Origin of the sequence: Aliirhizobium smilacinae, from assembly GCF_006335145.1 — a bacterium.
Lineage (GTDB): Bacteria > Pseudomonadota > Alphaproteobacteria > Rhizobiales > Rhizobiaceae > Neorhizobium > Neorhizobium smilacinae.
Map to the genome: position 1 here is coordinate 1,762,549 of NZ_VDMN01000001.1, position 113,236 is coordinate 1,875,784.

The 113,236-nt window shown below is 59.6% G+C and carries 108 protein-coding genes, 2 tRNA genes and 2 pseudogenes (2 of these 112 running past the window's edge); 45 read left to right on the forward strand and 67 right to left on the reverse strand.

Annotation, left to right across the window (positions count from 1 at the left end):
- Positions 1-1,191, reverse strand: partial view of a hypothetical protein gene (locus tag FHP24_RS08580; RefSeq protein WP_139675495.1) — the 5' portion only. 12 nt of this gene lie to the left of the window's left edge; 1,191 of the gene's 1,203 nt are visible here — the first part of the coding sequence; the start codon lies at positions 1,189-1,191; its stop codon lies off the left edge, out of view.
- Between the two features lie 280 nt (positions 1,192-1,471).
- Here FHP24_RS08580 and FHP24_RS08585 point away from each other — a divergent pair, with 280 nt between their 5' ends.
- Both FHP24_RS08585 and FHP24_RS08590 read left to right on the forward strand, forming a co-directional pair.
- Positions 1,472-2,458: an NAD(P)H-dependent flavin oxidoreductase gene (locus tag FHP24_RS08585; RefSeq protein ID WP_139675497.1), complete on the forward strand. Its 987-nt coding sequence runs from the start codon at positions 1,472-1,474 to the stop codon at positions 2,456-2,458.
- A gap of 86 nt (positions 2,459-2,544) precedes the next feature.
- Positions 2,545-2,620 (forward strand) — tRNA-Thr (locus FHP24_RS08590).
- A gap of 58 nt (positions 2,621-2,678) precedes the next feature.
- Here the strand turns inward: FHP24_RS08590 and FHP24_RS08595 are convergent.
- From FHP24_RS08595 to FHP24_RS08605, 3 genes are all read right to left on the reverse strand, one after another.
- The gene (locus FHP24_RS08595; protein ID WP_139675499.1) at positions 2,679-4,496 is read right to left on the reverse strand and encodes a capsular polysaccharide export protein, LipB/KpsS family; all 1,818 of its coding nucleotides are present in this window, start codon (positions 4,494-4,496) and stop codon (positions 2,679-2,681) included.
- A 75-nt stretch (positions 4,497-4,571) separates the two neighbouring features.
- Positions 4,572-5,723 carry a ceramide glucosyltransferase gene (locus FHP24_RS08600; protein WP_139675501.1) on the reverse strand — a complete coding sequence of 384 codons (1,152 nt, stop codon included), beginning with the start codon at positions 5,721-5,723 and terminating at the stop codon, positions 4,572-4,574.
- 154 nt (positions 5,724-5,877) lie between these two features.
- Entirely contained in the window at positions 5,878-6,993 is a 1,116-nt protein-coding gene (locus tag FHP24_RS08605) for an NAD(P)/FAD-dependent oxidoreductase (RefSeq protein ID WP_139675503.1), read from the reverse strand.
- Between the two features lie 128 nt (positions 6,994-7,121).
- On the opposite strand from FHP24_RS08605, the gene FHP24_RS08610 reads away from it, so the two are divergent.
- The 4 genes from FHP24_RS08610 to nadE all read left to right on the forward strand — a co-directional run bounded on the left by FHP24_RS08610 (position 7,122) and on the right by nadE (position 11,093).
- Entirely contained in the window at positions 7,122-8,075 is a 954-nt protein-coding gene (locus FHP24_RS08610; RefSeq protein WP_180355933.1) for a D-2-hydroxyacid dehydrogenase, read from the forward strand.
- A gap of 178 nt (positions 8,076-8,253) precedes the next feature.
- Positions 8,254-8,514, forward strand: coding sequence for an acyl carrier protein (locus FHP24_RS08615; protein ID WP_139675505.1), 261 nt, complete (start codon positions 8,254-8,256; stop codon positions 8,512-8,514).
- Between the two features lie 15 nt (positions 8,515-8,529).
- Positions 8,530-10,098, forward strand: a complete 1,569-nt coding sequence (locus FHP24_RS08620) for a class I adenylate-forming enzyme family protein (protein ID WP_139675507.1) — start codon at positions 8,530-8,532, stop codon at positions 10,096-10,098.
- Entirely contained in the window at positions 10,095-11,093 is a 999-nt protein-coding gene (gene nadE, locus FHP24_RS08625; protein WP_139675509.1) for an NAD(+) synthase, read from the forward strand. The genes FHP24_RS08620 and nadE overlap by 4 nt, the downstream gene beginning before the upstream one ends.
- A gap of 6 nt (positions 11,094-11,099) precedes the next feature.
- Here the strand turns inward: nadE and FHP24_RS08630 are convergent, their stop codons facing one another.
- The gene (locus tag FHP24_RS08630) at positions 11,100-12,209 is read right to left on the reverse strand and encodes a hypothetical protein (protein WP_139675511.1); all 1,110 of its coding nucleotides are present in this window, start codon (positions 12,207-12,209) and stop codon (positions 11,100-11,102) included.
- A gap of 108 nt (positions 12,210-12,317) precedes the next feature.
- Entirely contained in the window at positions 12,318-12,710 is a 393-nt protein-coding gene (locus tag FHP24_RS08635; protein WP_139675513.1) for a PRC-barrel domain-containing protein, read from the reverse strand.
- A gap of 234 nt (positions 12,711-12,944) precedes the next feature.
- Between FHP24_RS08635 and FHP24_RS08640 the strand changes: the two genes are divergently transcribed.
- The 3 genes from FHP24_RS08640 to pgi all read left to right on the forward strand — a co-directional run bounded on the left by FHP24_RS08640 (position 12,945) and on the right by pgi (position 17,864).
- The gene (locus FHP24_RS08640; RefSeq protein WP_139675515.1) at positions 12,945-14,639 is read left to right on the forward strand and encodes a long-chain-fatty-acid--CoA ligase; all 1,695 of its coding nucleotides are present in this window, start codon (positions 12,945-12,947) and stop codon (positions 14,637-14,639) included.
- A gap of 244 nt (positions 14,640-14,883) precedes the next feature.
- Positions 14,884-16,131, forward strand: a complete 1,248-nt coding sequence (locus FHP24_RS08645; protein ID WP_139675517.1) for an alpha/beta hydrolase — start codon at positions 14,884-14,886, stop codon at positions 16,129-16,131.
- A gap of 107 nt (positions 16,132-16,238) precedes the next feature.
- Positions 16,239-17,864 (forward strand): glucose-6-phosphate isomerase, encoded by a 1,626-nt coding sequence (gene pgi, locus FHP24_RS08650; RefSeq protein WP_139675519.1) that lies wholly within the window; start codon positions 16,239-16,241, stop codon positions 17,862-17,864.
- Between the two features lie 75 nt (positions 17,865-17,939).
- Here the strand turns inward: pgi and FHP24_RS08655 are convergent, their stop codons facing one another.
- The 4 genes from FHP24_RS08655 to pyrC form a co-directional block, all read right to left on the reverse strand.
- Positions 17,940-18,866 (reverse strand): carbohydrate kinase family protein, encoded by a 927-nt coding sequence (locus tag FHP24_RS08655; RefSeq protein WP_139676195.1) that lies wholly within the window; start codon positions 18,864-18,866, stop codon positions 17,940-17,942.
- A 58-nt stretch (positions 18,867-18,924) separates the two neighbouring features.
- A complete protein-coding gene (locus FHP24_RS08660) occupies positions 18,925-19,620 on the reverse strand; it encodes an orotate phosphoribosyltransferase (RefSeq protein ID WP_139675521.1) in 696 nt (231 codons plus the stop codon).
- 147 nt (positions 19,621-19,767) lie between these two features.
- Positions 19,768-20,949 (reverse strand): GGDEF domain-containing protein, encoded by a 1,182-nt coding sequence (locus FHP24_RS08665; protein ID WP_139675523.1) that lies wholly within the window; start codon positions 20,947-20,949, stop codon positions 19,768-19,770.
- A gap of 126 nt (positions 20,950-21,075) precedes the next feature.
- Positions 21,076-22,116, reverse strand: a complete 1,041-nt coding sequence (pyrC, locus tag FHP24_RS08670) for a dihydroorotase (protein WP_139675526.1) — start codon at positions 22,114-22,116, stop codon at positions 21,076-21,078.
- A gap of 250 nt (positions 22,117-22,366) precedes the next feature.
- Here pyrC and FHP24_RS08675 point away from each other — a divergent pair, with 250 nt between their 5' ends.
- Positions 22,367-23,290: a tetratricopeptide repeat protein gene (locus FHP24_RS08675; RefSeq protein ID WP_139675529.1), complete on the forward strand. Its 924-nt coding sequence runs from the start codon at positions 22,367-22,369 to the stop codon at positions 23,288-23,290.
- Positions 23,291-23,294: 4 nt separating this feature from the next.
- Here FHP24_RS08675 and FHP24_RS08680 read toward each other — a convergent pair whose 3' ends face one another.
- The 4 genes from FHP24_RS08680 to FHP24_RS08695 all read right to left on the reverse strand — a co-directional run bounded on the left by FHP24_RS08680 (position 23,295) and on the right by FHP24_RS08695 (position 28,503).
- Complete coding sequence (locus tag FHP24_RS08680) at positions 23,295-24,335, reverse strand: 4-hydroxyproline epimerase (RefSeq protein ID WP_139675531.1); 1,041 nt, start codon at positions 24,333-24,335, stop codon at positions 23,295-23,297.
- Between the two features lie 221 nt (positions 24,336-24,556).
- Positions 24,557-24,633: transfer RNA gene (locus FHP24_RS08685), tRNA-Arg, on the reverse strand.
- 135 nt (positions 24,634-24,768) lie between these two features.
- Entirely contained in the window at positions 24,769-26,199 is a 1,431-nt protein-coding gene (locus tag FHP24_RS08690) for a sensor histidine kinase (protein WP_246091683.1), read from the reverse strand.
- A 294-nt stretch (positions 26,200-26,493) separates the two neighbouring features.
- Positions 26,494-28,503 carry a methyl-accepting chemotaxis protein gene (locus FHP24_RS08695; RefSeq protein WP_139675535.1) on the reverse strand — a complete coding sequence of 670 codons (2,010 nt, stop codon included), beginning with the start codon at positions 28,501-28,503 and terminating at the stop codon, positions 26,494-26,496.
- A 475-nt stretch (positions 28,504-28,978) separates the two neighbouring features.
- On the opposite strand from FHP24_RS08695, the gene rpmH reads away from it, so the two are divergent.
- From rpmH to yihA, 4 genes are all read left to right on the forward strand, one after another.
- Entirely contained in the window at positions 28,979-29,113 is a 135-nt protein-coding gene (rpmH, locus tag FHP24_RS08700) for a 50S ribosomal protein L34 (RefSeq protein WP_112458319.1), read from the forward strand.
- 24 nt (positions 29,114-29,137) lie between these two features.
- Positions 29,138-29,530 carry a ribonuclease P protein component gene (gene rnpA / locus FHP24_RS08705; RefSeq protein WP_139675537.1) on the forward strand — a complete coding sequence of 131 codons (393 nt, stop codon included), beginning with the start codon at positions 29,138-29,140 and terminating at the stop codon, positions 29,528-29,530.
- Positions 29,530-31,335 (forward strand): membrane protein insertase YidC, encoded by a 1,806-nt coding sequence (gene yidC, locus FHP24_RS08710; protein ID WP_139676196.1) that lies wholly within the window; start codon positions 29,530-29,532, stop codon positions 31,333-31,335. The genes rnpA and yidC overlap by 1 nt, the downstream gene beginning before the upstream one ends.
- A 153-nt stretch (positions 31,336-31,488) precedes the next feature.
- Entirely contained in the window at positions 31,489-32,127 is a 639-nt protein-coding gene (gene yihA, locus FHP24_RS08715; protein ID WP_139675538.1) for a ribosome biogenesis GTP-binding protein YihA/YsxC, read from the forward strand.
- 117 nt (positions 32,128-32,244) lie between these two features.
- Here the strand turns inward: yihA and FHP24_RS08720 are convergent, their stop codons facing one another.
- The 3 genes from FHP24_RS08720 to FHP24_RS08730 all read right to left on the reverse strand — a co-directional run bounded on the left by FHP24_RS08720 (position 32,245) and on the right by FHP24_RS08730 (position 34,251).
- Positions 32,245-32,802 carry a fasciclin domain-containing protein gene (locus tag FHP24_RS08720; RefSeq protein WP_139675540.1) on the reverse strand — a complete coding sequence of 186 codons (558 nt, stop codon included), beginning with the start codon at positions 32,800-32,802 and terminating at the stop codon, positions 32,245-32,247.
- Positions 32,803-32,980: 178 nt separating this feature from the next.
- Positions 32,981-33,712, reverse strand: coding sequence for an anti-sigma factor (locus tag FHP24_RS08725; RefSeq protein WP_139675542.1), 732 nt, complete (start codon positions 33,710-33,712; stop codon positions 32,981-32,983).
- On the reverse strand, positions 33,709-34,251 hold the full coding sequence (locus FHP24_RS08730; protein WP_139676197.1) for a sigma-70 family RNA polymerase sigma factor: 543 nt from the start codon (positions 34,249-34,251) through the stop codon (positions 33,709-33,711). Before FHP24_RS08730 ends, FHP24_RS08725 begins: the two co-directional genes overlap by 4 nt.
- 134 nt (positions 34,252-34,385) lie before the next feature.
- Between FHP24_RS08730 and argB the strand changes: the two genes are divergently transcribed.
- Positions 34,386-35,273 carry an acetylglutamate kinase gene (argB, locus tag FHP24_RS08735; protein WP_139675544.1) on the forward strand — a complete coding sequence of 296 codons (888 nt, stop codon included), beginning with the start codon at positions 34,386-34,388 and terminating at the stop codon, positions 35,271-35,273.
- 54 nt (positions 35,274-35,327) lie between these two features.
- On the opposite strand, the gene FHP24_RS08740 is transcribed toward argB, so the two are convergent.
- Positions 35,328-36,230, reverse strand: a complete 903-nt coding sequence (locus FHP24_RS08740; protein WP_139675546.1) for a DMT family transporter — start codon at positions 36,228-36,230, stop codon at positions 35,328-35,330.
- Positions 36,231-36,334: 104 nt separating this feature from the next.
- Here FHP24_RS08740 and FHP24_RS08745 point away from each other — a divergent pair, with 104 nt between their 5' ends.
- The gene (locus tag FHP24_RS08745) at positions 36,335-37,048 is read left to right on the forward strand and encodes a pyrimidine 5'-nucleotidase (protein WP_139675548.1); all 714 of its coding nucleotides are present in this window, start codon (positions 36,335-36,337) and stop codon (positions 37,046-37,048) included.
- Positions 37,049-37,167: 119 nt separating this feature from the next.
- On the forward strand, positions 37,168-37,806 hold the full coding sequence (locus FHP24_RS08750; protein WP_139675550.1) for an EF-hand domain-containing protein: 639 nt from the start codon (positions 37,168-37,170) through the stop codon (positions 37,804-37,806).
- An 84-nt stretch (positions 37,807-37,890) separates the two neighbouring features.
- Here FHP24_RS08750 and FHP24_RS08755 read toward each other — a convergent pair whose 3' ends face one another.
- Positions 37,891-38,751, reverse strand: coding sequence for an LOG family protein (locus tag FHP24_RS08755; protein ID WP_139675552.1), 861 nt, complete (start codon positions 38,749-38,751; stop codon positions 37,891-37,893).
- A 138-nt stretch (positions 38,752-38,889) separates the two neighbouring features.
- Here FHP24_RS08755 and dapD point away from each other — a divergent pair, with 138 nt between their 5' ends.
- The 3 genes from dapD to FHP24_RS08770 are packed head-to-tail and all read left to right on the forward strand — an operon-like array spanning position 38,890 to position 41,542.
- The gene (gene dapD, locus FHP24_RS08760) at positions 38,890-39,750 is read left to right on the forward strand and encodes a 2,3,4,5-tetrahydropyridine-2,6-dicarboxylate N-succinyltransferase (RefSeq protein WP_139675554.1); all 861 of its coding nucleotides are present in this window, start codon (positions 38,890-38,892) and stop codon (positions 39,748-39,750) included.
- A gap of 15 nt (positions 39,751-39,765) precedes the next feature.
- Positions 39,766-40,962 carry a succinyl-diaminopimelate desuccinylase gene (dapE, locus tag FHP24_RS08765; RefSeq protein WP_139675556.1) on the forward strand — a complete coding sequence of 399 codons (1,197 nt, stop codon included), beginning with the start codon at positions 39,766-39,768 and terminating at the stop codon, positions 40,960-40,962.
- Positions 40,946-41,542 carry a hypothetical protein gene (locus tag FHP24_RS08770; protein WP_139675558.1) on the forward strand — a complete coding sequence of 199 codons (597 nt, stop codon included), beginning with the start codon at positions 40,946-40,948 and terminating at the stop codon, positions 41,540-41,542. Before dapE ends, FHP24_RS08770 begins: the two co-directional genes overlap by 17 nt.
- Here FHP24_RS08770 and truA read toward each other — a convergent pair.
- Genes truA through def form a run of 5 tightly spaced genes read right to left on the reverse strand, consistent with a single transcriptional unit; the run spans position 41,536 to position 44,527 of the window.
- Positions 41,536-42,294, reverse strand: coding sequence for a tRNA pseudouridine(38-40) synthase TruA (truA, locus tag FHP24_RS08775; protein WP_139675560.1), 759 nt, complete (start codon positions 42,292-42,294; stop codon positions 41,536-41,538). The genes FHP24_RS08770 and truA overlap by 7 nt on opposite strands.
- The gene (fmt, locus tag FHP24_RS08780) at positions 42,294-43,241 is read right to left on the reverse strand and encodes a methionyl-tRNA formyltransferase (protein WP_139675562.1); all 948 of its coding nucleotides are present in this window, start codon (positions 43,239-43,241) and stop codon (positions 42,294-42,296) included. Before fmt ends, truA begins: the two co-directional genes overlap by 1 nt.
- Positions 43,242-43,262: 21 nt before the next feature.
- Positions 43,263-43,682 carry a type II toxin-antitoxin system VapC family toxin gene (locus FHP24_RS08785; protein ID WP_139675564.1) on the reverse strand — a complete coding sequence of 140 codons (420 nt, stop codon included), beginning with the start codon at positions 43,680-43,682 and terminating at the stop codon, positions 43,263-43,265.
- On the reverse strand, positions 43,679-43,951 hold the full coding sequence (locus tag FHP24_RS08790; protein WP_139675566.1) for a FitA-like ribbon-helix-helix domain-containing protein: 273 nt from the start codon (positions 43,949-43,951) through the stop codon (positions 43,679-43,681). The genes FHP24_RS08785 and FHP24_RS08790 overlap by 4 nt, the downstream gene beginning before the upstream one ends.
- Before the next feature lie 60 nt (positions 43,952-44,011).
- Entirely contained in the window at positions 44,012-44,527 is a 516-nt protein-coding gene (gene def / locus FHP24_RS08795; protein ID WP_210237813.1) for a peptide deformylase, read from the reverse strand.
- Between the two features lie 112 nt (positions 44,528-44,639).
- On the opposite strand from def, the gene FHP24_RS08800 reads away from it, so the two are divergent.
- The 3 genes from FHP24_RS08800 to FHP24_RS08810 all read left to right on the forward strand — a co-directional run bounded on the left by FHP24_RS08800 (position 44,640) and on the right by FHP24_RS08810 (position 49,311).
- The gene (locus FHP24_RS08800) at positions 44,640-45,842 is read left to right on the forward strand and encodes a DNA recombination protein RmuC (RefSeq protein ID WP_139675568.1); all 1,203 of its coding nucleotides are present in this window, start codon (positions 44,640-44,642) and stop codon (positions 45,840-45,842) included.
- A 49-nt stretch (positions 45,843-45,891) separates the two neighbouring features.
- On the forward strand, positions 45,892-46,791 hold the full coding sequence (locus tag FHP24_RS08805) for a ribokinase (protein ID WP_139676199.1): 900 nt from the start codon (positions 45,892-45,894) through the stop codon (positions 46,789-46,791).
- A gap of 186 nt (positions 46,792-46,977) precedes the next feature.
- Positions 46,978-49,311 carry a methyl-accepting chemotaxis protein gene (locus tag FHP24_RS08810; RefSeq protein WP_139675570.1) on the forward strand — a complete coding sequence of 778 codons (2,334 nt, stop codon included), beginning with the start codon at positions 46,978-46,980 and terminating at the stop codon, positions 49,309-49,311.
- 43 nt (positions 49,312-49,354) lie between these two features.
- On the opposite strand, the gene FHP24_RS08815 is transcribed toward FHP24_RS08810, so the two are convergent.
- Positions 49,355-50,296, reverse strand: a complete 942-nt coding sequence (locus FHP24_RS08815; protein WP_139675572.1) for a nucleoside hydrolase — start codon at positions 50,294-50,296, stop codon at positions 49,355-49,357.
- A gap of 189 nt (positions 50,297-50,485) precedes the next feature.
- On the opposite strand from FHP24_RS08815, the gene FHP24_RS08820 reads away from it, so the two are divergent.
- Positions 50,486-50,914 (forward strand): Hsp20 family protein, encoded by a 429-nt coding sequence (locus tag FHP24_RS08820; protein WP_139675574.1) that lies wholly within the window; start codon positions 50,486-50,488, stop codon positions 50,912-50,914.
- Between the two features lie 44 nt (positions 50,915-50,958).
- Positions 50,959-51,216 carry a BQ00720 family protein gene (locus tag FHP24_RS08825; RefSeq protein ID WP_139675576.1) on the forward strand — a complete coding sequence of 86 codons (258 nt, stop codon included), beginning with the start codon at positions 50,959-50,961 and terminating at the stop codon, positions 51,214-51,216.
- 23 nt (positions 51,217-51,239) lie between these two features.
- Here the strand turns inward: FHP24_RS08825 and trmB are convergent, their stop codons facing one another.
- From trmB to trpS, 15 genes are all read right to left on the reverse strand, one after another.
- Positions 51,240-51,944 carry a tRNA (guanine(46)-N(7))-methyltransferase TrmB gene (gene trmB, locus FHP24_RS08830; protein ID WP_139675578.1) on the reverse strand — a complete coding sequence of 235 codons (705 nt, stop codon included), beginning with the start codon at positions 51,942-51,944 and terminating at the stop codon, positions 51,240-51,242.
- A 95-nt stretch (positions 51,945-52,039) separates the two neighbouring features.
- A complete protein-coding gene (metK, locus tag FHP24_RS08835) occupies positions 52,040-53,302 on the reverse strand; it encodes a methionine adenosyltransferase (RefSeq protein WP_139675580.1) in 1,263 nt (420 codons plus the stop codon).
- A gap of 174 nt (positions 53,303-53,476) precedes the next feature.
- The gene (locus FHP24_RS08840; RefSeq protein ID WP_112458294.1) at positions 53,477-53,893 is read right to left on the reverse strand and encodes a helix-turn-helix domain-containing protein; all 417 of its coding nucleotides are present in this window, start codon (positions 53,891-53,893) and stop codon (positions 53,477-53,479) included.
- 149 nt (positions 53,894-54,042) lie between these two features.
- The gene (gene lnt, locus FHP24_RS08845; RefSeq protein WP_139675582.1) at positions 54,043-55,644 is read right to left on the reverse strand and encodes an apolipoprotein N-acyltransferase; all 1,602 of its coding nucleotides are present in this window, start codon (positions 55,642-55,644) and stop codon (positions 54,043-54,045) included.
- 76 nt (positions 55,645-55,720) lie between these two features.
- Positions 55,721-56,893 (reverse strand): hemolysin family protein, encoded by a 1,173-nt coding sequence (locus tag FHP24_RS08850; RefSeq protein WP_139675584.1) that lies wholly within the window; start codon positions 56,891-56,893, stop codon positions 55,721-55,723.
- A 9-nt stretch (positions 56,894-56,902) separates the two neighbouring features.
- Complete coding sequence (gene ybeY, locus FHP24_RS08855; RefSeq protein ID WP_139675586.1) at positions 56,903-57,412, reverse strand: rRNA maturation RNase YbeY; 510 nt, start codon at positions 57,410-57,412, stop codon at positions 56,903-56,905.
- A 20-nt stretch (positions 57,413-57,432) separates the two neighbouring features.
- A complete protein-coding gene (locus tag FHP24_RS08860; RefSeq protein WP_139675588.1) occupies positions 57,433-58,491 on the reverse strand; it encodes a PhoH family protein in 1,059 nt (352 codons plus the stop codon).
- Between the two features lie 23 nt (positions 58,492-58,514).
- On the reverse strand, positions 58,515-59,939 hold the full coding sequence (miaB, locus tag FHP24_RS08865; RefSeq protein WP_139675590.1) for a tRNA (N6-isopentenyl adenosine(37)-C2)-methylthiotransferase MiaB: 1,425 nt from the start codon (positions 59,937-59,939) through the stop codon (positions 58,515-58,517).
- A gap of 54 nt (positions 59,940-59,993) precedes the next feature.
- Positions 59,994-60,797, reverse strand: a complete 804-nt coding sequence (locus FHP24_RS08870; protein ID WP_139675592.1) for a lysophospholipid acyltransferase family protein — start codon at positions 60,795-60,797, stop codon at positions 59,994-59,996.
- Positions 60,798-60,820: 23 nt separating this feature from the next.
- Positions 60,821-61,249, reverse strand: a complete 429-nt coding sequence (locus tag FHP24_RS08875) for a Fur family transcriptional regulator (RefSeq protein WP_139675594.1) — start codon at positions 61,247-61,249, stop codon at positions 60,821-60,823.
- Between the two features lie 38 nt (positions 61,250-61,287).
- On the reverse strand, positions 61,288-61,782 hold the full coding sequence (locus tag FHP24_RS08880; RefSeq protein ID WP_139675597.1) for a GNAT family N-acetyltransferase: 495 nt from the start codon (positions 61,780-61,782) through the stop codon (positions 61,288-61,290).
- Between the two features lie 4 nt (positions 61,783-61,786).
- The gene (gene tsaB, locus FHP24_RS08885) at positions 61,787-62,425 is read right to left on the reverse strand and encodes a tRNA (adenosine(37)-N6)-threonylcarbamoyltransferase complex dimerization subunit type 1 TsaB (protein WP_139675599.1); all 639 of its coding nucleotides are present in this window, start codon (positions 62,423-62,425) and stop codon (positions 61,787-61,789) included.
- 19 nt (positions 62,426-62,444) lie between these two features.
- Positions 62,445-63,011, reverse strand: a complete 567-nt coding sequence (locus FHP24_RS08890; protein WP_139675601.1) for a NifU family protein — start codon at positions 63,009-63,011, stop codon at positions 62,445-62,447.
- 110 nt (positions 63,012-63,121) lie between these two features.
- A complete protein-coding gene (locus FHP24_RS08895; RefSeq protein ID WP_139675603.1) occupies positions 63,122-63,613 on the reverse strand; it encodes a universal stress protein in 492 nt (163 codons plus the stop codon).
- Between the two features lie 109 nt (positions 63,614-63,722).
- Positions 63,723-64,787 (reverse strand): tryptophan--tRNA ligase, encoded by a 1,065-nt coding sequence (gene trpS / locus FHP24_RS08900; protein WP_139675605.1) that lies wholly within the window; start codon positions 64,785-64,787, stop codon positions 63,723-63,725.
- Positions 64,788-65,265: 478 nt separating this feature from the next.
- On the opposite strand from trpS, the gene FHP24_RS08905 reads away from it, so the two are divergent.
- On the forward strand, positions 65,266-65,751 hold the full coding sequence (locus FHP24_RS08905) for a YcbK family protein (RefSeq protein WP_139675607.1): 486 nt from the start codon (positions 65,266-65,268) through the stop codon (positions 65,749-65,751).
- Positions 65,752-65,779: 28 nt separating this feature from the next.
- Here FHP24_RS08905 and murJ read toward each other — a convergent pair whose 3' ends face one another.
- The 6 genes from murJ to mutS all read right to left on the reverse strand — a co-directional run bounded on the left by murJ (position 65,780) and on the right by mutS (position 75,598).
- Complete coding sequence (gene murJ / locus FHP24_RS08910) at positions 65,780-67,354, reverse strand: murein biosynthesis integral membrane protein MurJ (RefSeq protein ID WP_139675608.1); 1,575 nt, start codon at positions 67,352-67,354, stop codon at positions 65,780-65,782.
- A gap of 13 nt (positions 67,355-67,367) precedes the next feature.
- The gene (locus FHP24_RS08915) at positions 67,368-70,193 is read right to left on the reverse strand and encodes a [protein-PII] uridylyltransferase (RefSeq protein ID WP_139675611.1); all 2,826 of its coding nucleotides are present in this window, start codon (positions 70,191-70,193) and stop codon (positions 67,368-67,370) included.
- Positions 70,194-70,303: 110 nt separating this feature from the next.
- The gene (locus FHP24_RS08920) at positions 70,304-71,326 is read right to left on the reverse strand and encodes a helix-turn-helix domain-containing protein (RefSeq protein ID WP_139675613.1); all 1,023 of its coding nucleotides are present in this window, start codon (positions 71,324-71,326) and stop codon (positions 70,304-70,306) included.
- 76 nt (positions 71,327-71,402) lie between these two features.
- Entirely contained in the window at positions 71,403-72,347 is a 945-nt protein-coding gene (locus tag FHP24_RS08925) for an MYG1 family protein (protein ID WP_139676200.1), read from the reverse strand.
- Between the two features lie 93 nt (positions 72,348-72,440).
- Positions 72,441-72,923, reverse strand: coding sequence for a transcription elongation factor GreA (greA, locus tag FHP24_RS08930; protein ID WP_139675615.1), 483 nt, complete (start codon positions 72,921-72,923; stop codon positions 72,441-72,443).
- A gap of 23 nt (positions 72,924-72,946) precedes the next feature.
- Complete coding sequence (gene mutS, locus FHP24_RS08935; RefSeq protein ID WP_139676201.1) at positions 72,947-75,598, reverse strand: DNA mismatch repair protein MutS; 2,652 nt, start codon at positions 75,596-75,598, stop codon at positions 72,947-72,949.
- Positions 75,599-75,795: 197 nt separating this feature from the next.
- Between mutS and FHP24_RS08940 the strand changes: the two genes are divergently transcribed.
- From FHP24_RS08940 to FHP24_RS08950, 3 genes are all read left to right on the forward strand, one after another.
- Positions 75,796-78,081 carry an NADP-dependent malic enzyme gene (locus FHP24_RS08940; RefSeq protein WP_139675617.1) on the forward strand — a complete coding sequence of 762 codons (2,286 nt, stop codon included), beginning with the start codon at positions 75,796-75,798 and terminating at the stop codon, positions 78,079-78,081.
- A gap of 66 nt (positions 78,082-78,147) precedes the next feature.
- Positions 78,148-78,393: a type II toxin-antitoxin system Phd/YefM family antitoxin gene (locus FHP24_RS08945; protein ID WP_139675620.1), complete on the forward strand. Its 246-nt coding sequence runs from the start codon at positions 78,148-78,150 to the stop codon at positions 78,391-78,393.
- Positions 78,390-78,779, forward strand: a complete 390-nt coding sequence (locus FHP24_RS08950; protein WP_139675622.1) for a type II toxin-antitoxin system VapC family toxin — start codon at positions 78,390-78,392, stop codon at positions 78,777-78,779. Before FHP24_RS08945 ends, FHP24_RS08950 begins: the two co-directional genes overlap by 4 nt.
- Positions 78,780-78,784: 5 nt before the next feature.
- On the opposite strand, the gene FHP24_RS08955 is transcribed toward FHP24_RS08950, so the two are convergent.
- The 5 genes from FHP24_RS08955 to FHP24_RS08975 all read right to left on the reverse strand — a co-directional run bounded on the left by FHP24_RS08955 (position 78,785) and on the right by FHP24_RS08975 (position 84,080).
- The gene (locus FHP24_RS08955) at positions 78,785-79,657 is read right to left on the reverse strand and encodes a GNAT family N-acetyltransferase (RefSeq protein ID WP_139675624.1); all 873 of its coding nucleotides are present in this window, start codon (positions 79,655-79,657) and stop codon (positions 78,785-78,787) included.
- 98 nt (positions 79,658-79,755) lie between these two features.
- Positions 79,756-81,558 carry a hybrid sensor histidine kinase/response regulator gene (locus FHP24_RS08960; protein WP_139675626.1) on the reverse strand — a complete coding sequence of 601 codons (1,803 nt, stop codon included), beginning with the start codon at positions 81,556-81,558 and terminating at the stop codon, positions 79,756-79,758.
- Between the two features lie 58 nt (positions 81,559-81,616).
- Complete coding sequence (gene lspA, locus FHP24_RS08965; protein ID WP_139675628.1) at positions 81,617-82,105, reverse strand: signal peptidase II; 489 nt, start codon at positions 82,103-82,105, stop codon at positions 81,617-81,619.
- Positions 82,102-82,962 carry a TrmH family RNA methyltransferase gene (locus FHP24_RS08970; protein WP_139675630.1) on the reverse strand — a complete coding sequence of 287 codons (861 nt, stop codon included), beginning with the start codon at positions 82,960-82,962 and terminating at the stop codon, positions 82,102-82,104. The genes lspA and FHP24_RS08970 overlap by 4 nt, the downstream gene beginning before the upstream one ends.
- Positions 82,959-84,080, reverse strand: a complete 1,122-nt coding sequence (locus FHP24_RS08975; protein WP_394344602.1) for a class I SAM-dependent methyltransferase — start codon at positions 84,078-84,080, stop codon at positions 82,959-82,961. Before FHP24_RS08975 ends, FHP24_RS08970 begins: the two co-directional genes overlap by 4 nt.
- A gap of 154 nt (positions 84,081-84,234) precedes the next feature.
- Here FHP24_RS08975 and FHP24_RS08980 point away from each other — a divergent pair, with 154 nt between their 5' ends.
- Positions 84,235-84,690 carry a CoxG family protein gene (locus tag FHP24_RS08980; RefSeq protein WP_139676202.1) on the forward strand — a complete coding sequence of 152 codons (456 nt, stop codon included), beginning with the start codon at positions 84,235-84,237 and terminating at the stop codon, positions 84,688-84,690.
- A gap of 17 nt (positions 84,691-84,707) precedes the next feature.
- Here the strand turns inward: FHP24_RS08980 and FHP24_RS08985 are convergent, their stop codons facing one another.
- The 3 genes from FHP24_RS08985 to sppA form a co-directional block, all read right to left on the reverse strand.
- Positions 84,708-85,019 (reverse strand): DUF1049 domain-containing protein, encoded by a 312-nt coding sequence (locus tag FHP24_RS08985; protein ID WP_139675634.1) that lies wholly within the window; start codon positions 85,017-85,019, stop codon positions 84,708-84,710.
- Positions 85,020-85,100: 81 nt separating this feature from the next.
- Positions 85,101-85,400 carry an integration host factor subunit beta gene (locus FHP24_RS08990; RefSeq protein ID WP_139675635.1) on the reverse strand — a complete coding sequence of 100 codons (300 nt, stop codon included), beginning with the start codon at positions 85,398-85,400 and terminating at the stop codon, positions 85,101-85,103.
- A gap of 26 nt (positions 85,401-85,426) precedes the next feature.
- Positions 85,427-86,383 (reverse strand): signal peptide peptidase SppA, encoded by a 957-nt coding sequence (sppA, locus tag FHP24_RS08995; protein WP_139675637.1) that lies wholly within the window; start codon positions 86,381-86,383, stop codon positions 85,427-85,429.
- 190 nt (positions 86,384-86,573) lie between these two features.
- On the opposite strand from sppA, the gene FHP24_RS09000 reads away from it, so the two are divergent.
- From FHP24_RS09000 to ptsN, 6 genes are all read left to right on the forward strand, one after another.
- Positions 86,574-87,242 (forward strand): LPS export ABC transporter periplasmic protein LptC, encoded by a 669-nt coding sequence (locus FHP24_RS09000; RefSeq protein ID WP_139675639.1) that lies wholly within the window; start codon positions 86,574-86,576, stop codon positions 87,240-87,242.
- Between the two features lie 11 nt (positions 87,243-87,253).
- Positions 87,254-87,826 (forward strand): LptA/OstA family protein, encoded by a 573-nt coding sequence (locus tag FHP24_RS09005; RefSeq protein ID WP_139675641.1) that lies wholly within the window; start codon positions 87,254-87,256, stop codon positions 87,824-87,826.
- Positions 87,827-87,895: 69 nt separating this feature from the next.
- The gene (lptB, locus tag FHP24_RS09010) at positions 87,896-88,642 is read left to right on the forward strand and encodes an LPS export ABC transporter ATP-binding protein (RefSeq protein ID WP_180355967.1); all 747 of its coding nucleotides are present in this window, start codon (positions 87,896-87,898) and stop codon (positions 88,640-88,642) included.
- A 130-nt stretch (positions 88,643-88,772) separates the two neighbouring features.
- The gene (gene rpoN, locus FHP24_RS09015) at positions 88,773-90,311 is read left to right on the forward strand and encodes an RNA polymerase factor sigma-54 (protein WP_139675645.1); all 1,539 of its coding nucleotides are present in this window, start codon (positions 88,773-88,775) and stop codon (positions 90,309-90,311) included.
- Positions 90,312-90,514: 203 nt separating this feature from the next.
- Positions 90,515-91,093 (forward strand): ribosome hibernation-promoting factor, HPF/YfiA family, encoded by a 579-nt coding sequence (gene hpf, locus FHP24_RS09020; protein WP_139675647.1) that lies wholly within the window; start codon positions 90,515-90,517, stop codon positions 91,091-91,093.
- A 62-nt stretch (positions 91,094-91,155) separates the two neighbouring features.
- Entirely contained in the window at positions 91,156-91,620 is a 465-nt protein-coding gene (gene ptsN, locus FHP24_RS09025; RefSeq protein WP_139675649.1) for a PTS IIA-like nitrogen regulatory protein PtsN, read from the forward strand.
- Positions 91,621-91,655: 35 nt separating this feature from the next.
- Here the strand turns inward: ptsN and hemW are convergent, their stop codons facing one another.
- Genes hemW through rph form a run of 4 tightly spaced genes read right to left on the reverse strand, consistent with a single transcriptional unit; the run spans position 91,656 to position 94,647 of the window.
- Positions 91,656-92,849 (reverse strand): radical SAM family heme chaperone HemW, encoded by a 1,194-nt coding sequence (gene hemW, locus FHP24_RS09030; protein ID WP_139675651.1) that lies wholly within the window; start codon positions 92,847-92,849, stop codon positions 91,656-91,658.
- Positions 92,850-92,855: 6 nt separating this feature from the next.
- Positions 92,856-93,500 carry an RdgB/HAM1 family non-canonical purine NTP pyrophosphatase gene (gene rdgB, locus FHP24_RS09035; protein ID WP_139675653.1) on the reverse strand — a complete coding sequence of 215 codons (645 nt, stop codon included), beginning with the start codon at positions 93,498-93,500 and terminating at the stop codon, positions 92,856-92,858.
- A gap of 8 nt (positions 93,501-93,508) precedes the next feature.
- Entirely contained in the window at positions 93,509-93,916 is a 408-nt protein-coding gene (locus FHP24_RS09040) for a VOC family protein (RefSeq protein WP_139675655.1), read from the reverse strand.
- Between the two features lie 11 nt (positions 93,917-93,927).
- The gene (rph, locus tag FHP24_RS09045) at positions 93,928-94,647 is read right to left on the reverse strand and encodes a ribonuclease PH (protein WP_139675657.1); all 720 of its coding nucleotides are present in this window, start codon (positions 94,645-94,647) and stop codon (positions 93,928-93,930) included.
- Between the two features lie 281 nt (positions 94,648-94,928).
- Between rph and hrcA the strand changes: the two are divergent.
- Positions 94,929-96,016 (forward strand): annotated as a pseudogene (gene hrcA, locus FHP24_RS09050) (heat-inducible transcriptional repressor HrcA).
- Positions 96,017-96,107: 91 nt separating this feature from the next.
- A complete protein-coding gene (gene grpE / locus FHP24_RS09055) occupies positions 96,108-96,737 on the forward strand; it encodes a nucleotide exchange factor GrpE (protein ID WP_139675659.1) in 630 nt (209 codons plus the stop codon).
- 35 nt (positions 96,738-96,772) lie between these two features.
- On the opposite strand, the gene FHP24_RS09060 is transcribed toward grpE, so the two are convergent.
- From FHP24_RS09060 to mutM, 7 genes and pseudogenes are all read right to left on the reverse strand, one after another.
- On the reverse strand, positions 96,773-97,009 hold the full coding sequence (locus FHP24_RS09060) for a hypothetical protein (RefSeq protein WP_139675661.1): 237 nt from the start codon (positions 97,007-97,009) through the stop codon (positions 96,773-96,775).
- 126 nt (positions 97,010-97,135) lie between these two features.
- Positions 97,136-97,735 (reverse strand): annotated as a pseudogene (locus tag FHP24_RS09065) (class I SAM-dependent methyltransferase).
- Positions 97,736-97,739: 4 nt separating this feature from the next.
- Positions 97,740-98,357, reverse strand: a complete 618-nt coding sequence (locus tag FHP24_RS09070; RefSeq protein WP_139675663.1) for a LysE family translocator — start codon at positions 98,355-98,357, stop codon at positions 97,740-97,742.
- A gap of 131 nt (positions 98,358-98,488) precedes the next feature.
- Complete coding sequence (gene dnaA, locus FHP24_RS09075; RefSeq protein ID WP_139675665.1) at positions 98,489-100,060, reverse strand: chromosomal replication initiator protein DnaA; 1,572 nt, start codon at positions 100,058-100,060, stop codon at positions 98,489-98,491.
- A gap of 823 nt (positions 100,061-100,883) precedes the next feature.
- Positions 100,884-101,150: a 30S ribosomal protein S20 gene (rpsT, locus tag FHP24_RS09080; RefSeq protein ID WP_139675667.1), complete on the reverse strand. Its 267-nt coding sequence runs from the start codon at positions 101,148-101,150 to the stop codon at positions 100,884-100,886.
- Between the two features lie 167 nt (positions 101,151-101,317).
- Positions 101,318-102,091 carry an enoyl-CoA hydratase gene (locus FHP24_RS09085; protein ID WP_139675669.1) on the reverse strand — a complete coding sequence of 258 codons (774 nt, stop codon included), beginning with the start codon at positions 102,089-102,091 and terminating at the stop codon, positions 101,318-101,320.
- Between the two features lie 37 nt (positions 102,092-102,128).
- The gene (gene mutM / locus FHP24_RS09090; RefSeq protein WP_139675671.1) at positions 102,129-103,007 is read right to left on the reverse strand and encodes a bifunctional DNA-formamidopyrimidine glycosylase/DNA-(apurinic or apyrimidinic site) lyase; all 879 of its coding nucleotides are present in this window, start codon (positions 103,005-103,007) and stop codon (positions 102,129-102,131) included.
- Positions 103,008-103,159: 152 nt separating this feature from the next.
- On the opposite strand from mutM, the gene ubiE reads away from it, so the two are divergent.
- The 5 genes from ubiE to FHP24_RS09115 all read left to right on the forward strand — a co-directional run bounded on the left by ubiE (position 103,160) and on the right by FHP24_RS09115 (position 109,387).
- Positions 103,160-103,936 (forward strand): bifunctional demethylmenaquinone methyltransferase/2-methoxy-6-polyprenyl-1,4-benzoquinol methylase UbiE, encoded by a 777-nt coding sequence (gene ubiE, locus FHP24_RS09095; RefSeq protein ID WP_139675672.1) that lies wholly within the window; start codon positions 103,160-103,162, stop codon positions 103,934-103,936.
- Between the two features lie 4 nt (positions 103,937-103,940).
- Positions 103,941-105,500 carry a 2-polyprenylphenol 6-hydroxylase gene (gene ubiB / locus FHP24_RS09100; RefSeq protein WP_139675674.1) on the forward strand — a complete coding sequence of 520 codons (1,560 nt, stop codon included), beginning with the start codon at positions 103,941-103,943 and terminating at the stop codon, positions 105,498-105,500.
- Between the two features lie 73 nt (positions 105,501-105,573).
- The gene (locus tag FHP24_RS09105) at positions 105,574-107,148 is read left to right on the forward strand and encodes an aromatic amino acid ammonia-lyase (RefSeq protein ID WP_139675676.1); all 1,575 of its coding nucleotides are present in this window, start codon (positions 105,574-105,576) and stop codon (positions 107,146-107,148) included.
- 126 nt (positions 107,149-107,274) lie between these two features.
- Positions 107,275-108,615 (forward strand): hypothetical protein, encoded by a 1,341-nt coding sequence (locus FHP24_RS09110; protein WP_139675678.1) that lies wholly within the window; start codon positions 107,275-107,277, stop codon positions 108,613-108,615.
- Positions 108,602-109,387, forward strand: a complete 786-nt coding sequence (locus FHP24_RS09115; protein ID WP_139675680.1) for a COG3904 family protein — start codon at positions 108,602-108,604, stop codon at positions 109,385-109,387. Before FHP24_RS09110 ends, FHP24_RS09115 begins: the two co-directional genes overlap by 14 nt.
- On the opposite strand, the gene FHP24_RS09120 is transcribed toward FHP24_RS09115, so the two are convergent.
- A complete protein-coding gene (locus tag FHP24_RS09120; protein WP_139675682.1) occupies positions 109,341-110,666 on the reverse strand; it encodes an MFS transporter in 1,326 nt (441 codons plus the stop codon). The two genes, FHP24_RS09115 and FHP24_RS09120, sit on opposite strands and share 47 nt — an antisense overlap.
- Before the next feature lie 91 nt (positions 110,667-110,757).
- Here FHP24_RS09120 and FHP24_RS09125 point away from each other — a divergent pair, with 91 nt between their 5' ends.
- Positions 110,758-111,639 (forward strand): LysR family transcriptional regulator, encoded by an 882-nt coding sequence (locus FHP24_RS09125; RefSeq protein WP_139675684.1) that lies wholly within the window; start codon positions 110,758-110,760, stop codon positions 111,637-111,639.
- Between the two features lie 59 nt (positions 111,640-111,698).
- On the opposite strand, the gene FHP24_RS09130 is transcribed toward FHP24_RS09125, so the two are convergent.
- On the reverse strand, positions 111,699-112,250 hold the full coding sequence (locus tag FHP24_RS09130; RefSeq protein WP_139675686.1) for a glyoxalase superfamily protein: 552 nt from the start codon (positions 112,248-112,250) through the stop codon (positions 111,699-111,701).
- A 276-nt stretch (positions 112,251-112,526) separates the two neighbouring features.
- On the opposite strand from FHP24_RS09130, the gene coaBC reads away from it, so the two are divergent.
- Positions 112,527-113,236 carry the 5' portion of a bifunctional phosphopantothenoylcysteine decarboxylase/phosphopantothenate--cysteine ligase CoaBC gene (gene coaBC, locus FHP24_RS09135; RefSeq protein ID WP_139675689.1) on the forward strand. Its footprint extends 499 nt past the window's final position, so only the first 710 of its 1,209 coding nucleotides appear in the window; its start codon is at positions 112,527-112,529; its stop codon lies beyond the right edge, outside the window.

Sequence of the window (113,236 nt, forward strand, 5' to 3'; positions counted from 1 at the left end):
CAGAGCGCGGACGGAATAGATGAAGACCGGGCGATCGGTACCCTGAAGACCGCTGTTGACGAGAATGCGGCCGGGAGCGTTGGGCGCCATCGTGCGATCGAAACTGACTTTGAAGAGTGCGTCGAGCTTTTCCTGGGTTGCGGTAAAGCGATGGCGTGAGCACGTGCCGAGACTGCCGAAATCGCAGCGAACCGAAAGCTGTGACTGCTGATTGACCGCCGACTGGATGGTGAGGGCAAGTGTGGAGCTTTTGCCGGCCAGTTCGCGCAGGACCTCGACAGGGACTTCGATCGCGATATCTCCTGCGGCATTCGGCGTGGCGGAACTGATCCTGAGGGCTTGGCCTTCTGTCCCAGTCGCAATCTGGGCCTGGGCCTGAGAGCCTGCTCTGAAGACGGCCCCCTCTTTCGGTTCGAAGATCGCCGCCCATTCTTCCGAGAAGCCGCCACGCGACGAGAGCACCGACGGCCCCTGCCCAGAAGCGTTAAACGCTGCGGGGCGATTGGCGCTGCGCATCGCCTCATCGACGATCGACTGCACCATGCCAGACTGGTAGAAGATGAAGCAGCCCACCGCGACCACGCCAAGCGTGACGATCCAGGTTATCAGGTGGGACAAAAAGCCTCGTTTTTTGCGGCGCGCGCGGCCTGCAGGCGCATCAGGCGATGCCTTGCCCTTGCGACCTTTTCGTCCTTTAGCCTTGGTGTTCGGCGAGATCTCCTCGATAGCCGGAGCTTCCTGCACTACGGTCGAAACGGGTTCCGCCCCATAACCTGCCGGCGCGATTTTTGGAGCCACCGAGGGCGCTTCGGGATGGCTGCTCGCCGTAGATCCCGATCGTGTCACCCCACCCAGCGCGCCGGTATCGGTTGCGTAAGCAGGCGACGCACGAGAAGCGTCGAGAGGCACCGCGACGTCGGGAGCGGAGGGCGAGGCGCCCTGGCGAACGGGCGCATCAACTTCGATGAAAGGATCGACATCCGCCCCCAAAACAGGCTGGGCCGATTGCGCCAGACGATCGATCTCTTCGTTTTCGATTTCGCCGATCTTGTCTTCCAGGCGCTTTCGCTGCTGCATGATGACGAGGTTATCGGTAACGCCCTGCTTGCGCAGGCCGGCATCGAGCGCCTGACGGGCGGACTGATAGATCCGGGCGCGCACCTGGCCATCGCCGCGTTCGGCGCGATCCAAGGCATTTCTTATGGCTGTTTCCAGGCCGCTCACTGCCGGTCCTTCCGGTTCATTCCAACTCTCGGGCGCGATTTTCATCCCACCCGCGTTTTAACCTCTCGGTAACGTCTAAGACGCCGAACTGCAAGAAGGCGTCCCAACTCATCCCGGGATGAGACCGCCGAAACATGGTGGCAAATCCATGTCCATCGAGGCCACGTGACCAAATCACGCCGACTTCCCCCCGTGAAAATCATCTGATACACCATCTTACGTAAAGGTAATTCGGGAGGTTTCCTTCATGCTTCCAGCGGTCCTCAAGGACAGGCTGCGGCTGCCGGTCGTGGCATCGCCGCTCTTCATCATCTCGCATCCGGAACTGACGCTGGCGCAATGCAAGGCAGGCATCATCGGCTCCTTTCCGGCCCTGAATGCGAGGCCTGAAAGCCAGCTGGACGAGTGGCTGGCGCAGATTACGGAAGAGCTTGCGGCCCATGACGCAGCCAATCCCGGCAGGCCATCGGCGCCGTTTGCCGTCAACCAGATCGTCCACACGTCCAACAAGCGGCTGGAACACGATCTGATGATGTGCGTGAAATACAAGGTGCCGATCGTGATCTCATCGCTCGGCGCCGTAACGGAAGTGAACGCCGCCGTGCATTCCTATGGCGGGATCGTGCTGCATGACATCATCAACAACCGGCATGCGAATTCCGCCATCCGCAAGGGAGCGGACGGGTTGATCGCGGTCGCAACCGGTGCTGGTGGCCATGCGGGCACAGTGTCGCCCTTCGCGCTGGTGCAGGAAATCCGCCAATGGTTCGATGGGCCGCTGCTGCTGGCGGGCGCAATCGCCACCGGCGGTGGCATCCTCGCGGCACAGGCTATGGGCGCCGACATGGCCTATATCGGCTCGCCCTTCATCGCCACACACGAGGCCCGCGCGTCTGACGGCTACAAGCAGATGATCGTGGATTCGAATGCAGCTGACATTGTTTATTCCAATTATTTCACCGGCATTCACGGCAATTATCTGAAAGGCTCGATCGCGGCGATGGGGATGGATCCGAACGCATTGCCGGAGGCCGATCCGTCGAAAATGGATTTCGAAAAGGCGACAACCGGCGCCAAAGCCTGGAAAGAAATCTGGGGCGCCGGCCAAGGCGTGGGCGCAGTCAAGACAGTCTCATCGGTCGCTCAACTGGTCGATCGGCTGGACGGAGAATATCTGGCGGCCCGACAAAGGCTCGGCCTTCAAGCCGGCGGGGCTCCGTTCGGGGAAAAATGACAGGATCGCGAAAACCGGCTTGAAATCGGAATTGGTTGCCTGTATCAGCGCATCACTCGCAGATCGGCGCCCGTCGCCGCTGCCGGGCCGCTTTAGCTCAGGTGGTAGAGCACATCATTCGTAATGATGGGGTCGCAGGTTCGAGTCCTGCAAGCGGCACCATTTTCCACTTCCCTTTATCAGCTCCTGCACTTGCCGCCGAGAACGCTCGTTGCGGGCTTCAGTGTTTGATGCTTACGTTTGGGTCATCTGCCTGAATTGCCTTCAAGTGGCCGATTACCCGTGTTTCGATCTCGGTCGTTGCGCGATCCCTGTCGCGCAGGTCCACGGCATAACTGTTCCGCAACAGGTACCAGAACGTCCGCAGTTCATCCGGTGACAGTCTGGATTTGCCGGGAACGAACTGAGCTGAAAAGTCGCCGGGTTCTTTGCAGACGAAACAGCCTGCCATGTAGTCTGCACGGCCAAAAACAAAGACCGGCCTTTCGTGGAGCAGCGCTTCCGCACCGACGCCCGAATTGATGACGCATACCGCTTCTGCTTTGGGGATGATGGCGTGGATGCTCGAATAGACCTGGCGGACGGTGCTTTTGGAAACAAGTTCGCCAAGATAATGCGAGACCTCCGGGGTCGTGCATAGAGGATGCCGCTTGACGACAACCGACAGGCCTTGGGTCTCTGCGGTGTGGATGACTTCGTCCAACATTTCGAACAGGTTGAGATAGGCCAGTTGGCTGACGGCATCGCCGATCAGCTGCAGCGCCACGAAAATGAATTTTTCCGGCAGTTCCTCGACATCCGAGACATCCGCCTGCCGGTATTTCGAAAGATTGCCGCCGATGACGCGTTGCTTTTCCAGCTCGAAAAAGTCGCGAGCGGCCTGCGGAGACACATCAGCAGAGTGAAGTTCGGACAAGGTCATAGCGGAAATTTTCGACCAGCCCGCATAACCACGCCGATCGAAGCTGAACAGGGACGGCCTATCGGTCTCCTTGAAATGAAGGCCGAAATCCGTGTCGGAAACTGTGTGATAGGCAAAAAAAGGCGTGGGCAGGTTTAGCACCCCATGGGTCCGCAATCGGCTCCTGACCGAATAGGATATTCCGTGCTTGTCGAGAGCCTTGACGATGCCTGAGAGGACGAACCGTATGTCCGAGCGGAAGCCCGGATAATCAATCTTGTTTCGGCGAAAAGCTGCGGCTGGCAACAGGATGACGGGCAGAGCATTGACGGGTGCTTGTGTACCGGCGGCCCGAGCCAGAATGTCTTCATGGGCACGGCGGATCACGTGATGGTAGCCCGCGGTCTCATCTACGATGGATCGGAGTTCGACGGTTCGTTTTTGTGCCATCGTCGTCCCGGATACGCCGGGCGAGGAAAGGAAGTGCTGCGCACCGTCCAGGTCGAACAGGCTAAGCTTGGCGGTCACCACATCGCCCATGTGCTCCCGCGCCAGGGCTTTATCCTTTTCGATGTCTCCGAGTTGCGCGATCAGATGCCTGATGGCGCCGGCAAAAATATCTTCGCGATCACATGCTTCGGCGGAAAGGGCAGTCGATAGAGCCAGCGTCAGGTCGAGGTAATCCGGCTCCGCCTGCATGAATGCCAGCCCGTCTTCAGCCAACCGTTCATGGTAACGCAGCTGATCGGGGTCGTCCGTCTCGGCGGGGCGGTTCATACCCTCTTGCTGACGCACGGATGCAGCGCGCAACAGCGCGGCCGCGCCGGGAGATAGTCGTGGATCGTCGAGGATTTCGGTCAGACGTCGCGCTTGACCGGGCTCCACCACTCTGGCGATATAGGTGGATATGCCCCAGAAGGTGAGCTGTCTTTTCCGCATGTAAAGGACAAAGAGGTTTTCTGCCGCCTCAGGGCGGTTGGCATGGTATTCGATCAGCATCCGGCCTTCGAAGACGAGGGCTGACAACTTTCGCAAAGAAGCATGTGGCGGAATTACAAATGCGGCGGCGCCAAGCAGGATGCGCATGGTCCGCAGGTTTCGTCCTGCCCGCACCCTCTTTTCGATATTCCCGATCATCGCGCCTGCCTTGAGCCGTCAACGGACTGCGCCGAGGTATAGAGCGGTTCGAGACCAAATGGAAAGGTCGCGGCTTCAACGAGACGTTGACGCAGAACTCAGTTCGCTCGTCTCGGTGCCGATCGTCATCGTGTTGCCGCGCCAGTCGAACGAACCGCTCAGCCAGCTTCTGACCCAGATCGCCGGCGCCAGAACATCCCGCACCAGCATGGCCGGCAGGGTCCAGACGGAAAGCCGCCAGTTCTTTGTCCAGATCAAAGCGAGTTCAGGAAGATAGACAGCGGCAAGAACAGCAAGGGCGGCTGCCACAAACGATGTGTCGCCGGTCGGTAAGGCCACGGCAGCAAGCGCGAGCAAAAGTGGCGGCAGGCAACCGAGCAAAATCTCAGGCGCGAAGAAGGCCGGGAACGTGACCCTTCGCAGGCGCGCCCAGCGAGCCTGTCGCGACCAGATCTGGGCGAGTTCACGCCGGCCGAGCGGCTGTTCGAAGGGCGAGGAAACGAGATGGACCTTGCGGCCGAGGCGGCGCACAAGCTTGGTCGCGGCGGCATCCTCCGCGATCTCCGCACCAAGTGCGGCAATGCCGCCTTCGGCATCCAGCATCGGCTTGAACCACAACATGCTTTTGCCCTGGGCGAAACCAAGGCCGACGGCCTCGCCGGCATATTGCCAGCGCGCCTGCTGGGAATTGAGGAACGCGCATTCGACCTCGGCCCAGAAACCTTCCGGCCGCGAGCCGAGTGGGGTCGAGCAGACGAGACCGGTATTGGCGCGCCGCGCCGCCATCAGATGGGCGATGTAATCGCGCGGCATCAGTACGTTGGAATCGGCCAAGACGACCCAGTCGTTGACCGCGGCGCGCCAACCCTTGACGCAGTTGTTGAGTTTCGGATTGGCGCTGACGCGATCGTCACCAACGAGAAGGCTTGCCTTAACCTGGGGGTGCCGCTCCATGACGTCCTTCACAGACGGGATGACCGGGTCCCTTGCATCGGCAACGCAGAAGATCAGCTCGTAATCCGGCCAATCGAGATCGAACGCCCGTTCCAGCGTGAGGCTGGTGAAATTTTCGATGCCGCAGGCGGGGATGACGACGGAGACCGGCGGTTTTTCCGACAGTTCAGGTGCCGGCTGGCCGTTGCGGGAGAGGCGCCGGATTGCGACACCGATGCTGATACCGTTTGCGGCGATCAGCACGCCGGATGCGAGGCTAAGAAAAAGCGACATCAAGCAGTCTCCGTTGGGCCTCGATATGTCAGCGTCGGGAATCGCCTTCATACGGCGCGGCTCATCGGGCTTGGCGAAGGAGCCAAGCATGGACAGATGTCAGGCACATGACAGAGCTGGGGACGCCATGGGGCGACGCGATATACCCACCGCTTTATTCGGAGATCAGCCGCCAGACCTCGTCGGCAATTGCAAGCGACGAGGTAAGCCCTGGAGATTCGATGCCATAGAGCGCCACGTAACCCTGATGGCCGGTTAGCTGCGGCCCCTGGATGATGAAGTCGCCGCCACCGCCGCCTTCCGGCCCGACGGTCTTCGGCCGCACACCGGCATAGGCAGGCTGGAGAGACGCGTCCTTCAGATGCGGCCAGTATTTGCGGATCGCGGCGTAGAACTTTTCCGAGCGTGCCGGATCGACGTCATAATTCGGTGCATCCACCCATTCGACATCCGGTCCGAAGCGCGCCTGGCCGGCAAGATCGAGCGTCAGGTGGGTACCAAGACCGCCCGGCTCCGGCACCGGATAGATCAGACGGGTGGCGGGCGCCTTGCCGGACAGGGCGAAATAGTTGCCCTTGGCATAGGCACGGTGCGGGATTTTTGCCTCATCGAGCCCCGCCAGATTTTCGGAGACGGACCATGCCTCAAGGCCTGCCGAATTGATGACGAGCCGGGCTTTCGCATCGAAGGGATCGCCGCCGCCGACAGAGAGTAACAGACCTTCCGCCGTCAGTTCGCCGGATAGCACAGGGGAATTGACGACGACCGTGCCGCCATGCGCCTCGATATCGGCGATATAGGCATCCATCAGTCCGTGGCTGTCGATGATGCCGGTCGAGGGCGAGACGAGCGCCGCATGGCCTTCGATCTGCGGCTCGAGTGCGTGAAGTTCTGCAGCATCGATGAGGTAACAGTCATCGACCCCGTTGGCTGCGGCCTGTTTCAGCAGTTTTTCCAGATAGGCGACCTCGGCCGCACTGGAGGCGACAACAAGCTTGCCGCATTGCCGGTGCGGGACGTGGCGTTCGCGGCAATAAGCGTAAAGCGCCTCCCTGCCCTTGACGCAGAGTTCCGCCTTGCGGCTGCCTGTCGCATAATAAAGGCCGGCATGGATGACCTCGCTGTTGCGCGACGAGGTGATGCTGCCGGTCAGCGGCTCGCTTTCGAGGACGATGACCTCCCTGCCCGCAATCGCCAGCCGACGGGCGATCGCCAGGCCCACGACGCCACCACCGATCACGACGCAATCGAGGTCGAGAATTTCCCCCATGCAATTCCCCCTATCCTGATCCCCTTGGCTGCTCTTCGGGCTTTCAGGACGGCCCGAATATTGTAGGACTACATTCCTCAAACAGCCGCGTTTCGAAATCAAGCGGCAACTAATTTTCGGGAGGCGGTATGCTGAAGATTGTTTTCCTCGATCGCGACACGATCGGTCCGGCGGTCACGATCACCCGCCCGAGCTTTCCCCATGAATGGGTCGAATACGGCAAGACGCCGGAAGCCGAGGTCGCAGCCCGGATCCGCGATGCCGATATCGTCATCACCAACAAGGCGCCGGTGCGCGAAGCATCGATTGCCGCTGCGCCGAAGCTGAAGATGATCACGGTGGCGGCGACCGGTTATGACGTTATCGATCTCGCCTTTGCCAAGCAGCGCGGCATCGTGGTTTCGAATATCCGCGGTTATGCGGTCAATACCGTGCCGGAGCATACGTTTGCGCTGATCTTCGCGCTTCGACGCTCGATCGTCGGTTTCCGTGAGGATGTGATTGCCGGCGAATGGCAGCGCGCCAACCAGTTCTGCTTCTTCACCCACCCGATCCGCGATCTGGCCAATTCCACGATCGGCATTTTCGGAGGCGGAACCTTGGGCAAGTCAGTGGCCCGGATTGCCGAGGCGCTGGGCATGACGGTTCTGTTTGCCGGACGCAAGGGGGCAAGCGAGGTGACTGAGGGTTATACGCCATTCGAGACGGTGCTCGAGCAGGCGGACATCATCACCCTGCACATGCCGCTGAAACCGGAGACGCGCGATCTGATCGGGATCGACGAATTCCGCAAAATGAAAAAACATCCGCTGATCATCAATACCGCACGCGGCGGACTGGTGAACGAGGCGGATCTGGTGACGGCGCTGAACGAGGGACTGATCGGCGGCGCCGGGTTCGACGTGCTGACCAAGGAACCGCCGGCCGCGGACAATCCGCTGCTGACCGTGATCGACCGGCCGAATGTGATCCTCACCCCGCATGTCGCCTGGGCGAGCGACGAGGCGATGCAGGATCTCTGGGCCCAGGTCGTCGAGCATATCGAGAATTTCCAGAAGGGCACGCCTTCGAACGCTCTCTGATGTGGCCGGCTTTTGCATTCCATCACACCCAGAGCTGAGCGTTTTCGGGAATGTGTCAAAGTGGTAATTCAGGTTTAGCGAAAGATTCAGGTCTTTGCGGCAAGGTCAAACCATGGGTAATGGTGGCCGCGCGTGTTGAAATCGCTGGATGGGCCGCCCTCTGGGGAAGGTTTATTCGATGACTGAGAAGCTCAGCGCCGCCGTGCGGGAATTCATTGCGGAAAACTTTCTGTTCCGCGCCGATGCGGAACTCGATGACGACCAGTCTCTTTTGGAAAGCGGCGTGATCGATTCCACCGGCGTGCTCGAAGTCATCGCGTTTCTGGAGCAGACCTTCGGCATTTCCATCGCGGATGAAGACATCGTTCCGGAAAACCTCGACAGCATCAACAACATGACCCGCTATCTGGCATCGAAGCTGCCGGCTACGGCGGCCTGATCCGGCGGACCGGTCATGCGTATCGAGGATCATCTTCGCCAGAGCGCCGGCCGTTTCGGATCGAAAACGGCACTGATCGCCGGCGAGATCCATCTGTCTTATGTGGAACTGGACGGGCTGTCGGATCGACTGGCGGCCAGTCTGATTGCGCGAGGGATCGGTGCCGGTGACCGGGTTCTGATGATCGCCGAAAACTCTGCCGAGGCGGTGGTGGCGTTTTTCGCTGTGTGGAAAGCGGGCGCCGTGCCCTGCCCTCTGCATGCCACGATCAAGCAGGACAAGCTGCGCGCCATCATTGACAGCACGACGCCTTTTGCGATCTTCACGCAGGCCCGGTTCTTCGGCGTGGTGGGTGCCGCGTCGAGCGCTGCGGAATGCGCTCCTCTCAAAATTTTGTTCGGCACGACGCCGGTGAATGTCGTCGAAGGCTGGCTGACCTATGCGGCGATGGTCGCTCGCGACATCACCAATGAGCTGCCGCGACAGCCGGACGGTGAGGCGCTGGCTATTCTGATCCACACATCGGGCTCGACCGGCACGCCGAAGGGCGTGATGCATAGCCATGCCAGCTTGCTTGCCGCCTGCGGCTCGATCATCACCTATTTGGAAAACACAGACGACGACATCGTGCTGAGCGTTCTGCCCATCTCCTTCGGTTACGGCATCACGCAGATCCTGACCATGGTTATGGTCGGCGGCACTCTGGTGCTGGAGAAGAGTTTTGCCTTTCCGCGCAAGGTGCTTGCCCGGCTGGTGGAAACGAGAGCGACCGGCTTTCCGATCGTTCCCGCCATGGCGGCACTGATCGCCGGCATGCAGGATCTGGCGCCGAGTTTTCTGCCCGATTTGCGCTACATCACCAGCGCTGCCGCCGCCATGCCACCCTCCACCACGCAGCGCCTGCGCGAATTGTTGTCGGAAACCCGGCTTTTCCTGATGTACGGCCAGACGGAATGTATAAGAGCGAGCTACCTGCCTTCCGACGAGGCGGACCATCGGCCGCTTTCCGTCGGCCGCGCCATTCCGGGTGGTCACGCCTATGTGATCGATGAGGCGGACAATCCGGTGCCGCCCGGCGTGACCGGCGAACTGGTGGTCGAAGGCCCACATGTGATGACGGGTTACTGGCAGGACGATCCGGCAAGCGTGAACAAGGTCACTTCCGTCGACGGCGGCCGCCGGCTTTATACGGGCGACCTGTTTACGACCGACGAAGACGGCTTTCTCTATTTCGTCAGCCGGCGCGACGACATCATCAAGACGCGTGGTGAAAAGGTCAGCCCTCAGGAAGTGGAGCGGGTGCTTTACGCCCTGCCCGGCATTCGCGAGGCGGCCGTCGCGGGCGTCGACGACGCGGTCTTCGGTCAGTTGATCCGCGCCTACGTGGCGCTCGAGCCATCGGCCGAACTCTCCGAAAAAGAGATCCTGCGCCACTGCGCGCTCAACCTCGAAGACTACATGATGCCGAAGAGCGTGGAGTTTCGCGACGCGCTGCCGAAGACGAGCACCGGCAAGATCAGACTGACCGCTGACCCATCAATTTCCGAACCGCTCGGACCCGAAAGCAAGGAAAACGCTGCATGACCAACGTCCCCGCCGCACTGAAAAAGACTGCCGCGTTTTCCGCACACAGCCTCGTGCTCGACGCGGAAGCCGAGATCGGGCGTATCTGCGAATGGCTGCGCGCAACGGTGCTGAAGGACCTGCGCAAACGCGGTGCGGTGCTCGGCCTTTCCGGCGGCATCGATTCCAGCGTCACGGCAGCGCTCTGCGCCCGCGCGCTCGGAACGACCAAAGTGACCGGCGTGTTCATGCCGGAACATGACAGCGACCCGGACAGTTTGCGGCTCGGCAAGGCGCTGGCGGAAGCGGTCGGCATCGAAACCGTGCTGGAAGATATCGGCCCGTCGCTTGCCGCCCAGGGCTGTTATGCGCGCCGCGACGGTTTCATCCGCCAGGTCGTGCCGGAATTTTCTGACGGCTGGGGCTGCAAGGTGGTGCTGGAAAATGCATTGACCGGCCGGGGCTACAATATCTCCTGGCTGGTGGTCGCCAATCCGGCCGGAGAACAGAGCCGCCACCGCATGCCGCTCGACGTCTATCTCGGCATGATCGCCGCCGCCAACATGAAGCAGCGGACACGCAAGCAGATCGAATATTACCATGCCGACCGTTTGAACTTTGCGGTTGCCGGGACGCCGAACCGGCTGGAATACGACCAGGGCTTTTTCGTCAAGAACGGCGATGGCGCAGCCGATTTCAAGCCGATCGCGCATCTCTACAAGACCCAGGTCTATCAGCTGGCGGAAGCGCTCGGCGTGCCGGAAGAAATCCGCCGCCGTCCGCCGACGACCGACACCTGGTCTCTGCCACAGGGGCAGGACGAATATTATTTCTCGCTGCCTTACGACCGGATGGATCTCTGCCTCTACGCGCTGGATAACGGCATTTCCCGAGAGGAAACCGCCGATGCCGCGGCGTTGACGCCGGATCAGGTGGATGCCGTATGGCGCAATATCGCCTCGAAGCGGAAAGTGGCAGATTACCTGCATGCCCAGCCGACGACGATGCTGGACTAAAGGAACTCAGTCGAAATCGTCGCCGATCAGGCGCATCCAGTTTTCTCCCGCCAGACCGCTGATCAGGGCCTCTCCCGACCTGATCGGCTGAAGCAGGCTCTTGTCCTTGGCATGGGCAACGAAAAAAGCGCGGCCGTAAAACAGCGTCTTGCGGCTGATGAGTTCAGGCGTCAGCCATGGATGGCCGGCGCCGCGAATGGCCACGCAACCCGAGGCATCGGCATGGGCAAAAAGGTCATCCACCAGCTCGCCGGCGACGTTCGGGGCACAGACGGCCTGCAGCAGCCAGCCGATGCCGCCGGGGCGATGGTAATAGACGTAACAGCCGACCAGCTCACCATTGCGGGATTCGGCAATACGCCATGAGGGCTTGCCGAATTGGCGCTTTTCCTGCGCATGGTCCATGAACCAGTCCAGCGAAGCGCGGTCCCATTTCGGGCGCAGGGGGAAAAGTTCGGACAGCTTTAGCACCGCCTCGGCAAACTCTTCCCGCGATGCATCCCAGAAATTCACCCGTCCGGCGCCATGGATCGGCGGCGCGCGAAAACTCTTGACGCCCATGCGCTCGATCACGCCATCGGAAAGCGACGCCACGGGACGCAGGAACCGTGCGGCTTTCAACCCACGCTCTGCCACCTGGATGGCGGTCCCGGTCGGTCGTAGAATACGCAGCCAGTTGAGGCTGTAGGCGATATCCAGTGGCAGAGCGAGCTTCTGCCACATTCCGAGCGCCAGGGAATTGGCCGTTTCCGTCAGCGAAATATCCTGCGGTCCGGTAAGGAATGAACGCAACAGGCGCGCACCCGCAAGTGGGTTCTGTTCGTGCCGATCGACCATCATCGAGCCGGCATAGGCTGCGCGGATGGGACGGCCGTTTATCTCCAAGCGGGATGGAAAGACGCCGATAAAACCCTGCACACCGCCACTCTTGTCGATGAAAACCTTGGAGCGAATTTCCTCGTCATACCAGGGGTGGTCGAAAAACACCTCGCGCAGATACTGGATCATCGAGGGACGGACAGGCTGGGAATTGCGGAACGTCTTCTGGAACAGTTCAGCGACCGAGGGCAGATCCTCCCGCTCCAGATCGCGAACCCCGCCTGCCTTTTCCGCCATGACACCCATCCCCACCGGCCAAACCGCCACGGCGGGACCGTGCCAGAATAGGCTTAAGCAAACGAAAAGAGGCCCACTTGGGGCCTCTCTCTGTGTTATCTTGTCGGACTACATCCAGTAGGGCGGTACGCCGTAGTAGTCGTAGACCTTCCTGTCATTGGCCTTATAAAAACTGTCGTCATCGAGATCGTGATATTTCGGAGCGCCAGTGATCTGGTCCTTGGTCAGGTCGATGCGGTAACCATCAAGCTCCTCGTCATAGCGAAGCTTTTCCCAGGGCAGCGGATAATAGTCGTCGCCAATGCCGAGGAACCCGCCGAAGCTCAATACGGCGTAACCGACACGGCCACCGCGTTTTTCCAGCAGAATACGGGCGACCGAACCAATCCGCTTGCCATCGGCGCCATAGACTGCCGTCCCTTCGACCTTGTCGCTGGCGATCAGCGACGGCGTGTCTTTCACGTAAGGATCCTGTCCAGCGCGGGGTTCATGATGCAACATGAGTTACTCCTTTCAAGTCGTTTCTCGTGATGGGAATAGAACTTCCGTGCCTCACAATCGTTCCACAGGTCGTTGCTCACCTGCGACAATTGACGCTTACGTTAAAGTCAGATAGCTGTCCGAGAATGGACCAGTCTTTTCCGGTTCCTGTGAATGACCTAATATAGGTATTGGAGAAGTGGAGGACTTTTCCAATATCTTGAGGTAAGGCCAACGAGCATGGAGGATGCTCTCATGAACGAACAGGTGGCGAGAGCCCCGACGAACCCGCGCAAGATCTGGATACAGTCGTATCCACCCGGGGTGCCCGAAGAGATCGCGCCATTGGCTCACCGGTCGCTCGGGCAGTTGTTCGAAGACAGTTGTGCCCGTTATGGCGACCGTCCTGCTTTCACCAGCATGGGAAAATCGCTGACATTTCGCCAACTTGAGGCCGAGAGCAGCAAGATCGCCGCATGGCTGCAAGCCAAAGGCCTCGAAAAGGGCGACCGCGTGGCGGTCATGCTGCCCAACGTTCTGCAAAACCCGGTGATCGTCTACGGCATTCTTCGTGCAGGCCTTGTGGTCGTCAACGTCAACCCGCTCTACACGCCACGCGAACTCGAATACCAGTTGAAGGATTCCGGTGCGAAAGCGCTGTTCCTGCTGGAGAATTTTGCAGGCACCGCGCAGCAGGTGTTGCCGGCGACTGCGGTGAAGCATGTTGTCGTCGCAACGATGGGCGACATGTTGGGCCTGAAGGGGCATATCGTCAATCTGGTCGTGCGGAAGGTCAAGAAGCTGGTACCGGCATGGTCGCTGCCCGGCCATTCGAGCTTCAAGGCGGTGCTTACTAAGGGCGCGAAGACGGCGGCAAGGCCGGTCGACGTTGGCCCTCATGACGTCGCCTTCCTGCAGTATACGGGCGGCACGACCGGCATATCCAAGGGAGCGATCCTCACCCATGCCAACCTTCTGGCCAACAAGGAGCAGATGGGGACGTGGCTGGAAACCGCCTTCCTCAACAAGCCCCGCCCGGAACAGCTGCAATTTCTCTGTGCGCTGCCGCTCTATCATATCTTCGCGCTGACGGTGAATTCGCTGATGGGGGTTGCGACCGGCAGCCATAATCTGCTGATCGCAAATCCGCGCGACATTCCTGCATTCGTGAAGGATTTGCAGAAGAATCCGGTTCATATCTTTCCGGGGCTCAATACGCTGTTCACTGCACTGATGAACAATGCCGATTTCCAGAAACTCGATCACTCCTCGCTGCTTCTGGTGTTCGGCGGTGGCATGTCGGTGCAGAGGCCGGTCGCGGAACGATGGCTGGCGATGACCGGTTGCCCGATCACGGAAGGGTACGGGCTTTCCGAAACGTCCCCGGTCGCGACGGCCAACCGGCTCGATGCGAAGGAATTCTCCGGCATGATCGGCCTGCCGGTCTCGTCGACGGAAATCGCGATCCGCGACGACGACGGCCATGATGTCGACCTCGGCAATGTCGGTGAAATCTGCATCCGCGGCCCGCAGGTGATGGCGGGTTACTGGAACCGGCCGGACGAGACAGCCAAGGTGATGACCGCCGATGGCTTTTTCCGCTCGGGCGACATGGGCTACATGGATCGACAGGGTTACGTCAAAATCGTCGACCGCAAGAAGGACATGATCCTTGTTTCCGGGTTCAACGTCTATCCGAACGAGGTCGAGGAAGTCGCGGCAATGCATCCCGGCGTGCTGGAATGCGCAGCGGTCGGCATTGCAGACCCGAATTCCGGCGAGGCGGTGAAACTCTTCGTGGTGAAGAAGGACCCGGATCTGACCGAGGCCGATCTCAAGGCCCATTGCGCGGCAAACCTGACCAACTACAAACGCCCTCGCATCATCGAGTTTCGCGATCAGTTGCCGAAATCCAATGTCGGCAAGATCCTGCGGCGGGAGCTGCGTTAGGCCGCTAGAGTATCTCCGCCTTTCTTCGAAACGCGAAACTACTCTAGCTTTTTGTTTGAGCGCAATTCCGGACGCAAAACCGGCTTCCACTTTTGCTGGAATTGCTCCAGCGCCGTTGCAACACGGCGACAGGTTAAAACCAAGAGTGACTTGTCGCCGTCACCTCCCCCGTTTAGCAGTGGACGGCACCTTCGCGCTCCATTACCCAGAGGTTGTGGTGCCGGGAAAAGCTGTTGGAGTTCGCTTGCAAAACCGTGCCGGATTTTCGTTTCGCCTGATTGCCGTCGTTTCTGTTCTGGCCGCCCTTTCGGGATGCGCCGGAAGGCCTGAAGGCGTGCTGGTGCCAACGGCCGGGGCTTCCGCACCCGGAGCCTCCAATGTCGATGTGCTTGTCGCAACGACCCGCAAGTCGACTGAACAGCCGGGCGTGCTGTTTTCCGGCGAGCGCGGCAAGGAACCAACAGTTACCGAGATTGCGGTGTCGATCCCTCCCGACAGCGCCCGTGAAGTAGGTCAGGTGCAATGGCCGAAGAAACTTCCGGCCAATCCTGCGAAGGAATTTGCCACCCTTTCGGTCAAGCCGATAGAAGCGACGGATGCCCCGCGCTGGCTTCGTGGCCACCTGACGAAAAGCCGGCGGGTGATGGTGTTCGTCCACGGTTTCAACAACCGTTATGAAGATGCGGTGTACCGCTTCGCCCAGATCGTGCATGACAGCGGCGCCGATGCGGCACCGGTGCTGTTCACCTGGCCATCGCGTGGCAGCATCTTCGCCTATAATTACGACAAGGAAAGCACCAACTATTCCCGCGACGCGCTGGAGACGATGTTACGCCGGCTCGCAACTGAACCCAGCGTCGATGAAGTGACGATCATGGCCCATTCTATGGGCTCATGGCTGACAGTCGAGGCTTTGCGCCAGATGGCGATCCGCGACGGACGCGTCGCACCGAAGATCAAGAATGTCATTCTCGCATCGCCCGATCTCGACGTCGACGTGTTTGGCAGACAGATGGCGGAACTGGGCAAGAACCGTCCGCATTTCACCCTCTTCGTCTCGCAAGACGACCGGGCACTCAGCCTGTCGCGCCGTATCTCAGGCAATATCGATCGTCTGGGCCAGGTGGATCCGACGATCGAGCCTTATCGCACCGAGTTCGAAAAATCAGGCATCGTCGTGCTCGATCTTACCAAGCTGCAGGGCGGCGATCGCCTGAACCACGGCAAATTCGCCGAAAGCCCGGAAGTGGTGAAGCTGATCGGCAACCGCCTGATTGCAGGCCAGACCGTGACCGACAGCGATGTCGGGCTTGGCGAACGGCTGGGCGCCGTGGCGCTCGGAACGGCGCAGACGGTCGGCGGCGCGGCCAGCGTCGCCGTCAGCACGCCGATTGCCATCTTCGACCCGACGACACGACGCACCTATAACGACCAGGTCGGCCGGTTCGGGCAGGCGCTCGGCAATACGGTTGAAACGGCTGTCGGCCAATAAGCTGGACAATTGATCGGGCCGTTACGCAAAAGACGCTTCGCTTCCGCTTGATTTGAACAGGAAAGCGAATAGGTTCCCGTGCATCATCTGCAGAATGCGAGGAAACCATGAAGACCATCGTCAAAGATCTCAAATCCACCGCAGATAAAACCAAAGCAACGGATATCCGTGCCGCCTTCGTCAAGGATGCCGGACGCTTCGAGAAATTCAGCGCCCGTTTCGACGACCTCACGATGGACTATTCGAAGACTGCAGTGAACGAGGAGATCCTCGCGCTCTTCGAAAAGCTTGCGGAAGCCGGCGGAGTGGCGAAAAAGCGCGAGGAGATGTTCTCCGGCGTCGCCATCAACTTCACCGAAAACCGCGCAGTCTTGCATACGGCGCTTCGCAATCGCTCGAATACGCCGGTGCTGGTTGATGGCAAGGACGTGATGCCCGATGTCAACGCCGTGCTGGCTGCGATGGGCAAGTTTGCCGATGGCATCCGGTCCGGTGCCTTGAAAAGTGCGACCGGCAAAAAGATCACCGATGTCGTCAATATCGGCATCGGCGGTTCGGATCTCGGCCCGGTCATGGCGACACTGGCGCTTGCGCCTTTCCACGATGGACCGCGGGCGCATTTCGTCTCCAATGTCGACGGCGCCCATATTGCCGACACGCTGAAGCTGCTCGATGCGGAAACGACCCTGTTCATCGTCGCTTCGAAGACATTCACGACGATCGAAACGATGACCAATGCCGCTTCGGCACGCAAGTTCATCGCAGACAAGCTTGGCGACGACGCCGTGCAGCACCATTTTGCCGCCGTCTCGACGGCGCTCGAAAAGGTTGCAGCCTTCGGCATCGATGCGACACGTGTCTTCGGTTTTTGGGACTGGGTCGGCGGTCGTTATTCGATCTGGTCGGCCATCGGCCTGCCGCTGATGATCGCGATCGGGCCGGAGAATTTCGGCAAGTTCCTCGATGGCGCGCATGCCATGGACAACCATTTCCGCACGGCGCCTGTTCGCGAAAACCTGCCGATGCTGCTGGGCCTGATCGGCTTCTACCATCGCAACGTTCTGGGTTACCCGACACGCGCGATCCTGCCCTATGACCAGCGCCTCCTGCGCTTCCCGGCCTATCTGCAGCAGCTCGACATGGAATCCAACGGCAAGGGCGTGACGATCGACGGTACGCCGGTCGAAGGCAATTCCGGCCCGGTCGTCTGGGGCGAGCCCGGCACCAACGGCCAGCATGCCTTCTATCAGCTGATCCACCAGGGCACGAGCATCATCCCGGCCGAATTCATGATCGCGGCGAACGGTTTCGAGCCCGAACTACGTCATCAGCACGATCTTCTGATCGCCAATTGCCTAGCACAGTCGGAAGCCCTGATGAAGGGCCGCACTTTCGAGGAAGCCAAGGCTCAGCTCACCTCCAAGGGCATGGACGACAAGCAGGCGGACTTTATCGCCCCGCATCGGGTGTTCACCGGCAATCGTCCGTCGATCACCTTCGTGCATGACAAGCTGACGCCATTCGCGTTCGGCCGCCTCGTAGCGCTCTACGAGCACCGCGTCTTCGTCGAAGGCGTATTGTTCCGCATCAACTCCTTCGACCAATGGGGCGTGGAACTCGGCAAAGAACTGGCGACGGGCCTGCTTCCGGTCGTCGAAGGCAAGGAAAGCGCCGAGGGGCACGATTCATCGACGCAGGGCTTGGTGAAGACGCTGGCCGGACTGAAGAGATAAACTTCGATAGTATCCAACAAAAAGCCCTCCGGAATGGTGTTTCCGGAGGGATTTTTTGTTCGTACCTGATGAGCCTTACAGCCCGATCTCGTTTGCAAATGGCGGGTTCGCCCCAGCGCGTGAGACGGTAACCGCAGCAGCCTTGGCGCCAAGCGCCAGCGCCGCGGCGATCTGGTCTTCGGTCAGCTTTGCCACCTGCGCCTTGGTGAGCAGGTTCTGCATCTTGAGCGATGCCAGAATGCCGGCATCGAACGTATCGCCGGCGCCGACCGTATCGACGACCGTCACCCGTTCGCTCGGCACAGTCACCTTGTGATCCGCCGTGTAGCCGACGGCACCTTCGGCGCCGCGGGTGACGACGACAAGCTTGGCACCGTGATGCAGCCAATGGCGGGCGAGCGTATCCTCATCACCTTCCAGCCCGAACCAGGCAAGATCCTCATCCGAGAACTTGACGATATCGGACATCGCCGCCATGCGGCGGATACGGGCGAGATGGGATGCCTTGTCCTTGATGAAACCGGGGCGGATGTTCGGATCGAGCGAGATGACGCGCTTTTCATGTTCGCGAACCATCAGCGCCTCGTAGGTCGAGCCGCAGGGTTCAGGGATCAGGCTGATGGCGCCGAAATGCAACGCCTCGCATTCATCGCCAAGCGCCGGCAGATCGGCCTCGGTGATCATGCGGCCGGCCGTGCCTTCGTCATAAAAGGCGTAGGTCGCGTGGCCATCCACCAGCTTGACGAAAGCGATGGTCGAAGGGCGCGAGGCAATGGCGCAGTAGCTGAAATCGACATTGCTCTTGCGCAGCGTGTCGCGCAGGATATCGCCCATCATGTCGTCGGCGAGGCCGGTGAAGAAAGCAGCCGGGACGCCGAGACGCCCCAGCGCAATTGCGGTGTTGAAGACGGCACCACCCGCGTAAGGCGCAAAGCCCGGTTCACCGAGCGTGGTCTCACGCGGCAACATGTCGATCAAAGCTTCGCCGCAGCACAGGATCATCGATTTCCTCCCCGAGATCATTGTTTCGCTCATCGATACCTGAGCTTTTATATCTGCGCTAGAGCGAAAGCTCAGACACCCCGCCATTGCGGGCTGACCATTCAAGCGGCGCGTCGAGGAAGGATTCGACTTCCGACAGGGTCTTGTCGTCGAACAGCTTCTGCTCGCGGGCAACTGCGAGAACATTACGCCAAGTCGAGATGTGATGAAGCTGGACATTGCCGTTTGCGAAACGCTGCTCGGCTTCCGGGTAGATGCCATAATAGAAGAGCGCAATGCCGTGATCGACAATACCGCCGGCAGCGCGGATCGCATCGATGAAAGTGAACATGGAGCCGCCGGCAGTGGTCAGATCCTCGATCACCAGGACGCGGGCGCCTTCCGGCATATGACCTTCGATCTGTGCATTGCGGCCATGGCCCTTCGGCTTCTTGCGGCAATAGATCATCGGCAGGCCGAGACGCTCGGAGAGAAACGCTGCGAAGGGAATGCCCGCAGTTTCGCCACCGGCAATACAGTCGAATTTCTCGAAGCCGGCGTCACGCATGATGGTTGCTGCGGCAAAATCCATGACGGCAGAGCGAATGCGCGGATAGGAGATCAGCTTGCGGCAATCGATATAGACAGGGCTCATCATGCCGGAGGAGAACTTGTAGGGCTTGTCGGCGCTGAAATGTACGGCTCCGATCTCCCAGAGCATCTTTGCCATCAGTTCGGCCATTACATTTCGGTCGATAAATGTGGTCTGGATCATGCCCGCTCCTTGATCGCTGCTTTTTTCATCCGCAAGTCCGAACGCGAAACCGCTGCACACTTTCGCTGGACATTGCTTGAAACCACGCGCCGCAATAGCAGCATGCGCAGGGCTTAGCCAGCGAAACAGCGACGCAGCGCAAAGTTTTCAGGCTGAAGTGCGGCTGTCGGGCGATGGAGGGATGGACCGGAGATAGGAAGCGATTTCGACCCGATCGCGCCCGGCCCTCTTTGCCTCGTAAAGTGCGCCATCAGCAAGATTGAGGACGGCTTCGAACGGCTGGCCTTCGGGCAGCCCCACGGATACCCCCGCGCTGACCGTGCAGCGAACGAGTTTTCCATCGATGACGATATCGCGGGCGGCGAAACGCATCCGTACCGCGTTGGCGATCCGTTCGGCGCGGCCGGGCATGACCTCGCCGACGACCATGGCAAACTCTTCGCCCCCCAGTCGCGCAGCAGATGCCGCAGGAACCATCTCCGCCATCATATCCTGCGCAAAAAGTTTGAGAACCTCGTCCCCGGCAGAGTGGCCGAACCGGTCATTGATCGTCTTGAAGCGGTCGATATCGAAAACAATGACGGCCGTGGAGGCATTCAGCTTTCGTCCGCCATATTGATCGAACAGGGCCCTGCGATTGAGCAGGCCGGTCAGGGCATCGGTCATCGCCTCATGCCGGTGAATGGCCGCCATCCGCCATTGGTGAAGAGCAAGCGACAAGGCTCCGATACCAGTCATTCCGGCGATGCAGATGCCTATATTGAGATCCTCGGCCCAGTTCGTCGGCGCCTCTTTCAAGCTCAATCGGCCATCCGCGATCAGGACGGCAGCGCAGAGAGCGAACGAAAAGCCGCTGATGCAATAGAGAACGACCATGCCGACCAGAGGCCCGGGAGCCTCCTTGCGTGCCGTCCAGTACTGGCAGCCCGTGCCGACCAAAAGGATGGCCGTCAGCACGTTCATGATGATCAGGCCAAGACCGTTGAGGCCTACAAGGATGAGGGGCATGCCGAGCGCGAGGCTGACAAAGGAAAGCACACCGGCTAGGCGCCAGGGAGACGAGCCTGTACGGAACTGGACAGATGCCGCATAGATGGTGGAGAAACCGCACATCAGAAGCGCGTAGGCGATTGCGGCCGGAGCGATACCTGACTGTGCGGTGAAGGAACTGTAGGCCGCGATGCCGGCCACGATCAGGAAAAGCGAAATAACCAGGGTCAGAAGAAAGGAGTCCGCCCGGCGGGAAAACCAGGTACCGAACAAGGTGACCATCAGGCATGCGGCGGAAACACCAAGCGCAAGCAGAAGAGACTGATAGTCGAGCATCATGCTGGATTTCTCTTCGAAGATTTCTTCAATATACGAGCAGAAGCTAAGATGAGAATCTCTCCAAAGTGTTACCTTCGGAGAGATACAACCCGAATAAAATTATTTCGGCAGTAACAATCGATAACGTCAGTCTACGACATTCCAGAAGATCTGGAAGCCGGGGTCGAAGACGGTGACCGCACCGGCACCGGTATCACGCTTTGCTGGAAATTCGACCTGAGCATCCTGTTTCTCAAGCGTGATCATCTCGGCATTAGGCTGCAGCCCGTACCAGGCGGGGCCATTCAGCGATGCAAATGCTTCCAGCTTGTCCAGTGCATTGTCCTGCTCGAAGACATGCGCAAGGCAGCTCATCGTGTTGACCGACGTATAGATGCCGGCGCAACCGCAGGCGCATTCCTTCAACGGATCGACATGCGGGGCAGAATCCGTGCCGAGGAAGAAGCGATGGTCGCCCGATGTCGCAGCGGCCCGCAACGCGAGACGATGGCTTTCGCGCTTGGCGACCGGCAGGCAATAATAATGCGGGCGGATGCCGCCGACGAGGATGTCGTTACGGTTGATGATCAGGTGATGGGTGGTGATCGTGCCCGCGAGGTTCGCCTTGGACGACTTGATATAGTCGATGCCATCCGAGGTCGTGACGTGTTCCATCGTCACCTTCAGTTCCGGAAGCCGCTTGCGCAACGGGTCGAGCACCGTTTCGATGAAGACTGCCTCGCGATCGAAGATATCGACCTCAGGCGTCGTGACTTCGCCATGCACGCAGAGCGGAAGGCCGATCTTTGCCATGCGCTCCAGAACCGGCATGGCTTTTTCGAAATCACGCACGCCGCCATGGGAATTGGTCGTGGCACCGGCAGGGTAAAGTTTTACGGCGGTGATCAGCCCGCTTTTCTTGCCCTCTTCGACGTCATCCGGGTTGGTGTGCTCCGTCAGGTAGAGGGTCATCAACGGCTCGAACCTATGCCCCTTCGGCAAAGCAGCCATGATCCGCGTGCGGTATGCGGCGGCATCCGCCGTCGTCACCACCGGCGGAACAAGGTTCGGCATGATGATCGCGCGGGCGAAATGCCGGCTCGTATCTCCGATCACGCCTTCCAGCACGGCACCATCGCGCAGGTGGAGGTGCCAATCGTCAGGACGGCGAATCTGGAGCGTTTTCATGGATCTGTTCCGCTAAGAGTTTCGAGAATGTCGATCCCGCTTAACATCAAAGCAAACGTAAAGACAATCTAGCAGCCCGCCGAAGGATCACGGAAACCTCCAATCGCAATCGGCACTATGCGGCTAAGGTTCACGGGATCGTGCGAGTTGCGCAGGCTCTGAACGAAGGTTCTACGCAAAATACGCGGAACAAGCACGCGGGTGCTGCGTTCATTAAGCAATCTGAAAGTGTTTTGAGTCGGAGCGAACAATGAAATCCCGGACTCTGAAAGTCAACAAGGGTTTTGCGATTACCACAGGTGCCGCTGTCGCGATTCTTGCGCTGACGGTTTCGCCCGACGCCGCGGAACGCAACAACCTCCTCCTCGCATCCGTCCAGCAAGGCGATTGTGATCGCCTGGCCGGCAGCCCCTACGACCAGCAGCGCAACGGCGAATTTGCTCCGGTCAACATTGCCGATATCGGCAATCAGGCCGTCGAAGCATGCCGCATGGCTTTCGATACGACGGGAAACCCCCGTTTTGCCTACCAGCTCGGCCGCGCACTCAATAGCGTCGATGAACCCGATCAGGCAATGAGCGCCTACAACACGGCGGTGCAGAACGGTTACGCAGCGGCGATGGTCAATTACGGCATGCTGATGGGCCGCCTCGGCGACGACAAGGCAGAGTTCGCCTATTATCAAAAGGCAGCCGACAGCGGCAACACTCTCGCCGCCTATAATCTCGGCGTTGCCTATCGTGACGGTCTCGGCACGCAGCCGGATGTCAACAAGGCACTGCAATGGTTCGAAAAGGCCGCGGCCGACGGTGACGACACTGCGGCGTTTAATATCGGTGCGATCTATGACGAAGGCCAGTTCGTCGATGCCGACGACCAGACGGCCATCGCCTGGTACGACCTTGCTGCCCAGCGCGGCAATACGGATGCGATGATCAATCTCGGCATCATGTATGAAACCGGCGAAGGCATTGCGGCCAATGCCGAAAAGGCCGCCGAGATGTATCGTCAGGCAGCTGCAAAGGGTGACCTGTTCGGCGCTTCCAAATACGCGCAGTTCCAGGAACTGGGTATCGTGCCTGCACCCAATCAACAGGGCCTGGAAGGGGTAAGCTCCCTGGTCCTGAAACAGGGCGACGTCGAGACGCCCGCCAAGATCGGCAGCGATATCTAACAGATCAAACGATATCGCCGGCCGAAGGGCCCCAGACGTCGGTCATGGCAAAACCATCGGCCAGCGGGTCGAACGGGTCGAGCGCGACCTGATGCAGACCGAAAGTGAATCCGCGGCCGGCGATCGTTGGAATGATTGCCGGCTTTCCCGCGACATGCGTTTCGGCGGCAAGGCCGACCTCGAATTGCGTGCCGATGATCGAGCGCGACAGGAATACGTCTCCGACCTTCACCTTGCGGCGCGCATGCAGCGTCGCAAGATTGGCAGAGTTACCCGTGCCGCACGGCGAGCGATCCGCCCTGCCCGGCCACATGGTGGTGCAGGTGCGAACGGTGCCATCGGCCTCCGTATCGCGAAACATTACATAGGCGACACCTGAGATCGCCGGAATTTCCGGATGGACCACCGGGATTTGCCGGTTGATCAGATCCTTTAGGATCATGCCCGCCTGGACGAGCGCCGCCGCATTCTTCTTCTCGATGGTCAGGCCGATCTGGGAGACGTCCACCAGACCGTAGAAGATTCCGCCATAGGAGATATCCAGCGTGATCTCACCCCATTCCGGCGTGTGCAGTTTCACGTCCAGCTCGTGAACGAAAGACGGGACCATGGTGAGCTTTACCTTCTCGCAGCGACCGTCACGGCAGGTGGCCACAGCCCTGACGAGACCGGCCGCCGTTTCCAGCGTGACGACCGTCTCCGGCTCCTTCATCTCGACGATACCGGCCTCCAGAAGCGCGGTTGTGGCGCAGATCGAGTTGGAGCCTGAGCTGGCATGTGCCTGATCCGGCTGCAGGATGATGAAGGCGGCATCCGCATCCGGGTGTTTTGGCGGCAGGAGAAGGTTGACGGAGCCGATCGGCGTGCCGCGTGGCTCGAGGCAGAGGAAGCGGCGAAGCTCCTGCCCTTTCGGGTCGGAATTCATCCAGGCGAGCTGCTCTGCGACGGTATTGCCGGGGATCTTCGGGACGCCACCGATCGCCACGCGACCAATCTCGCCTTCGGCATGAACATCCAGCAACTGGATCGTACGCTTCCATCTCATGGCACTCGACTCCGAACGGACAGCAGCGGCTCAGCCGGCTGCAGCAAAGAACTGATTCACAGGTCTGTTCTGGATAGCGCAAGCCGTGTGCTCTGCCCATCGGGCACGCACTTAAACGGTGTGAAATTTTCCACGAGATAGGGATCGAACCGGCATATTCCGGATGGCAACGGCAAAGCATGTTGCCGCGCGATATTCAGTGATCAATTGGAAAGAAAGAATGGCGCACCCGAAGAGATTCGAACTCCTGACCCCCAGATTCGTAGTCTGGTGCTCTATCCAGCTGAGCTACGGGTGCGTCTGTCAGCGGTGTGTTCCGCTGGCGTGGCGATCCTCTAAAGGCTGCCGAGAAGGATTGCAAGCGATTATTCCCGGCTTGATGTCATTTTATCTTCAAAAAACAAACAAGCCTTTGTTTTTGCGTGTTTTTTACTCACGCCCTGGCGCGGTAGTCCTCCAGGGAGACCGGGCGGTCGGGAATTTCGATGCGGAATTGCGTGCCCGGACCGGGCTTTTCAACGAGGGCGATCGTGCCGCCATGGGCCAGCACAAGCTCGCGTGCGATAACCAACCCCAACCCCGTGCCACCCGAACGCGCAGACCCCCTGAAAGCGGAGAACAGGTTCTCGCGTGCCTTACGTGGCATGCCGGGCCCGGTGTCATCGACGGTGATGCTGACGACGCTGCCGAGGCGGTGGGCGGACAGGGTGACCCGTCGGACGACTTTCGGATCATTGGCATCATGGGTGAGCAAGGCCTGGACCGCGTTACGGCAAAGATTGTGAACCACACGGAAAATCTGTTCGCCGTCGCAATCGACTTCCACGTCTTCCGATATCTGCTCGATGAACTCGATACCGGCATCCGGATCGATGGCCAGCATGTCGCGCACTTCCTGGCAAAGGTCGTTCAGATTGACCCGCCGGCGGCGTGGGGCAGCCTCCGATGCCTGACCATAGGCCAGAACCTCGTTGGTATAACCAACCGCCCGGTCGATGGTACGCAACAGCTTCGGGGCGAAGCTTCTGACCATCGGATCTTCGACATCCGTCAAGCGGTCGGACATCAGCTGAGCCGAGGCGAGGATGTTGCGCATGTCGTGGTTGATCTTCGATACGGCGAGGCCCAGATCCGCGAGATTCTTCTGCTGCTTCAGCGTTCTCTGAAGCTCGACCTGCATTGCCGCAAGATGCCGCCCAGCCACGGCCAACTCACCGCGGGAACGATCGGCGGAGAAAACGCGGGTGGGATCGTCCGGCCGCTCGGAAAACAGCTGCATGCTGTGCGTCAACCGCCGGATCGGCGAAATCATCATCCGATTGATCGCGAGGAAGATAAGCACCGCCGTGATCAGGGAAATCAGCAGGGAGATCAGAAACATCGTCTTCGAATATTTCAGCATGTCCTTGCGAAGGGCGGTATCGGTCATGACCAGTTCTATGATCATGTCGCTTTCGCCGACCGGTCCGAAAACGCGCATCACCCGGTTGCCACCGAAGACAAGCGTATCCAGTGAATCGCGCATCGAGCCGAGCAGAGATGTGTGGGCAAGATCGTACTGGGCATCGACTTCCGGCGGGACTTCGATCGCGGCCAGCAGCCGGGACGTTCCGTCCTTGCGCAATGCAATGACCTTGGTCCCCGTCGCCAGCAGCGTATCGTCCTGTACGGCGCGCGGCAGTTCGGCAGGTTGAAGCCCATCGATCACGATGCCGGCGGCGGCGGCGGTATCAAGGCGGTCACGCAGCCAGTTCATGCGCATGCCGGAAATGGACGGCATGAAGATCAGGATTTCGGCCAGCATGACGAATATAACTGTCAGCCACAGCAAACGACCGGAGAGCCCGCGCAGGATCGTCGGCATCGGCTCCGGTCCGGCGCCGTCTGGCCAGGTTCCCTGACGTTCCGAGGTGTGAACCTCGCTATCCATACGGATCTCCAATTTCAGCCACGGGTTTCAACTCCCCGTGTATGCGTCCATTTTACCGCGTCACCAAGATTTGAACACCCCAGGCAAACGCAAAAGGCGGAGGCAAACCGTGCCTCCGCCTTAAATTTCGGTAATGTTAGCACTGAAAGTATGCCCCAATCCCTCGGATTGGCTCATCAAACTTCAGGTCGTTATCTGATCGCAAGCCTTCATGCGACATGCGTCTGATCAGAATTCTTCCCAGTCTGCGGTGTTGGCTGCCGCTGCGGAGCTACGTCCACCGAAAGCACGGCCGATCGCGGCGGTCAGTTTTCTTGCCGGCGACGGCTGTGGGCGATGAGCATTATCGGCCGATGCAAGGCGCGTCGAACGGCCGGCCTCTTCGTCGATCCTGAAATGCGCAACGAGGCGATAGAGCGCGTCCGCTTCGGATGAAAGCTTGCTGGTTGCTGCCGAGCTTTGTTCCACCATGGCTGCGTTCTGCTGGGTGACGTGGTCCATCTGGTTGACCGCGGTATTGACCTCGGCGAGACCGGTCGCCTGCTCGCGAGACGCGACGGCGATCGAATGGATGTGGTCGTTGATGCGGGTGACGCGCGCCTCGATCTCCGAAAGCGCCTCACCGGTTTTCTGCACCAGCTTGACGCCGCCCGCGACTTCCTCGCCCGACTTGCCGATCAGACCCTTGATGTCTTTCGCGGCGCTGGCGGAACGCTGAGCAAGTTCGCGGACCTCCTGGGCAACAACGGCAAAACCCTTTCCGGCCTCGCCGGCCCGTGCCGCCTCGACGCCTGCGTTCAAAGCAAGAAGATTGGTCTGGAAGGCGATTTCGTCGATCACGTTGGTGATCTGGGCAATTTCGCGGGATGCCTGCTCGATGCGGCCCATTGCCTCGATGGCATTGCGCACGACGGCACCGGACTGGACGGCACTTTCCTTCGCTTCGCCGACCATAGTCGTCGCTTCATTGGCCCGTTCGGTCGAAGTCCTTACGACGGATGTGATTTCATCCAGCGCGGCCGACGTTTCTTCGAGGGCTGCGGCCTGCTGCTCTGTGCGCTTCGACAGATCGTTTGAAGCACTGCTCAGCTCGGAAGCCCCGTCATTCATGGCGCCGGTCGCATTGCGGACCTTGCCCATGGTGGACTGAAGCGTCTGCATCGTGCCGTTGACGTTTTCTTGCAGTTCGGCAAACGCGCCCTTGAACTCGCCCCGCATGCTGTCGGTCAGATCGCCATCCGACAGGCTTCTGACAACGCGGCGCGTCTCGGATACGCCTGCATCGACGCTTTTGACCAGCTGGTCGATGTTGCGGGCAACGCGGTCAAGGCTTTCGACGCCCCACTGCTTGTCGATACGGCGGGTGAAATCGCCCTCGGCCGCCGCCTGAACGACGGCCGACATGCGTGTCTGCAGATCGTCGCTTTTCGCTTTCAGGCCGGCTTCGGCATCGGTCATGCGGGCGACTTCGAGACCATTTGTCTTGAAGACTTCGACCGCTGCGGCCATGTCGCCGATCTCGTCCTTGCGGCCAGAGAAGGGTACGGAGGCGTCATAATCGCCCTGCGCCAGACGGCCCATGGAAGAGGTTAACTTGAGGATCGGTCCGCTGATCTGGCTGCGTCCGAGATAAAGACCGAAGCCCAAACCACCGCCCACACCGAAGATTGCAACGATGAGGACGGAGTAAAAGATCAGGTTGCCGAAAGAACTCATCTCGGCGCTCAGCACGTCGAGATCGGCCAGATCCGAGGCGACCACCTTGTCGATCTCGGCCTGGTAGGCCTTGCGGTTGGCCCGGTTGGCGTCGTTATTGCCCTGAACGTTGGCGGCCTGCGGGCCTTCCGTTGCACCAAGGCGCACTGTTTCGGTGCGGAATGTCTTGAATTCCCTGAAGCCCGCCGTGAGTTTTTCGAACTGCGCCTTCTGGGTCACGGGAACGACCGCCGCCCAATCCGCGACCAGCTTCTCCATATCGCCGAGGCTTTTCGTCACGCTTTCGCCAAAGGGCTTGGCGGTATCTATGTCCTTTGCCGCGTACATGCCGCGGGCGTCCATCACCACGGCAGTCACAAGACGGTTCAGCCGTTCGCCCTTATAAACACGGTCGGCAATATTGGCGTAGGCACTCTGCTTGTCATTGTATTCGGTAACCGCGAAGACCGACAATCCGGCAATTGCGCATGCGACAAGGCTCATCAACCCCACGAGAAGGTTGATCTTTACTCCAATTTTCACGGTTATCCCCTCCAAAGACACCAGAACAGCACCAACAGCAGCCGCTATTCTTGATACTTGCGAAAATTAGCATAAAATTGTTAATAATGGCTGATCGGCATGACGATCTAAACCTGCCAGACGGCGCAAAAATATCGCGCCCAGGCACTCTATTCAGTGATATATTTTCTCACAACTTGAGCTATTGCCCGCAAAGCGGAAATATCCACCAAAAATTGCAACCTTTGGAAATCAAATCCGCCACGATAAATATTAATAATTGTATTCGCGTTCACTTAAATACAAATGACGAAAACGCTTCATTCCTGCCAATCAAGGCCTGCTGATTGACTTTCAGGCTCAACCTGAACTATATGCCCGCGCGCTCAGACGGCGGACTGCCTTATGCATCCTCACGTTTTGCGCATTTTCCGAAACGCTCTTGCTTCGATAGAGGCAATCTTCAAGAAGGGCCGCACACCGCGGCATTAAAAAAATGAAGCGTACCTACCAACCGTCCAAGCTTGTTCGCAAGCGTCGTCATGGTTTCCGTGCCCGCATGGCTACCAAGGGTGGCCGCAAGGTTCTTTCGGCTCGTCGCGCACGCGGCCGTGCCAGTCTGTCGGCCTAACGGCCGACTTGCCCGGATCGGGCAGTGACGACGAGTAAAGACACGAAAAACACTGTCGGGCGGTTGAAAAACCGGCCGCAGTTTCTTGCTGTTCGCAAGGGCGAAGCACGCCGCGGGAGAACGTTTCTCCTAGAAGTTCTCGATCGCAAGCAGCCTGATGAGCCGCCCCGTGTCGGCTTTACCGTTACCAAGAAGCACGGCAACGCCGTCGAGCGGAACCGTATGCGCCGGCGCCTGAAAGAGGCGGTGCGCAAATCCGCCGGATTTGCAATGGAAAACGGACACGACTATGTGATCGTCGCGCGCAGGGAGGTGCTCGGCATTTCCTTCCCAAATTTGATCGAACAGCTTGCAGCACGGATTGAAGGCAGGCAAAAAGCCAAGCCTGTCTCAGGAACACCCTCCAGGAAAGCATGATGGAAAAAAACCGAAATTACTTCATCGCGATCGGCCTATCGGTCGTCATCGTCCTTGCCTGGCAGTTCCTCTACATGAACCCGCGCATGGAAGCGCAGCAGCGTGCCGCTGAAGCCCAGCAGGCATTGCAGCAGCAGCAGGCCGCGCAGAACCCGACATTCACGCCGGAAAGCCCCGGCGCGGCCACGACCACCGGCAATCTGCCGGGTGCCGGCCAGGCCCAGGCGACTGCAACCCGCGACCAGGCGCTTGCCAAGTCCGCCCGCGTCGCAATCGATACTCCGGCCGTTTCTGGTTCGATCAATCTGACCGGCGCCCGCTTCGACGACCTGAAGCTGCGCGAGTATCATGAGACCGTCGATGACTCGAGCCCGCTGATCACGCTCTTCTCGCCGGCAGATACCCATGACGGTTATTTCGGTGAAGTCGGCTATATCGGCAGCGATACGAGCGGTGCGGTTCCCGGCCCCGGCACGACCTGGACGCTTGCGGGCGGCGACAAGCTGACCACGACGACCCCGGTGATACTGTCCTTCACCAATGAAAAGGGCGTCGTCTTCAACCGTACGATCTCGATCGACGATCACTACCTGATCTCCGTCGCCGACAAGATCGAGAACCCCGGTGCGGAAGCGATCACCCTTTCCTCCTACGGCCGTATCACTCGCAACAACAAGCCGGTGACACCTTCGGTCTGGGTTATCCATGAGGGTTTCCTCGGCGTACCCGGTACGGATGGCAGCCTCAGCGAGCACACCTATTCCAGCATCGAGAAGGAAGCCGTCACCAATGCGAAGGCAACCGGCGGCTGGCTTGGCATAACCGACAAATACTGGGCAGCCACCATCGTGCCGCCGCAGACCATGCCCTACGAAGGCCGGTTCACGCATTTCACCGATGGTCAGCCGCGTTATCAGGCAGACTACAAGGGTGATGCACTGACCATTCAGCCCGGCCAGTCGACCGAGTTGAAGAACATGGTCTTCGCCGGCGCGAAAGAAGTGCCGCTCGTCGCCCGTTACGCCCAAGACTACGCAATTCCGCATTTCGACCTGCTGATCGACTGGGGCTGGTTCTATTTCATCACCAAGCCGATGTTCCAGCTGATGGACTTCTTCTTCCGTCATGTCGGCAATTTCGGTGTCGCGATCCTGCTGACGACCGTTGTCGTCAAGCTCATCTTCTTCCCGCTCGCCAGCAAGCAGTACGCTTCGATGGCCAACATGAAGCGCATGCAGCCGAAAATGACCGAGCTGAAAGAAAAGCACGGCGACGACCGCATGGCGCTTCAGCAGGCGATGATGGCGCTTTATAAAGAAGAGAAGATCAACCCGATCGCCGGCTGCTGGCCAGTGCTCCTGCAGATCCCGGTCTTCTTCGCGCTCTACAAGGTCATCTACGTCACGATCGAAATGCGCCATGCACCGTTCTTTGGCTGGATCCAGGATCTGTCCGCACCGGATCCGACCTCGCTGTTCAACCTGTTCGGTCTCCTGCCCTACGACGTTCCGCACTTCCTGATGATCGGCGTATGGCCGCTCGTCATGGGCATCACGATGTTCCTGCAGATGCGCATGAACCCGACACCGCCGGATCCGACCCAGGCGATGATCTTTACCTGGATGCCACTGGTCTTTACTTTCATGCTGGCGTCGTTCCCGTCGGGTCTCGTCATTTACTGGGCATGGAACAATACGCTGTCGGTTTCGCAGCAGGCAGTGATCATGAAGCGCCACGGCGCCAAGATCGAGCTCTTCGACAATCTCAAGGGCCTGTTCAAACGAAAGCCGGCAGAGAGTAAATAACCCAGAAAACCCCGGATGCCGGATCGGCCTCCGGGGTTTTCTTTTTGTCCCTCTGCGAAATCCCGGCCCTCGAAAAAGCCAGTGAAGCTTGACATCCGGCACCAAAACCCGGATGCGATTGGCGTTTTACTGGACACGAAGATAGAAAAGCGGATGACCACCAACGACAAGCCCATATTCGGCAAGCCCTGGATTTTCATCCGCGGCGTGCCTTCGATGAAATTCCTTCCGCCTGAAGGCCCTCTCGAGGTTGCCTTCGCCGGCCGTTCCAACGTGGGCAAATCGTCGCTCATCAATGCGCTGGTCGGCCAGAAGGGATTGGCGCGGACGTCCAACACGCCCGGCCGTACGCAGGAACTCAACTATTTCGTTCCGGATGGCTATTCGGGCCAAGTAGGCGACCTGCCTCCAATGGCTCTGGTCGACATGCCCGGCTACGGCTATGCCGAGGCGCCGAAGGAACTGGTCGATGCCTGGACGAAACTCGTCTTCGACTACCTGCGCGGCCGCTCGACACTGAAGCGCGTCTATGTGCTGATCGACAGCAGGCACGGGCTGAAGAAGAACGACGAAGACGTTCTCGATCTGCTCGACAAGGCTGCCGTTTCCTACCAGATCGTGCTGACCAAAACGGACAAGATCAAGGAACCGGCCGTGCCGAAGCTGCTTGAAGAGACGCAGGAAAAAATCCGCAAGCGCCCTGCCGCCTATCCTTTCGTCCTCTCCACCTCCTCCGAAAAGGGCAAGGGCGTGGACGAGTTGCGCGCAGCGATCGCCGAGGCCGTGCGCTAAGAGCGCTATCTATTTGTTTCACGCAATTCCAGATTGCTCAAAAACGCAAAAAATCCGGTCGCCCCTGTGGGGAGCGGCCGGATCTCAATGCAAGCTGCAGGTTCGGGCGAACCGCGCTTACATTTTAGGAAGCAGAACCTTGTCGATCACGTGAATGACGCCGTTCGACTGCTTGACGTCGGCGATCGTGACGTGGGCAACGCCGCCCATTTCGTCGGTCAGAGTGATCTTGCCCATGCTTTCCTTGGCTTTCAGGATGCAGCCGCCGACGGTCTTGACGTCATGGGTGCCCTTGTCGTCCTTGATCATCTTCTCGATGGCCGTCGACATCGCGTCGGCAGCCACCACGTGGCAGGTCAGCACTTTCGTCAGCTGAGCCTTGTTTTCAGGCTTCAGAAGCGTGTCGACCGTGCCCTTCGGCAGTGCCGCGAAGGCTTCGTTGGTCGGGGCAAATACTGTGAACGGCCCCTTGCCTTCAAGCGTCTCGACCAGGCCGGCTGCCTTTACGGCCGCAACCAGCGTCGTGTGGTCCTTGGAGTTGACCGCATTCTCGATGATGTTCTTGTTTTCATACATGGCTGCACCGCCCACCTTGGGGTTGGCGGCATGCGCGCCGACAGCAATGGCGGAGACTGCGGTTGCGATGGCAAGTGTGCGAAGTGTGGACTTGAACATGACTTCTCTTCCTCCCGAAGGATCTCGCCCCGGCGCGGATACGCGCCTTTCAAAGGCTTGCCGCCCAACCAGAGCGGCGACATGAGAAAAGACGGAGTGCAGCCGAAAAGAGTTTCAGGTCGAACCAAAAAAACGGCCTGAAACTATCAGGCCGTTGATTTTAATGAGGTATTTCAGACTAGATGCCTTGCGCCTTACCGGATGCGATCACCGGCCCGGTCGGCTGGCCGGTCGGCGAGCCACCGAAAGGCTCAAGGCTGACGGCAAAGGTTACCCCATCCCTGAGGCGCGGCCGCAAGTCGGCGGGAATATCGACAGCGCCCTCGCCCGTCTGCGGCAGGATGCCGAGAGAAACCGGTGCAGCGCCGCCGTCGGGCACGAGCCAGAGCTGCAGCGAGCGTGCATCGTCGGCCTTCGCAGCGACCGGCATGAGCTGCAAGCGTCCGCTGCCGGTGTCGTAACGCGCCATGAGGCCGAGAGCGGCGTTATTGTCGCCACTCAACTCCGCCACAAGCGCCTGGGATGGCGGTGCTTCGCCGATCCATCCGGATTGGAACGATGCGTAGGTGGCCAGTGTCGCAAACGATGCAATTGCCAGCCCGCGCCACAGAGCTAGCGAGTTCCACCAGCCACCAGCCGAAAGCAGTTGCTGCTGGAATGTCCTGGCGGGAAACAGTCTGGCTTCAATCCTGGAATATGTCCGTGATGGCGGCGCCTGTTCTTCGTAGTCGGTGTCGAAGCCGGCTAGATTTTCCTGCCAGTTGGCCACCATGGCCGCGAATGCCCGGTCCTTGCCGATACGAGCCTCGACCTTTCGGCGATCCGCCTCCGGCAGAACGCCCAGCACATATTCCCCGGCCAAAAGCTGGTCGCGGGAGCGATCCCCTTCGCTTTGTTCCGGCTTGCTCATCGATCGAGACACTCTCTCAGTTTCAGAAGGCTGCGTCGCAGCCAGGTTCGCATTGTATTGATCGGGACTGCGTGCCTTTCGGCCAGTTCCTGATAGGTCAGGCCTTCGACATAAGCACTGCGTACTGCACCGGCACGGTCAGAATCCAACTCCTCCATGCACCTGTCAATGCGCTTGCCTTCCCATTTCATCACTGCCGCATTTTCCGGCCCCGGTGCCGGATCGGCGATCTGCCAATCCTCATCCGTGCTTTCGCCCGTTGGTCGACGCGCTCTCAATACGTCAATAGAATGGTTTCGAGCGATCGTCACCAGCCATGCCATCACACTGTTGCCTGCCGCGGCAAAACGCCCGGACCTTTGCCAGATCTTGACGAAAACTTCCTGCAAAGCGTCTTCCGCCTCACCACGATCTTTCAGAATACGAAGGCAGGCGGAAAAAAGTTTCGGCGAGACTTGAGAATAAAGTTCTGCAAATGCTGCCCTGTCGCGTAGTGCCACACGCCCGACCAAGGCGGCGATGTCGCTTTCTGGTGCCAAATCAACCTCCCGTGCCGATGGAGAATCGCGTTTTCCCCACTCTCCAACTGCTACGGCCAAATCTTTCCACCAGATTGTTTCATCTGTCAAAAAGATGCGCTAAAAGCGCCGCACCTTTGATGTGAGGGATTTTCATGACGACGTCAGACAGCGAACTCCAGGCCAAGCTTCTCGCCCAGGCTCTGCCCTATATGCAGCGCTATGAAAACAAGACGATCGTGGTGAAATACGGCGGCCACGCGATGGGCGATACCGAACTCGGCAAGGCGTTTGCCGCCGACATCGCGCTTCTGAAGCAGTCCGGCGTCAACCCGATCGTCGTCCATGGCGGCGGCCCGCAGATCGGCGCCATGCTGTCCAAGATGGGCATCGAATCGAAATTCGAAGGCGGACTTCGCGTCACTGACCAGAAGACGGTCGAGATCGTCGAGATGGTTCTCGCCGGTTCGATCAACAAGGAAATCGTCGCGCTGATCAACCAGACCGGCGAATGGGCGATCGGCCTGTGCGGCAAGGACGGCAACATGGTCTTTGCCGAAAAGGCGAAAAAGACGATCGTCGATCCAGACAGCAATATCGAGCGCGTTCTCGATCTGGGTTTTGTCGGCGAGGTGGTCGAAGTCGACCGCACGCTGCTCGACCTGCTTGCCAAGTCCGAGATGATCCCGGTCATCGCACCGGTTGCTCCGGGCCGTGACGGTGCCACCTACAATATCAATGCCGATACCTTTGCCGGCGCGATTGCCGGCGCGCTGCATGCGACGCGTCTGCTGTTCCTCACCGACGTTCCGGGCGTGCTCGACCGTGACAAGAACCTGATCAAGGAACTGACGGTTGCGCAGGCGCAGGCGCTGATCAAGGACGGCACGATCTCCGGCGGCATGATCCCGAAGGTCGAGACCTGCATCGAGGCGATCCGCTCCGGTGTTCAGGGTGTCGTCATTCTTAACGGCAAGACCGCCCATTCCGTGCTGCTCGAGATCTTCACCGAGCACGGTGCCGGCACGCTGATCGTGCCCTGATCTGATAATGATCGCGATTTGAGGGGAGGCGCCGGTGAGGCGCCTTTTTTCGTTTCAGCCCGCCAGCAACCCGAGGATGCCCGCCACGATCAACATGCAGCCTAAAATCTCCATGCGGTTGATCCGCTCGTGGAAGAGGAAATAGGAAGCCATGAAGGTGAAGACGAGTTCGATCTGGCCGAGTGCCCGGACATAGGCCACCTGCTGCAGCGTCATGGCGGTAAACCAGCCGGCAGAACCGAAGACGCTGGCCAGGCCCACCAGCGACGAAGAACGCCAGGTCTTCAGCACCTGCACGATCTCGTTCTTGTCCTTCCAAAACATCCAGATCAGCATGAAGACGGTCTGGAAGGTGGTGACGCAGGCGAGTGTCATGGCGGCCTGCATGACCGGGTTCGGCCCGTCAAGCGATAGCGACGCGCTGCGATAGGCGACTGCCGAAATGCCGAAGACCGCACCGGAGGCGATGCCGACCAGTGCAGTGCGACTGGCCAGCGCCGTGACGGTGTTCCTCCATGACAGGGGCATGCGCGCCATCGAGATCAGCATCACGCCGATGACACCGGTGATGATCGCGCCGATTGCGCCGATCGTCAGTTTTTCGCCGAGCAGGATGAACCCGAAGATAGCCGCCTGAACCGGCTCGGTCTTCGAATAGGCCGTGCCGACGGCGAAGTTTCTCAGCGAGAAAAGGTGGACCAGCATGATGGTGGCGAAGATCTGTGCCAGACCGCCGATCACGGCCCAGATCGCAAAGCTCCAGTTGATCCGCGGGACGGGGTATCCCGCGAGATGATGCAACAGGACGCCATAAAGAATGGCGACCGGGAAACCGTAACCGAAACGGACGAAGCTCGCGCCGCGCGTGCCCAGCCTGCCCTGAAGATGTTTCTGCATTGCGGAGCGCAGGTTCTGCAGGAAGGCGGCAGCAATGGTGATGGGGATCCAGAGTTCCATACAATCGCGGTATCACGCGCACGGATTTATCGCCAAGCCGGAAGCCGCTCGCAGCCGTCGCCTTTTCGATTTTCTTTATGAGCGAGGCAGTGCATAAGCGAAACATGGACAAGAAACCCAAGACCGCTGCCGACGCTGCCGATTTCGCTCATATCCGTGACTGGGTCTTCGATCTCGACAACACGCTTTACCCACATCACATCAACCTGTTTGCCCAGATCGACGTCAACATGACGGCCTATGTGCAGGAGTTGCTGCAGCTGGAGCGGGACGAGGCGCGGGCGTTGCAGAAGCGCTATTACCACGAACACGGTACGACGCTTCAGGGGCTGATGCTGCACCATGGCATCGATCCGGACGGATTTCTCGAACGAGCGCATGCGATCGACTATTCCATCCTGCTGCCCAACCCCGAACTGGGCGAGGCGATCGAGGCGCTGCCGGGCCGCAAGTTCATCTTCACCAATGGCAGCGTGCCGCATGCGGAAGCGGCCGCGAGAGCACTCGGCATCCTCGACAATTTCGACGACATTTTCGACATCGTCGCAGCAGGTTACGTGCCGAAGCCGGCAGGCGAGACCTACGACAAGTTTGCCAGCCTGCACCGGGTCGATACGGCCAACGCGGCAATGTTCGAGGATCTGCCGCGCAACCTCACCGTTCCCAAGACACTCGGCATGCGCACCGTGCTTCTGACGCCGCGCAATCTCGACGACGTGCTGATCGAACGCTGGGAAATGCTGTCGGAGGAGGACGATCACATCGATTATGTGACTGACGATCTCGCCGGTTTCCTGAAGGGTATCGTGCCGGGCTGACGTTCCAGGCGCAATTGCAGCATTACAAACAATTCATCCACATTACGGGAGTTTAAGTGGTTGCCAGAGCTTGGCGGCCATATCTTGTGGTTATCGAAATAACCGGAAGGAACCCGTCTATGACCGCTAAGAAGATCGTTTTGGCGACCCTCGGTGCCGTGCTGGTCGCAGGAGCCGCAATCCCGGCATTCGCCGCACCGGATCGCCCGGAGCGCGGCCCAGGTGGCCCCCACGGCATGATGCGCGGCGCGATGATGCAGGACGTGACCTTCGTCCGCCTGCTGAAGACCGCCGATACCAACAAGGACGGCAAGATCAGCAAGGAAGAAATGGCCGCCCGCCAGGACGCCCTGTTTACCGAGATCGACGCCAACAAGGATGGCAACATCACTCGCGGCGAGCTTTTGGATTACCGCGTTGCCAAGCGCGAGGAGTTCGCCAAGAACAACCCGCGGCCCGAAATGGCGGAAGAAGGGAAAAATCGCCCTGAGCGTGCCGAACGCAAGGATCACGATGGTCCGCGTCATGAACGCGCAGACCGCGACCATGACGGCCGGCGCGGCGAATTCCGCAAGGCCGGTTTCGAACGCCACGGCGGCATGGGTGGTGGTCGGTTCTTCCGGATGATCGACGAGAACCGCGACAACAAGATCACCAAGGCTGAAGCCTCCGCAGCAAGTGACAAGCTGTTCGCCCGGATGGATACCAACAAGGACGGCGTAATTTCCATCGACGACCTGCCGGACCGCCCCCTCTAGTTCCCCGCCCCCCGCATAATGGAACTAGCCCGGCAGTTGTCGACAAAGGCCCGCCTCTCCCCCGAGGGGCGGGCTTTCTCTATTTTACTTCTCGTAGAAATTCTGGATGACCTTCCAGGCTTCATCCGCCGTCTCGACGAAATTGATCAGCTCGATGTCTTCCGGGGCGATCGTGCCGAAATCGGCCAGCGCCTCGAAGTTGATGATGCTGCGCCAGAATTTTTCCGCAAACAGGATCAGCGGAATACGCTCCATCCGCTTCGTCTGGATCAGCGTCAGCGCCTCGAACATCTCGTCCAGCGTGCCGAAGCCGCCGGGGAAAACGGCGACCGCCTTTGCCCGCATCATGAAATGCATTTTGCGGATGGCGAAGTAGTGGAAATTGAAAGAGAGATCCGGAGTCACATAGGGGTTCGGTGCCTGCTCGTGCGGCAGCATGATGTTGAGGCCGATGGTCGGGGCGCCGGCTTCGCTCGCACCGCGATTGCCCGCTTCCATGACACCGGGACCGCCGCCGGTAACCACGACAAATTCCTTGTGGTCGAACTTCGCCGAATATTCCCCACAAAGCGCGGCAAATTTTCGCGCCTCGTCATAGTAGACAGATGCCGCCTGCAGATTGTTGTGCTGGGTCTCGTTATGAGCCGCCCAAGGCTTTTGGCCGGGAGCCGGGATACGGGCGCCGCCGAACAGCACCACCGTCGAGGTAATGCCTTTTTCCGCCAGAATCATCTCCGCTTTCAGAAGCTCCAGCTGCAGCCTAAGCGGCCGCAATTCCTTGCTGCAGAGGAAATCCTCGTCGGTGAAGGCAAGGCGGTAGGACGGCGACTGCGTCTGCGGTGTCTTGGGCTGGGCGGCGGCGGCGTGCTTGTCCGCCGTACTGTCCTTCAGCGGTTCCCAGACCTTGTCCTCGGCTCCGCGCGCTTCCGACCTTCTCTTCGACATGCTGATGCTTCCTTCCCGCGCCAACCCTGGTTGGCGCCAATTCACATTGACGCTTGAGTGGCGGTCGCTTAGAGCAAATGGGACCAATTGACCACCTTTCCAGCCATCACGATACTGCGTGACGTTTAAGGATCTTCCATGAGCAGCTTCAACCTCGCCGCCCTCGAAAAGACAATCGAGACCGCTTTCGACAATCGCGACAGCGTCAGTGTATCGACCAAAGGCGAGGTTCGCGATGCGGTGGAAGAATCGCTTAACCTGCTCGACGCCGGCAAGGCTCGTGTTGCGGTTCGTGGCGAAGACGGCACATGGACCGTCAACCAGTGGCTGAAGAAGGCCGTTCTCCTCTCCTTCCGCCTGAACGACATGGAAGTCGTCAAGGGCGGCCCGGGCGCTTCTACCTGGTGGGACAAGGTTCCCTCCAAGTTCGAGGGCTGGGGCGAGAACCAGTTCCGTTCCGCCGGCTTCCGCGCCGTGCCGAATGCCGTCGTGCGTCGCTCGGCCTATATCGCCAAGAACGTCGTGCTGATGCCGTCCTTCGTCAATCTCGGCGCCTATGTCGATGAAGGCACGATGGTCGATACCTGGGCAACCGTCGGCTCCTGCGCGCAGATCGGCAAGCATGTGCATCTTTCCGGCGGCGTCGGCATCGGCGGCGTTCTGGAGCCGATGCAGGCCGGCCCGACGATCATCGAGGACAATTGCTTCATCGGCGCCCGTTCGGAAGTCGTCGAAGGCTGCATCATTCGCGAAGGTTCGGTTCTCGGCATGGGCGTCTACATCGGCAAGTCGACCAAGATCGTCAATCGCGCCACCGGCGAAGTGAGCTATGGCGAAGTACCGCCCTATTCGGTCGTCGTCGCCGGCTCGATGCCCTCGGGCAATGCCACGATGCCGAACGGTCTCGCCGCCCCGCATCTCTATTGCGCCGTCATCGTCAAGACGGTCGATGAGAAGACCCGCTCCAAGACGGGTATCAACGAGCTGCTGCGCGATTAATCCGGGACGAATTCGATGTCTGCTGTAGACCCGATTGCAAATCTGCAAGCGCTGATCCGTTGCCCTTCCGTCACCCCGGCGGAAGGTGGCGCACTTTCGGCGCTGGAAGCGATGCTGACCCCGCTCGGCTTTACGGTCGAGCGGATGATCGCCACGGAATCGGGCCTGCCAGACGTCGAAAACCTTTATGCCCGGCTCGGCACCGGCGAGCCGCATCTGATGTTTGCCGGGCATACCGACGTCGTGCCGCCCGGCGACGAAAGCGCGTGGAGCCATCCGCCGTTTGCAGCTGAAATCGCGGATGGCGAAATGTTCGGTCGTGGTGCCGTCGATATGAAGGGCGGTATTGCCTGCTTTATCGCCGCTGTCGCCCGTCATATCGAAGAGCATGGCGCACCGAAAGGCTCGATCTCCTTCCTGATTACCGGCGACGAGGAAGGCCCTTCCGTCAACGGCACGGAAAAATTGCTGAAATGGGCGGCCGAAAAGGGCGAGCGCTGGGACGCCTGCCTGGTCGGCGAACCGACCAATCCGGACGTTCTCGGCGACATGATCAAGATCGGCCGCCGTGGCTCCGTTTCCGGCAAGGTCACGGTCTTCGGCGTGCAGGGCCATGCAGCCTATCCGCATCTCGCGGACAATGCCGTTCGCGGCCTGCTGCCGCTCAGCGCTGCGCTGATGGATCCGCCCTTCGACGCAGGCACGCCCGAGTTCCCGGCTTCCAATCTGGAAGTCACGACGGTGGATGTGGGCAATCCTGCTACCAATGTCGTGCCGGCCAAGGCCACATTCGCCTTCAACATCCGCTTCAACGACACATGGACTGCCGAGACGGTAAAGGCTGAGATACTGCGCCGGCTGGACAAGGCTGCGGCAGACCAGACGCTGCGCCCGGATCGCAAGCCGACGGCTTATGAACTCGTCTGGGCCGAGCGTCCGAGCCATGTGTTCCTGACCCGCAACAATGCGCTGATCGGCTCGCTTTCCAGTGCCGTCGAAGCCGTGACCGGCAAGCAGCCGAAGCTTTCGACGACCGGCGGCACATCGGATGCCCGTTTCATCAAGGACTATTGCCCGGTGGTGGAATTCGGGCTTGTCGGACAGACGATGCATATGGTGGACGAGCGGGTCGCCCTTGCCGATCTCGAGACACTGACCCAGATCTACGGAACCTTCCTCTCCCGCTGGTTCGGCGATGCCATCCTTTCCTGAAGTCAAATTCTATATCAGCGGTCTCTGGCTGCTCTTCAAAGGCGACCCACAGGGCCTGAAAAGGCTCGACTTGACCGACCGCGGCATGATGCGGTCGTTCTGGGCTTTCGTCTGGTGCCTGCCTGCGATGTTCGTCTACTGGACGGGCGTCAGGTACGCTTTCCTCTCGGCAAGCGCGCCAGGGACGAAGGCGGGCGTCGCTTTTTATCTCCGGCTGTTCATGGTCGAAGCGATCAACTGGGTGCTGCCGCTGGTGCTGCTCGGCATTCTCTGCCTGCTGCTGAAGACAGAGCGCAAGTTTACCGCCATCGTGGTGGCAACGAACTGGCTTTCGGTTCCGATCTCCTACGCCTATGCGGTGTTGACGCTGCTGCTGTTCCTGGCGCCTTTTGCAGCGGGCTTCATCGCGCTCGTCCAGCTGGCGTTGCTGATCGCAACCATTTTTGCGATTTCACGCTTCGTCCGGCAGATCTGTGGACAGGAACCGCTCGTCGTCGCGACGACACTTCTTGTGCTGCTGGTACCAGGTCTGATTATCGCGGACCTGCTGCAGTCTTATCTCGGCGTGTCGCCCTACTGACTGTCGCCCGGATAATCGACCTTCATAAAGTATAGACCTTCCGGCGGCGCGACCGGCCCGCATTCCTTGCGATCACGGGCTTCGAGTGCCGCGCGCACGTCATCCGGCGTCATCTTGGCCTCGCCGGCAAGCTTCAGCGTGCCGGCGAAAGAACGGATCTGGTTGTGAAGAAAACTCTGAGCGCTGGCGCGGATCTCGATCAGATCGCCTGACCGCGCCACATCCAGCCGATCGAGCGTCCTCATCGGGCTTTTGGCCTGGCAATGGACGGAGCGGAAGGTGGTGAAGTCGTGATGGCCGACAAGCATCTGGGCAGCCGCATGCATCGCCTCGTGGTCGAGCGGTTTCGGCACCCACCAGGCGTGCCCGGCTTCCACCGCCAGCGGAGACGGTCGATTGATGATGCGGTAGAGATAATGCCGTTTCACTGCCGAAAAACGCGCGTCGAAACTCTCGTCCACCTGCAGGACGTCGATAACGGAAACGCGCTCTTTCGCCATCATCAGATGGGCGTTCAGCGCATTGCGCAACTTGAAGGGATGCCAGTCTCGGGAAAGGTCGGCATGGATGACCTGACCGAAGGCATGCACACCGCTGTCGGTGCGCCCGGCGCCACGGATCGAGACGGTCTCGCCGGTCAGAGACAGTATGGCATTCTGAAGTGCGGCCTGCACCGAATGGCCGTTTTCCTGCTTTTGCCAGCCGACATAGGAGGTGCCGTCATATTCGACGATCATGCGAAAACGCGGCATCAGGCGGATCCGACCGGAAGCACGGTGCCTTTCGGAAGCGCCGTGCCGCGAAGGAAGTCGCTCGCATCGAGAGGTTTTCCGCCTGCCTTCTGCAGCCGCGTGAGCCGGACTGCGCCTTCGCCGCAGGCAACCGTCAGTGCATCGTCGAGAAGCTCGCCGGCAACGCCAGCCCCCTCGCCCAGTGCTGACGCGAGAACCTTGATGCGTTCCGGCTTGCCGTTGATCTCGGCTACGAACCAGGCGCCGGGAAATGGCGACAGGCCACGGATGTGGTTATGCACATCACGCACCGGTTTGGAGAAATCGATGCGGGTCTCGCCCTTGTCGATCTTGGCGGCGTAAAGCACGCCCTCTTCCGGCTGCGGCGTCAACGGAAGATCGTCGGCTTCAAGTTTTTCCATCGCCTCGACCATGGCGCGCGCACCGACGAGCATGAGTTTGTCATGCAGTTCGCCGGCCGTCATCGTTTGCGTGATCTCGACTTCTTTGGTCAGCGCCATGGGGCCGGTATCGAGCCCCTTTTCCATCTTCATCACGATCATGCCGGTCTTTTCGTCACCGGCCATGATGGCACGCTGAATGGGGGCGGCGCCCCGCCAGCGCGGCAGAAGCGAGGCGTGGCCGTTGTAGCAGCCAAGCCTGGTGCCTTCGAGGATTGCGACCGGCAGAAGCAGGCCATAGGCGACGACGACCGCAACATCCGCCTTGAACTCGCGAAAAGTCTCGCGGTCTTCTTCGGCTTTGAAGTTCAACGGCGTCAGAACCGGAATGCCGAGCAATTCGGCCGCCTGATGGACCGGCGACTTGGTGAGATCGAGTCCTCGGCGACCGGCCGGGCGCGGCGGCTGGCTATACACCGCAACGATCTCGTGGCCGGCCTGTTTCAGGTTCTGCAGCGTCGGCACGGAAAAATCCGGCGTGCCCATGAAGATGATGCGAAGTGACATGCGCTTGACCTGTTTCACTATTCAGGCGCCTTCAAACGGGTTTACCAGCCGAAGATCAAGCCCTTCGAAGTCTTTTACGTTGCGGGTGGCGAGGGTGGCACCGTGAGAGAGGCAGATCGCCGCGATCATGGCGTCCTTCGTTTCGATCGGATGACCTCGGCTACGCCGTTCCGCTGAAAACTGCCCATATCTATGCGCGGCATCGATCGAGAAGACCAGAATGCGATCTGTGAATTCCGCCTCTATCTGGCGGTACAATTCCTCAAGATCGGCTTTGCGGCGTCCGTCTGGCAAGCAACCAATGCCAAAGTGGATTTCGGCGATGCTTATCGTGGTCAGGTACGTCTCTTCATGTGCAACATCATCCAACCAAGTCAGCAAGTGATCGCTGTATCGGCGATTTCGTAGCTCCGAGATGACGTTTGTATCCAGGACGATCATTCATCGAACCTGGGCGGTTCCCTGTCCGGTTGATGACGGGCTGCCTCGATCGCGACCAGTTCTTCCTCGGTCCAATAGGCATCCGAGCTTTCGACGATTGCTCTCAAGATCTCGCCCGCAGACTTCTCCACACCGTCATTTCCGGAGGTCAAAGACCGGCGCAGGCGCACGCTCGCCTCTTCAGACAAGCTACGGCCATTCTGCTTGGCCTGATCGTGAAGCCGGCGCTTAAGAGCGTCATCCAAATTGCGGATCAGCAGATCACCCATCCACGCCTCCTATGATATCAGCGATATCATAACGCAGGCTCCAGCAGTTTTCAACGAACGCTAGACAGCCTTGCCCTTCGCCGCCTTGGTGAACCGCTTGATCACCATCTCCCGCTTCAGCCGGGAAATATGGTCTATGAAGAGCGTGCCGTTCAGGTGGTCGATCTCGTGCTGCAGGCAGGTAGCGAGCAGGCCGTCGGCTTCCAGCATATGTTCCTTGCCGTCCCGCCCGACATATTTCACGCCGATTGCGGCCGGCCGCTCGACTTCGGCATAATAGTCCGGGATCGACAGGCAGCCTTCCTCGTAGACCGACAGTTCGTCCGAAAATTTGACGACTTCCGGGTTGATGAAGACCTGCGGATTCTTTTCCTCGTCCTCGCGCGATACGTCGATGACGAGCATGCGCCTGGCCACACCGATCTGGATCGCGGCAAGGCCAATGCCCGGCGCGTCATACATGGTTTCCAGCATGTCGTCGGCAAGCTTGAGAAGCTCGGCGTTCACGGTTTCGATCGGCTTGGACACCTGCCGGAGAAGCGGATCGGGAAGAATAATAAGCGGCTTGATGGTCATCTCGCCCCCATAGCGCATCTTTTGCGTCGATGGAACAGGGATGCGGCACGGATTTTGACCGATGTTCACGCTTTGATCTTCCGTTGATAAAGCAATCTGCTAGAGTGGCATCATGAGAGAAATCCTTGCCGACGTCCTTCCGCCCGATTCTGCCCTGCCAATCCTGCTGATCGTGGCGCTGTTCGCCGTGCTCGCGGTGCTCATCGCTTTCTTCGCAGTCTTTCGCGGCAGCCGCCAGCGCGAAGAGATGACGCAGCGTTCGATGGATGCGGAAGCGCGCCTCGCCCAGCTGGTGCGGATGCAGGGCGAGATGCATGGGCGCGTCGCCGCCATGGCCGAGACGATCACCAGCCGCCAATCTGAGCTTAACCATTCCGTTAACCAGCGTCTTGACGGCATTAGCCATCGGCTGGGCTCGACCATCACCGAACAGACGAAATCGACGCATGAAAACCTGCGCAAGCTGCAGGAGCGGCTGGCGGTGATCGATGCAGCACAGAACAACATCCAGACGCTTGCCAAGGATGTCGTCGGCTTGCAGGCGATCCTTTCCAACAAGCAGACGCGCGGAGCTTTCGGCCAGGGGCGGATGGAGACGATCGTTGCCGACGGGTTGCCGCACGGGGCCTATTCCTTCCAGTCGCCGCTGTCCAACGGTACGCGTCCGGACTGCGTCATCCGCATGCCCAACGGCGCACCGCCGCTGGTGATCGACGCCAAGTTTCCGCTCGAGGCATGGACGGCATTTCGGGAAGCGGCTTCTCCAGAAGCACGGCGCGCCGGCGGCCAGCAGTTCAAGCGGGATATGGAGGTCCATATCAAGGATGTCTCCGAGAAATACCTGATCGCGGGCGAGACCCAGGATACGGTGCTTCTCTTCGTGCCATCGGAATCGATCTTTGCCGAGCTGCACGAGCATTTCGACGCAGTGGTCCAGAAGGCCCACCGCGCCCGCGTGGTGATCGTCTCGCCATCGCTGCTGCTTCTGTCGATCCAGGTCATCCAGGCCGTTTTGCGCGACCAGCGGATGCGGGAGCAGGCACATCTCATCCAGGGTGAGGTCGGACTTCTGATGGAAGATCTCGGGCGACTGGACGACCGGACGCGCAAGCTGCAGTCTCATTTCATCGCCGCCGAACGGGATGTCGAGCAGATCCTGACCTCGATTGAGAAGCTGACGCGCCGCGGCAGCCGGATCACCTCGTTGGAACTGGAAGCTCCTGCGGCTGCCGAACCATCGACGGACGCGCCGCCACAAAAATCGGTCGAAAGCCGTACAGGCCTTCTGCGCCTTCGGGTGGTTGACGAGGAGTGATGCTCTCGGGCACTGTCCCGCCATCAATTTAGCAGCAGCAGGCATGAACATGATCACCGTTTTCGGCTCCATCAACATGGATCTCATCGCGACCACGGCAGAGCTGCCGAAGCCGGGCGAGACGGTTCCCGGTTCCAGCTTTTCGACTGCGGCAGGTGGCAAGGGTGCCAATCAGGCACTCGCCGCGCGACGCGCCGGCAGCAATGTGAAGATGGCCGGTGCAGTCGGAAGCGACACATTCGCCGAGCCGGCACTTGCCTTGTTGAAGGATGCAGGGACGGACCTTTCATCCGTGCTCAAGGCCAGCGAGCCGACAGGAACGGCACTCATACTCGTGGGCGGAAACGGCGAGAACATGATCGCCGTCATTCCCGGTGCCAACGGTACGATCACTGCCAGCGACGCCATCAAGACGGTCGATGCCATGTCTGCCGGCGACATCCTGATGCTGCAGCTCGAAAGTCCGGCTGCCGCCGTAGAGGCAGCATTGAGAGCCGCGCGGGGGAAGGGCGTTACCACGATCCTCAACACCGCCCCGTTCACCATTGACGCTACCCGGCTTTCCGGGCTTGCAGATATCGTCGTGGCCAACGAGACCGAATTCGACGCGCTTTCCGGGAAGGACGCGATAACGGCTTCGCAACGGATCGAAGCGCTCAAGACGCTTCATGCCGAAGGGCAGCAGACATTCGTCGTCACGCTTGGTGGGGATGGCGTCGTCGCCATTCGCGGCGGAGAGATCACGTCCGCCCAGGGACTCGTCATCGAGCCGGTCGATACGGTGGGAGCCGGCGACACGTTCTGCGGTTACCTGGCTGCCAGCCTCGATCAGGGTCTGGATTTCGAAAAAGCGCTTCGCCGGGCCGCAGTTGCCGGATCGCTGGCTTGCCTGGCGCGTGGTGCACAGCCTTCGATCCCGATGGCTGAGGCCGTGGATGGCAAAGTGTAAAAACTGCTCCTTGGCCCGGAAAACCGAGCTGAAGCTCCGTTGCAATTTTAGTTAAATTTAACAGATGCCAAGTAGCGTCGCCTCGGCATCTTCCTCTGGTGGCGCCAGCCGTACAGAACGGCCCGATGACCGGGCCTCGACTTGCCATGTCAGCGATCTTCGCCCTACAGATCCACGAGGCAAGTCATGTCCTTCCTGCGCCTGAATTCCCTGTCCAAAAAGCTTATCGTCGTCACCAGCATCGCAATCGCGCTGCTGCTCGTCGTCTCCAACTTCTTCCTCATCTCCCAGACGAGCGACAGGGTCACAGCCCTTACACTTGAGCAGGCCAATGCCGAAGCTCGATCCATCGGCAACGAGGTGGCTGCCGAAATCGGCCAGCTCGCGGGTGCTGCACGCTCGATGGCCGGCGTCATCGGCCGTGGCCATGCTGCGGGCTATCTTGACCGCAAAAGCGTCGTGGATGCGCTGAAGGCCAATCTCGAGCAGAACGCATTTGCCTATGGCAGCTGGTTTGCGGAAGTGCCGGGCAATTTCGATGGCCGAAATGGCGAATTCATCGGCAACAATGAATTTGGCGGTAACAAGAAGGGCGAACTCGCCCCCTACTGGACCAAGAACAAGGCCGGCAACATTGCCTACAGCGTCTTCGACGTCGATACCCAGGCGGAATGGTACGCCCTGCCGGCTAGCTCGAAAAAAGGCGCATTGACGCAGCCTTACATCGAGAGTTCGACCGGCGACAAGACCGCCATGAGCTCGATCGCCTATCCGGTGCTGTCGGGAACCAAACTCATCGGGATCGCTGGCGTAGACGTTTCGCTCGCGACGCTTTCCACCAAATTGCAGGCAATGCGCCCCTTCGGCTCCGGCCGTGTGTTGCTCGTATCCCAAGGCGGCAAGTGGATCGTTCCAGATAATGCGGACAACCTGATGAAGGCGATTGAAGGCGAAGGCACAGATGCGCTGCTTTCCACGCTGAAATCCGGTAAGCCCGTGACGATCGACAATCTGGCCGGCTCGAGCGGAGAACTGTTCGAGCGGGTCGTTTATCCGTTCGCCGTTCCGGACTTGAACACGAGCTGGGCCGTCGTCGTCGACGTGCCTATGAGTGTCATCATGGCGCCAGTCACCGACCAGACCTGGATGATGATCGTCAGCGGCATCATCCTTCTCGGCGCCGTCATCGTTACTCTTTACGTAGCCAGCGGCTCGTTGCTGCGCGGTCCCCTGAAGGCCTTGCTGGCAAGCGTGGGCCAGCTCGGTGAAGGCCGATATGACAATGCTGTCCATGGGCAGGATCGCAATGACGAAGTCGGTGCGCTGGCAAAGTCGCTCGAAGGTTTCCGCCATACGCTGGCCGACGGCAAGCGGCTCTCATCGGAAGCGGAAACGCAGCGCAATGCCGCCGAAGACCTGCGCCATCGCTCCGCCACTGAGCGTGAGGAAGCCGCACGGGAACAGGCCCATGTCGTGGACTTGCTGGCTTCCGGCCTCGCAGAGCTTTCCAACGGCAACCTGCAACACCGCTTGACGGGAGAATTCCCCGGCGATTACGCAAAGCTGAAACACGACTTCAACAATGCGGTCGACAGTATCGAAAGCACCGTGATTGCAGTCACCTCGTCGATCCACAATATCGGCACTGGCAGCCGCGAAATCACGACTAGCACGGGCGATCTTTCTCACCGGACCGAGCAGCAGGCTGCAAGTCTGGAACAGACTGCCGCAGCGCTGAACGAACTGACCGAACAGGTCAATGCGAGCGCCGAAAACGCCGGCACCGCCGCCTCGACGGTCAATCTCGCCTGTGACGATGCGGAAAAATCCGGCGAGGTGGTGCAGAAGGCTGTTGCCTCCATGCAGGCCATAGCCCATTCTTCGCAGGAAATCTCGCGTATCATCGGCGTGATCGACGAGATCGCCTTCCAGACCAACCTTCTGGCGCTGAATGCCGGCGTAGAGGCTGCCCGCGCAGGCGAAGCCGGCAAGGGATTTGCCGTGGTTGCGCAGGAAGTGCGGGAGCTGGCGCAGCGTTCCGCGACTGCTGCGAAAGAGATCAAGACGCTTATCAACGCATCGACGACACAGGTTCATGACGGTGTCGACCTCGTCGGCAAGGCCGGCGATGCGCTGCAGAAGATCGCCATCCAGGTGATGCAGATCAACGGGCTGATCCGCCAGATCTCCTCCTCCGCCGGCGAGCAGGCAGTGGGCCTGAAGGAGATCAACTCGGCCGTCAACCAGATGGATCAGGTGACCCAGCAGAACGCCGCCATGGTCGAGGAGACGACTGCGGCCAGTGCGGTTCTGAACGGCGAGGCCGAGACCCTCAGAGATCTCGTCCAGCGCTTCCGTACGTCGGCGCCGAGCGCCGCTGCAGCACAGCCGCTCCGCCAGATGGCGCAGGCGATGCGATCAGCTCCGCGTCAGGTGCAGGATCCGGCCTACGCTCCGTGCAAGGTCGCCGCCGTGTCGCATGGCTCGGCAGCTGTTGCGGAAAGCTGGGAAGAGTTCTGAGAAACGCCATGGGATGCCGCCCGCAAAAGGCGGCATCCTGACCTCACAGGCGCCCGACGCGTTCGGTCAGCAACGCGAAGAAACCATCGGCATCCACGTTGCGCATGAACGTCGCGTTCCGCTTTCGGTCGGTCACATGCCACCAGTCGACAACAGTCATGCCGACCGTCAGTGCCGACTGGACCTCGATCTCGACATTGCAGTGACGGCCGGAAAACAGGTCCGGCTTCAGCAGATAGGCGATGACGCTCGGATCATGCAGCGGGCCGCCATCCGATCCATACTTCTCGACATCGAAGCGCTCAAAGAAGGCCAGCCACTGGACGAGGACCTGGGCGGGGCGTGTGTCGAGCGCGGCGATCCTGGCAACACGTTCCTTGGTTGTCAGAAGCTGGTGGGTCACATCCAGCGGCAGGATGACGGTCGGGATGCCCGCGTCGAAAACGATCTTCGCCGCTTCCGGATCGACATAGATGTTGAACTCGGCCGCCGGCGTGATGTTGCCGCCTTCGAAACAGCCGCCGCCCATCATCACCAGTTCCTGGATGCGGCCGGCGATGTCCGGTGCCTTCTGTAGTGCCAGTGCCAGATTGGTCAGCGGGCCGAGCGTGCAGATGGTGACCGTTCCGGCAGGTTCGCTCCGCAGCGTCTCGATAATGAAATTGACCGCGTGCACCGGCTGCGCCACCATCATCGGTTCCGGCAGTTCGGCACCATCCATTCCAGTACGGCCGTGGACATGCTCGGCGGTTACCTGCGGCCGGTTGAGTGGCTTCAGCGCGCCCTCATAAACCTTGGCATCCGGTTTGCCACACAGTTCGCAGACGATGCGCAGATTGCGACTGGTGAACGAGAGGGGGACATTTCCCGCCACGGCACAGAGGCCGAGAATTTCCAGTTCCTCAGGGCTTGCGAAGGCCAGCATGAGTGCTGCGGCATCGTCCTGACCTGGATCCGTATCAATAATGATCTTGCGTGGTGACATTGTTCATCCCCTCAATTCGGTCGGGATTGGTGGAGGCACACGTATGGTTTGTCAAGGACGGCACAGCCGGCTTTCACGTGTCTCGCCTTGTGCCACAGCTTGCGATCGTCATCACGGCAACCCATATAATAGGCTCTTCCGGCGTGCCTTCTGGGCGCCGGCATGGTCGCTTGATACAAGGACTGAACGATGACCCGGATGACGCCCTTCGCGAGCCCCCTGCTTCTGGGCTTTGATGCGATGGAAAAAACGCTGGAGCGCCTCGCCAAGGCGAATGAAGGCTACCCGCCGTATAATATCGAGCGAATCAGATCTGCTTCCCCAGATGGGCATGAGAAATTGCGCATCACTCTGGCCGTTGCCGGCTTTTCGGAAGACGAACTGGACGTCACGACAGAAGAAAATCAACTCGTGATCCGTGGGCGCCAGGTCGAGCAAGACGAGCGTGATTACCTCCACCGGGGCATTGCCGCACGCCAGTTTCAACGGGTTTTCGTGCTTGCGGACGGTATGGAAGTGTCCTTCGCTTCGCTGAAGAACGGGCTTCTCTCGGTCGACCTCATGCGCCCGGAACCGCAGCGCGTGGTGAGAAAAATTAACATTTCCGTCTCAGACTAGGACGTGTCGGCATCAAGGCCGGCACCCTCAGTCTGGAGGCTGGAATGCTTTTGAAAGAAGCGAATACGCATTTGTCGCAGTCCGAACTCGCCCATCTCGGCGCCGGTGAAGTCGGATATATTCGCAAGATGCGATCTGAAGAAGTCTCCCGCTGTTTTCCCGAAGCTCCCGATATCGATCCCAGCCTCGACCTGTGGGCGCTGTTCGGTGCCGACGGCACACCGATCCTGCTGACAGACAATCGTTCCAGCACGTTCTTCAAGGCGGCAGAAGACGATCTGAAGACGGTCAGCCTTCACTGACCGCTACGACCGCAGTTTTGCGGTCACACCTTTCGAAATGCCAGATAGGCGGATGAGCGCCCTTCCCTGCGGGCCTTGTTCTCGTAGCGCGTTCCCGGCCAGCCGGCATAAGGCGTCAGCCAGTCGGATGACTGTTCGGCCTGCCAGGCGAAACCACCATGGTCGCGGCAGTGAATCAGCGTGTGGTTGACGTAAGTGTCGATGTCGGATGCGAAGCAGAAGACGCCGCCGGGTTTCAGCACGCGGTGGAAACGCTCCAGGTTGACCTGTGAGACGAAGCGGCGCTTCCAATGCTTTCGCTTCGGCCAGGGATCGGCGTAAAGCAGATCGATCTGGTCGATAGAGCCTGACGGCAACCAGTCGAGCACCTGCGTCGCATCGTCGTCGTAGACCCGGATATTCTTCAGCCCCTGGATCTCGACCTGCGAGAGCAGCTTCGCCATCGAATTGACGAAAGGCTCGACACCGATAAAACCGGTCGTACCGTTCTCGTTGGCGCGATGAACCAGATGCTCGCCACCGCCAAAGCCGATTTCAAGCCGTATGCGTTCAACCGGGATCGGATAAAGTTCGGCAAGGATATCCGGCGCAGGAGACGCAAGATCGAGCTTCAGCGCCGGCAAGAGTGTCGCCAGACCTTCGGCCTGACGCTCCCGGAGGGCCTTGCCTTTGCGGCGGCCATAAAACGCTTCCGTCGCCCGGCTCGGATGCTGCTGATCGTCACTCATGAGAAGTCTTCCAAAAACAAAGAAGCGGATGCCCGCAGAAGGCACCCGCTTTAACGTGTCATAACCGGATCGGTAAAGCCCCGATCGGAAATGCCTTACTCGGCAGCGACCAGAAGGTCTTCCTTCAGGGCGTCCTTGAGCGGCTTCACAAGATCGGTCTTTTCCCAGGAGAAGGAACCGTCACGGCCGGACTTGCGGCCGAAGTGACCATAGGCCGATGTCTTGGCATAGATCGGCTTGTTGAGGTCGAGATGACGACGAATGCCGGTCGGCGACAGGTCCATGACCTTGCGGATGGCGTTCTCGATCTGGTCTTCCGTGACGTTCTTGCCTGTCTGGTGCAGGTCGACATAGATCGACAGCGGCTGGGCGATACCGATCGCATAGGCGATCTGGATCGTGCAGCGATCGGCAAAGCCTGCTGCAACAACGTTCTTGGCGAGGTAGCGCGCGGCATAGGCCGCCGAACGGTCAACCTTGGTCGTGTCCTTGCCGGAGAATGCGCCACCACCGTGGGGAGCCGCACCGCCATAGGTGTCGACGATGATCTTGCGGCCGGTCAGGCCTGCATCACCATCAGGGCCCCCGATGACGAACTTGCCGGTCGGGTTGATGTACCACTTGCAGTCCTTGGCGACCGGCAGATCACCCAGCGCTTCAAGGATATAGGGCTCGACGACCTGGCGAACCTTCTTCGAATCCCAGCTCGCATCGATATGCTGGGTGGAAAGAACGATCGAGTCGACCTCAGTCGGCTTGCTGTTTTCATAGCGCACCGTCACCTGGCTCTTGGCGTCCGGGCCGAGCTTGCCGGCATCGCCCTCGCCCTTCTTGCGGGCAGTCGCGAGCAGCTGAAGGATCTTGTGGGAATAATAGATCGGAGCCGGCATGAGATCCGGCGTTTCCTTGCAGGCATAACCGAACATGATGCCCTGGTCGCCGGCACCTTCGTCGCCCTGCTTGTCGGCGGCGCTATCAACGCCCTGCGCGATATCGGCAGACTGGGAGTGCAAGAGCACGTCGATCTTCGCCGTCTTCCAGTGGAAGCCATCCTGCTCGTAACCGATGTCGCGGATCGCCTTGCGGGCCGCGGACTTGAACTTCGACGGGTTGATCACGTCGTTGCCGTTCTTGTCCTTCTTCATCAGGCTCGGCGGCAAGCGCACTTCACCGGCAATAATCACACGATTGGTGGTCGCCAGGGTTTCGCAGGCAATACGAACCGTCCACGGATCAACACCGGTTTTCGCAGCTTCGCGGTAAACGAGGTCGACGATTTCATCGGAGATGCGGTCACAAACCTTGTCCGGGTGGCCTTCTGCCACGGACTCGCTGGTGAACAGATAATTGGCGTGCATGCGGGATTCCCCTCAAAGAATGGACAGCAAAATGTTTAGTGAGTTCGTCATGTAAAGACAAGAACACAACGACATAAATATATCTTTATGCGTGGAATTGATCCTTATTTTTGATGAAGGCATAAAAAAAGCGGCTGTAAAAGCCGCTTTCTCCTCCCCGCCTCATAGAAGCGACTATTCCTCGGCTTCGGCAGCGAGTGCCTTGACGAGGTCTACCAACCTGCGGCGAACCTTGGGATCGGCGATTTTGACGAATGCGCGGTTGAGCTGAAGACCTTCCGAGGACGACAGAAAGTCAACAACGTAATTGGAGCTGGATGCTTCGGCCATGCCGGTTGCACCGCCAGCCTGGTCGCCCGGTGCATCTTCGAAGAAGAAGGACACCGGTACGTTGAGAATGCTCGAGATGTTCTGCAGACGGCTTGCGCCGACGCGGTTAGTCCCTTTTTCGTATTTCTGGATCTGCTGAAAAGTAATGCCAAGGCTTTCGCCCAGCTTTTCCTGACTCATGCCCAGCATCGTTCTGCGCAGGCGGATCCGGCTCCCGACGTGAATATCGATCGGGTTCGGCTTTTTCTTGTTTTCAATCATAATGGGGGTCCTGGTGAAGTTGCAGTTAGGTTTTCAACCCGGTCCGCGTATGGAGAATACACTTCAAGCGATTGGGACGACAGAACCAACACACGAAGCGTATGACGAGACGGTAGGCATTCTCACTATGCAATTTTGGGGGTTTTTGGTCAATTCGCGTGAGATTTAAAACTTAGACGCGAAGCCACTGCAATCACAGACATGAGTGCTACAACCAACCAGAAGTACCACTGGCGGCTGTTATTACTCCAATTTGCAACCTTTGCACTACTTATGGTCGCGTCGATCACACCCTTTTGATTGTATCCCAGCCCCCTTACTACCCGGCCAAACGGGTCTATAACCGCCGAAATTCCGGTATTCGCCCCCCGAATCAGGAACAATCCGTTCTCGACGGCCCGCAATCGGGCCTGCTGAAAGTGCTGGTACGGGCCTGGAGTTGCACCAAACCAGCCGTCGTTGGTGACGTTCAAAAGGGCTGAGGTCCGCTCCACATCATTGCCGATTTCGTTGGGAAAGATCGCCTCATAGCAGATGAGTGGATAGAGAAGCGCACCACCCGGCAGCGTGAGAAGCGAGCGCGAGGAAGCCGCCGTAAAGCCTCCCGGCATGGCGATCGCCTCGGTAATGCCGAGAGAGGCAAGGACGCTTTCGTAGGGCACGTATTCGCCATACGGAACAAGGTGCACCTTGTCCGCGGCCGATATTATTTGCCCATCACTATCAATGACATAGATTGAATTATAATAACGCGGTGCAACGCCAGCGCCGGCATTTTCGGAGCGAACGGCACCGGTGACAAGCACCTGCCCTTCCTCAAGAACCTCGGCAATACGGGCAAGCGCATCCGGATTTTCGGTCAGGATGAAAGGCACGGAAGTTTCCGGCCAGACGACGATATCCGGGCGCGTTTCACCGCTTGTGAGCGGTGCGGAGGTGAGGCGCAGATGCTCCTCGAAGATCTCCGCCCGGTTGGTATCGTCCAGTTTCTGTGCCTGGTCGATCAGCGGCTGAACAATACGTATGGTTGTTTTTTTGCCGTCACCGACAGTCAGTTTTTCATCTGCGACATTTAGTCGCCATGCGCCGAAACCCACATGCGCAGCAGCCAGAAGCACAGCCGCGGTAAGGCCGATGACCTTGCCCTTAACTGTGCCAAGCAGTGCCGGGGCGGAAAAAACGAATACGGCCAACGCGCTGACGCCGAAAATTCCCAGAACTGCATCGGACTGCATCATCAGGGGGACCGGCATCGCTCCATAACCGACGGCATTCCATGGAAACCCGGTCAGAACGAAGCTGCGCAGCCATTCGGCAACCCCGAAAGCCGCGCCGAGAGCCGCCAAACGGCCGACACCATCGGACCAGAAAGCCCGTGCGAGTGCTGTTGCCAGACCGTAGAAGATTGCGAGATAGGCAGGCACCCCAAGAACGGCGAGAGGTATCGCCCAGGCAAATTCCTCGGCATCTACGAGCAGGGCGTTGCCAAGCCACCAGAGATTGGCGACGAAATATCCAAAGCCGAAAAGCCAACCTATGGCAAAAGCAGACCGCAAACGGCTGGCGATGCCGCCACCGGGATTGCCGGTCGAGCCATCGACAAGCCAAACGAGAAGCGTAAACGAGAGGAAAAGTGTGGCGAAAACGCCGAAGGGCGGAAGTGCCAGCGCGCCGATCGCGCCAGCAAACACCGCAAGTGCGATCCGGGGCCACCCCGAAAGAAGCATGACCTTACCCGCCAGCCGCTCCATGACAGTCCCCTTTTTCGCGAATCAGGGGCGCAGTGTTTCAAAAAAACTGCGCCCTGTCGCGGTGCGGGGCAATGGATCAGGTGCCGGTGCGCGCGGAATCGCTTTCGGGGGGTGCCGGAAGAAGCACGGGCTGAGCGGGCGGTGCCAACATAACCTCTGCATCTCCCTTGACCTGACGGCGGCGTGCAAGGGCGCGTTTGCGCAGGATCTTCACCCGCTTGATACGTCTCGGATCGGCATCGAGGATCTGGAATTCGAAGCCCGGAACTGCCTGCACGACCTCGCCGCGCACGGGAATGCGCCCTAGCGCCGAGAAGATCAGGCCGCCAAGCGTGTCGACATCCTCGATGCGATCGCGAACGTCGAAGTCCGGGCCGATTGCCTTGGCGATTTCTTCCAGCTCGATGCGAGCATCGGCAACGAATACGTCCTCCGCCGTCTTGGAGAACATGACTTCTTCATTGTCATGCTCGTCCTCAACATCGCCGATGACCATCTCGACGATATCCTCGTGGGAGACGAGACCATCGGTGCCGCCGTATTCGTCGATGACCAACGCCATCTGCGTGCGAGCGGCCTGCATGCTGCGCAGGAGGTCAGACGCGAGCATCGAGGGCGGTACGAAGAGGAGCTTGCGGACAAGGCCCGCCTCCGCAACGGTCTGTTCGAGGTTGACCCGTCCAAGGTCGAAGGCAAGTTTCGGCACACGCGCCGGCTTTTCCGCGCCATTGATGGCCGTGCTGATCTGCACCGTCGAAGCCTTGACGCCTACGCGACGCTTGTTGCGGGCCTGCTTGGCCAGATAGGAAAGAAGATCGCGAATGTGGACGAAGCCGCGGGCGTCATCGAGGTTGTCGCTGTAGACCGGCATGCGCGAGCGTCCGGTCTCCTCGAAATGGATCATCAGTTCGCCGATGGTCATGTTCATGTCCACCGCCTCGATATCGGCGCGCGGCACCATGATGTCCTCGACGCGGACCTCGCGGAAGCGGAGGATATTGTGCAGCATCGCCCGTTCATCAGGCGAAAAGGCGTTGCTGACGTTTGTGTCCGTCATCAACGCGTCCGCGAGATCCTCTCGGAGCTGCTCGCCCTGCGATGGCCTGAGAAGGCGCACGGCCCTCGACCAGAAGGAATTGTGGGGTTTGGGGTGGTGTTCGGATCGTGCCGAACTACTACCCTCGTCCGACGAGGTAGAGTCCGAACCGTCCTTGCCCTCGCGGGCGACATTGCTCGAATATTCGTTCATTGTTCCAAACTACATCAACGGGTCCTGCCCCGCATAGGGGTCAGATAGGCCGAGACTGGCCAAAATGCGAGTCTCGAGTGCTTCCATTTCTTCGGCCTCGTCCTTCTCCAGATGGTCGTAACCGAACAAATGGAGGAAACCATGGACCAGAAGATGGGTCAGATGATCGTCGAAAGTCTTGTCGAGATCAACCGCCTCGCGCTCAACAGTTTCCCTCGCGACCACGATATCGCCCAGCATCGGGCCCGGCATGCCACCGGGTTCCAGCGGAAAAGCAGGGAAAGACAAGACGTTGGTCGGTTTGTCCATGCCGCGCCACTCGGCATTAATTTCCTGGATGGAATCATCGTTGGTGAAGACCAGAGACAGTTCCGGCGCCATTTTTGGGAAAGGTTGTTCCTCTTCGCGGGCCAGATAGTCCGCGGCAGCGCCGAGTACGCGGCTCGCCAGAGAGGTCAATACGGCCTCATCCGGCCAGCCGCCGTCTTCCACGCTGATCTGTAAATCGAGTTCGGGCATGAACGGTGGCCCCGGCCGGATTAACGGTCGGAGGCTTCCTCGCTTTCCTCATGGACGGCATATTGCGCGTCATAGGCCCGCACAATCCGGCCAACGAGCGGATGACGCACGACGTCGGTGTCCTTGAAGCGGATGACCGATATGCCTTCGACACCCTTCAGGATCTGCAGGGCCTCGACCAGACCGGATTTGACGCCGCGCGGCAAGTCCACCTGGCTCGGGTCGCCGGTGATGATCATCCGGCCGTTTTCGCCAAGACGGGTCAGGAACATCTTCATCTGCATCGACGTGGTGTTCTGCGCCTCGTCGAGGATGATCGCAGCGTTCTGCAGGGTACGGCCACGCATGAAGGCAAGCGGCGCAATTTCAATAACGCCGGCAGTGATGGCGCGATCGACCTTGTCCGCCGGGATCATGTCATAGAGCGCGTCATAGAGCGGGCGCAGATAGGGATCGACCTTTTCCTTCATGTCACCGGGCAGGAAGCCCAGGCGCTCGCCGGCTTCGACGGCCGGACGTGTGAGGATGATCTTGTCGACTGCACCGCGCTCGAGGAGCTGGGCTGCGTGGGCGCAGGCCAGATAGGTCTTGCCGGTACCGGCCGGACCAACACCAAAGACAAGCTCCGCCCGGTCCAGCGCCCGCATATAGGCGTCCTGGGTGGGTGTGCGCGCCTGAATGGTCTTCTTGCGGGTGGAAATCTGCGCCATGGAGAGCTTTGCCTTGCGCTCCAGTGTCGGTAACGACAACTGGTCGTCGGCGGCCTGCGCCATACGGATCGCACCTTCGACGTCTGAAGCTTCCACGGAACCGCCTTTCTGCAGCCGTTCATAGAGAAAATCGAGAGCGCGCCGCGCCTGATTGGTCGCGACGATATCGCCTGAGATGGAAACGGAATTGCCACGCGGCCGGGCATCGACACCAAGGCGCTGTTCGAGAAGCTTGAGGTTCTGGTCGAACTGACCAAAAAGCTCGCTGGCTAACCTATTATTCTCGAACGTCAAAACGAAGTGGTTGGCGTCGGTCGCTGCGGATCGGGGTTGGCGCGCTGTCGAAGAAACCAATTCAGGTGCGTTCAAGTAAGCAAGCTCCTCAACCTAGATTAGGCTTCCATTAAACTCTCTGCCGGTTCGGCAAACAAGCTGTTGGGGCCGGTTCCGATGATTCGTACACGGATAATCTCACCGATTTGCGATGTTTTTGCATCAACATTCACAGACTGCAGCCACGGAGAACGTCCGATGACCTGTCCGGGCATGCGGCCGGGCTTTTCCAAGAGCAGATCGATGGTCTTTCCAACGCAGGATGTGGCGAATTCGCCCTGCTGTTTCAAGAGCAGCGCCTGCAGCCTTTCCAGCCGTTCGGTTTTCACATCTTCGGCCACATGATCTGGCAGATCGGCGCCGGGCGTGCCCGGACGGCTGGAATATTTGAACGAGAAGGCCGAGGCGTAGTTCACGTCCTCGACGATCCGAAGCGTGTCTTCGAAATCCTGATCCGTCTCGCCGGGGAAACCGACGATAAAATCGCCGGACATGGCGATATCCGGTCGAACCGCGCGGATGCGCTCGATCAGCCGCAGATAGTCCGCGCCGGTGTGGCGGCGGTTCATCGCCTTGAGGATGCGGTCGGAACCGGACTGAACCGGCAGATGCAGGTAGGGCATGAGATTGCGCAGGTCACGATGTGCCTCGATCAGACGGTCATCCATGTCGCGCGGATGGCTGGTCGTGTACCGCAGCCGGGCAAGGCCCGGGATATCCGCCAGCCGGTAGAGCAGATCAGCCAGACCGAGGGATACGCCTTTTTCGTCCTGCGACTGCCAGGCATTGACGTTCTGGCCGAGCAGCGTGACCTCGCGCACACCGGCATCGACGAGCCGCTTCGCCTCATCGACGATCTGGCTGACGGGACGGGAGACTTCCGAGCCGCGGGTATAGGGCACGACACAGAAGGTGCAGAACTTGTCACAACCTTCCTGCACTGTGAGAAAAGCAGTGGCGCCGCGCGAACGAATAACCTTCTTTTCCGTTGCAGGCAGGTGGACAAACTTGTCCTCGACGGCATATTCCGTATCGACGACGCGCTGGCCGGTGCGGGCCTTTCTCAATGCATCCGGCAGGCGATGATAGGTCTGCGGACCGATGACCACGTCGACGGACGGAGCGCGGCGGATGATCTCTTCGCCTTCCGCCTGGGCGACGCAACCGGCAACGCCGATCATGAATTCGCGGCCTTCGGCAGCGCGTTCCTTCTTCATGTCACGCAGGCGGCCAAGCGCGGAATAGACCTTTTCGGCAGCCTTCTCGCGGATATGACAGGTGTTGAGGAGAACGAGATCCGCCTCTCCCATATCCTCCGTCGTCACATATCCCTCGCCCGCCAGCGCATCGCCCATGCGGGTCGAATCATAGACATTCATCTGACAACCGTAGGTCTTGATGAAGACCTTGCGGGTGTTGGGACGGCTGTCCGGACAGTGGGCGGCCTCATCGGCCGGCGCGGGAATGGAGACATGTTCGTTCATGCCGCTTCCATACCCCAAGAAAGGGCGGAATTGAAGCGGTACATAAACCGCCAATCAACCCGCATCATATTCGCGCTGCCGCAAATGCCTTATCAGCATGCGGCGAAGCTGGGCGGTGATATTCTGGCTCAGATGCTTGCGGTTGTCGCCGGTGCGGAAATCGACCGTGTCGCCGAACGCCACTTCGACATCGAGCGCACCTTCCTTCAGCACGCCGATCAGATGCGGCAGGAGCTCGATATCGCCCGGCCAGGCGGCAAGCGGGCGGTGAAAGCGACCCATCGCCATGCCATGGACGCGCGTATAGGCGATCGAAACCGGCTGGACATGCACGACACCATCAGGTGTATGCGGCACTGCCGCAGCGGCGGCACCAAACAGCGAAGATTTCACCTCCAGCAGCCGATTGCCGTCCGATGTGGTGCCTTCGGGGAAAAGCACGACGATTTCGCCGGCGGTCATACGTGCCGCGATCTCGTTGACCTGCTCGCCGGTGCGGCGCTTCTCTTCCCGCACGACGAAAATCGTCTTCTGCAATTTCGCGAGAATGCCGAAAACCGGCCAGTTGGCGACTTCCGCCTTGGCGATATAGACGACATCGGCCACCGCGCCGAGAACAAGGATATCCTTCCACGACACATGGTTCGATGCCAGCATCAACGGCCGGCGGCGCTCCGGATGGCCATGAACCCGGATACGGATGCCAAGCAGACAGCAGGCGGAACGATGCCACAAGCGCGGCACATAACGACGGATCTTCCAGTCGAAAGCGAGACCCACAAGCTGAAACGGAAGCAGTACCAGTGTCACGATCACGAGACAGACGACAACGAGGCCGATCCGGATATAGGTGATCACTGGATTATCCTTGCCGGTTCCGCTCAGTCATCGTTCTTGTCGAGCGGAATACCGTAAAGCTCTAGCCGATGGCCGACCAGCCGGAAACCGAGTTCACGGGCGATACGCTCCTGCAGTGCCTCGATCTCGGCGGACTGGAATTCGATCACGTGGCCGGTCGTCAGATCGATCATGTGATCGTGATGCTCCTCCGGCACGGTCTCGTATCTCGAGCGACCGTCACGAAAATCATGACGCTCGATGATTCCTTCGTCCTCGAACAGCTTTACCGTTCGATAGACAGTCGAAATAGAGATACGCGGATCGACCTTCGAGGACCGGCGATAAAGCTCCTCGACATCGGGATGGTCGTCGGATTCCTGCAGAATCCGGGCAATAACCCGGCGCTGATCCGTCATGCGCATGCCCTTTTCGGCACACAGCTCTTCCAGGGTTTTGGAAAGGTCCGTCATGACGTTTTAGCCTCGAAATATTCACGTATGCTGAGGGACTAGCGAAGAACGCGGCTCATGACAAGCGCTGCGGTCCGTCGTCCGTCCGTGCCGAGATAATAAGCCGGCCTCTCGGCCACCTTGGCAAACCCGAGCTTGCCGTAAAGCCCGACGGCCGCCCGATTTTCGGCCTCGACTTCAAGAAACATGCTGTCGGCGCCACGCGAGATCGCCTCGCGAACCGCCGCCTGCATCAGGCGCCAGCCGAGGCCTTGGCGGCCGAATTTTTCGGAAACGGCAACCGTCAGTATCTCCGCCTCGCCACCCGCCTCGCGGCTCAACACGAAGCCGCCCAACGGCTTGGAAAAGAATGCATTGGTCTGACGAGCGGCAAAACCAAAAACGTTCTGCTGCAAAAGCAGGTTCTGGAACTCCCCGTCGCTCCACTGGCGCGGGAACCGCATGCCGTGCAGTTCCGATATCTCGCGGCAATCGGCATCCTCGATCGGCACGATCTCGAAAAAAGGCTTCCAGCTCAGATATTCGTCAAACATGAGCTCACACTCTCGCCAGTGCAAAACCCAGTTGGGGTTTTGCATCGGGGCCGCGCAGATAAAGCGGTTTCGGCCGGGTTCCGGCAGCATCCTTGCGGGCGCCGATCCGCGCAACCATGCCAATGTCAAAACGGTCGCCAGCCTTGCTGATCCAGGAACCAGTAGGCTCGGCCGACAATGAAGCGGCGAGCTTATCCACATCCTCTGCCGACAAGGCAGCCGGCACGTTCAGCGAAACGCCGTCGACACCGAATGCCTGCGCATAAATCTCTTCGCGCTTGGCATCCATGGCAACGAGTACCGGCTTGTCGGAATGGCTGATTGCCAGATGTGAAGCGGCAAGCGTCTCAAGCGTCGATACGCCGACACATTCGATGCCGAGCGAAAGCGCCAGTCCACGCGCCGCGGCAACACCGACACGGATGCCGGTGAACGAGCCGGGGCCGATCATCACCGCGATCTTGCCGACCGATTTAAGATCGACACCGGCTTCGTCCAGCGCCTGGTCGATGACGGCCATAAGGCGTTCCGCGTGTCCCTTGCCGATCTCTTCCGAGACGACGGACAGCAGTTTTTCTGCGGAACTGTCGAATAGTGCCGCAGAGCAATCAATGCCTGCGGTATCGATGGCCAATACGATCATGAATGCGTTACGCCGAGTATCAGAGGGCCTCAACCGCCTGCACTTCGGGAACGAAGTGCTTGAGCAGGTTCTGCACGCCATGCTTCAACGTCGCCGTGGAAGATGGGCAACCGGAGCATGCACCCTTCATGTTCAGGTAAACGGTGCCGTCCTTGAAACCCTTGAAGGTGATGTCGCCGCCATCCTGCGCCACAGCCGGGCGGACGCGCGTCTCGAGCAGTTCCTTGATCGTGGCGACAAGCGTCTCGTCGCCCTTATCGAAGAATTCGCCTTCCTCGTCGGAATCCTCGGCAAGGGCCGAACCGCCGCCCATGACCGGCTGACCGGACATGAAGTGCTCCATGATCGAGCCGAGAATGGCCGGCTTCAGATGCTGCCACTCGGAATCGGACTTGGTGACGGTGATGAAGTCGTAACCGAAATAAACACCCATGACGCCGGGAACGTTGAAAAGTCGCAGGGCCAGAGGAGAGGCGGCAGCTTCGGCTTCGTTGCGAAACTCGGCCGTGCCTTTTTCCATGACCACTTTACCGGGAAGAAACTTCAAGGTCGCCGGGTTCGGCGTGGCTTCCGTCTGGATGAACATGGGCTTGCTCCTGGCCGGCGAGCGGCATTCAGTTTAGAACTCTTCCAAATAAGATAAACATTCTCATCTTTGGGTTCAAGTGCTCCTTTGCCCGTTTCCGGTCAAGAGGATTATGCGAGCGCGTCGATTTCCTCGTCGGAAAGCGTATCCGGCAGGACCGTGACGGGGATCGGGAAAGCCGCACCGCGGCCGGCGAGCGCCGAAACCAGCGGGCCAGGACCTTCTTTGGCGGATCCGGCGGCCAGCACCAGGATCGCGATGTCACGATCTTCCTCGACCAGTCCGTTGATCTGTTCGGGAGCGCTGCCTTCGCGAATGACGATTTCGGGGTCGATGCCGATCGTTTCACGCACCCGGTGCGCCGCCTTGGCCATTACGGCTTCGGCCTCTTCCATCGCCTCGGCGCGCATGATCTGCTCGACACCCAGCCATTGCTGGAAATCGCCTTCGGGAATGACATAGAGGAGAACCAGGCCGCCATTGGTATTCTTGGCGCGGCGCCCGGCATAATGGACCGCTTTTTCGCATTCAGGCGTGCCGTCAATGACCGCCATGAACTTGCGCCTGTGGCCTTCCAGCCGCGAAAGTCTCTTGGAAACCATAACGCCCCCTTGTTGCCGAAGCAGTCTCGCCGCGGACCTTATACCAACCCGTAAAAATGAAAACCCGCCGCTTAACGCGACGGGTTACCGCATTCATCCTGCCTGCAAATCAGCGCAGGAAACCGACGATATCGAAGACTTCGCCCATGACTTTCTGTGCACGGGCAGCGGCGCGTTCGCCGCCATCCCTGAGAATCGCGTCGATATGCGAGGTGTCGTCGAGCAGGCGGCGCATCTCGGCGCTGATCGGAGCAAGAACCTCGACAGCAAGATCGGCAAGCGCCGGCTTGAACACCGAAAATTGCTGTCCGCCATATTCCTTCAGCACGTCAGCCTTGGTCCTGTCGGCGAGCGCTGCGTAGATGCCGACGAGATTGTCGGCTTCCGGGCGACCAGCCAGTCCTTCGATTTCGCTCGGTAGACCTTCCGGGTCGGTCTTCGCCTTGCGGATCTTCTTGGCGATCTCGTCGGCGTCATCCATCAGGTTGATGCGCGACAGGTCGGACGGATCGGATTTCGACATCTTCTTGGTGCCGTCACGCAGCGACATGACGCGCGGTGCAGGTCCATCGATCAACGGTTCGACCAGCGGGAAATAGCCGTGGATCGGTTCTTCACCGACGACCATGTCGACGCCGGTGCCAGTCGTGCGGATCTTGTCCTGGAAGTCGATGTTGAACTTCTGGGCGATGTCGCGGGCAAGCTCGAGATGCTGCTTCTGGTCGTCACCGACCGGAACATGGGTCGCACGGTAGACGAGAATGTCAGCCGCCATCAGGCTCGGATAGGCAAGCAGGCCGAGCGAAGCGTTCTCGCGATCCTTGCCGGCCTTGTCCTTGAACTGCGTCATGCGGTTCATCCAGCCGATACGGGCGACGCAATTGAACACCCAGGCGAGTTCGGCATGCTGCGGTACGGCCGACTGATTGAAAACGATATGCTTCACCGGGTCGATGCCCGAGGCGATGAAGGCTGCTGCGATCGAGCGGATCTGGCCGCGCAGGTCGTCATGCACGAGCTGGGCGGTGATCGCATGAAGATCGACGACGCAATAGATGCAGTCGTTATTTTCCTGCAGCGCCACGAACTTGCGGATCGCGCCGAGATAATTGCCAAGGTGAAGGTTGCCGGTCGGCTGAACGCCGGAGAAAACGAGCGGCTTGAAGGTGTTCATGATGTCCTCGAACAGGCTGGTGGAAGGCCTCAGGCCTAAAGGCTGCGCGCCTCCGGAAGGTTTGAATGTCTCCGTCAATCGCGCCCCGCGGGCCATGTAGCTAACGCCGCGCTCTAAGCACGCCGGACAGGCCGGCATCAAGAGGCTCGACCCCTTTATTTCAAGACAGGACGCGATTTCATGCCGATTCCGGCTCATGAGCCCAAATATTTTTGAGATTTTATCAAGCGAAGAAGCGGTGGCTCTCGCGGCACCGGGACCTGAGCGTATGTAACAGTTTTATAACGAAGATTTGCCGCCGACCACGCAACTATAACACCAATCAAACCTGTACTTAGTTAACGTATATTAAGATTTATGGTCCGTTAATCTCAATTCAGGGTAAATCCCACCTTATTCACGTCACTTTTCAGAATGAAATACCCCGACACGACGAAGTCGACCGTCATGACGACTGGTCTTTTCCTAGGGGACATCCATGCGCATCTTTTCTCGCGTCGCGCTGGCTTGCCTTTTGGCATTCAGTATGAACGTAAACGCCGAAGCAGCAGGCAAAGACGACAAACGCCGCGGTACTACAATCAAGCACGATTACTCCGCTTTTTACACGGTGCAGCGCGTCAGTGTGCGCACCGGCTGCTTTCCCGACAAGCTGGAGGCAATCCTTGCCCATATCGCCAAGGAGACAGGCAAGAAGCCGATGGTGACGTCAGGTCACCGGCCACGCTCCGGCACGTCACAACATAGCCGCTGTTTCGCCGCAGACATCCGGGTGCCGGGTGTCTCGGAAACACGCATTCTGGCCGCAGCCCGTAATGCACCGGGCGTCGGCGGCATCGGCCGCTACTGCAACGGCATCGTGCATGTCGATATCGGCCCCAGCCGGACCTGGGCGCACTGTGGCAAGAAGGGCAAAGGCAGCCTTGCAAACCTGAAGCCCCGGACCAGCGGTCGCGATACCTGATCAAGGCGGCCCAACAGCCGCCCGCTCTTTACGACGATGCCTTGGGCTTACGCTTCAGGTTGCGGCGGATCATGCCAAGATCGGCACCGCCAATCAGAAAGGCGACGCCGAAATAAACGACCATCGCCAGAACGATCAATACACCCAGGGCGGCGACCTGGCTGAGCAGATGTGCTCCCGGTGCCAGCCACGAGGCGGCGTAGGGCAGCGCATAGATCAGCGCTGCAGCCATCACGCCGCTTGAAACGAGCAACAGGGCGGTCCGCTTGGCAAGTTGCCATTCCCATGTGAGATCACCACGCCAGACAAGCGTCGTGAAAAGCAGCAGGGTGTTGATCCAGCCGGCCGAAGCTTCCGCGGTTGCGATGCCGCGCTCCGCGAGGATGGGAAACAGCGAAATGGCAAGCCCGGAATTGACGACCACCGACAGCATGGTGATGCGCATCGGGGTCTTGGTGTCTTCGCGGGCATAAAAACCCGGCTGCAGCGCCTTGATCAGCACGAAGCCCGGCAGACCCAGCCCGTAGATTGCCAGAATGCCGGCGACGACCGAGGTGTTTTCCGCCGAAAACATGCCTCGTTCATAGAGCACGCGGATGATCGCTTCCGACAGGACCCAGAGGCCGACGGCGGCTGGCAGGGTTAGAAACAGTACGAATTCGATCGAGCGGTTCTGGATATTGGCCGCTTCCTTGAGCTGGCCACTCTTCAGCGCCCGCGACAGTTCTGGCAGCAGGACAACGCCGACGGCAACGCCGACCACGCCGAGCGGCAGTTGGTAGATACGATCGGCATATTGGAGCGCTGCAATTGCGCCTTCCTTGCCGGATGCGATCGCCTGACCGATGATCTGGTTGATCTGTGTGACGCCACCGGTGATCGCGGCGGGTACGGCAAGCCACAACAGGCGTTTGACGTTCGGCGTCATGCGCGGCCGGCGAAGGCCGATATTGATGCCGGCATGGCGGACGCCGAGATAAACGACGGCAAGCTGCAGAACACCGGCGACCAAGACGCTCCAGGAAAGATACCAGGCGATCGTCTCGGGCTCGGCCCCTATCCAGAGTCCGTAAAACAATGCGGCGATCATCACCACGTTGAGGAAGACCGGCGCGATTGCCGCCGCGAAGAAATGATGCAGCGAATTCAGCATGCCGCTCATCATCGCCGTCAGCGACATGCACATCAGATAGGGGAACATGACCGCGGCCATGCGGATCGTCAGCGACGTCTTTTCGACATCATCGGCAAAACCCGGCGCGATGATCCACCGCACCAGCCAGGGCATGGCGAGTTCCATGACGATGGTGATGATCAGGAGCGCCGAGAACAGCACCCCGAAAACCTCTTCCGAAAAGCGCTTGGCACCCTCGACACCATTCGCCTCGATCTCCTTCGAGAACAAAGGCACGAAAGCGGCGTTGAACGCGCCCTCGGCAAACAGGCGGCGAAACAGGTTCGGGAAACGGAAGGCGGCGTAAAAAACGTCCGCCATCGGCCCTGTGCCGAGCGCTGCCGCCATCAGCGTTTCACGGGCAAAGCCGAAGATGCGGCTGCCGAGCGTCGCGCCGCCGACTGTCGCGAATTTCTTGACGAGGCTCATAAGCGGTTATCCGTCACGCGCGCGCCTTGCTCTTGCGTGGCGGCTGTTCTTCTGCAGCCGCCCGGGCAGCCGTCGCAGATGCTTCCTTCTTCGCCTCTTCCTCATGATCGGTCATGACGGTTTTCAGGCGGGCGGAGATAGTGTTCTGGCGGTTCTCGTTGGTCACCTTATGGCCGACAAGATCCGTGACATAGAAGGTATCGATGACCTTTTCACCGAAGGTGGTGATGCGGGCCGACTGGATGTCCAGCGACAGGTCGGCAAGGCCGGCGGTGATATCTGCCAGAAGACCGGTACGGTCGAGGCATTCGATCTCGATGACGGTGAACTTGTTGGAAAGCCCGTTGGAGATGGTCACCAGCGGCGGTATGTCGAACGCCTTGTTCTTCTTGCGGGTCTTCGCACGCGTTGCAATGACCTCCGGCAGACGGCGTTTGCCGGACAGAACATCCTCGATCATGCGACCGATCGTGCCGGCACGACGCTGCTCGTCCTCGTCGACCGCGAATTCCCTGTTGATCAATATCGTATCGAGCGCGCGGCCGTCGGTGGTGGTGAAGATCTGCGCGTCGACGATATTGGCCCCCGCCGCCGCGCAGGCGCCGGCAATGACCGACAGCAGGCGCGGATGGTCGGGCGCAAGAACGGTTATCTCGGTCACCGCACGGAAGGCATCGGTGCGCACCATCGTGGCCAGCACATGGCCGGCATGATCGGTGTCGCGAATGAAGCTCGCGTGGCGCACCTGATCGTCCAGAGAAACCGCCAGAAGATAGGGTTGATAGTGGAGTGCCGAATAGGTCTTGCGATCCGCCTCGTCCCATGTCGACAGGGCGTCGTGGAGCGCCTCTTCTGCGACGCTTGCGCGCTCGCGCCGCGGCAGGTCGGAGAAGCCGCCGGACAGCAGGATTTCCGTCTCATAATAGAGCGTGCGCAGCAGCTGGCCCTTCCAGCCGTTCCAGACGCCCGGGCCGACCGCGCGGGTGTCACAGATCGTCAGGATCAGAAGCAGCTTCAGCCGGTCCATGGACTGGACCACTTCCGCAAAGTCGGTGATCGTCTTGCGATCGTGCAGATCACGGGTCTGCGCCGTCATCGACATGACCAGATGCTGCTCGATCAGCCAGACGACAATCTCGGTCTGCCTGTGGTTCAGGCCGAGCCTGGGGCACAGCTTGCGCGCCATGCGGGCACCGGCGACGGAATGATCCTCCTGGCGGCCCTTGGCGATATCGTGGAAAAGAACGGCAACATAAAGCGCCTCGCGTTCCTCGATGCCCGGAATGATCTTGCTGGCAAGCGGATGCATGTCGCCCACCTCGCCCTTGTCGATCTTCGACAGGGCTTCGACCGAGCGGATCAGATGCTCGTCGACCGTGTAGTGGTGATACATGTTGAACTGCATCATCGCCACGACCTTGCCGAATTCGGGAATGAAGCGGCCCAGCACACCCGCCTCGTTCATCCGGCGCAGCATCAGCGCGGGGTCACGGCGCGATGTGAGGATGGAGAGAAACAGCCGGTTGGCTTCCTCGTTTTCCCGCACATTGTTGTCGATCAGCGAAAGCGACCGGGTCATGCGCTTCAGCGCATCCGGATGCAGTTCGAGTTGATGGATATCCGCCATGTGGAAAAAGCGGATGATGTTGATCGGATCGCGGGTGAAGACATCCGGGGATGCAAGCGTGATGCGGCCGCGATCGGTGACGAAATCGACGGTGCCGGGGATCTTGTGCAGTCGCTTGGTGAAACGCGACATGACGCGGGTCGCCAATCCCGGTGCGGCCTTGGCCTGCTGCTCCTCGAGCGCCGAGCAGAAGATACGCGTCAGGTCGCCGACATCCTTGGCGATCAGGAAGTAATGCTTCATGAAACGCTCGACGGCGGAAAGACCGGGCCGGGAGTGATATCCGAGGCTCGCCGCAATATCCCGCTGAATATCGAAGGACAGTCGCTCTTCGGCCTTGCCGGTGAGGAAATGCATGTGGCAGCGCACAGCCCAGAGAAAATCGTCGGCCTTTTCGAAAAGGCGGATTTCGGTGCGCGAGAAGACACCGAGTTTCACCAGCTCGGCCGTATCCTTCACCCGGTAATAATATTTGGAGATCCAGAACAGGGTGTGGAGGTCACGCAGTCCTCCCTTGCCTTCTTTGACGTTGGGCTCGACCAGATAACGGGTATCGCCCGACTTCTGGTGCCGCTGATCGCGTTCTGCAAGCTTCGCAGCAACGAACTCGGCGCCGGTATCGGCCACGACTTCCTTGTCGAAACGCGATTCGAGATCGGCAAACAGCGTTTCGCAGCCGCAGATCAGGCGGCTTTCGAGGATTGCGGTGCGGATCGTCACGTCGGTCTTCGACAGCCGGATACATTCCTCGACGGTGCGCGTCGCATGGCCGACCTTGAAGCCCATGTCCCAGAGGATATAGAGCAGGAACTCGACGGCCTTTCGCATGTCGTCGGAATTCTTCGCGGGCAACAGGAAGAGAAGATCGATATCCGAGCCGGGCGCAAGCGTCGCGCGGCCATAACCGCCCACTGCCGCCACGGTAATTTCCCGACCTTCGGCATGTATGGCGGTTGCGACGATCTCATGCAGGACGCAGATGATCTGGTCCTGAACCCAGGAAATGCGCTCGGCGCAATTCAGCCCGCTTCCATCCTTTTCGAGCAGCTCGCGCGCCTTGTTGCGGCCTTCGGCGCTGGCGCGGCGCATGATGGGCAGAAGCGCAGACCTCAGCTCCAGATGCGGGCAGTCCTTTTTTATGACCGCGCGGCATTCGGCTTTCAGTGCATCTACATCGAGAAGTTCGGAAAAATTGATTTCGAGTCTGGCCATGTCATCCCTGCCGATGCCAGTTTGCCGAGCGGCTTTAGCGAATTCTGGTCACCTTGACCACCGATTATGGCAACAGGTCGTTTCAAAGTTGTTGCCTTGCAACACGAAGTTCAAGAGCGGGCGACAACCGGAGCCGTTCCATCCTTGGATCGCGCCCGCCACTGGCGCGGGCTCAGGCCGGTCACACGGCGAAACTCGCGGTTAAAATTCGATTTTGTCGAGAAACCCACGTCGAGCATGATCACCGTTGCGGATTGTCTTGTCTCATCCAGCAGGCGACAAGCTTCCTCTACGCGGCGGTTGTTGACGAACTGGGAAACGTTCAGGCCCGTGGCGCGATTGATTGCCGCAGACAGATCCCGTGCCGGAATTCCGGCCTTGCGGGCGATCTTCGCCAGACTGAGATTCTCGTTCTTATAAAGGCCACCCTCTTCCAGAACCATGGTGGCGCGTGCGACGACTGCCTCGTCGCCGGGTTCGGGCAGGTACGGCATCGCGAGCGAAACCGGGGCGATCCCCCTCTGGGGCAGGACATAATAGACGCCGGTTGCCGCAAGCGCGATGATGTTCATGATCGCCACCGCAAACGGAACGCCTTCGACACCGACAAGACCTGCATAGATGGCCACGGCAACATCGCTCACAGCGAAGAAGAACATCAGGATTGCCGTCAGACGTGCTGCCCTCAAAGCCGGGCGCATGCGCTGAAGGCTTGCTTCCGCCATCACCTCGTCATCGCTTTCGCGTGTCAGGCGCCAAAGTGCAAAACCGTAGACAAGGAAGATCACAAGCAGAATCGGATCGACCAGAACCGGAAGCAACGCGACCGAAAGCGCTACGGATAGCGGAGCCCATAGATGGATCCAGGGGCGCGGCACCGACGCATCGGTGAGACCACGGAAGGCGAGAAAGGCAAGCGGCGGCATGACCGATGCGGTGATCGGCTGGATCGGAGCAAGCTGTTTGACGCCATAACCGAGATGCAGGCCGACAACCACGCCCTGCAGCGCATACAGGATCAGGAAGGCGACGAAATAGCGGCGACTTCCCGGCGCCTCCACGCCCTTCAGGCTGTGATGGAGGACCAGCGCAAAGATCAGTCCGGCAATGAAGGGCAAGGGTATGGCGAGCAATGGAATATCCGGAAAAGTGCCGCGTGCGGCCTGAACATGGTCTCCGGCGAACTATACCATGTTCGGGACAAACCGATTAGACGCTGGCCGAGGGTTCGGTGGAAAGTGCTTCTTTTACGGCAATCTCGGCCATTGCGAGCGCCGCCTCGCGGCTGGTGGCGGCAGCGATGAAGCGGCCGTTATGGCAGAACGTGGCACCCTTGATGCCGGATGCGGCTTCCAGATCGCCATTCGTCAGTCCGGCCCAGGATTTCGGCAGGTCGGCACGCAGTTCGAACCCGTCATCGGCGCGGCGGATACCGGTGACGCACCAGTCCTTGCCGTCACGTGGATGGACGACGAAGAGAAGCTGATCGGCGCCAGCCTTGATGATTGCCGGACGGAAGGGCATGCCCATGGGCAGTTCGAGGATGCGGCCTTCGCCGGTTTTCTCGATGGCCTGAAGAACGAGCGTCTCGGCGCGCAGTTTGGCCGCGCGCTTGCCAATGCCAGCCTCGACGAACGACCGGGCGATGGTGAGAGCCGCATGAAAGGCGCGATCGTCGGCGCCGGGCTCGTTCTCGTCGAAGGATGGTTTCAGGGTTTCGAGCAGGCTCGACAATGTCAGGCCGGCAAGCGGTCCGGCAATCGACGGGCTGAGCGCGCCATTGTCCATCAGATCGATCGGCAGCACGAAGCTTTTGTCGAAGGAGGCATGCAGCGGCTCGATATGCGCCTGCGGGATATTCATCGCCGCAAGATAATCGCGGCCGTAGTGTTTCCAGATTAGGCCGAAGGAGCTGTAGGGCGCATCGTCATCACGCAGGGGTGCGCCGCGCTGGTGGTGATCGAAGATCCGTGCCTCCGCGTCGTAGGCACCGCCGACATCGTAGATGATCCGATCGGAACCGGGCGTGATCCAGTCCGGCGCGCGGCTGCGGACGATCTTTGCCTCGGGAAAAAGCCGGGTCAGGATGACGCTGGACAAGAGTTCATCGGCATGGAAGCCACCGGAATGGGTGACGAGATAGTCTGGGGTCATGCCGGTATGCGCCTCTGTTTGCATGGGACAGAACCAGATAGCCGGAGCCGCATGCCTCCACAAGCGGGCCAAGCCCTCAACGCGCCAACCAAATTACGAAATCGTGATGATTTCGAGTTCCTGGTTACCGACGGTCACCAGATCGCCGACGGACTTGCCGATAAGGGCTCTGGCGACCGGAGAAGCATAGGAGATCGTTCCAGCTTTCGGATCGGCTTCATCTTCACCGACAATGCGGTAAGCCTGCTCGCGGCCATCTTCGCGGCCGAAGCGGACCGTGCCACCAAAAGAGACGATATTGGCCGATGCCGGCGCGGGCATAAGCTGGGCGGAATGAACCCGCTCGGCGAAATAACGGATGTCGCGCGCCGGACCCGCCACCTGCCGACGACGCTCGTTGATGTCATCGATCGCGTTCGCGGCTTCATAGGCATCGCGCGCAGACTGCAGCTGCTGCTCAAGCGCCTTCAGCCCCGTCTCCGTGACGAGATTCGGGTGGGGCGAGATCGGCCGGTCAGGCAGCACCGTTTCGGCGGCCGTCTCGGCACTTTCTTCCTTCACGAAGGCGACGCTCACGCACGAACTCCTTTTTGGCCGGATCAGGCTTTTTCGCCGGCCTGCTTCTTCAACGCGTACAGCGCATCAAGCGCTTCCCGGGGCGTCAGGTCGTCGGGGTTGATTGCCTTCAACGCTTCTTCGACCTTGGAGGATCCACGTCGCGTTTCTTCCTTGCGCACCGCGACCTGGAAAAGTGGCAGATCGTCGATCAGCTGGCTTGCCGGGTTCTTGCGATCGGAATCCTCCAGCTTGGTCAGCACATCGCGGGCTCGGGTCACGACGCTATCGGGAAGTCCGGCCAAGCGGGCGACCTGGATGCCGTAGGATCGATCGGCGGCACCGGGTCCGACTTCGTGCAGGAAGATCACCTCGCCGTCCCATTCCTTCACCTTCATCGTGGCGTTGGAAAGGCGGCCGAGCTTTTCCGACAGAACGGTGAGTTCGTGGAAGTGGGTGGCAAACAGGCCGCGGCAGCGATTGCCCTCATGCAGATGCTCGACGGAAGCCCAGGCGATCGAGAGGCCGTCGAAAGTAGCGGTGCCGCGGCCGATCTCGTCGAGAATGACCAGCGATCGGTCGGTTGCCTGATTAAGGATCGCCGCCGTCTCGACCATCTCTACCATGAAGGTGGAGCGGCCACGGGCAAGATCATCGGAGGCGCCGACGCGGGAGAACAGCCGGTCGACGACGCCGATATGGGCGGATGCCGCCGGCACGAAAGCGCCCATCTGGGCAAGGATGGCGATCAGCGCGTTCTGCCGCAAAAAGGTTGATTTACCGCCCATGTTCGGACCGGTAAGCAGCCAGAGTGCGCCGAATTCGCCGCCGTTTTTCGGCGACAGGTCACATTCGTTGGCGATGAAGGGGCCGGAAGACTGGCGGCGCAGCGCCTGTTCGACCACCGGATGGCGGCCGCCCTCGATCGCAAACATGCGGCTGTCATCGACGATCGGGCGGCGGTAGTCCCATTCCTCGGCCAGCAGAGCCAGACCACCGGCGACGTCGACGATCGACAGCGCACGGGCGCCGGCCTTGATCGCTTCGGCCTCGGCGGTCACCGCGGCCACCATCCGAGCGAAAGCTTCGAGCTCGATCGTCAGCGCCTTGTCGGCGGCATTGGCGATACGGCTTTCGAGATCGGCGAGTTCGGTCGTGGTGAAACGCATCGCGTTTGCCATGGTCTGGCGATGGATGAAGCGCGCCTTGGCTTCCGGCGTATCGGTCATCGGGCCGGCATTGCCGGCGGTGACCTCGATGAAATAACCCAGCACGTTGTTGTGCTTGATCTTCAGCGACTTGATGCCGGTCTCATCCGCATATTGCAGCTGCAGACCGGCGATCACCTTGCGGGACTGGTCACGCAAGGCGCGTACCTCGTCCAGCTCCGAATTGGCGCCATCGGCAAGAAATCCGCCGTCGCGCTTCAGCAGCGGCAGGTCTTGCGCCAGCATGTTACCGAGTAGGGATTCGACCGTGACCGGCAGCGCCTTCAGATCCGTCAGTGCTTCGGACAGTTCGTCCGGCAAGATTGATCCATCGAGAAACGCCACGACGCCGCGCGCGGCTTCGAGACCGGAAAGGATCGCGCCGAGATCACGCGGGCCGCCTCGGTCAAGGGCCAGACGCGAGAGCGCGCGCGGCATATCCGGCACGTGTTTCAACGACGACCGCAGGTCGGAACAGAGCGATGGCTCTTCCAGCAGGAATGAGATGGAATCGAGCCGACGATTGATGCGCTCGGGATCGGTCAACGGCGACATCAGCCGCTCGGCCAGCAGCCGGGCGCCGCCACCGGTGACGGTGCGATCGATCGCCTTGAGCAGCGTGCCTTCCCGCTCACCCGACAGCGTCTTCGTCAGTTCGAGATTGCCGCGGGTGGCGGGATCGATGAACAGGGTGGAAGCACCGCTTTCCCGTTCCGGACGTCCGAGCGGCGGGCGTTCGGCAAACTGGGTCTTCTCGACATAGGCGATTGCAGCGGCAGCGGCGGCAAGTTCCGCGCGCGAAAAAGTGCCAAAACCATCCAGTGTTCCGACGCCGAAATAACGGGCGATCCGGCCTTCCGACGTGGCGCTGTCGAACAGAACCGAAGGCTGCGGCACAGCGACGCGACCGAGCACATCGAATACGGGCTTCAGTTCCGGATCATGAAACATCGTATCCGGCATGATGAGTTCGCGCGGTTCTATACGCAAAATATCGGCAAGCAGGCGCGACGGCTCGGTTTCCGCCATTCGGAAGACGCCGGTCGAAATATCGATCCAGGCCAGCGCCATCAACGGTTCCGCCGCGCCTTTGATGCGGGCGAGCGTCATCAGATAGTTCGATTCCGAGGCGACGAGCAGCCTTTCCTCGGTGATCGTGCCAGGCGTGACAAGGCGCACGACATCCCGTTTCACCACCGATTTCGAGCCGCGCTTCTTGGCCTCGGCCGGATCTTCTACCTGCTCGCAAACGGCGACACGGAAACCGAGCGAAATCAGCTTCTGCAGATAATCGTCGGCGGCGTGGACCGGGACACCGCACATGGGGATATCCTGCCCCATATGCTGGCCACGTCTGGTCAGGGTGATGCCGAGTGCTCGGGATGCGTCGATCGCGTCCCCGAAAAACAGTTCGTAGAAATCGCCCATACGATAAAAAAGAAGCGAACCGGGATTGTTCGCCTTGATCTCGATGAACTGCTCCATCATCGGCGTCGCCGTGGCACGGCTTTCCTCCGAAGCAAGCTGTTCGGTGGTCAGGGCATCAATAGACAAACGTTCAAACTGGGTCACGGGGCCGATTTTTCATTGCGCATGGAAAGTGGCGACACTATCGGTGAAGCCCCTAGGAAGACAACATTTGCAGCGGCCTTGAGGAAGGCTGCCCACAGGAAGCTGGAGAGGACATGTCCGTGAACGACAAGGCAGGCAGCACCCGAACATCGGTAACCGAGCAGGAAGCGCTCGACTTTCACTCCGATGGCCGCCCCGGCAAGCTCGAAATCACGCCAACCAAACCGATGGCGACGCAGCGCGACCTGTCGCTTGCCTATTCGCCGGGTGTCGCGGTCCCGGTATTGGCCATCGCCGCCGATCCCGCAAAGGCATATGATTATACGACCCGCGGCAACATGGTGGCAGTCATCTCCAACGGCACCGCAATCCTCGGTCTTGGCAATCTCGGCGCGCTGGCTTCCAAGCCGGTCATGGAAGGCAAATCGGTGCTGTTCAAGCGCTTCGCAGACGTCGATTCGATCGACCTCGAAGTCGATACCGAAAATGTCGACGAGTTCATCAACTGCGTGCGTTATCTCGGACCCTCCTTCGGCGGCATCAATCTCGAAGACATCAAGGCGCCGGAATGTTTCATCATCGAAAGCCGCCTGCGCGAGCTGATGGACATTCCGGTTTTTCACGATGACCAGCATGGAACGGCAATCATCGCCGCGGCCGGCCTGATCAACGCGCTGGAACTAACCGGCCGTGACCTGAAGACCACCAAGCTCGTCTGTAATGGCGCAGGTGCTGCGGCGATCGCCTGTATCGAACTGATCAAGGCGATGGGCTTCAACCCGGAAAACATCATTCTCTGTGATACCAAGGGCGTGATCTATCAGGGCCGCACCGAAGGCATGAACCAGTGGAAATCGGCGCATGCCGCCAAAACGGACCGCCGTTCGCTGGAAGAAGCGATGAAGGGTGCGGACGTCGTGTTCGGTCTTTCCCAGAAGGGCGCTCTTTCCGACGAGATGATCCGTTCGATGGCGGACAAGCCGATCATTTTCGCGATGGCAAACCCGGATCCGGAAATCACGCCCGAAGAAGTCGCACGCATCCGTGACGACGCGATCATGGCGACTGGACGCTCGGATTATCCGAACCAGGTCAACAACGTGCTCGGATTTCCTTATATCTTCCGCGGCGCGCTCGACGTTCGTGCCCGGCAGATCAACGACGCGATGAAGATCGCCGCAGCGCACGCGCTCGCCAACCTTGCCCGCGAGGACGTGCCGGACGACGTGGCGGCTGCCTATCAGGGTGTTCGCCCGCGCTTTGGCGCCCAATACATCATTCCGGTCCCGTTCGATCCCCGTCTGATCTCTGCCATTCCGATGGCCGTCGCGAAGGCTGCGATGGAAAGCGGCGTGGCGCGTCGCGACATCACCGATATTGCCGCCTATGGCCGCGAACTGGCCGCCCGACGCGATCCGATCGCCGCCACTACCCAGAGCATCTATGACCGGGTGCGACGCTTCCCCAAGCGTGTCGTCTTTGCCGAAGCCGAAGAAGAGCAGGTCATGCGGGCCGCGATCTCCTTCTGCAATCAGGACCTCGGGACTGCCATCCTGCTCGGCCGCGACGACGTGATCCGGAACACGGCCGAAAAAGCCGGTATCGATCTCGACCGACCGGGCATCGAAATCGTCAATGCCCGCATCTCGAAGCGGACCGACGCCTATATCGACTATCTTTATGCCCACCTGCAGCGGCAGGGCTATCTGCTGCGTGACGTGCAGCGGCTGATCAACAACGACCGCAACCACTTCGCGGCCACGATGGTGGCGGTCGGTGATGCGGATGCGATGGTGACGGGCACGACCCGTAACTATGCCTCGGCGCTTGCTGACGTGCGCCGCTGTATCAAGACCAAGCCTGGCCATCGCGTGATCGGCGTCTCGATCGTGGTTGCCCGCGGACGGACGATCTTCGTTGCCGACACAGCAGTTCACGACCAGCCGAATGGCGAGGATCTTGCCGATATCGCGACCGAAGCCGCGCGTGTGGCCCGTCGCATGGGCTATGAACCACGGGTGGCAATGCTCGCCTATTCCAATTTCGGCCAGTCGGTCGGGGAACGTTCGGAACAGGTGCGTGAGGCGATAAAAATCCTCGACAGCCGTCGCGTCGATTTCGAGTATGACGGCGAAATGGCTGCTGACGTGGCGCTCAACGCGGCGCGAATGGAGCAATACCCGTTCTGCCGGCTTTCGAGCACGGCGAATGTGCTGGTCATGCCGGCTATCCATTCGGCTTCCATCACAACGCGCATGCTGCAGGAAATCGGCGGCTCAACCCTGATCGGTCCGCTTCTCGTCGGCCTCGACAAGTCGGTGCAGATCACCCAGATGGGCGCCAAGGATTCGGAAATCGTCAACATGGCGGCGATCGCCGCCTACAATGCAGGATCGTAGCCTTTCTTGATATGGTGCCTCAAGTGGACTAAGTTCAGTAAACTAAGTCCACTTGAGGCACCTGCCATGAAGACGGTCAATATTCACGAAGCAAAGACCCATCTCTCGCGCCTTGTCGAAGAGGCCGCGAATGGTGAAGGGTTCGTCATCGCCAAGGCCGGAAAGCCGATGGTGAAGGTCGTTCCGCTGGAGGATGTGCCCAAGACAAAACGCCGTATCGGAATGCTCGATGGGCAGTTTTTCATTCCGGAGGATATGGATCAGGATCTGGATAAAGAGATCGAAGATTTGTTTTACAGCGAGAAGAAATGAGGATCCTCCTTGATACTCACCTTCTGATATGGCTGGTTGGCGCATCCGAGCGCTTACCTTCGAGCGCACGCGAGGCAATCGAGAACTCGAACAACCAACTCTTCTTCAGCGCCGCCAGCATATGGGAATTGTCGACTAAACAATCCACCGGAAGAGCACGACTGGAGCTTCCTCCAGAGATCCTGCATCGGCAGCTTCTCGATAACCATTTCGACGAATTGCCGGTTACGGCGACACACGGGCTTGCGGTTTGCGGGCTTGAACAAATCCACAAGGATCCGTTCGACCGCATCCTGATCGCGCAAGCCATGTCGGAAGGCATGCTTCTGCTGACATCGGACGAAACCATCGCCCGGTATAACGGCCCAATACGGCTCGTGCGGTAGCTTTATCAGCTCGCGAAGCGGCCGGCGTCGGCGCCGAAATGGTTGATATAGCGGCCGGAAATGACGGCGATCGGCAGGACGATCAGGACATCGGTGGTGTTGAAGGCCTGATCGACCACAGCACCGTCACCAATCATTGCGCCGAGACGCAGATAACCTTTCACCAGCGGCGGCATGGCGGACAAGGCCTGACGCGGGTTGATCTCTTCTGCGGGGACAAGGTCCATGTTGCGATAGAGTTCCGATCTTGCCGAGACCATCCATTCATCCTTCACCAGCGAATTCTGGTGCAGGAAGGAAAGTGCAAGCGCATGCTCTTGCGGGTCTACGCCCGGGAAAGACGCGCAACCGAACATGGCACCCATGCCGTGCCTCAAGGCGTAGGCCCAGTTGCCCTGCCAGAGCAGCTCCACCGTCCGCTTGGTGCGATAATCCGGCAGAACGCATGAGCGGCCGAGTTCCATGAACTGCTTGTCGGGATGGCGCTTCAGAAGCGGTTCGATATCGAATTCGCAGGCAGAGTAAAATCCGCCATTCGCCAATGCCACTTCCTGGCGAAGCAGGCGATAGGTCCCGACGATCTGCTCCTCGATCTCGCCTTCGATCGCATTGTCGACGACCAGAAGATGGTCGCAGATGTCATCATAGCTGTCGAAGTCGCGCTTGAGATGCATCGCCTCGGCAGGCAGCATCGCGTTCATCTCTTCGACGAAAACACGGTAACGAACAGACTGCGCAGCGTCGATCTCCCGGTCATTGCGTGCAAGCCGCGTTTCCAGAGAGCCGATGCGGCCGAACACATCGCCAATTCCGTTAAAACGAGCCGGAGTCGAGACAGGATCGAGGGTCAATTCGCGGGTCAGGAGTTCGATTGCCATGGTGAGTCACCCGTACCGGTTGGATCACCGTCATAAATCACGTCTCTGCGACAAGAACGTGACATCTGATGTCACAATAGGCCCGCGAAATTGCGTCGTCAACGGATGCCGTGACGCGCCCTTTTCTCCGCCAGAAGATGATGAATATCATCAAACAGACGCGCCGGTTCCACCGGCTTTTGCAGCACTTTTTGGGCACCTGCGGAGAGTGCATCCTGCATCACTCCGTCGCGGTCGTTACCGGTCAGAACGATGACGGGAACAGCCACGCTTTTTGAAATCCGTTCGATCTCGCGGAGGCTGACAAGAACATCCAGCGGATCGCCACCAGGCATGTTCAGGTCGGTTATGATGAGATCCGGGCCGGCGCCGGGTTCACGGATGAGATCAGCGAAGCTTTGTACATCAGCGACCCAGCGAACCGTATGGCCGTTCTTCTGGAGCATGGCACGCAGCAGCGTGGCGCTGACCGGGTCATCTTCCGCCAGAACGACATTGAGCTTGCTGTGGATGTTGATGGGTGCAGCAACTACGTCTGCGTCTGCGCCGGGATCGGATGAGATGGTCTGTGGCGGATGAACAGTCCGGCCGAAGCCACGCATGCGACCGCTCAGCACATCGACCAGAGACCGTTCCCGCAAGGGGCGGATCAACCAGGCATCGAAAAGGTCCTGCGGCTGCGATGCCCTCTCCTCCGGATTGACGAGGAGAATGCGATGCAGCGGCTTGTGAAGCGGCTCGCAGGCGTAATCCGATGCCAGCCGATGATCGACGATCAGGTCCGTGAACGGTATCGAACCATCCGCTGCCCGATCTATCAGCATCGACACGTCCTGCGCGCTGGCGAGATGGCGGCAGCGACCGCCCAAAGCTTCTATCGTCGCAACCGTCGCCTGAGCCGTTGGCCCATGCGGCGCAAGCAGCACGACGCGGGACCGCGCGAGCATGCCGCTCCGGTCGGTTTCGCCTGCAGCTACGTCCTCTGCGAGACGAACCGGGAAGCGGATGGTGAAGGTGCTGCCCTCACCTTTTCGGCTCTTGACCGAAAGCGAGCCGCCGAATTCCGCAAGGATGCGCGAGGCGATGCCGAGGCCGAGGCCCGTTCCGCCACTGCGGGCCTCAACCGATCCGACCTGTTCGAATTCGCCGAATATCGTCGCCAGTTCCTGCGGCGCCATACCCGGACCGGTATCGACGACGGCAATCTCCACATTGTCGTCGGCAAGGGTGACACGCACCAATACGCCACCGTCCGCAGTAAACTTCACCGCGTTGCCCATGACGTTGAACAGGACCTGACGCAGGCGGGCGGGATCGAAATCCAGCAATTCCGGGAGGTCGGCGGCAAAGGTTGCCGCGATCTCGATGCGTTTTTCGTGAGCGCGCGGAGAGAGCATCTCCACGACGCTTTCGAGCAATTGGCGGAGATTTTCCGCCCTCGTGTTCAGCCGAAACCGGCCGGCCTCCATCGTCGACAGGTCGAGAATATCGTCGACCAGCTGGGCCAGCATATGGCCGGACTGCCGGATGCCGCTCAGATAGTTCTGCTGTTCCGCCGTCAGCTTCGTCTGGCTGAGCAGGTGCGTCATGCCGAGAATGCCGTTCAGCGGGGTGCGGATCTCATGAACGACAGTCGAAAGACGGCGCGACTTTGCCTCGCTGGTCGCTTCGGATTCCTTCAGCCGGCTCCTCAGCGAGCGACGGCCCGGTGACCAGTGTTTCAGCTGGAGGATCAGGTTTTGAAGCGGACTCAAGGGCTGCTGCGAAGAGGCCGCGAAAAAATCCACCTCTTCAGGCGGCTCGACGACGAGTTCCGACAATTGCTCCACCGGCACCTCCAAAGAGTGTGTCGGGGCAAAGGCTTTGGTTATGCGATCGTGCAAATCGGCGATGGTGCGCATGGGATAACCCTACACGGGCTTTCCTTCGCAATCCTTAGGCCGACACATTAACAGTGTCTTAATCGCGCGACTTCGAACCAACAAGCTCGTCGAGAATAACCAAGCCTGCTCCGATAGTTATGAAGCTATCGGCCAGATTGAAGACGGCAAACGACCACGTCTCTGTATGAAACAGGACATAATCAATCACGTGACCATAGACTAAACCATCGATCAGATTGCCGATTGCTCCGGCTATGATCAGCGTGAAGCCCGCATGCGCAAATGTCCGCGAAACCGGCGTGCGGCGCCAGAGCCATAGGACCACGCCGACGATCACGATGCGCATGCCGATGATGAATTCGCGCTCCATGCCGGAGAGGAGCGAGAAGGCCACACCGAGGTTATAGGTCCGGAAGAGTGCCAGAAAGGGTATGACCGGTACGGCCTCATGCATAGGCAGATAAGCTTCAACCGCGAGCTTGACCACCTGGTCGAGGATGACCGCGACCACGATGACGATCCCGGCGATCAGCGGCCGGGACAGAAGTGCTACGCTTTGCGTCATGTTCTGTCTTCCAGAGTGAGAAGGTGGCGGCGCGCCTCGAACAGCATGACGGCGGTGGCGACGGCAAGATTGAGACTGTCCGCCCTGCCCTGTTGCGGGATCCTGACAGTCCGGTTTGCGGCCTTGGCTAGATTGTCCGGCAGGCCGGACTGTTCGTTGCCCATCAGGATGACGACCGGCTTGCTCTTGTAGTCCGCCGTGCGGTAATCGACCGCGCCGGCGAGATGGGTTGCCACGACATTCACACCGGAGCGCTTCTGCCAGACGAGAAACTCTTCCGCCGAGCATTTCACCACAGGGATGGCGAAGACCGAACCCATCGTGGCCCGCACGGTTTCCAGCGAAAACGCATCCGTGCAGTCGCCGACGAGGATGACTGCGGAAGCGCCTGCCGCATCGGCGGTGCGGATGATCGTGCCGAGATTGCCGGGATCCCGCACGCGATCGAGCGCGACGATCGTATCGTCCTTCGCAGGCACCAGGTCTTCCAGCCGCTTCCAGCGCTGGGCGAAAATGCCCACGACCATTTGCGGGTTGTCGCGACGGGTCACCGACGACAGAACCTTTTCCGAGACTTCAAGAACGAGGCCGCCATTTGCAACAGTACGGGTGGCGACCTGCTCGACCAGAGGCTTGGCCTTGGCGGCCTTGGCGTAAATCAGCGTGCGGATTTCCCAGCCGAGTTCAAGCGCGTCGATGACGAGCTTCAGGCCTTCGGCCATGAAGATCCCGGCAGCTTCCCGGTCCTTCTTGTTGGAAAGCGCCTTTATGTCCTTGATGATCGGGTTGGCGAGCGAGGTGACTTCCTTCACCTGCCCGACCTTGCGGGCACCCGGCTTTCTGAATTCGTCTGTCATTGGGAAACCCAGCGGCTGAAGAGTGATGTGGAAAGAGCCCGGCCGTGCGTCTGGCCGTCAATGCCCGTTTCGCGGATGACGAGTTCGCCAGATTCCACCGTGCCGCCTGTACCGCGCATGGTCTCGCGCATCAGTTCGTGGATGGAATAGAAGCTCGCCCGGATGGAATAGGCCGTCAGTACCAGCCCAACGGAGTTTTTCGACAGAAGTTCACGGCAGACGTCGAGCATGACGGGCAGGTGTTCAAAAAGCTCCCAGACTTCACCATTCGGGCCACGGCCGAATTTCGGCGGATCGGTGAGGATGATGTCGTAGGTGCTTCCCCGGCGTTCCTCGCGCAGGATGAATTTCATCGCGTCTTCGCAGATCCAGCGGATCGGCGCCTTGTCAAGGCGCGAAAGGGTCTGATTTTCCCTTGCCCAGCCGATCGCCTTCTTGGAGGCGTCAACATGGGTTACCTCCGCCCCGGCCGCCGCGGCCACCAGCGAAGCGACACCGGTATAACCGAAGAGATTGAGCACCTTGAGCGTGCGCCCCTTGGCCTTGGCCTCTTCGACGCGCTGCTTCACCCACTGCCAATGGACGATCTGCTCGGGAAAAAAGCCCATATGGCGGAAAGCGGTAAAGCGCCCCTGAAAATCGATATCCAGCAGCGACAGCGGCCAGGTTTCGCCAAGTGCCTCGTGGGGAAACTTCCAGCGCCCCATGCCGTCCTCGTCGGTATTGCCGGTAAAGACGGCGTGCGCGCCGTTCCAGACGTCGTCCGACAAGGAAGGCTGCCAGAGCGCCTGCGCCTCGGGCCTGACGACGAAATACGGACCGTATTTTTCGAGCTTCAGCCCTTTGCCGCTGTCGACGAGATGGAAATCACCGGCATTTTGCGATTCCAGAATGATCGGGACATTTTCCTTCGGCAGATCACCTGTGCGCACAAGCAGCGGCCGCGTCTGCGCAGCCTGCTGTGCTGCCGGCCTGGCCTCGCTTGCATTTTCGCTCACCCTGGGACGCGGTGCAGCAGCGGAAGGTTTTGGCTTGCCGATCGCGGCGCCATGCCGGTCCTGGGCATTCCCTCCCCGAGAAGGTGTCTTCTGCCCTGTCCTCTTGTCTCTGCTCTTCAACGATGGATCCTTCGTTCTCATTTTCGTGCAGATAGCATTTGATGCGCATTCGGCAAAGCCCATGCGGATAACGCCTCACAGAAGCTGGCAGCGGAGAGGCCCTCATCCTATCTGAGAAAGCCACCGTCGATGCAGAATGAAGGGAACGGGCTTGATGGAGTTTGCCGGTGAGGAACGGATAGAGGCGCCGCGCGCCGTCGTCTGGGCTGCCCTGAACGATCCTGACCTTCTGAAGGAATGCATTCCCGGCTGCCAGTCGCTGGAATGGACCTCTGACACGGAGCTGGCTGCGACGATCAAGGTCAAGATCGGCGTCCTGTCGTTCAGTTTTGCCGGTGGCATAACACTCACGGATATCGTGCCGATGCAAAGCTACACGATCCATGCCGAAGGGAAGGGCGGCGTTGCGGGTTTTGCGAAGGGCGCCGCTGCCGTGACGCTTGCGGATGACAGCGAACAAACGATCCTGCGTTATCAGAGCGAAGCGCAGGTGGAAGGCAGGATTGCCCAGCTGGGCTCCGGCCTTATCAGATCAAGCTCTCACAAGCTTGCGTCACGGTTTTTCGGAGATTTCAACGCGGCCGTCACGAGCAGGATGACGAGGGACTAGACCCCGGCTTCCGCGTTTCAACGCTGCCGGCCGGCAATCGCCTTGTGCTCGCTCTGCCATTTCACTGCTTCCTTGGCTTCGATGAGAGCCTGACGGCGGTAGCGGCCCTGCCTCCACCACGTCAGCGAGGCGCCAATGACAAGGCCGACCAGAAGCGCCAGAAAGACGAAAACGAAGAATGGCGCCGATATGGACAGCACGCTGTCCTGCGGCCGGAACGGATTAAGCGCAAGGGTTACGACCTGCCTGTTGGCCACAGCCAATACGATCAGGACGATGCCAATCGGCACGAAAACGACAAGCGAAAGAATACGTTTCAGCTTCGTCATATGGTACTCCGGCAATTTTTCATTCGGCCATAGCAGATTGGCCCGGATGCCGCAGATTCAAGACCCTGCGGCAATATCCGCTCAATCTTCCTCGTCGTCCATGCCCGGGTTCAGGCGCTCGCGCAGCTCTTTACCGGTCTTGAAAAACGGCACCCATTTTTCTTCGACGAAGACGCTTTCGCCCGTACGCGGATTGCGTCCGGAGCGGGATGGACGGTTCTTGACAGAAAATGCGCCGAAACCACGCAACTCGACCCGGTTACCGCCAGCAAGCGCATCCGTGATTTCATCGAGCACGGCATTGACGATGTTCTCGACGTCGCGATGGTAGAGATGCGGATTGCGTGCCGCAACGATCTGTACCAATTCAGACTTTATCACGGTTGCCCCCTGAAAAAATTAGATTTTCAACCCTTGCCAACCTGCCAAACCGAGACAAGACCGTCAAGGAACAACTTGCTGGGACCCCAACCATCAAGCGCATCCGGCGTAATGGGCAGCGTGATGCCGACATAGCGGAAAAATCCCGTCAGCGCATGGGCAAACCAGAAGGACGAAGAGGATTCGCTGTTTCTCCATTCGACGATCGGCAGATCGCGGGAAACGTCGCGGCTATCGAGATAGTCCAGAATGTCGTCGTCGCCGCCGAGCTTGTCGATCAGCTTGACGTTCAAGGCCTGCCGTCCGGTGAAGATCGTGCCATCGGCGAGTTTCAAAACTTCGTCACGCGGCAACTTCCTGCGTTCGGCGACAAGATCGACGAACCAGCCATAACTATCCATGATCATGGCGCGGATCATGGTTTTGGCGTCTTCGCTGGCCGGGTGGAAGGGCGACGGCTCGGCTTTCAGCGGCGAGGACTTTATTTCCTCAAGCGAGATACCGATCTTCTTCATCACTTCATCGACCTGCGGGTACTGGAAGATGACGCCGATCGAACCGGTGATCGAGCTCTCGCCGGCAACGATCGTGTCCCCCGCCGTGGCGATCATGTAACCTGCCGATGCAGCAAGAGTGCGGATATCGGACACGACCGGTTTCTTTTCGGCCACCTTGCGGATGGCCTGATAGAGACGCTCACCGCCATAAGTGGTGCCGCCTGGAGATGAAATCGACACAATCAGCGCCTTGGCCTGCGTGCTCGCGGCGATGCGATCGAGACGCTCGAGCAGTTCGCGGTCATCCGTGATCATGCCAGAGATGCGCACACGGGCAATGTGAGGGGCGGAGGATCCTGTCTGTTCGCCGGCAATGGCCCAATAGGATACGAAGCCGATGGCCGCCAGAAAGATCAGCGCGATGACGCGCCAGAAGCTGAGCTTACGGCGCAATTGACGCCGATCCGCGATTGCCATGTGGTCCATAAACGTTCCCTCGATGCCCGAAGCACTTTACATAGGCCCATATTTGGCCGATTGCAGCGGTTCGTATCACGTTTTTATGTTCTCCATTATTGTTTGTTGAAGAATAAAAACCATATTGGCGGTCGACGATCACGCGTCACCGCCTAAGCGCGGCCCGCAACGATTGCCGGAAAGGACGAACCGAGGCCTCATGCTGCAGCATATCCGAAATACGGGAAGCTTCCTTGCATCGATGCAGGCGCCGACAAGCGCCTACGATGCGGCGCTTTCGCATTCTTCGCGCGTCAGCAGGCTGAAAATCCTTCTGCCGCTGGCTGCCGGCGTGATTTCGCTTCTCTTCGTCGGCGCCGCCATCATCCGTACCTATCTGCCGGAAAATCTATCGATCGAAAGCGCCAAGATAGAAGACGGCAAGATCGTCATGGAACGTCCAGCCATATCCGGCCGAAACAGTGACGGCATCAGCTATTCGATGCTGGCCAACAAGGCTCTTCAGGATATACAGAACCCGAATATGATCACGCTCAAGGACGTCAAGGCGGCGGTACCGATCAATGACGACCTGATCGCACGCGTTGTCGCGACGAGTGCGGATTTCGACCGTGGTGCCGACGTCCTCAACCTGACCGCTCCATTCGACGTCAATCTGAGCAACGGCATCACGGCTCACTTCAAATCGGCACATCTCGACATACCCGGCGGGACCATGAATACCCCCGATGCGGTGAATATCTCGATGAGCGGAGGCTCCATTGTTGCAGATTCGATGAAGATCATCGATAAGGGGCATACTCTCAATTTCACCGGCAAGGTTCGGGTTGATCTCGATCCCGCAGCTATCCGTAACAAAGGCAAGTAGGCCCGGCCGCCATGATGCATCGTTGTCTTTCATTCAGCATTCCTGCCGCGACCGCGGTGGCCTTGTTATCCTGCCTCAGCATCCCTGCTTATGCTCAGTCCACGACGAGCAATATGAACGGGCTGAAGCTTTCGAACGACCAGCCTATCCAGATCCAGAGCGACCAGCTGGAAATCAAGGATCAGGAGAAAAAGGCGTTCTTCACAGGCAATGTGAACGTCGTGCAGGGCACGACGACGCTGAAGGCCGGCAAGATGACCGTCCAATATAAGGAAAAGGCCAACGGCGGCGATGGCAGTGCCACCTCCATTTCCAGTGGCAATGCGGACATCGACAAGATTTTTCTCGACGATACCGTGTTCCTCAGCTCCGGAACCCAGCAGGCGACCGCCGAAACCGGCCAGTTCGACATGGCGAGCCAGACTTTTGTCCTGAGCGGCAAGCAGGTTGTGCTTTCCGACGGACCGAACGTATTCAAAGGCTGCAAGCTGACTGTCCAGATGGCGAGCGGCCAGGCAAAGCTCGACAGCTGCGGCGGACGCGTTGAAATCATGCTCGACCCGAAGTCGCGGCCAAAGCAATAGACCCATAACGTGAAGCTTCCTTCTCTCTCCCAGTTATCGGCAAGGAAAACGCCCTCGCCCGAGCCCTTCATCGCACGCGACAAGGCGCGCTATGAAGGCACGCTCGTCGCGCATGGCCTTTCCAAGACCTACGATACAAGACGCGTGGTCAATGGCGTATCGCTTGTGGTGCGCCGCGGCGAGGCCGTCGGCCTTCTCGGACCCAACGGAGCGGGAAAGACCACCTGTTTCTACATGATCACCGGCCTGGTTCCCGTCGATGAGGGAATGATCGCGATCAACGGCAATGAAGTAACGCGCATGCCGATGTATCGCCGCGCGAGACTTGGCGTCGGCTATCTGCCGCAGGAAGCTTCGATCTTCCGCGGACTGTCTGTCGAAGACAATATCCGGGCCGTACTCGAGGTGCATGAACCCAACCGGGACAAGCGCGAAGCCAAGCTCGACGAGTTGCTGGAAGAATTCCACATCAGCCAGCTTCGCAAGTCTGCAGCCGTGGCGCTGTCGGGCGGTGAACGCCGGCGCCTGGAAATTGCCCGCGCGCTCGCGACGGACCCCTCCTTCATGCTGCTCGACGAGCCTTTTGCCGGCGTCGATCCGATTTCCGTATCCGATATCCAGAACCTCGTCCGACACTTGACGGCGCGCGGTATTGGCGTACTGATAACCGATCACAACGTGCGGGAGACGCTTGGTCTTATCGACCGGGCCTACATCATCCATGCGGGTGAAGTGCTGACGCACGGGCGAGCTTCGGACATCGTCAACAACCAGGATGTCCGCCGGCTATACCTTGGTGACAAGTTCAGCCTTTAAAATAGCGTCATAATTCCGCGGCTGCGGCGCTTGACCAAATCTCTCAAAAAAGCAATTCTTGTGCCAGATGCGCTTATGTCCGCTGCACGATGATTGCGCAGCGAGGGATTTCGGGAGTTTAGCGTCCACCATGGGTTTAACCGCCAGCCTTTTTCTGCGACAGACCCAATCGCTTGTGATGACTCCGCAGCTGATGCAGTCCATTCAGCTGCTGCAGATGACGCATTTCGAGCTGAACCAGTTCATCGCGCAGGAAATAGAGAAAAACCCACTGCTCGAAATTTCGCCATCGGACGGCGAAAGTGGCGCGGAATTGGGCCATATTGACGCAGCAGACCATGTTGCCGCAGACGCCGATACCGATACAGGAACGTGGCGAGACGACCAGGGCATCGTCATCACAGAAACGTTCGGCGAAGGGCTTGACGGAGGCGCCGAGAACGTGTTTCCCGACGACCAGCCCGAGCGGCGCGGCGATGCACCCGAACTTCTGGGTCAGTGGAAATCGGGCCCGGGAGGTGATGCCGGCGAAGACTACGACTTCAACGATTTCATTGCGAACGAAGTCGGCCTGCGCGAGCATGTCAGCCAGCAGATCCCTCTCCTGCTGAAAAGCCCGCAGGATTGCCTTATTGCCCAACAGTTGAACGACGAGCTTGATGATGCAGGATATCTGCAGGCTGATCTCGGCGACGTCGCTGCCAGGCTTGGAATAGACACAGGGCATGTCGAGCAAGTGCTCGCGCGCCTGCAGACGCTTGATCCACCCGGCATATTCGCCCGTACGCTCGGCGAATGCCTGGCGATCCAGCTCAAGCAGAAAGACCGGCTCGATCCCGCCATGGAGGCGCTTGTCCGCCATCTGGACCTTCTGGCGAAGCGTGATTTCGCAAGCTTAAGAAAACTATGCGGCGTCGATGACGAAGATCTCATCGACATGCTTGCAGAAATCCGCCAGCTGAACCCGAAACCGGGTGCGGATTTCGCAAGCCAGGTCACCGATGTGATCTCACCAGATATCGTGGTGCGCCCGTCCAATAGCGGCGGCTGGGTCGTTGAACTCAATCCGGACACCTTGCCACGCGTTCTGGTCAACCAGTCCTATTTCCAGCAGGTCTCGAAGGGCTGCCCGAAGAACAGCGAGGACTATGCCTTTCTTTCCGATTGCCTGCAGAACGGCAACTGGCTGACCCGCAGCCTTGACCAACGCGCTAAGACGATCATGAAGGTCGCAACGGAGATCGTCCGCCAACAGGACGCTTTTCTGATGCATGGCGTCGATCACCTGCGGCCGCTCAACCTGAAAACGGTCGCGGAAGCGATCAAGATGCACGAATCGACGGTAAGCCGCGTCACGTCGAACAAGTACATGCTGACGCCACGCGGCATGTTCGAGCTCAAATATTTCTTCACGGTGTCGATCGGATCGGCCGATGAAGGAGGCGACAGCCATTCCGCCGAAGCGGTTCGTCACAAGATCAAAATTCTGATCGGCCAGGAAGCGGCGGATGCCGTTCTTTCCGATGACGACATCGTGACAAGCCTCAAGCAGGCGGGCGTGGATCTCGCACGCCGCACGGTTGCCAAGTATCGGGAAGCCATGAACATTCCGTCATCGGTACAGCGCCGGAGAGAGAAACGCGCGGTCGCCAGGGTTGCCGCGTTGTGAGCGCCCAATCACGCATCCCCAGGTAGAGCCGTTGACTTCCTGTCCAACGAAGGCTAGAAGCGCCGCCGCTGGCAGGGCTTCCCACCTTCCGCGCATGCAGGGCTGATAGCGCTATTTTGCAGCAATCGGTTCGGACGGCTTGGATGAAAGAGCGGCTTGGCGTAGACTGGAACACGCAAGTCGCGACAAGAAGGAAGAATTCCATGAGTGTGCGTGTTTCCGGTAAACATATGGAAATCGGCGATTCTTTCCGCCAAAAGATCGAGGACCATATTGGGGAGGCAATAACCAAATACTTCGACGGAGGCTATTCCAGCCAGGTCATCGTAGAGAAATCCGGCCCACGTTTTTCTGCCGATTGCAAAGTGCATCTCGATACCGGGATCGTGCTTCATGCCGCAGGCGAAGCCAATGATCCGCAGGGCAGCTTCGATGCTGCCGCCGAGCGAATCGAGAAACGTCTGCGCCGCTACAAGCGGCGCCTGAAGGATCACCACGCCGGCAACAGCCAGCCGAACGGCTTTGCCGAAGTCGCCTATACGGTCATGGACCGGGTACCCGATGAGGGAGATGAAGTCCCAGAGGATTTCGCTCCGACCATCGTTGCCGAAACCACAAAGCAACTGAGGACGATGTCAGTTGCAACGGCCGTCATGGCACTGGATATGACGGACGAACCTGTGCTTCTTTTCCGGAGCCCCGGTGACGAGACACTGAACATCGTCTACAGGCGCCACGACGGCAATATTGGCTGGATCGACTCCACCAATATTAAGAACTGAGAAACTCGGGAGGCGTCGGAAACGACGCTTCCCCTGCCATCGCGGCACAAAGGAAGAAACGAATGGCATTGGCAGATCTGCTGCATCAAGATGCAATTATCCCTGCCTTAAAAACGACCTCCAAGAAACAGCTCCTGCAGGAATTGGCCATCAAGGCATCCAAACTGACGGGCGTTTCAGAACGGGAGATCTTCGACGTCATCCTGCAGCGCGAGCGGCTGGGATCGACGGGCGTTGGACACGGCATTGCCATTCCGCACGGCAAGCTCAGCGGCATTTCCTCGATCAGCGGTATTTTTGCGCGACTGGAAAGCCCTGTCGATTTTGAGGCGCTGGACGACGAACCGGTGGATCTCGTGTTTCTTTTGCTCGCTCCGGAAGGCGCTGGCGCCGACCACCTCAAAGCGCTTTCGCGCATCGCACGCGTTCTGCGTGACCAGGACCTTGCCGCCAAGCTGCGGCAGACGGATTCCGCGTCCGCCATCTATGCCTTCCTCAACCAAGAGCAGGCCAATAACGCGGCTTAAAATGCCGCGCAGTTTTCTCTCTGAAAATTAGATGATCAGCAGGCGAGATCGGCAACGACCGCGTCGAGGATCAGCATGCCGCTCGGGGTGCAGCGCAGCCTGGAATTCCCGAGCCGCTCGATGAACCCATGCTCCAGCAGGCGCTCCTCGCGGACCGGGTCCGGATCGCGGCCGGAAAGCTCCTGCCAGCGGGCAAGGTCGACACCTTCGGTAAGGCGAAGCCCCATCAGCAGAAGCTCGTCCGCCTGTTCCTCATAACCGAGGATTTCCTGATCCACCATGCCGTGGCCTTCGGCTTCGACCAGCTGGAGCCACGTTTCAGGCCGACGCTCGGTGGCGGTGGCTATCTTGTTGCGGCCACGGCTCAGACGACCATGCGCACCGGGGCCGATGCCGGCATATTCGCCATAACGCCAATAGGTCAGGTTATGGCGGCTCTCGGCGCCCGGTCTGGCGTGATTGGACACTTCATAAGCCGGCATGCCGTGGTGTGCGGTGATCTCCTGCGTCGCCTCATAGAGCAACGCCGACTGGTCGTCGTCCGGCACGATCAGTTTGCCGGCCTTGTGCAGACCGTAGAAGGGCGTGCCCTCCTCGATCGTCAGCTGGTAAAGCGACAGATGATCGACCGCGTAAGAGATCGCCTGCGTCAGTTCGGCTTCCCAGGCTTCCACCGTCTGTTTCGGCCGGGCATAGATCAGGTCGAAGGACATGCGCGGAAAGATCTCGCGCGCCAGCCGGATCGCCTTCAGCGCATCGGCGACGTCATGCAGCCGGCCGAGGAATTTCAGATCGGCATCGTTGAGAGCCTGGACACCCATGGAGACACGATTGACGCCGGCCGCCCGGTAACCACGGAAACGCTCGGCCTCGACGCTGGAGGGGTTGGCCTCCATAGTGATCTCGATACCGTCAGGCACGTTCCAGTGACGCGCAATGCCATTGAGGATGGCTTCGACTGTCGCGGGATCCATCAGCGACGGTGTGCCACCGCCGAGGAAAATGCTGGTCACCACCTTCGGGCCGCTCATCTTCCGCATCGTTTCCATTTCTTTCAGGAAGGCTGCGGTGAAACGGGCCTGATCTACCGGCTGGTGGCGGACATGGCTGTTGAAGTCACAATAGGGACATTTGGCTGCACAGAAGGGCCAATGGACATAAACGCCGAAGCCCGGCTCACCCGTGTCGGGGAGCAGCGTGTCGGGCAGACGAGAGACGACGGCGTTCACTGAAAATCAGGCCTCCAGGCAGGTTTCGACAAAGATCTTGAAGGCGCGGGCGCGGTGCGACAGGGCATGCTTGTCACCCGGCTTCCAGCCATGCTTTTCATCGCTGGTCATTTCGCCGAAGGTCGTCTCGTATCCTTGCGGCTGGAAAACCGGGTCGTAGCCGAAACCGGCGGTTCCGCGCGGCGGCCATGCGACCGTGCCCTCGACTTCGCCCCGGAACAGCTCGGTATGGCCGTCCGGCCAGGCGAGGCAGAGCACGCTGACGAAACGGCAGCTGCGTTTTTCGGGCGTGTCCGCACCCTTTTCCTGAAGTGCGTTTTCGACCTTCTCCATCGCCATCTGGAAATCGCGACTGCCGTCCTCGCGCTCCGCCCAGTTGGCGGTATAGACGCCGGGAGCGCCGTCGAGCGCATCGATGACGATGCCGCTATCATCCGACAGAGCAGGAAGGCCGGAAGCCCTGGCCGAAGCAAGCGCCTTGATCGTTGCGTTTTCCTCGAATGTGGTGCCCGTCTCGTCCGGCTCTTCGAATTTCAGTTCCGCAGCAGACTTGGCCGAGAAACCGAACGGCGCGATCAGCTCGGCAATCTCCCTGATCTTGCCGGCATTGTGGCTTGCGACAACGATCGTCTTGGTTTCGAGCTTGCGCATGAAAATTCCTATTCGAGGTTCCAGAGCCTTGGCTCTGCGCATTCCAGGCTGTTGCCGGCAGGATCACGGAAATAGATCGAGCGGGCGCCGTTCGGCCAGCGGAAATCGCTTTCGATCACAATGTCAGCCTTGTTCAGCTTTTCGGCCATCCTGTCAATCGTCTCACCGTTCATACGGAAACAGACGTGACCTGAACCGGTCGTGCCATGCGGCGGAACCGGGAGAGTATCGGAAGACGGTGGCTTGACCGTTTCTGCCGAATTGAAGATCAGCAGAATGCCCTGACCGCAACGGAAGAAGACGTGGCGGTTGCCGGCGCGCAGGACTTTTTCAAGCCCCAGCACGCCGCCGTAGAATGTTTCCGCCGCGTCGAGATCATCGGCGTAGATTGCGGTTTCGAGTATGCCTTCGATCACCGCACCCTCACTCAGCCGCCAATCGCGGCCTTCTGCATCGCGACCAGTTCCTGCGTGCCGGCTTCTGCCAGCGAAAGCAGCTGAAGGAATTCTTCGCGGCTGAAAGGCTTGCCTTCGGCGGTGCCCTGAACTTCGACAATGCCGCCGGCGCCCGTCATGACGAAGTTGGCATCGGTTTCAGCGGCTGAATCTTCGAGGTAATCCAGATCGATGACCGGCTGGTTGGCGAAGATACCGCAGGAGATCGCCGCGACATGATCCTTCAGGACCTTGTCGAGCTTGATCATCGAGCGGGTTTCCATCCACTTCAGGCAATCGTAAAGCGCGATCCAGCCACCGGTGACGGAAGCCGTGCGGGTGCCGCCATCAGCCTGGATGACGTCGCAGTCTATGGTGATCTGCTTTTCGCCGAGCGCTGTGAGATCAACGACGGCGCGCAGCGAACGTCCGATCAGGCGCTGGATTTCCTGCGTGCGGCCGCCCTGCTTACCGGAAGCGGCTTCACGCTTCATGCGGTCGCCGGTGGCGCGCGGCAGCATGCCGTATTCAGCCGTTACCCAGCCCTTGCCGCTGTTGCGCAGCCACGGCGGGGTCTTTTCCTCGAGGCTTGCCGTGCACAAGACGTGCGTATCGCCGAACTTCACCAGACAGGAGCCTTCGGCATGTTTGGAAAAGTTGCGCTCGAAAGACACTTTGCGCATCTGGTTTACTGGTCTGCCTGAAGGCCGCATATATCACTCCCTGATGTCAGCGCACCGGGCGTCCAGCTGGTCGCGTTGCGGAAAGCGCCGATCTTTTAATTTGCACATCGGTAGATTCGAAAATCTCTTTACCGATTTTCGAGACGGGTGTTGTTTCCTGCCTTCTAAGATCGTCCGGCGCCATTTGCAAAGGAAAAGCCTATATCGGATCCGCTCGTGACAATTGGCGCGACTTCAGGCGATTTCTCTTTTGAGGCAGCGAGTGCAACGACTATATTTCGAAGACGACCAAATCGAGGTGACGTGAAGAGATGAGTTTTTCGACGGGTATAGGCATGGATGTCGGCTCGATGCTCGACGAGCGCTCGCGCGAGATCTTTCGCCGGATCGTGGAAAGCTATCTGAAAACGGCGAACCTCTCGGTTCGCGAAATCTTTCCCGACTGCTGCCAATGTCGCTGTCGCCGGCATCCATACGCAATGTGATGAGCGATCTCGAACAGTTGGGACTGATCTACTCACCGCATATCAGCGCCGGTCGCCTGCCCACCCAGAGCGGGCTGCGCTTTTTCGTCGATGCGTTCATGCAGACCGGCAGTCTTTCCGACGAGGAGCGTGCCAGCATAGACAGGCAGATCCGCCCGTCCGACAGGGACCAGACGCTGGAAAACCTGATGGCGGATGCGAGCCTGATGTTGTCCGGTGTGTCGCGGGGAGCCGGTATCGTCATCACCACGAAAAGCGATCCGATCCTCAAGCATGTGGAATTCATCCGGCTGGAACCGACGAAGGCTCTTGCCGTCCTCGTCGGCGATCATAACCAGATCGAAAATCGCATCATCGATCTGCCGGCCGGCGTCACCTCATCGCAGTTGACCGAGGCCGCCAATTTTCTCAACGCGCATCTGACGGGCCAGACGCTTCCGGAATTCCGTGGCCAGATCAAGAGACTGAAGCAGGAGGTGCAGACGGAAGTCGATGCGCTGGCGCAGGATCTGATCGAGCGTGGTCTGGCGGTCTGGTCCGGGGATAGCGAGGAAGGCAAGCCGACCCAACTCATCGTCCGCGGCCGCGCCAATCTTCTGGAAGGACTTGCCGAGACGTCCGATCTCGACCGGCTGCGCCTACTGTTCGACGACCTTGAAAAGAAGGACAGCCTGATCGAAATCCTCGAACTGGCCGAAGCCGGTCCGGGCGTCCGGATCTTCATCGGATCGGAAAACAAGCTGTTTTCACTTTCCGGCTCGTCGCTCATCGTCGCGCCCTATCGCGATGGCGAGGACCGGATCGTCGGTGCCGTCGGCGTGATCGGGCCGACCCGTCTCAACTATTCGCGTGTCGTGCCGATGGTGGACTATACGGCCCAATTGATCGCCCGCCTTTCACGCGGTTCGATCTAAAGCGCTTCCAGAATCCTCCAAGCCTTGATTTTTTGCCCGCAAACCTCGATATCGAGCGCAAATTCAAGACACAGATCAATCGGAGAACGTCATGACCGACGAAACCAAGAAAAACGGACCTGACGCAGCTTTCGCTGAACATGAGGCCGAAGCTGCGGCGTCCGCTTTTGACGGTGCCGCCGAAGAAAATGCTGCCGAGGTGGAAGTCGAGCCCGATCCGCTGGATTTGCTGAGAGCCGAAAACTCCGAGCTGCGCGACCGTTTCATGCGGCTTGCTGCAGAAATGGACAATTTGCGCCGCCGTACCGAGCGCGACGTGAAGGACGCCAAGTCCTATGCCGTATCAGGCTTTGCCCGCGACATGCTGGCCGTATCAGACAACCTGCGCCGCGCGCTCGATGCCGTACCGGCCGACCAGCGCGCCGGTGCCGATGCCACGCTGACAACGCTTCTCGAAGGCGTGGAATTGACCGAGCGCGGGATGCTTTCGACACTCGAGCGCCACGGCGTGAAGAAGATCGACCCCGAAGGTGAAAAGTTCGATCCGAACTTCCATCAGGCAATGTTCGAAATCCCCAACCCGGCCGTTCCGAACAATACGGTGGTGCAGGTGGTTCAGGCAGGCTTCACGATTGGCGATCGCGTTCTGCGCCCCGCCATGGTCGGCGTTGCCAAGGGCGGACCGAAGACCGAGGCTGCAGCCGGCAACGGCGACGCCTGATAGACATCATCACTGAAGAGGCGTGCCACGTCTCTTCAGTGGGTCGTATCCAGGGCGGAGCTTGCCAGATTGCGGATAAGCTCCAGCTCCTGCTGAAGATGGATCCGCGTTCGCCGATCCGTTTCCGCCAAAGTGCTGCCGTCTTCGTCAGCGAGGGCGAAGATAATGTCGAGTTCATCCAGCAGACCCGGATCCTTGATGGCAAGAAGGGTGATGACGGCCTTCAACAGCTTGTCATTCGCCGCGATGCGGGCACGCGCTTCGTCGTTCATGGTCTACCTCCAGACATTCGGTAAAACATGTAGCGCCTTTTTCCAAAACAAAGGGGGCACACGAGATGTTTCGAAAGAATTGCGGCTATCCGGAACTCGATGGATTTCATCGGCAGTCCCGCCGCGTCAGGCCTTGACCGCGGTCACATGCAGCCATGCCGTCGGCATCTGGTCATAGCCGCTGCCGATCTCTTCTTCGACTGCGACCGATTGCCAGGACATGGTCTCTTAAAGTGCTTGAAGCCAATCCTTCGAAGGATAATTGAAGAACCGGCCGAGAGCGTCATGCCCCTCGGCCTGCCCCGCCTTGAAGCTCGCGTAGAAGATCCCGCCGGGGCGTAGCGCCGTGTGTATCTTCGCCAGGATGCCGCCAAGTTCGGCACGCCGAACATGCAGCAGGCAGGCATTGGCCCACACGCCGTCGAATGCCGAGACGAGATCGATATCTTCAAAACGCAGAACCGCAACGGGCATGCCGAGACGACTGGAAGCTTCATCAGCCATTTCCGGGATGCCATCGGTCGGCATCGCCGAGAACCCACGGGCAATCATCGCGGCGCTGTCACGACCATTGCCGCAGCCGAGTTCGAGAATGGCTGCACCGGCTGGAAGCTTTGCCAAAAACCGATCGAGCTGTATGGAGCTCGGCTGCGAAAGGTGGGATGCGTAAACGTCCGCATTATCCGAATAGAAACGGGAAGTCGGATCGTCCTGCGGCGCGGTCATCGCGTTACCGCTGCGACAAGAGCAGCTTCGTGCCGAAACCGACAAAAACCGTCGCCACGCCAAGATCGATCTTCTGTTTCGCCTTGAGATAAGCGGCCGCGACTTTAGGATGGGTAATCAGCGAGACGAGGCAGGTGTAATACAGTGCGGAGACCATCACCATCACGCCGATGGCGGCGATGCCATAGCTGAACGGGGTGCCGGCCGGCATGGTTACGGCGAAGAGCGAGGCGACGAAGAGCGCCGACTTCGGATTGGCGAGATTGGTCGCAAGCCCCATGCGGTAGGCCGTTTTCAACGGGATATCGAGCTTTGCCGGGACGAGGTCGGGTGTGCTGCGCGCCTTGCGGACGTCGAGGAAAACACGAATGCCGAGCCAGACCAGATAGAGGCCGCCGGCAATCTTCAGCGCCACATAGGCAAAGGGCGCCGCCTGGAACAGCACGTTGATGCCAAGCCAACCGGCAATACCCCAGCACAGAGTTCCGGTAATCGTGCCCATGACGGCAAAGATCGCCACCCTGCGCGGTGCCGTCAGGCAATAACGGATCACCAGCAGCGTATTCGGACCCGGCGTGATGCAGGCGACGCCCCAGATCATTGCCACGGATAACAGAAACATTGCGGAGCCTCTTGCTCAACGACCGACATATCGCAGAGGTGCGCCATCCGGGCACGGCCCGTCAAGACGAAAAATGGGCCGCTCCTTACGGAACGGCCCATCCAAATCTGCAAACCGGGATCAGCCGGCGATCAGGCGTTGTTTTCGTTGATCAGGCGCTTCAGAAGTTCGACCTCGTGGCCGAGCTTCGTATCGTCACCGATCAGTTCCTCGATCTTGCGAACGGCGTGAAGAACGGTTGTGTGATCGCGTCCGCCGAAGCGACGGCCGATTTCCGGGAAGGACCGCGGCGTCATCGTCTTTGCCAGATACATAGCGATTTGACGCGGTTTGACGATTACCCGTGTACGACGGTTCGACACCAGTTCCTGGCGCGAAACATTGTAGTGGCGTGCAACAACCCGCTGAATATCCTCGATACGGACGCGCCTTGCCTCACCTGCACCGACGAGATGCGCCAGCAGTTCGTCGACACGCTCGATCGAGAGAGACGGCTCGAACGTGCGGCGGAACAGGAGCTGGTTGAATGCACCTTCCAGCTCGCGACCGCTGCTGGCAACGTTGCGGGCAACGTGGCTGAGAATTTCGGCCGGAATATCGAGCGACGGGTCGTCCTGTCTGGCTGCACGAAGGCGACCCTTCAGCATTTCCAGACGCATTTCGTATTCAGGAGACTCGAGCTCGATGGCAACGCCGCCCTGGAGGCGCGAGCGAACGCGCGGATCAAGCGATTCCAGTTCCCACGGAGCGCGGTCGGCTGCGACAACAACCTGCTTGGCGCTGTCGAGCAGCATGTTCAGGAGATGGCAGAACTCGTTCTGGATCATCTTGCCCTGCAGGAACTGCATGTCATCGATGATCAGAAGATCGATGTTGCGCAGACTATCCTTCAGCGTCAGGGCATCGTTGTCGCGGATCGCGGTCGCGAAACGCCACATGAAATATTCGGCCGTCAGATAAACGACGCGCGGATTGCGGTTGCTGCCGACGGCGGCATTGGCGATCGCCTGAAGAAGGTGCGTCTTGCCGAGACCGACATTCGAATGAATGAAGAGCGGGTTGAAGCGCACGGCGCCGGCACCGGCTTCCGCAATCGTCTTGGCGGCAGCAAGGGCTACGCGGTTTGACGAGCCCTCGATATAGCTGTCGAACGTGTAGCGGCTGTCGAGCGGGGACCCGAACAACGGGCCGGACTGCGTGTTACGTGCAGTCGGTGCCGCTGAAGGGGCCGGAAACGCAGCAATCTTGCCGATCTCGCGTGGCTGTGACGCCCGATTGAAGTTGGCGGCAGTGTTGTTGCTCTGGACCACTGCAGGCCGCTCTTCGGCAACACCTGGAACCCGGGTGGCGCGACTTGCGCTGCGCACGAGGATTTCCACCTTGAGAATTTCCTTATCTTCCTGCTGGAAGATAGATGTGATGAGCTCGAGATACCGGTTGTTGATCCAGGACTTCAGAAAGGTCGTCGGTACCGTGAGCCTGACAACGCTCTTCGACACCGAATGAAGCTTAAGACGCGCAAACCAGCTTACATAAACATCCTGACCGACCTGCGCCTTCAACCGCGCACTAAACCGCTCGAAAAGAGCATCATGCTGCATTTCCGCTGTTTCCCCTGCCGCTTGGGAGCAAACTGAATCGAACCCTTTTCGTGCGCGGTCGCTATCATCAACTGCCCGTGCCGATACGGTATTCATATGCATTAATTTGCCGCCTTTTGAATGGAAGCCCGGCGAACTCGTTTCGCCAGACAAAATCGTAAATTTCACTGAGCCCTTCCCGTTTGCGAGAAAGGCCAATCAATAATCCCCGTATGACCCAGCTTCATCCGCCAGAACGAAGCTCATCGTCCGGTCCGCCTCATTCAGGCCGGTCGATATGGGTTCCCCTGACACCTCATCCTCGCATGAGACGTCGCTAAACCAATTTCTTCCCTGAAGCCGCCATGGCAGCTCCGGGCACAAATAGACTGCCGCCAAAAAGCAGGTGCTTTTCGGTTTGCAACCTTGAGTTTATGGAAAACGGGAATTCTTATCCCGCAGCAAAGAGCGTAAACACCCGTCGCCATCTCTTTGGATGAGATTGCTGACGGAAGCTCCTGAAGTTGTCCCCGAGCCCCTTGCTGGAGGCCATTTAGGCAGGATCACCTGGCAAGATCAACAGCGTTTTTTACCCAAAATTAAGGGCCGGGCGTTGACTCTTGGCGCGTGATTTGAATGTCGCAGGGGGGCGCCAAAAGAATCGCTGTTGAATCAATGGGATTCAAATTTGGCCAGCCACAGCGGCTATGAATCACAAGAAAAATAAAAATTCGCTTGACTCAACTTTGAGCCAAAAGAACCCCTTCAGAATGAAGGCAAAGCGATAGCTACTTCCCGTAAGCCTCTAATAAACCTACATTTTCCTTGTCATGCATATGACACGAAACCGTTATTGAGCCGGACAACGATTGATTGTAAAGGCAGAATCGCAGAAAGCCCGGTCGTTAGACCAGGCTCCCATAAAACGTTTATATTGATAGCCGGCTTAGGCGGAGAGTGCCTTCACACGAGCAGCAAGACGGGACACCTTGCGGGATGCCGTGTTGCTGTGAAGAACGCCCTTGGTAGCAGCGCGAGCGATCTCAGGCTGAGCAGCCTTGAGTGCTGCAGCTGCAACCGTCAGATCGCCGGTTGCGATAGCTTCTTCAACCTTACGGATGAAGCCGCGAACGCGCGAACGGCGAGCCTTGTTGACTAAAGTGCGGCGAGCGATCTTGCGGGTCGCTTTTTTCGCCGAAGTTGTATTGGCCATTTCATGCCTCTCTACGAATTCGAACCAACACTCCACCGTTGCCGCTGGTCATGCGACCCATCATCCAGCAATTCGGGAGCAATAGAGGAAGCCGTGAAGAGGCTTTCCCAACTGTGGGCGGGCATATAGCGGGAATACGCGCCCCCGTCAACGCGCTTTTTGAGCCTCTACCGGTTGGAAAAGGCCGGTTTGCGCTTTTCGACGAATGCGGCCATGCCTTCCTTCTGGTCGGCGGTGGCAAACAGGGACTGGAACAGGCGGCGTTCGAAACGCAGACCTTCGGCAAGCGTCGCCTCGAAAGAGCGGTTGACCGCCTCCTTGGCCATCAGCACGGCCGCACGTGGGAAACCGGCGATCTTGCCTGCTGCGGCCAGCGTTTCATCCATCAGCTGGCCGGGTGCGACTACACGCGATACGAGTCCCATGCGCTCGGCTTCCGTCGCATCCATCATCCGTCCGGTAAGCACCATATCCATCGCCTTGGCCTTGCCGACGGCGCGGGTCAGGCGTTGCGAGCCGCCCATGCCCGGAATGACGCCGAGGGTGATTTCCGGCTGACCGAATTTGGCGGTATCCGCTGCAATGATGAAGTCGCACATCATGGCAAGCTCACAGCCGCCGCCGAGCGCGAAACCTGAAACGGCGGCGATCAGCGGCTTGCGGAAGGTCGCAACGGCGTCCCAGCCGGCGACGAAGTCACCGAGATAGGCATCGACGAATTCGAGCGACTGCATTTCCTTGATATCGGCACCGGCGGCAAATGCCTTTTCCGATCCGGTCAGGACAGCGGCCGCTACCGCATCATTACTGTCAAAGGCAGCGAGTGCCGCTGTCAGTTCCACCATGACGGTCGAATTGAGGGCATTGAGTGCCTGCGGGCGATTGAGCGTCACGATCGCGACCGTGCCACGGATTTCCGTCAATATCGTTTCATAGGTCACGGAAGTGCGCCTTTCGTGTTTCTGGCCTGTTTCCGGCCTATTTCTGGCAGGTCGGGCAATAGAAGGTGGATCTGCCGGATTGTGTTATGCGGGTGACGGTACCGCCGCAGCCGGGCATGCGGCAAGCCTCGCCCTCGCGGTCGTAGACCGAGAAGGAATGCTGGAAATATCCGAGTGATCCATCCGTCTGTATATGATCGCGCAAAGACGATCCTCCGGCGGCGATCGCATCGACAATGACGGCGCGGATTTCTTCCGTCAGCCGCGTCAATTCCTTTTTCGGTCGGCCACCGGGCGTGACGAGCGTGCCCGACTGCCGCTTGGGCGACAGATGCGAACGCCACAGCGCCTCGCAGACATAGATGTTGCCGAGTCCTGCAATAACGGTCTGGTCGAGCAGAGCTCCCTTGAGCGGCTGGCTCTTGCCACTCAGTCGCCGGGCCAGATAGTCGGCATCCAGGGCATTGCCGGTCGGCTCCGGCCCGAGTTCGGCAAAGGCCGGATAAAGATCGAGTTCGCTGCGCTTCCACAAATGCATGAAGCCGAAACGGCGCGGATCGTTATAGATGACTTTCTGATGCTTGCCGTCGTGCTCGACATGGAAGATGACGTGATCGTGCTTGCTATCCTTCGAGCGTGCATGATGAAAATCTCCCTGCACCGTCTCCTCGATACGGAACGAGCCCGACATGCCGAGATGGCTGATCAGGGTGAGATCGTCTTCCAGCTCTATCAGCAGGTATTTCGCCCGTCTTCCCAGCGAAACGATACGGCGACCACTCACCTTCTCAGCAAAGGCTTCCGGCAGGGGAAACCGAAGATCGGCGCGGTTGAGTTCGAGGCGGTTTACGAGCGCCCCTTCCATGACCGGGGCAAGCCCACGTCTGACGGTTTCGACCTCTGGCAATTCAGGCATGAATACCTAACTTCCTGTTTCAACAACGGCGCCGGTGATCTATAGACCGGACTGATACTGCATTTACGAACCGGGCCATCCACCACATAGCGTTCGACACCTCGTTTCGCTACGGTCGGCCGCTCAGGATTTTAGACGTTAAGGAGCAATCGATGACCGAAGCCCGAACTGGCGCCCAAGGCGGAATGGAAACCTCCTATGGTTTTCGTCAGGTCGCGGACGGAGAAAAGCAGGAGCTGGTCAACGACGTCTTCCACAAGGTCGCCAAGCGCTACGATATCATGAACGACGTGATGTCGGCCGGCATGCACCGTGTCTGGAAGGATGCAATGATCGCCGCGCTTAGCCCACGCAAGGAAGAAGGCTACAGGACGCTCGACGTGGCCGGCGGCACCGGCGACGTCGCATTCCGTATCGTCGAAGCGTCCGGGCGCAAGGCCCATACGACCGTACTCGATATCAACGGCTCGATGCTCGGCGTCGGCGCAGAGCGCGCCGCCAAGAAGAAGCTTTCCGACAATCTCGATTTCGTCGAAGCCAATGCGGAAAAGCTGCCTTTCGAGGACAATTCCTTCGACGCCTATACGGTCGCCTTCGGCATCCGCAACGTGCCGCGCATCGATGTGGCGCTTTCGGAAGCCTATCGGGTGCTGAAGCGCGGCGGCAGACTGCTGGTGCTGGAGTTTTCCGAAGTCGACATGCCGTTGCTCGACAAGTTCTATGAAGAGTGGTCGTTCAAGGCTATTCCTCAATTTGGCAAGATGATTACCGGCGACGCCGAGCCCTACCAGTATCTGGTGGAATCGATCCGCAAATTCCCCAACCAGGAAAATTTCGCCACGATGATCCGCACCGCCGGTTTTTCGCGCGTGACCTACACCAATTACACCGGCGGTATCGCGGCCCTGCATTCCGGCTGGAAGCTTTGAGCGCATGAGCACGATCGGCGCCTATTTCCGGCTCGCCCGTGTCGGCTGGGTCCTCGTCCGCGAAGGTGTGGTTTCCGCATTGCCGACCGAGGACATGCCGCCCGTTGTCGGCCTCGCCAAATCGCTGCTTGAGCCGCTGACGCGGTTTCGGGCGAAAAAGCAGGCTCGCAGCGAGAGGCTGACTCGTGCCGTCGCCCGGCTCGGCCCCTCCTATGTCAAGATCGGCCAGTTCCTCGCCACCCGGCCGGATGTCGTCGGCGTCGATTGGGCCGTCGATCTGGCCATGCTGCAGGATCGGATGGCGTTTTTCCCGACGGAAGCCGCCAAGAACGCAATCCAGACCTCGCTCGGCCGACCGATCGAAGACCTCTACACATCCTTCGAAGAACCGATCGCCGCTGCATCCATCGCCCAGGTTCATCCGGCGATCGTGAATGGAAAAAAAGTGGCCGTGAAAGTGGTGCGCCCCGGCGTGCGCCAGCGTTTCGCGCATGACATCGAGGGCATGTATGTGGTCGCCCGCATGCAGGAACGCCTCATGCCTTCGAGCCGGCGCCTGCGGCCGATCGAGGTGACACGGACGCTCGAACAGACGACCAAGATGGAAATGGACCTGCGCCTCGAGGCCGCGGCCCTTTCCGAAATTGCCGAAAACACAAAGGACGACCCAGGTTTCCGCTTTCCTGAAGTCGATTGGGAACGCACCGGCCGCGACGTGATCACCATGGAGTGGATCGACGGCGTCAAAATGAACGATGTCGAAGCTTTGCGCGCGGCCGGCCACAATCTTGAAAAGCTTGCAGAAGTGCTGATCCAGTCATTTCTGCGGCACACGCTGCGCGACGGCTTTTTCCATGCCGACATGCATCCCGGCAATCTGTTCGTCGACAGCAGCGGCACGATCGTCGCTGTCGACATGGGCATTACCGGGCGGCTGGGAAAGAAGGAGCGCCGCTTCCTCGCCGAAATCCTGTTCGGCTTCATCACGCGCGACTACATGCGCGTCGCCGAAGTCCATTTCGAGGCCGGTTATGTGCCGGCACATCATGACGTCGCAGCCTTTGCCCAGGCGATACGGGCGATCGGCGAGCCGATCCACGGTCAGCCAGCCGAGACGATTTCGATGGCCCGTTTGCTGGCACTGCTTTTTGAGGTGACGGATCTTTTCGAGATGCAGACGCGGCCGGAGCTTATCCTCTTGCAGAAGACGATGGTGGTTGTCGAAGGCGTATCGCGCATGCTCAACCCCCGCTTCAACATGTGGAAGGCATCGGAGCCTGTCGTCGGAGACTGGATCCGCGACAATCTCGGTCCGAAACGAGTTCTGTCAGACCTGAAGGATGGCGCAAAGGCGGCGATAAAGCTCGCTGAGGCCCTGCCGGAAATCGCTTCCAAGACCGAGACGCTGCACCGCGAACTCGTGCATATGAGCAAGAACGGTCTGCGCTTCGACACGGAAACGGCAGAAGCGATCGGAAAGTCGGAGGCCCGGCACAGCCGCTATGGGCGGCTGGCGCTCTGGGTGATTGCCGCAGCGCTCGTCTATATCGCCATCACGCTCTGACGGGATCGAACGCGACATCGGTGTCCGTATTTTGGGATATCCCTCGGCCGCTCATCTCCAATAGTGTGGGACCATGGCAAAGCAGATATCCGAACCGAAATTTCCCATCCAACTGACCGGCCAACCGCTCGGCTTCGCAGAGCTTCTGGTCATCGGAGACGGTCGTGCGGAGGTGAGCACCGATCCGCTCGGCATGGCACGTGTGAGAGCCGCCAGAGCCGTGCTCGAACAGGCGATTGCCGACGGCATGCCTGTCTATGGCGCAACCACCGGCGTCGGCGCCATGAAGGATATCGAATGGTCCAGCGATGAACTCGACCAGTTCAATCTCGGTCTGGTACGCGCCCATCATTTCGGTACCGGCGATCCCTTTCCAATACCTGTCGTGCGCAATGCCATCGCAATGCGGATCAACACGGCGCTCACCGGTTATGTCGGCTGCACGCCGGAACTGGTGGAGAGTTATCTCGCCCTGCTTGCTGCAGACGTCATCCCGATCGTTCGCCGCACGGGATCGATCGGCTGCGCCGATATCGGCCTGATGGGGCAGATCGGCGCCGTACTGACGGGCGTCGGCGAGGCCGTTTACCAGGGCAAGCGGATGCCGGCGGAAGAGGCGTTCAAGGCCGCGGGCCTCAGCTCCCAACGAATGGCGCCACGTGACGGTCTCGCCTCGCTGAGTGTCAATTCGGTAAGTTTCGCCGCCGCGGCCCGCATCATGCGTGGGGCAGCCGGCGCATTGCGGGTCTTGCTCGCAACCGGGCTGACGGCCGCCGGCGCCATGGGCGCTTCCCGCGATCCCTGGTTTGCCGTCACCCATGTGGGCACACCACGCGAGGCGATGATCGGCTCCTGGCTGCTCAACGCGTCGCAGGGCTGGGCTTGGCCGAGCGGCACGCATGTGCAGGATCCGCTGAGCCTTCGAATGATCCCGCAGGTTTTCGGTGCGGTCTTCGAGAGCGTGCTGACCTCCGGCCACAAGATCCTCGCCGCGACCGGGCGTTCGGACGACAATCCCGTCATTGCCGATGGGCGGGTGCTGACCTCCGGCGGATCGCTGCCGCTCGACGTGACCGTGCTGATGGAATCGGCTGTGCTCTGCATGGCGCATGCGGCGCGCAACTCCTTCAACCGCTGCGTCCTGCTGGGCAACGGTCAGCGCCGCGACCTACCGGTCAATCTCGTACCGCCCGGGGCGATCGCCACCGGCTTCGGACCGATCATCAAGCTTGCGGGCGATATCTATTCGCGGGTTCTTTCGATGAGCAATCCTGTCTCGGCACAATCGATCGTCGTTGCCGGCGGCATGGAGGACGAGGCTGCATTCCTGCCCCTGGTGGTCGAGCGGTTCGAACGGCAGGTACGCGCACTGAGACGCCTTGCCGGTCTGGAGGCGCTTCTGGCGGCGCAGGCGATGGATCTGCATGGCGACGAGCCGGGCGGTGCTGTCGGGCTTATCTACGAGGTGGTGCGCAAACACGCGGCATTCTACACGATCGATCGCGCCCTCTCCGCAGAGGTGGAAGCGATCGAGGAAGAGCTTGCTTCCGACGCATTCCTGGCACGGCTGATCGCAATCTCCCCCATCCATGCGATCGACGATTTCTTCGCGCTCGGCGGCCTTGGCATGCAAGGCATCGAGACGTGAACGGAATTTGACGGGAAAGCCTGCGTTTCCAGAGCTTTCGCCATTCCTGCACCACAGCCACGTCTTGATTCCGCCGGTTTTTTCATACCTCTTTAAGGAATACATTCCTCTTCCCGGAGATTGCCGATGGCTTTGGGTCCGACGCAACGCCTGAAGGACGGTATCGTCGCCGTCGAAACCATGACCCGTTTCGCGCTCGCCGTTCTGGCGCTGGCTTCGGGCGTCTATACCTATCTCGGCGTCCGCTCGATCCTCGACGGATCGCCCACCGGCGTGTTCTTTGCCGCGATCATCTATTCGGTTTCGGTCTCGGTCGGCATCTATGCCTTCTGGTCCTACATGGCCCGTTTCTACCCGCATATCACCAGCCGGACCGGCAAGACCGCGATGCTGTTCGTGATGGCGGCAGGCGCGGCGATGATCCTTGCCATGTCGAGCTGGCTGAATGCGGCAGCGCTTGCCGGCTCTGCCGCCGTCGAACAGCATCTTTCGGAAACGGTGGAAGGGTACTCCTCCGATCTCGACCGCGCCCACCAGAACGTGCTTGCTGTCCAGAGCCTGCTGCCGGATATCCAGCGTGCTTCGGAACGTTTTTCGCAGCTTGCCGCTGTCGAGCGGCAGTCCGGCTCTCTCACCGGCACGACCGGATCGGGCAGTGTCGTACAGCTTCTGGCCCAGATGTCGGGGCAGATGAAGTCGCTCGAAGCCAATATCAACGGCTCGCGCGAACAGGTGGCCGAGCTTTTCGAGCAGGGGCAGAAACGGCTTGAAACGATGCGCTCGCTGATTTCCGCGCCCGGCCTGATCGAGCCCCGCGCCGACCAGTTTTCGACGGAAGCGGTGGCGCTGACCGGTGTCATCAGCTCTCTGTCGCAAACGTCGATCGCCCCGTCGATCCGTCGCGCGGCCGACGACCTTTCGCTCGGTTTCATCGCTCCTGTCGCAGACGGCAGCGATGCCAATCTGATCAACCGCCAGGATCAGGTGATGGCAACGGTCAGAGCCTCTGTCGCCGCACAGTCCAAGGCGCTTGCCAAGGCTGCCGACGAGATCCTCGCCCGCCCGCCGATCGTGGAACGCCGCTTCGTACCGCTGTCTTCCGCAGAGGCCGTGCTGCATTACGCGCAGGACTTCATACCCGCCTGGGCCGGCGCGATTTCGATCGACCTTCTGCCGGGCGTGATGGTGTTCATTCTCGCCGTGGCGCATGCGTCCATCCGCAAGCAGGAAGAACAGCTGCCCTATGCCGAAGGTATCACCGCAGCGGAACTGATGCGGGCGCTCGAGATACAACGCGCGCTTTCGGCCAGCGGCGTAGACATTGAAACCGCCGCCGCCAAGGCGGAGAAAAGAGCTGAAGACGATGGCGAACCTGTAAAGGATGGTGAGAGCGCCGAGGAGCCGAACAACATCACCAATCTCGATCCGCGATCGCGCGGCAGGGACAGGCTGCATGACGATCGGTGAGGCGATACGCCGGATCGATGACGGCGTTCTGATGCGCTGCGTCTTCTATCTGCTGCTTGCCGCGTCGGTGACTTTTCTGGTGATCGACGTGCGTGAGATCACCACGGCGAGTGCGCAACTGCCCGGCTTCGACCCGATGCATGACGGTCAGCCCGTGCTTCCGCCGGCCCTGACCGACGGTCGCCCTGCCGCGCCACCTGTGGAGCCGGCAAGCCCGAGCGAGGTGTTCCGCAAAGCGATGACCTTCGATCTGAAACCGGGCGGCGTATTGTTGGCGGAAGGCACGATCGATCCGGGTGCGGCCGGACGATTTGCGCAGGAGATCGAGGCGCGCGGGGAATATGTGAAAACTGTACAGCTGAATTCGCCGGGCGGATCGGTCGACGACGCGATCACCATGTCGAGACTCGTCCGCGAGAAGAAGCTTCAGACGCGGATCGCTTCAAGAGGACTTTGCGCGTCATCCTGCCCGATCGTGTTTTCCGGCGGCGCGGAGCGCATTGCCGAAAAGGAGGCTGTCGTCGGCGTGCATCAGGTATTCAACGGCAGCCGTGAACGGCCTTCCGCGGAACAGGCAATGTCGAGCGCACAATCGACGACGGCGCGGGTTGCCCGTCATCTGGACGAGATGGGGATCGGTTCGGGCCTCTGGCTGCATGCGCTGGAGACCCCGCCCGACCGGCTCTATTATCTGACGGAAAAGGAAATGACGGAATTCGGGCTGGTCACTCGGCCGGCCCCGGCGCCCCGATCGGCAGCCGCGAAGATCTGACAGGATCGGCCCGGCGGCTCAGATAATAAGCCGTCTGTCCGGCAACGAGCGCCAGCGCCAGCATGATGCCGGTGAAGGTGATGACCGCCGACCAGCCGCCAGCACTCCAGAACTTGCCGCCGATCGAACCGGCAATGCTGGATCCCAGGTAATAGGCCAGAAGGTAAAGCGAGGAGGCATGCCCCTTGTTGCTGCCGGCCAGACGCCCGATCAGGGCGCTTGCCACCGCATGAGCCATGAAGAAGCCTGCCGTCAGCATCGCGATACCGAGAATGATGAAAACAAGCGACGCAGCCAAGGTCGTCAGAAGACCGGCAAACATCAGGATGATGCCGGCCATCATGACCTGAAACTGACCGAAACGATCGCTTAGCGTACCGCCGACCCAGGACGAGCCGACACCACACAGATAGGCAGTGAAGATCAGGCCCAGTTCAGTCTGGTTGAGATAATAGGGGTCTGCCACCAATCGGAAGCCTGAATAGTTGTAGATGGTGACGAACGAGCCCATCAGCAGAAAGCCGATGCCGAAGAGCAACGCAAGCGGCCCGCGTTTGACATGGCCGAGCCAGGCCGAAGCGTGATAACTGATATTGGACCGACGCGGCTTGAAGTTGCGCGATGGCGGCAGCATGGTGAAAAAACCGATGGCAGCGGCAATGCCGAAGGCACCGATGACCATCAGCGCCACACGCCAGGACAGAAACTCAGCCAGAATGCCGGTGAAGACACGTCCCGACATGCCGCCCAGGGCATTGCCGGCAATATAAAGACCCATGGCGGCACCAATGCCCTTGGGATCGATCTCTTCCGACAGATAGGCCATGGCAACGGCCGGCACGCCGCCGAGCAGCAATCCTTCCAGCGCACGAATGACGAGGATCAGGTTCCAGTTCGGCATAAAGGCGCAGGCAAGCGTGCAGAGTGATGCGCCCATCAACGAACAGAACATCAGGCTGCGGCGACCGAACCGTTCGGAGATCGCAGCCGCGCAGAAGATTGCCACAGCCAGAAGGCCGGTCGATAACGACAGGGACAAAGAACTTACAGCCGGGCTGACCTTAAATTGCTCGGCGAAGATCGGCATCAATGGCTGCACGCAATAAAGCAGCGCAAAGGTCGAATACCCTGACATGAAAAGAGCCAGGCTCGCCTTACGGTAACCGGGTGTACCCCGCTTCAGATATTGCTTGGGAGGATCAGACTGGAGCGGGGAAGCGGTAGGTTCGAGAATATTGATTTCGGAATTTAAAGAACGGCTGGCTGCGGCGGACGGCATGATAAAAAGACCTTCTGTATGGTCTGGAATCTAGCCAGCATGCGTTCATGTGTCCAATATATGGAGGAGGCGTTCGTGATAGGTTTTAGATATGGAGCTTCGACATCTTCGTTATTTCGTTGCCGTCGCGGAAGAACTGAATTTTACCCGTGCGGCAGCTAAACTCGGCATCGGCCAACCACCGCTGAGCCAGCAGATCCGTGACCTCGAAACGGAGATTGGGTCCCAGCTGTTTCACAGGGTGCCGCATGGAGCCGAATTGACGGCGGCAGGGGCAGCGTTCCTGACGGAGGCGAAGATCGCGCTGGCGGCCGCAGACCACGCCAAACTCTCGGCTCAACGGGCTGCGCGGGGGGATACGGGCCGCCTGACGCTCGGGTTTACCGCATCGGCGACCTTCAACCCGGCCGTGACGAGCATCATCCGGCAGTTTCGCGCTCGGTGGCCGGATGTCGCGCTGTCCCTGACCGAAATGAACAGCAACTGGCTGATGGAAAAGCTCGTCAGGGGCGAACTCGACGTGGCGTTCATTCGGCCGGGGCTGGAAGATCCGAGAGAAGTACGGCTGAAACGCATGGCTGACGAACAGATGTTGATCGCACTGCCCGCCAGCCATCCGCTTGCGGCACAAAGCCGCGTCAGGCTCGCAAGCCTCGCTACCGAGCCCTTCATCATCTTCCCGCGGACGGTGGGGCTCAGCCTCTATACCGATATTCTTCAGGCTTGCCGGGATGCCGGTTTCGAACTGAACGTATCCCAGGAGGCACCGCAGATCCCCTCGGTCGTCAATCTGGTCGCGGCCGGGCTTGGCGTGTCGATCGTGCCGAAATCGCTGGCGAAGATCGAGATCGACGGCGTCGTCTTCCGCCCGATCGAAGGGCCGCCGCTGATGGCGCGGCTCGGGGTCGCCATGATGAAGGAACAGCGATCCCCGATCGCACTCAACCTTTTCGGTCTTGTGCAGGCAAGCTAGCAATTCCAGCAGAAGTGGGAGCCGGTTTTGCGTCCGGAATTGCGTTAAAACCGCTCTGATCAGCTCTTTATTTCGCGCTCGCAGAAGGTGATGCGATTGCTGAACGGGTCAATGACCGTGACTTCCAGCCCCCAGTCCGCCTGCTCCAGCCCCGGTCGCATATAGGGATAGTTTTTCCCAATCAGTTCCTTTTGAAAGGCTTCGGCGCCTGTCATGGGCACGAAGACACGGGCACCCGGCGAGGCATCACCTGCATGTTCGGAGAGATGCAACAGCATGCCGCTGCGCGACATCTGGCAATAAAGCGGTGCGGTGGGCGCAAAGCGGTGCTCCCAGTCCACCGCAAAGCCGAGAAAATCCCGGTAAAATTCCATCGCCTTCGTCACATCGAAGATGCGGAAGATCGGGATGGCCGGCTGGATGGAGATCGGATCTTTCCGTTCGGTGGGGACGGCGGCATCGATCCTGGCGGCCAGGACGTTCCAGTCATCGTAACCGAACTGGGCCGAAACCAGTTCCAGCGCCTTGCTGTGGGAGAGTTCGACATTCTGTTCGGCAAGCGCCTCGCGCAGGCTTTTTGCCATCAGTTTTGCATCGCGGAAATCGCGCATGACTTCATCCTTTCAACGGACGAACGGCTAAATCAGGGCCCGCATTGCTGATCCGTTCGTCATCATTGGCCGGATGGTCAGGATGAAGGTCGGTTGGATGCATTCACCATGGCAGGATACCGCGGGCGGCTGGCCGCATCCGGCCGGGACAAATCGTAGCGCATGGTCCAAGGTCAGGCAAGCTGGCCACGCGCCATTCACCACGCAGGCGGAAAGGCGATTGCAACTTTCAGGACAAGACCTTAGCTTCCGGCCAACTGGCAAGTGGACACGGCAATGGAACTCTCCGGCAAGCGTATTCTCCTCATCATCTCAGGCGGCATCGCGGCCTATAAGAGCCTCGACCTGATCCGCCGCCTGCGCGAGCGTGGTGCCGAAGTGCGGCCGGTGATGACGAAATCCGCCCAGGAATTCATAACCCCGCTTGCGGTCGGTGCGCTGTCTTCAGACCATGTCTACACGGAACTCTTCTCCCGCGAAGACGAGCAGGATGTCGGGCATATCAGGCTGGCGCGTGATTGCGATCTGGTTCTCGTCGCACCGGCCACGGCGAACCTGATGGCAAAGATGGCGCATGGCATTGCTGACGATCTGGCCAGCACCGTACTGCTCGCAACCGATCGGCCGGTTCTGCTGGCGGCGGCGATGAACCCGAAAATGTGGGATGCGGCGCCCACCCGTCGCAATATCGAAACGCTCAGGACCGATGGCATTTCGTTCATCGGCCCGATGGCCGGCGAGATGGCCGAAAGCAACGAAGCCGGCGTCGGCCGCATGGCCGAACCACTACAGATCACGGCTGCGGTCATCGAAATCCTCGACGCCGGAGCAAGACCGCTCGAAGGCCGAACCGCGATCGTCACCTCCGGCCCGACCCATGAGCCGATCGACCCGGTGCGCTACATTGCAAACCGCTCTTCCGGCAGACAGGGCCATGCGATCGCTGCGGCTCTGGCAAGGCTTGGCGCCAAGGTCACACTTGTTTC

Bases quoted from the DNA above. Each gene is read 5' to 3' on its own strand.
- FHP24_RS08585 (WP_139675497.1), top strand. From the start codon at position 1,472: ATGCTTCCAGCGGTCCTCAAGGACAGGCTGCGGCTGCCGGTCGTGGCA.
- FHP24_RS08595 (WP_139675499.1), bottom strand. From the start codon at position 4,496: ATGATCGGGAATATCGAAAAGAGGGTGCGGGCAGGACGAAACCTGCGG.
- FHP24_RS08600 (WP_139675501.1), bottom strand. From the start codon at position 5,723: ATGTCGCTTTTTCTTAGCCTCGCATCCGGCGTGCTGATCGCCGCAAAC.
- FHP24_RS08605 (WP_139675503.1), bottom strand. From the start codon at position 6,993: ATGGGGGAAATTCTCGACCTCGATTGCGTCGTGATCGGTGGTGGCGTC.
- FHP24_RS08610 (WP_180355933.1), top strand. From the start codon at position 7,122: ATGCTGAAGATTGTTTTCCTCGATCGCGACACGATCGGTCCGGCGGTC.
- FHP24_RS08615 (WP_139675505.1), top strand. From the start codon at position 8,254: ATGACTGAGAAGCTCAGCGCCGCCGTGCGGGAATTCATTGCGGAAAAC.
- FHP24_RS08620 (WP_139675507.1), top strand. From the start codon at position 8,530: ATGCGTATCGAGGATCATCTTCGCCAGAGCGCCGGCCGTTTCGGATCG.
- nadE (WP_139675509.1), top strand. From the start codon at position 10,095: ATGACCAACGTCCCCGCCGCACTGAAAAAGACTGCCGCGTTTTCCGCA.
- FHP24_RS08630 (WP_139675511.1), bottom strand. From the start codon at position 12,209: ATGGCGGAAAAGGCAGGCGGGGTTCGCGATCTGGAGCGGGAGGATCTG.
- FHP24_RS08635 (WP_139675513.1), bottom strand. From the start codon at position 12,710: ATGTTGCATCATGAACCCCGCGCTGGACAGGATCCTTACGTGAAAGAC.
- FHP24_RS08640 (WP_139675515.1), top strand. From the start codon at position 12,945: ATGAACGAACAGGTGGCGAGAGCCCCGACGAACCCGCGCAAGATCTGG.
- pgi (WP_139675519.1), top strand. From the start codon at position 16,239: ATGAAGACCATCGTCAAAGATCTCAAATCCACCGCAGATAAAACCAAA.
- FHP24_RS08655 (WP_139676195.1), bottom strand. From the start codon at position 18,866: ATGATCCTGTGCTGCGGCGAAGCTTTGATCGACATGTTGCCGCGTGAG.
- FHP24_RS08660 (WP_139675521.1), bottom strand. From the start codon at position 19,620: ATGATCCAGACCACATTTATCGACCGAAATGTAATGGCCGAACTGATG.
- FHP24_RS08665 (WP_139675523.1), bottom strand. From the start codon at position 20,949: ATGATGCTCGACTATCAGTCTCTTCTGCTTGCGCTTGGTGTTTCCGCC.
- pyrC (WP_139675526.1), bottom strand. From the start codon at position 22,116: ATGAAAACGCTCCAGATTCGCCGTCCTGACGATTGGCACCTCCACCTG.
- FHP24_RS08675 (WP_139675529.1), top strand. From the start codon at position 22,367: ATGAAATCCCGGACTCTGAAAGTCAACAAGGGTTTTGCGATTACCACA.
- FHP24_RS08680 (WP_139675531.1), bottom strand. From the start codon at position 24,335: ATGAGATGGAAGCGTACGATCCAGTTGCTGGATGTTCATGCCGAAGGC.
- FHP24_RS08690 (WP_246091683.1), bottom strand. From the start codon at position 26,199: ATGCCGACGATCCTGCGCGGGCTCTCCGGTCGTTTGCTGTGGCTGACA.
- rpmH (WP_112458319.1), top strand. From the start codon at position 28,979: ATGAAGCGTACCTACCAACCGTCCAAGCTTGTTCGCAAGCGTCGTCAT.
- yidC (WP_139676196.1), top strand. From the start codon at position 29,530: ATGGAAAAAAACCGAAATTACTTCATCGCGATCGGCCTATCGGTCGTC.
- yihA (WP_139675538.1), top strand. From the start codon at position 31,489: ATGACCACCAACGACAAGCCCATATTCGGCAAGCCCTGGATTTTCATC.
- FHP24_RS08720 (WP_139675540.1), bottom strand. From the start codon at position 32,802: ATGTTCAAGTCCACACTTCGCACACTTGCCATCGCAACCGCAGTCTCC.
- FHP24_RS08725 (WP_139675542.1), bottom strand. From the start codon at position 33,712: ATGAGCAAGCCGGAACAAAGCGAAGGGGATCGCTCCCGCGACCAGCTT.
- argB (WP_139675544.1), top strand. From the start codon at position 34,386: ATGACGACGTCAGACAGCGAACTCCAGGCCAAGCTTCTCGCCCAGGCT.
- FHP24_RS08740 (WP_139675546.1), bottom strand. From the start codon at position 36,230: ATGGAACTCTGGATCCCCATCACCATTGCTGCCGCCTTCCTGCAGAAC.
- FHP24_RS08745 (WP_139675548.1), top strand. From the start codon at position 36,335: ATGGACAAGAAACCCAAGACCGCTGCCGACGCTGCCGATTTCGCTCAT.
- FHP24_RS08750 (WP_139675550.1), top strand. From the start codon at position 37,168: ATGACCGCTAAGAAGATCGTTTTGGCGACCCTCGGTGCCGTGCTGGTC.
- FHP24_RS08755 (WP_139675552.1), bottom strand. From the start codon at position 38,751: ATGTCGAAGAGAAGGTCGGAAGCGCGCGGAGCCGAGGACAAGGTCTGG.
- dapD (WP_139675554.1), top strand. From the start codon at position 38,890: ATGAGCAGCTTCAACCTCGCCGCCCTCGAAAAGACAATCGAGACCGCT.
- dapE (WP_139675556.1), top strand. From the start codon at position 39,766: ATGTCTGCTGTAGACCCGATTGCAAATCTGCAAGCGCTGATCCGTTGC.
- FHP24_RS08770 (WP_139675558.1), top strand. From the start codon at position 40,946: ATGCCATCCTTTCCTGAAGTCAAATTCTATATCAGCGGTCTCTGGCTG.
- truA (WP_139675560.1), bottom strand. From the start codon at position 42,294: ATGCCGCGTTTTCGCATGATCGTCGAATATGACGGCACCTCCTATGTC.
- fmt (WP_139675562.1), bottom strand. From the start codon at position 43,241: ATGTCACTTCGCATCATCTTCATGGGCACGCCGGATTTTTCCGTGCCG.
- FHP24_RS08785 (WP_139675564.1), bottom strand. From the start codon at position 43,682: ATGATCGTCCTGGATACAAACGTCATCTCGGAGCTACGAAATCGCCGA.
- FHP24_RS08790 (WP_139675566.1), bottom strand. From the start codon at position 43,951: ATGGGTGATCTGCTGATCCGCAATTTGGATGACGCTCTTAAGCGCCGG.
- def (WP_210237813.1), bottom strand. From the start codon at position 44,527: ATGACCATCAAGCCGCTTATTATTCTTCCCGATCCGCTTCTCCGGCAG.
- FHP24_RS08800 (WP_139675568.1), top strand. From the start codon at position 44,640: ATGAGAGAAATCCTTGCCGACGTCCTTCCGCCCGATTCTGCCCTGCCA.
- FHP24_RS08805 (WP_139676199.1), top strand. From the start codon at position 45,892: ATGATCACCGTTTTCGGCTCCATCAACATGGATCTCATCGCGACCACG.
- FHP24_RS08810 (WP_139675570.1), top strand. From the start codon at position 46,978: ATGTCCTTCCTGCGCCTGAATTCCCTGTCCAAAAAGCTTATCGTCGTC.
- FHP24_RS08815 (WP_139675572.1), bottom strand. From the start codon at position 50,296: ATGTCACCACGCAAGATCATTATTGATACGGATCCAGGTCAGGACGAT.
- FHP24_RS08820 (WP_139675574.1), top strand. From the start codon at position 50,486: ATGACCCGGATGACGCCCTTCGCGAGCCCCCTGCTTCTGGGCTTTGAT.
- FHP24_RS08825 (WP_139675576.1), top strand. From the start codon at position 50,959: ATGCTTTTGAAAGAAGCGAATACGCATTTGTCGCAGTCCGAACTCGCC.
- trmB (WP_139675578.1), bottom strand. From the start codon at position 51,944: ATGAGTGACGATCAGCAGCATCCGAGCCGGGCGACGGAAGCGTTTTAT.
- metK (WP_139675580.1), bottom strand. From the start codon at position 53,302: ATGCACGCCAATTATCTGTTCACCAGCGAGTCCGTGGCAGAAGGCCAC.
- FHP24_RS08840 (WP_112458294.1), bottom strand. From the start codon at position 53,893: ATGATTGAAAACAAGAAAAAGCCGAACCCGATCGATATTCACGTCGGG.
- lnt (WP_139675582.1), bottom strand. From the start codon at position 55,644: ATGGAGCGGCTGGCGGGTAAGGTCATGCTTCTTTCGGGGTGGCCCCGG.
- FHP24_RS08850 (WP_139675584.1), bottom strand. From the start codon at position 56,893: ATGAACGAATATTCGAGCAATGTCGCCCGCGAGGGCAAGGACGGTTCG.
- ybeY (WP_139675586.1), bottom strand. From the start codon at position 57,412: ATGCCCGAACTCGATTTACAGATCAGCGTGGAAGACGGCGGCTGGCCG.
- miaB (WP_139675590.1), bottom strand. From the start codon at position 59,939: ATGAACGAACATGTCTCCATTCCCGCGCCGGCCGATGAGGCCGCCCAC.
- FHP24_RS08875 (WP_139675594.1), bottom strand. From the start codon at position 61,249: ATGACGGACCTTTCCAAAACCCTGGAAGAGCTGTGTGCCGAAAAGGGC.
- FHP24_RS08880 (WP_139675597.1), bottom strand. From the start codon at position 61,782: ATGTTTGACGAATATCTGAGCTGGAAGCCTTTTTTCGAGATCGTGCCG.
- tsaB (WP_139675599.1), bottom strand. From the start codon at position 62,425: ATGATCGTATTGGCCATCGATACCGCAGGCATTGATTGCTCTGCGGCA.
- FHP24_RS08890 (WP_139675601.1), bottom strand. From the start codon at position 63,011: ATGTTCATCCAGACGGAAGCCACGCCGAACCCGGCGACCTTGAAGTTT.
- FHP24_RS08895 (WP_139675603.1), bottom strand. From the start codon at position 63,613: ATGGTTTCCAAGAGACTTTCGCGGCTGGAAGGCCACAGGCGCAAGTTC.
- trpS (WP_139675605.1), bottom strand. From the start codon at position 64,787: ATGAACACCTTCAAGCCGCTCGTTTTCTCCGGCGTTCAGCCGACCGGC.
- FHP24_RS08905 (WP_139675607.1), top strand. From the start codon at position 65,266: ATGCGCATCTTTTCTCGCGTCGCGCTGGCTTGCCTTTTGGCATTCAGT.
- murJ (WP_139675608.1), bottom strand. From the start codon at position 67,354: ATGAGCCTCGTCAAGAAATTCGCGACAGTCGGCGGCGCGACGCTCGGC.
- FHP24_RS08915 (WP_139675611.1), bottom strand. From the start codon at position 70,193: ATGGCCAGACTCGAAATCAATTTTTCCGAACTTCTCGATGTAGATGCA.
- FHP24_RS08925 (WP_139676200.1), bottom strand. From the start codon at position 72,347: ATGACCCCAGACTATCTCGTCACCCATTCCGGTGGCTTCCATGCCGAT.
- mutS (WP_139676201.1), bottom strand. From the start codon at position 75,598: ATGATGGAGCAGTTCATCGAGATCAAGGCGAACAATCCCGGTTCGCTT.
- FHP24_RS08940 (WP_139675617.1), top strand. From the start codon at position 75,796: ATGTCCGTGAACGACAAGGCAGGCAGCACCCGAACATCGGTAACCGAG.
- FHP24_RS08945 (WP_139675620.1), top strand. From the start codon at position 78,148: ATGAAGACGGTCAATATTCACGAAGCAAAGACCCATCTCTCGCGCCTT.
- FHP24_RS08950 (WP_139675622.1), top strand. From the start codon at position 78,390: ATGAGGATCCTCCTTGATACTCACCTTCTGATATGGCTGGTTGGCGCA.
- FHP24_RS08955 (WP_139675624.1), bottom strand. From the start codon at position 79,657: ATGGCAATCGAACTCCTGACCCGCGAATTGACCCTCGATCCTGTCTCG.
- FHP24_RS08960 (WP_139675626.1), bottom strand. From the start codon at position 81,558: ATGCGCACCATCGCCGATTTGCACGATCGCATAACCAAAGCCTTTGCC.
- lspA (WP_139675628.1), bottom strand. From the start codon at position 82,105: ATGACGCAAAGCGTAGCACTTCTGTCCCGGCCGCTGATCGCCGGGATC.
- FHP24_RS08970 (WP_139675630.1), bottom strand. From the start codon at position 82,962: ATGACAGACGAATTCAGAAAGCCGGGTGCCCGCAAGGTCGGGCAGGTG.
- FHP24_RS08980 (WP_139676202.1), top strand. From the start codon at position 84,235: ATGGAGTTTGCCGGTGAGGAACGGATAGAGGCGCCGCGCGCCGTCGTC.
- FHP24_RS08985 (WP_139675634.1), bottom strand. From the start codon at position 85,019: ATGACGAAGCTGAAACGTATTCTTTCGCTTGTCGTTTTCGTGCCGATT.
- sppA (WP_139675637.1), bottom strand. From the start codon at position 86,383: ATGGACCACATGGCAATCGCGGATCGGCGTCAATTGCGCCGTAAGCTC.
- FHP24_RS09000 (WP_139675639.1), top strand. From the start codon at position 86,574: ATGCTGCAGCATATCCGAAATACGGGAAGCTTCCTTGCATCGATGCAG.
- FHP24_RS09005 (WP_139675641.1), top strand. From the start codon at position 87,254: ATGATGCATCGTTGTCTTTCATTCAGCATTCCTGCCGCGACCGCGGTG.
- rpoN (WP_139675645.1), top strand. From the start codon at position 88,773: ATGGGTTTAACCGCCAGCCTTTTTCTGCGACAGACCCAATCGCTTGTG.
- hpf (WP_139675647.1), top strand. From the start codon at position 90,515: ATGAGTGTGCGTGTTTCCGGTAAACATATGGAAATCGGCGATTCTTTC.
- ptsN (WP_139675649.1), top strand. From the start codon at position 91,156: ATGGCATTGGCAGATCTGCTGCATCAAGATGCAATTATCCCTGCCTTA.
- rdgB (WP_139675653.1), bottom strand. From the start codon at position 93,500: ATGCGCAAGCTCGAAACCAAGACGATCGTTGTCGCAAGCCACAATGCC.
- rph (WP_139675657.1), bottom strand. From the start codon at position 94,647: ATGCGGCCTTCAGGCAGACCAGTAAACCAGATGCGCAAAGTGTCTTTC.
- grpE (WP_139675659.1), top strand. From the start codon at position 96,108: ATGACCGACGAAACCAAGAAAAACGGACCTGACGCAGCTTTCGCTGAA.
- FHP24_RS09060 (WP_139675661.1), bottom strand. From the start codon at position 97,009: ATGAACGACGAAGCGCGTGCCCGCATCGCGGCGAATGACAAGCTGTTG.
- FHP24_RS09070 (WP_139675663.1), bottom strand. From the start codon at position 98,357: ATGTTTCTGTTATCCGTGGCAATGATCTGGGGCGTCGCCTGCATCACG.
- dnaA (WP_139675665.1), bottom strand. From the start codon at position 100,060: ATGCATATGAATACCGTATCGGCACGGGCAGTTGATGATAGCGACCGC.
- rpsT (WP_139675667.1), bottom strand. From the start codon at position 101,150: ATGGCCAATACAACTTCGGCGAAAAAAGCGACCCGCAAGATCGCTCGC.
- mutM (WP_139675671.1), bottom strand. From the start codon at position 103,007: ATGCCTGAATTGCCAGAGGTCGAAACCGTCAGACGTGGGCTTGCCCCG.
- ubiE (WP_139675672.1), top strand. From the start codon at position 103,160: ATGACCGAAGCCCGAACTGGCGCCCAAGGCGGAATGGAAACCTCCTAT.
- ubiB (WP_139675674.1), top strand. From the start codon at position 103,941: ATGAGCACGATCGGCGCCTATTTCCGGCTCGCCCGTGTCGGCTGGGTC.
- FHP24_RS09105 (WP_139675676.1), top strand. From the start codon at position 105,574: ATGGCAAAGCAGATATCCGAACCGAAATTTCCCATCCAACTGACCGGC.
- FHP24_RS09110 (WP_139675678.1), top strand. From the start codon at position 107,275: ATGGCTTTGGGTCCGACGCAACGCCTGAAGGACGGTATCGTCGCCGTC.
- FHP24_RS09115 (WP_139675680.1), top strand. From the start codon at position 108,602: ATGACGATCGGTGAGGCGATACGCCGGATCGATGACGGCGTTCTGATG.
- FHP24_RS09120 (WP_139675682.1), bottom strand. From the start codon at position 110,666: ATGCCGTCCGCCGCAGCCAGCCGTTCTTTAAATTCCGAAATCAATATT.
- FHP24_RS09125 (WP_139675684.1), top strand. From the start codon at position 110,758: ATGGAGCTTCGACATCTTCGTTATTTCGTTGCCGTCGCGGAAGAACTG.
- FHP24_RS09130 (WP_139675686.1), bottom strand. From the start codon at position 112,250: ATGCGCGATTTCCGCGATGCAAAACTGATGGCAAAAAGCCTGCGCGAG.